General features: G+C 67.6%; 109 protein-coding genes, 3 tRNA genes and 2 pseudogenes (1 of these 114 only partly in view). 63 read left to right on the top strand and 51 right to left on the bottom strand.

All coding sequences use genetic code 11. The features are described from left to right. On the bottom strand, positions 1-542 hold the 5' portion of the coding sequence (locus IU452_RS32025; protein WP_195112954.1) for a TenA family protein. The gene continues 67 nt to the left of window position 1, outside the view; only the first 542 of its 609 coding nucleotides appear in the window; the start codon lies at positions 540-542; its stop codon lies beyond the left edge, outside the window. 95 nt (positions 543-637) lie between these two features. Beyond that, positions 638-1,123 (bottom strand): carboxymuconolactone decarboxylase family protein, encoded by a 486-nt coding sequence (locus IU452_RS32020; RefSeq protein ID WP_195112953.1) that lies wholly within the window; start codon positions 1,121-1,123, stop codon positions 638-640. 198 nt (positions 1,124-1,321) lie between these two features. Between IU452_RS32020 and IU452_RS32015 the strand changes: the two genes are divergently transcribed. Continuing rightward, on the top strand, positions 1,322-2,218 hold the full coding sequence (locus IU452_RS32015) for an RNA polymerase sigma-70 factor (RefSeq protein WP_228819123.1): 897 nt from the start codon (positions 1,322-1,324) through the stop codon (positions 2,216-2,218). A 12-nt stretch (positions 2,219-2,230) separates the two neighbouring features. On the opposite strand, the gene IU452_RS32010 is transcribed toward IU452_RS32015, so the two are convergent. Beyond that, on the bottom strand, positions 2,231-2,875 hold the full coding sequence (locus IU452_RS32010) for a dihydrofolate reductase family protein (RefSeq protein WP_195112951.1): 645 nt from the start codon (positions 2,873-2,875) through the stop codon (positions 2,231-2,233). Between the two features lie 57 nt (positions 2,876-2,932). Between IU452_RS32010 and IU452_RS32005 the strand changes: the two genes are divergently transcribed. The 3 genes from IU452_RS32005 to IU452_RS31995 all read left to right on the top strand — a co-directional run bounded on the left by IU452_RS32005 (position 2,933) and on the right by IU452_RS31995 (position 5,157). Beyond that, positions 2,933-3,472: a helix-turn-helix domain-containing protein gene (locus IU452_RS32005; protein ID WP_324192956.1), complete on the top strand. Its 540-nt coding sequence runs from the start codon at positions 2,933-2,935 to the stop codon at positions 3,470-3,472. A 147-nt stretch (positions 3,473-3,619) separates the two neighbouring features. Then, a complete protein-coding gene (locus IU452_RS32000; RefSeq protein WP_324192955.1) occupies positions 3,620-4,702 on the top strand; it encodes a cupin domain-containing protein in 1,083 nt (360 codons plus the stop codon). After that, complete coding sequence (locus IU452_RS31995) at positions 4,699-5,157, top strand: hypothetical protein (RefSeq protein ID WP_195112949.1); 459 nt, start codon at positions 4,699-4,701, stop codon at positions 5,155-5,157. Before IU452_RS32000 ends, IU452_RS31995 begins: the two co-directional genes overlap by 4 nt. 16 nt (positions 5,158-5,173) lie before the next feature. Here the strand turns inward: IU452_RS31995 and IU452_RS31990 are convergent, their stop codons facing one another. Next, the gene (locus tag IU452_RS31990; RefSeq protein WP_324192954.1) at positions 5,174-5,701 is read right to left on the bottom strand and encodes a CGNR zinc finger domain-containing protein; all 528 of its coding nucleotides are present in this window, start codon (positions 5,699-5,701) and stop codon (positions 5,174-5,176) included. 26 nt (positions 5,702-5,727) lie between these two features. Between IU452_RS31990 and IU452_RS31985 the strand changes: the two genes are divergently transcribed. Together IU452_RS31985 and IU452_RS31980 are read left to right on the top strand one after the other, a co-directional pair. Further along, positions 5,728-6,675, top strand: a complete 948-nt coding sequence (locus IU452_RS31985) for an EamA family transporter (RefSeq protein WP_195112947.1) — start codon at positions 5,728-5,730, stop codon at positions 6,673-6,675. 34 nt (positions 6,676-6,709) lie between these two features. Next, the gene (locus tag IU452_RS31980) at positions 6,710-7,900 is read left to right on the top strand and encodes an aldose epimerase family protein (protein WP_195112946.1); all 1,191 of its coding nucleotides are present in this window, start codon (positions 6,710-6,712) and stop codon (positions 7,898-7,900) included. 9 nt (positions 7,901-7,909) lie between these two features. On the opposite strand, the gene IU452_RS31975 is transcribed toward IU452_RS31980, so the two are convergent. Next, on the bottom strand, positions 7,910-8,116 hold the full coding sequence (locus IU452_RS31975; protein ID WP_195112945.1) for a hypothetical protein: 207 nt from the start codon (positions 8,114-8,116) through the stop codon (positions 7,910-7,912). A gap of 205 nt (positions 8,117-8,321) precedes the next feature. Next, a complete protein-coding gene (locus IU452_RS31970) occupies positions 8,322-9,161 on the bottom strand; it encodes a TIGR03619 family F420-dependent LLM class oxidoreductase (protein WP_195112944.1) in 840 nt (279 codons plus the stop codon). A gap of 110 nt (positions 9,162-9,271) precedes the next feature. Here IU452_RS31970 and IU452_RS31965 point away from each other — a divergent pair, with 110 nt between their 5' ends. From IU452_RS31965 to IU452_RS31940, 6 genes are all read left to right on the top strand, one after another. Continuing rightward, positions 9,272-10,306: a methyltransferase gene (locus IU452_RS31965; RefSeq protein ID WP_324192953.1), complete on the top strand. Its 1,035-nt coding sequence runs from the start codon at positions 9,272-9,274 to the stop codon at positions 10,304-10,306. 316 nt (positions 10,307-10,622) lie between these two features. Continuing rightward, entirely contained in the window at positions 10,623-10,940 is a 318-nt protein-coding gene (locus IU452_RS31960; RefSeq protein ID WP_195112943.1) for a hypothetical protein, read from the top strand. A 97-nt stretch (positions 10,941-11,037) separates the two neighbouring features. Continuing rightward, positions 11,038-11,298 (top strand): hypothetical protein, encoded by a 261-nt coding sequence (locus IU452_RS31955; RefSeq protein ID WP_195112942.1) that lies wholly within the window; start codon positions 11,038-11,040, stop codon positions 11,296-11,298. A 36-nt stretch (positions 11,299-11,334) separates the two neighbouring features. Next, positions 11,335-12,501 (top strand): sensor histidine kinase, encoded by a 1,167-nt coding sequence (locus IU452_RS31950; protein WP_195112941.1) that lies wholly within the window; start codon positions 11,335-11,337, stop codon positions 12,499-12,501. Beyond that, positions 12,498-13,166, top strand: coding sequence for a response regulator (locus IU452_RS31945; RefSeq protein WP_195112940.1), 669 nt, complete (start codon positions 12,498-12,500; stop codon positions 13,164-13,166). Before IU452_RS31950 ends, IU452_RS31945 begins: the two co-directional genes overlap by 4 nt. Positions 13,167-13,238: 72 nt before the next feature. Continuing rightward, the gene (locus IU452_RS31940) at positions 13,239-13,826 is read left to right on the top strand and encodes a TetR/AcrR family transcriptional regulator (RefSeq protein ID WP_195112939.1); all 588 of its coding nucleotides are present in this window, start codon (positions 13,239-13,241) and stop codon (positions 13,824-13,826) included. 12 nt (positions 13,827-13,838) lie between these two features. Here IU452_RS31940 and IU452_RS31935 read toward each other — a convergent pair whose 3' ends face one another. After that, positions 13,839-15,593, bottom strand: a complete 1,755-nt coding sequence (locus IU452_RS31935; protein WP_195112938.1) for an N-acyl-D-amino-acid deacylase family protein — start codon at positions 15,591-15,593, stop codon at positions 13,839-13,841. 182 nt (positions 15,594-15,775) lie between these two features. Between IU452_RS31935 and IU452_RS31930 the strand changes: the two genes are divergently transcribed. The 5 genes from IU452_RS31930 (at position 15,776) to IU452_RS31910 (ending at position 20,041) form a co-directional block, all read left to right on the top strand. Beyond that, positions 15,776-16,708 carry an alpha/beta fold hydrolase gene (locus IU452_RS31930; protein ID WP_195112937.1) on the top strand — a complete coding sequence of 311 codons (933 nt, stop codon included), beginning with the start codon at positions 15,776-15,778 and terminating at the stop codon, positions 16,706-16,708. Then, positions 16,705-17,610, top strand: coding sequence for a metal-dependent hydrolase (locus IU452_RS31925; protein ID WP_195112936.1), 906 nt, complete (start codon positions 16,705-16,707; stop codon positions 17,608-17,610). The genes IU452_RS31930 and IU452_RS31925 overlap by 4 nt, the downstream gene beginning before the upstream one ends. A gap of 1 nt (position 17,611) precedes the next feature. Then, positions 17,612-18,718 (top strand): PDR/VanB family oxidoreductase, encoded by a 1,107-nt coding sequence (locus IU452_RS31920; protein ID WP_324192951.1) that lies wholly within the window; start codon positions 17,612-17,614, stop codon positions 18,716-18,718. Positions 18,719-18,805: 87 nt separating this feature from the next. After that, a complete protein-coding gene (locus IU452_RS31915; protein ID WP_195112935.1) occupies positions 18,806-19,066 on the top strand; it encodes a hypothetical protein in 261 nt (86 codons plus the stop codon). A gap of 60 nt (positions 19,067-19,126) precedes the next feature. Next, a complete protein-coding gene (locus tag IU452_RS31910; RefSeq protein WP_195112934.1) occupies positions 19,127-20,041 on the top strand; it encodes an LGFP repeat-containing protein in 915 nt (304 codons plus the stop codon). A gap of 186 nt (positions 20,042-20,227) precedes the next feature. Here the strand turns inward: IU452_RS31910 and IU452_RS31905 are convergent. Then, a tRNA-Lys gene (locus tag IU452_RS31905) sits at positions 20,228-20,303 on the bottom strand. A gap of 251 nt (positions 20,304-20,554) precedes the next feature. Between IU452_RS31905 and IU452_RS31900 the strand changes: the two genes are divergently transcribed. Beyond that, complete coding sequence (locus IU452_RS31900; protein ID WP_195112933.1) at positions 20,555-21,760, top strand: L,D-transpeptidase; 1,206 nt, start codon at positions 20,555-20,557, stop codon at positions 21,758-21,760. A gap of 9 nt (positions 21,761-21,769) precedes the next feature. Then, complete coding sequence (locus IU452_RS31895; protein WP_195112932.1) at positions 21,770-22,753, top strand: adenosine deaminase; 984 nt, start codon at positions 21,770-21,772, stop codon at positions 22,751-22,753. A gap of 161 nt (positions 22,754-22,914) precedes the next feature. On the opposite strand, the gene IU452_RS31890 is transcribed toward IU452_RS31895, so the two are convergent. Together IU452_RS31890 and orn are read right to left on the bottom strand one after the other, a co-directional pair. Beyond that, positions 22,915-22,987 (bottom strand) — tRNA-His (locus IU452_RS31890). 54 nt (positions 22,988-23,041) lie between these two features. Then, positions 23,042-23,680: an oligoribonuclease gene (gene orn / locus IU452_RS31885; protein ID WP_195112931.1), complete on the bottom strand. Its 639-nt coding sequence runs from the start codon at positions 23,678-23,680 to the stop codon at positions 23,042-23,044. 185 nt (positions 23,681-23,865) lie between these two features. Between orn and IU452_RS31880 the strand changes: the two genes are divergently transcribed. After that, positions 23,866-25,575 (top strand): helicase HerA-like domain-containing protein, encoded by a 1,710-nt coding sequence (locus tag IU452_RS31880; RefSeq protein ID WP_195112930.1) that lies wholly within the window; start codon positions 23,866-23,868, stop codon positions 25,573-25,575. A 116-nt stretch (positions 25,576-25,691) separates the two neighbouring features. On the opposite strand, the gene lysA is transcribed toward IU452_RS31880, so the two are convergent. Together lysA and cmrA are read right to left on the bottom strand one after the other, a co-directional pair. After that, the gene (gene lysA / locus IU452_RS31875) at positions 25,692-27,035 is read right to left on the bottom strand and encodes a diaminopimelate decarboxylase (RefSeq protein WP_195112929.1); all 1,344 of its coding nucleotides are present in this window, start codon (positions 27,033-27,035) and stop codon (positions 25,692-25,694) included. Positions 27,036-27,196: 161 nt separating this feature from the next. Beyond that, positions 27,197-27,991, bottom strand: coding sequence for a mycolate reductase (cmrA, locus tag IU452_RS31870; RefSeq protein ID WP_195112928.1), 795 nt, complete (start codon positions 27,989-27,991; stop codon positions 27,197-27,199). A gap of 174 nt (positions 27,992-28,165) precedes the next feature. On the opposite strand from cmrA, the gene IU452_RS31865 reads away from it, so the two are divergent. Together IU452_RS31865 and IU452_RS31860 are read left to right on the top strand one after the other, a co-directional pair. Continuing rightward, positions 28,166-29,326 carry a serine hydrolase domain-containing protein gene (locus IU452_RS31865; protein WP_228819121.1) on the top strand — a complete coding sequence of 387 codons (1,161 nt, stop codon included), beginning with the start codon at positions 28,166-28,168 and terminating at the stop codon, positions 29,324-29,326. A 4-nt stretch (positions 29,327-29,330) separates the two neighbouring features. Continuing rightward, a complete protein-coding gene (locus IU452_RS31860) occupies positions 29,331-30,827 on the top strand; it encodes an alpha/beta hydrolase (RefSeq protein ID WP_195112927.1) in 1,497 nt (498 codons plus the stop codon). A gap of 161 nt (positions 30,828-30,988) precedes the next feature. Here the strand turns inward: IU452_RS31860 and IU452_RS31855 are convergent, their stop codons facing one another. The 3 genes from IU452_RS31855 to IU452_RS31845 are packed head-to-tail and all read right to left on the bottom strand — an operon-like array spanning position 30,989 to position 34,216. Next, on the bottom strand, positions 30,989-31,573 hold the full coding sequence (locus tag IU452_RS31855) for a VOC family protein (protein ID WP_195112926.1): 585 nt from the start codon (positions 31,571-31,573) through the stop codon (positions 30,989-30,991). Further along, entirely contained in the window at positions 31,573-33,615 is a 2,043-nt protein-coding gene (locus tag IU452_RS31850; RefSeq protein WP_195112925.1) for an NADPH-dependent 2,4-dienoyl-CoA reductase, read from the bottom strand. The genes IU452_RS31855 and IU452_RS31850 overlap by 1 nt, the downstream gene beginning before the upstream one ends. 4 nt (positions 33,616-33,619) lie before the next feature. Beyond that, entirely contained in the window at positions 33,620-34,216 is a 597-nt protein-coding gene (locus IU452_RS31845; RefSeq protein ID WP_195112924.1) for a PadR family transcriptional regulator, read from the bottom strand. Between the two features lie 305 nt (positions 34,217-34,521). Between IU452_RS31845 and IU452_RS31840 the strand changes: the two genes are divergently transcribed. Further along, the gene (locus tag IU452_RS31840; protein WP_195112923.1) at positions 34,522-35,286 is read left to right on the top strand and encodes an SDR family NAD(P)-dependent oxidoreductase; all 765 of its coding nucleotides are present in this window, start codon (positions 34,522-34,524) and stop codon (positions 35,284-35,286) included. A gap of 3 nt (positions 35,287-35,289) precedes the next feature. On the opposite strand, the gene IU452_RS31835 is transcribed toward IU452_RS31840, so the two are convergent. Further along, entirely contained in the window at positions 35,290-35,910 is a 621-nt protein-coding gene (locus IU452_RS31835) for a TetR family transcriptional regulator (protein ID WP_195112922.1), read from the bottom strand. 158 nt (positions 35,911-36,068) lie between these two features. Here IU452_RS31835 and IU452_RS31830 point away from each other — a divergent pair, with 158 nt between their 5' ends. From IU452_RS31830 to IU452_RS31820, 3 genes are read left to right on the top strand one after another with little or no spacing between them, the layout of a single operon-like run. Continuing rightward, entirely contained in the window at positions 36,069-37,175 is a 1,107-nt protein-coding gene (locus tag IU452_RS31830; RefSeq protein ID WP_195112921.1) for a ferredoxin reductase, read from the top strand. Between the two features lie 15 nt (positions 37,176-37,190). Beyond that, positions 37,191-38,339, top strand: coding sequence for a fatty acid desaturase family protein (locus IU452_RS31825; protein WP_195112920.1), 1,149 nt, complete (start codon positions 37,191-37,193; stop codon positions 38,337-38,339). Continuing rightward, positions 38,339-38,659, top strand: coding sequence for a hypothetical protein (locus tag IU452_RS31820; protein ID WP_195112919.1), 321 nt, complete (start codon positions 38,339-38,341; stop codon positions 38,657-38,659). The genes IU452_RS31825 and IU452_RS31820 overlap by 1 nt, the downstream gene beginning before the upstream one ends. Here IU452_RS31820 and IU452_RS31815 read toward each other — a convergent pair. Next, entirely contained in the window at positions 38,656-39,216 is a 561-nt protein-coding gene (locus IU452_RS31815) for a DUF4254 domain-containing protein (protein ID WP_195112918.1), read from the bottom strand. The genes IU452_RS31820 and IU452_RS31815 overlap by 4 nt on opposite strands. Before the next feature lie 409 nt (positions 39,217-39,625). Here IU452_RS31815 and IU452_RS31810 point away from each other — a divergent pair, with 409 nt between their 5' ends. Further along, entirely contained in the window at positions 39,626-39,946 is a 321-nt protein-coding gene (locus IU452_RS31810; RefSeq protein ID WP_195112917.1) for a hypothetical protein, read from the top strand. 340 nt (positions 39,947-40,286) lie between these two features. Here the strand turns inward: IU452_RS31810 and IU452_RS31805 are convergent, their stop codons facing one another. The 7 genes from IU452_RS31805 to IU452_RS31775 form a co-directional block, all read right to left on the bottom strand. Next, the gene (locus IU452_RS31805; protein WP_324192967.1) at positions 40,287-40,901 is read right to left on the bottom strand and encodes a GTP-binding protein; all 615 of its coding nucleotides are present in this window, start codon (positions 40,899-40,901) and stop codon (positions 40,287-40,289) included. Then, complete coding sequence (locus tag IU452_RS31800; protein ID WP_195112915.1) at positions 40,882-41,238, bottom strand: DUF742 domain-containing protein; 357 nt, start codon at positions 41,236-41,238, stop codon at positions 40,882-40,884. The genes IU452_RS31805 and IU452_RS31800 overlap by 20 nt, the downstream gene beginning before the upstream one ends. Further along, positions 41,235-41,663, bottom strand: a complete 429-nt coding sequence (locus IU452_RS31795) for a roadblock/LC7 domain-containing protein (protein WP_195112914.1) — start codon at positions 41,661-41,663, stop codon at positions 41,235-41,237. Before IU452_RS31795 ends, IU452_RS31800 begins: the two co-directional genes overlap by 4 nt. Then, a complete protein-coding gene (locus tag IU452_RS31790; protein ID WP_324192950.1) occupies positions 41,660-44,113 on the bottom strand; it encodes a nitrate- and nitrite sensing domain-containing protein in 2,454 nt (817 codons plus the stop codon). The genes IU452_RS31795 and IU452_RS31790 overlap by 4 nt, the downstream gene beginning before the upstream one ends. Before the next feature lie 138 nt (positions 44,114-44,251). Beyond that, positions 44,252-45,262: an ABC transporter ATP-binding protein gene (locus tag IU452_RS31785; RefSeq protein ID WP_195112913.1), complete on the bottom strand. Its 1,011-nt coding sequence runs from the start codon at positions 45,260-45,262 to the stop codon at positions 44,252-44,254. Then, positions 45,259-46,104 carry an ABC transporter permease gene (locus tag IU452_RS31780; protein ID WP_324192949.1) on the bottom strand — a complete coding sequence of 282 codons (846 nt, stop codon included), beginning with the start codon at positions 46,102-46,104 and terminating at the stop codon, positions 45,259-45,261. The genes IU452_RS31785 and IU452_RS31780 overlap by 4 nt, the downstream gene beginning before the upstream one ends. Continuing rightward, the gene (locus tag IU452_RS31775; RefSeq protein WP_324192948.1) at positions 46,097-46,885 is read right to left on the bottom strand and encodes an ABC transporter permease; all 789 of its coding nucleotides are present in this window, start codon (positions 46,883-46,885) and stop codon (positions 46,097-46,099) included. Before IU452_RS31775 ends, IU452_RS31780 begins: the two co-directional genes overlap by 8 nt. Before the next feature lie 322 nt (positions 46,886-47,207). Here IU452_RS31775 and IU452_RS31770 point away from each other — a divergent pair, with 322 nt between their 5' ends. The 5 genes from IU452_RS31770 (at position 47,208) to IU452_RS31750 (ending at position 52,214) form a co-directional block, all read left to right on the top strand. After that, on the top strand, positions 47,208-48,332 hold the full coding sequence (locus IU452_RS31770) for a sugar ABC transporter substrate-binding protein (protein ID WP_195112912.1): 1,125 nt from the start codon (positions 47,208-47,210) through the stop codon (positions 48,330-48,332). Beyond that, positions 48,329-49,102 carry an ATP-binding cassette domain-containing protein gene (locus IU452_RS31765; protein ID WP_195112911.1) on the top strand — a complete coding sequence of 258 codons (774 nt, stop codon included), beginning with the start codon at positions 48,329-48,331 and terminating at the stop codon, positions 49,100-49,102. The genes IU452_RS31770 and IU452_RS31765 overlap by 4 nt, the downstream gene beginning before the upstream one ends. A gap of 16 nt (positions 49,103-49,118) precedes the next feature. Next, positions 49,119-50,528, top strand: a complete 1,410-nt coding sequence (locus tag IU452_RS31760; RefSeq protein ID WP_195112910.1) for a sugar ABC transporter permease — start codon at positions 49,119-49,121, stop codon at positions 50,526-50,528. Between the two features lie 70 nt (positions 50,529-50,598). Further along, positions 50,599-51,756: an ROK family transcriptional regulator gene (locus IU452_RS31755; protein ID WP_195112909.1), complete on the top strand. Its 1,158-nt coding sequence runs from the start codon at positions 50,599-50,601 to the stop codon at positions 51,754-51,756. A 137-nt stretch (positions 51,757-51,893) separates the two neighbouring features. Continuing rightward, on the top strand, positions 51,894-52,214 hold the full coding sequence (locus IU452_RS31750; RefSeq protein WP_195112908.1) for a hypothetical protein: 321 nt from the start codon (positions 51,894-51,896) through the stop codon (positions 52,212-52,214). Here the strand turns inward: IU452_RS31750 and IU452_RS31745 are convergent. The 8 genes from IU452_RS31745 to IU452_RS31710 form a co-directional block, all read right to left on the bottom strand. Continuing rightward, a complete protein-coding gene (locus IU452_RS31745) occupies positions 52,211-53,752 on the bottom strand; it encodes an FAD-binding oxidoreductase (protein WP_195112907.1) in 1,542 nt (513 codons plus the stop codon). The two genes, IU452_RS31750 and IU452_RS31745, sit on opposite strands and share 4 nt — an antisense overlap. A 147-nt stretch (positions 53,753-53,899) precedes the next feature. Then, positions 53,900-54,286: a gamma-glutamylcyclotransferase gene (locus tag IU452_RS31740; protein ID WP_195112906.1), complete on the bottom strand. Its 387-nt coding sequence runs from the start codon at positions 54,284-54,286 to the stop codon at positions 53,900-53,902. A 19-nt stretch (positions 54,287-54,305) separates the two neighbouring features. After that, complete coding sequence (alc, locus tag IU452_RS31735; protein ID WP_195112905.1) at positions 54,306-55,313, bottom strand: allantoicase; 1,008 nt, start codon at positions 55,311-55,313, stop codon at positions 54,306-54,308. Beyond that, positions 55,314-56,648: an allantoinase AllB gene (allB, locus tag IU452_RS31730; RefSeq protein WP_324192946.1), complete on the bottom strand. Its 1,335-nt coding sequence runs from the start codon at positions 56,646-56,648 to the stop codon at positions 55,314-55,316. Positions 56,649-56,779: 131 nt separating this feature from the next. Then, entirely contained in the window at positions 56,780-57,958 is a 1,179-nt protein-coding gene (locus IU452_RS31725) for a glycerate kinase (RefSeq protein WP_228819119.1), read from the bottom strand. Then, entirely contained in the window at positions 57,955-59,646 is a 1,692-nt protein-coding gene (gcl, locus tag IU452_RS31720; protein WP_195112903.1) for a glyoxylate carboligase, read from the bottom strand. The genes IU452_RS31725 and gcl overlap by 4 nt, the downstream gene beginning before the upstream one ends. A gap of 78 nt (positions 59,647-59,724) precedes the next feature. After that, entirely contained in the window at positions 59,725-60,687 is a 963-nt protein-coding gene (locus tag IU452_RS31715) for a 2-hydroxy-3-oxopropionate reductase (RefSeq protein ID WP_195112902.1), read from the bottom strand. Beyond that, on the bottom strand, positions 60,684-61,508 hold the full coding sequence (locus IU452_RS31710; RefSeq protein ID WP_195112901.1) for a hydroxypyruvate isomerase family protein: 825 nt from the start codon (positions 61,506-61,508) through the stop codon (positions 60,684-60,686). The genes IU452_RS31715 and IU452_RS31710 overlap by 4 nt, the downstream gene beginning before the upstream one ends. Positions 61,509-61,719: 211 nt before the next feature. Between IU452_RS31710 and uraD the strand changes: the two genes are divergently transcribed. The 6 genes from uraD to IU452_RS31680 all read left to right on the top strand — a co-directional run bounded on the left by uraD (position 61,720) and on the right by IU452_RS31680 (position 67,757). Beyond that, positions 61,720-62,217 (top strand): 2-oxo-4-hydroxy-4-carboxy-5-ureidoimidazoline decarboxylase, encoded by a 498-nt coding sequence (uraD, locus tag IU452_RS31705; protein ID WP_324192945.1) that lies wholly within the window; start codon positions 61,720-61,722, stop codon positions 62,215-62,217. After that, positions 62,214-62,549 (top strand): hydroxyisourate hydrolase, encoded by a 336-nt coding sequence (gene uraH / locus IU452_RS31700; protein WP_195112900.1) that lies wholly within the window; start codon positions 62,214-62,216, stop codon positions 62,547-62,549. The genes uraD and uraH overlap by 4 nt, the downstream gene beginning before the upstream one ends. 6 nt (positions 62,550-62,555) lie before the next feature. Next, positions 62,556-63,461: a factor-independent urate hydroxylase gene (pucL, locus tag IU452_RS31695; RefSeq protein WP_195112899.1), complete on the top strand. Its 906-nt coding sequence runs from the start codon at positions 62,556-62,558 to the stop codon at positions 63,459-63,461. Positions 63,462-63,483: 22 nt separating this feature from the next. Beyond that, entirely contained in the window at positions 63,484-64,815 is a 1,332-nt protein-coding gene (locus tag IU452_RS31690; protein ID WP_195112898.1) for a nucleobase:cation symporter-2 family protein, read from the top strand. Between the two features lie 143 nt (positions 64,816-64,958). Then, positions 64,959-65,726 (top strand): IclR family transcriptional regulator, encoded by a 768-nt coding sequence (locus IU452_RS31685; protein ID WP_324192942.1) that lies wholly within the window; start codon positions 64,959-64,961, stop codon positions 65,724-65,726. A 75-nt stretch (positions 65,727-65,801) separates the two neighbouring features. Continuing rightward, a complete protein-coding gene (locus IU452_RS31680; RefSeq protein WP_195112897.1) occupies positions 65,802-67,757 on the top strand; it encodes a glycosyltransferase family 39 protein in 1,956 nt (651 codons plus the stop codon). A 4-nt stretch (positions 67,758-67,761) separates the two neighbouring features. Here the strand turns inward: IU452_RS31680 and IU452_RS31675 are convergent. Continuing rightward, positions 67,762-67,837: transfer RNA gene (locus tag IU452_RS31675), tRNA-Gly, on the bottom strand. Between the two features lie 35 nt (positions 67,838-67,872). Between IU452_RS31675 and IU452_RS31670 the strand changes: the two genes are divergently transcribed. Next, positions 67,873-69,795 carry an ArnT family glycosyltransferase gene (locus IU452_RS31670; RefSeq protein WP_195112896.1) on the top strand — a complete coding sequence of 641 codons (1,923 nt, stop codon included), beginning with the start codon at positions 67,873-67,875 and terminating at the stop codon, positions 69,793-69,795. Here IU452_RS31670 and IU452_RS31665 read toward each other — a convergent pair. Beyond that, entirely contained in the window at positions 69,776-70,783 is a 1,008-nt protein-coding gene (locus tag IU452_RS31665) for an LLM class flavin-dependent oxidoreductase (RefSeq protein WP_195112895.1), read from the bottom strand. The genes IU452_RS31670 and IU452_RS31665 overlap by 20 nt on opposite strands. A 338-nt stretch (positions 70,784-71,121) precedes the next feature. Here IU452_RS31665 and IU452_RS31660 point away from each other — a divergent pair, with 338 nt between their 5' ends. Then, positions 71,122-71,457: a hypothetical protein gene (locus IU452_RS31660; RefSeq protein ID WP_195112894.1), complete on the top strand. Its 336-nt coding sequence runs from the start codon at positions 71,122-71,124 to the stop codon at positions 71,455-71,457. Here the strand turns inward: IU452_RS31660 and IU452_RS31655 are convergent, their stop codons facing one another. Further along, entirely contained in the window at positions 71,458-73,239 is a 1,782-nt protein-coding gene (locus IU452_RS31655) for a thiamine pyrophosphate-requiring protein (protein WP_195112893.1), read from the bottom strand. A gap of 154 nt (positions 73,240-73,393) precedes the next feature. Between IU452_RS31655 and IU452_RS31650 the strand changes: the two genes are divergently transcribed. Further along, positions 73,394-73,975: a TetR/AcrR family transcriptional regulator gene (locus tag IU452_RS31650; protein ID WP_195112892.1), complete on the top strand. Its 582-nt coding sequence runs from the start codon at positions 73,394-73,396 to the stop codon at positions 73,973-73,975. Beyond that, a complete protein-coding gene (locus tag IU452_RS31645; RefSeq protein WP_195112891.1) occupies positions 73,975-74,442 on the top strand; it encodes a nitroreductase family deazaflavin-dependent oxidoreductase in 468 nt (155 codons plus the stop codon). Before IU452_RS31650 ends, IU452_RS31645 begins: the two co-directional genes overlap by 1 nt. 16 nt (positions 74,443-74,458) lie before the next feature. On the opposite strand, the gene IU452_RS31640 is transcribed toward IU452_RS31645, so the two are convergent. Next, positions 74,459-75,217 carry an enoyl-CoA hydratase gene (locus IU452_RS31640; protein WP_195112890.1) on the bottom strand — a complete coding sequence of 253 codons (759 nt, stop codon included), beginning with the start codon at positions 75,215-75,217 and terminating at the stop codon, positions 74,459-74,461. A gap of 29 nt (positions 75,218-75,246) precedes the next feature. Next, on the bottom strand, positions 75,247-76,617 hold the full coding sequence (locus tag IU452_RS31635; protein ID WP_195112889.1) for a dihydrolipoyl dehydrogenase family protein: 1,371 nt from the start codon (positions 76,615-76,617) through the stop codon (positions 75,247-75,249). A 147-nt stretch (positions 76,618-76,764) separates the two neighbouring features. Between IU452_RS31635 and IU452_RS31630 the strand changes: the two genes are divergently transcribed. From IU452_RS31630 to IU452_RS31565, 14 genes are all read left to right on the top strand, one after another. Beyond that, on the top strand, positions 76,765-77,310 hold the full coding sequence (locus IU452_RS31630; RefSeq protein ID WP_195112888.1) for a carboxymuconolactone decarboxylase family protein: 546 nt from the start codon (positions 76,765-76,767) through the stop codon (positions 77,308-77,310). 573 nt (positions 77,311-77,883) lie between these two features. Next, positions 77,884-78,756: a ParB/RepB/Spo0J family partition protein gene (locus IU452_RS31625; protein ID WP_195112887.1), complete on the top strand. Its 873-nt coding sequence runs from the start codon at positions 77,884-77,886 to the stop codon at positions 78,754-78,756. A gap of 106 nt (positions 78,757-78,862) precedes the next feature. Next, positions 78,863-79,183 carry a ferredoxin gene (gene fdxA, locus IU452_RS31620; protein ID WP_195112886.1) on the top strand — a complete coding sequence of 107 codons (321 nt, stop codon included), beginning with the start codon at positions 78,863-78,865 and terminating at the stop codon, positions 79,181-79,183. Between the two features lie 32 nt (positions 79,184-79,215). Further along, positions 79,216-80,256, top strand: coding sequence for a polyprenyl synthetase family protein (locus tag IU452_RS31615; RefSeq protein ID WP_195112885.1), 1,041 nt, complete (start codon positions 79,216-79,218; stop codon positions 80,254-80,256). A gap of 16 nt (positions 80,257-80,272) precedes the next feature. Beyond that, on the top strand, positions 80,273-81,496 hold the full coding sequence (locus IU452_RS31610; protein ID WP_195112884.1) for a geranylgeranyl reductase family protein: 1,224 nt from the start codon (positions 80,273-80,275) through the stop codon (positions 81,494-81,496). Positions 81,497-81,528: 32 nt separating this feature from the next. Beyond that, on the top strand, positions 81,529-81,807 hold the full coding sequence (locus tag IU452_RS31605) for a hypothetical protein (RefSeq protein ID WP_195112883.1): 279 nt from the start codon (positions 81,529-81,531) through the stop codon (positions 81,805-81,807). After that, positions 81,804-82,307, top strand: coding sequence for a hypothetical protein (locus tag IU452_RS31600; RefSeq protein ID WP_195112882.1), 504 nt, complete (start codon positions 81,804-81,806; stop codon positions 82,305-82,307). Before IU452_RS31605 ends, IU452_RS31600 begins: the two co-directional genes overlap by 4 nt. A gap of 43 nt (positions 82,308-82,350) precedes the next feature. After that, complete coding sequence (locus IU452_RS31595) at positions 82,351-83,055, top strand: ABC transporter ATP-binding protein (RefSeq protein WP_195113059.1); 705 nt, start codon at positions 82,351-82,353, stop codon at positions 83,053-83,055. Continuing rightward, complete coding sequence (locus IU452_RS31590) at positions 83,052-85,556, top strand: ABC transporter permease (protein WP_195112881.1); 2,505 nt, start codon at positions 83,052-83,054, stop codon at positions 85,554-85,556. The genes IU452_RS31595 and IU452_RS31590 overlap by 4 nt, the downstream gene beginning before the upstream one ends. Before the next feature lie 15 nt (positions 85,557-85,571). Further along, on the top strand, positions 85,572-86,624 hold the full coding sequence (locus IU452_RS31585; RefSeq protein WP_195112880.1) for an aminotransferase class I/II-fold pyridoxal phosphate-dependent enzyme: 1,053 nt from the start codon (positions 85,572-85,574) through the stop codon (positions 86,622-86,624). Between the two features lie 29 nt (positions 86,625-86,653). Then, complete coding sequence (locus tag IU452_RS31580; RefSeq protein WP_195112879.1) at positions 86,654-87,742, top strand: UbiA family prenyltransferase; 1,089 nt, start codon at positions 86,654-86,656, stop codon at positions 87,740-87,742. Between the two features lie 13 nt (positions 87,743-87,755). Further along, on the top strand, positions 87,756-90,959 hold the full coding sequence (locus tag IU452_RS31575; protein WP_195112878.1) for a thiamine pyrophosphate-binding protein: 3,204 nt from the start codon (positions 87,756-87,758) through the stop codon (positions 90,957-90,959). Beyond that, positions 90,956-92,785 carry an NAD(P)/FAD-dependent oxidoreductase gene (locus tag IU452_RS31570; protein ID WP_195112877.1) on the top strand — a complete coding sequence of 610 codons (1,830 nt, stop codon included), beginning with the start codon at positions 90,956-90,958 and terminating at the stop codon, positions 92,783-92,785. Before IU452_RS31575 ends, IU452_RS31570 begins: the two co-directional genes overlap by 4 nt. Then, the gene (locus IU452_RS31565; RefSeq protein ID WP_195112876.1) at positions 92,782-94,146 is read left to right on the top strand and encodes a cytochrome P450; all 1,365 of its coding nucleotides are present in this window, start codon (positions 92,782-92,784) and stop codon (positions 94,144-94,146) included. The genes IU452_RS31570 and IU452_RS31565 overlap by 4 nt, the downstream gene beginning before the upstream one ends. Here the strand turns inward: IU452_RS31565 and IU452_RS31560 are convergent. From IU452_RS31560 to IU452_RS31545, 4 genes are all read right to left on the bottom strand, one after another. Next, positions 94,133-94,777 (bottom strand): CPBP family intramembrane glutamic endopeptidase, encoded by a 645-nt coding sequence (locus tag IU452_RS31560; RefSeq protein WP_195112875.1) that lies wholly within the window; start codon positions 94,775-94,777, stop codon positions 94,133-94,135. The genes IU452_RS31565 and IU452_RS31560 overlap by 14 nt on opposite strands. Beyond that, positions 94,774-95,670: an NAD(P)H-binding protein gene (locus IU452_RS31555; protein WP_195112874.1), complete on the bottom strand. Its 897-nt coding sequence runs from the start codon at positions 95,668-95,670 to the stop codon at positions 94,774-94,776. Before IU452_RS31555 ends, IU452_RS31560 begins: the two co-directional genes overlap by 4 nt. Before the next feature lie 140 nt (positions 95,671-95,810). After that, entirely contained in the window at positions 95,811-96,350 is a 540-nt protein-coding gene (locus IU452_RS31550; protein ID WP_195112873.1) for a hypothetical protein, read from the bottom strand. Between the two features lie 195 nt (positions 96,351-96,545). Continuing rightward, positions 96,546-96,797, bottom strand: coding sequence for a hypothetical protein (locus tag IU452_RS31545; RefSeq protein ID WP_195112872.1), 252 nt, complete (start codon positions 96,795-96,797; stop codon positions 96,546-96,548). Positions 96,798-97,091: 294 nt separating this feature from the next. Here IU452_RS31545 and IU452_RS31540 point away from each other — a divergent pair, with 294 nt between their 5' ends. Next, positions 97,092-97,799, top strand: coding sequence for a response regulator transcription factor (locus IU452_RS31540; RefSeq protein ID WP_195112871.1), 708 nt, complete (start codon positions 97,092-97,094; stop codon positions 97,797-97,799). A 50-nt stretch (positions 97,800-97,849) separates the two neighbouring features. Here IU452_RS31540 and IU452_RS31535 read toward each other — a convergent pair whose 3' ends face one another. The 6 genes from IU452_RS31535 to IU452_RS31515 all read right to left on the bottom strand — a co-directional run bounded on the left by IU452_RS31535 (position 97,850) and on the right by IU452_RS31515 (position 103,550). Further along, positions 97,850-98,353, bottom strand: a complete 504-nt coding sequence (locus IU452_RS31535; protein ID WP_324192941.1) for a nucleoside deaminase — start codon at positions 98,351-98,353, stop codon at positions 97,850-97,852. 170 nt (positions 98,354-98,523) lie between these two features. Beyond that, positions 98,524-99,165 (bottom strand): histidine phosphatase family protein, encoded by a 642-nt coding sequence (locus IU452_RS38675; RefSeq protein ID WP_228819117.1) that lies wholly within the window; start codon positions 99,163-99,165, stop codon positions 98,524-98,526. After that, positions 99,162-100,961 (bottom strand): carbamoyltransferase, encoded by a 1,800-nt coding sequence (locus tag IU452_RS38670; RefSeq protein ID WP_228819116.1) that lies wholly within the window; start codon positions 100,959-100,961, stop codon positions 99,162-99,164. Before IU452_RS38670 ends, IU452_RS38675 begins: the two co-directional genes overlap by 4 nt. 17 nt (positions 100,962-100,978) lie before the next feature. Beyond that, on the bottom strand, positions 100,979-102,085 hold the full coding sequence (locus IU452_RS31525) for an NAD(P)/FAD-dependent oxidoreductase (RefSeq protein WP_195112870.1): 1,107 nt from the start codon (positions 102,083-102,085) through the stop codon (positions 100,979-100,981). Further along, positions 102,082-103,050, bottom strand: coding sequence for a hypothetical protein (locus tag IU452_RS31520; RefSeq protein ID WP_195112869.1), 969 nt, complete (start codon positions 103,048-103,050; stop codon positions 102,082-102,084). The genes IU452_RS31525 and IU452_RS31520 overlap by 4 nt, the downstream gene beginning before the upstream one ends. A gap of 35 nt (positions 103,051-103,085) precedes the next feature. Next, the gene (locus tag IU452_RS31515; RefSeq protein WP_195112868.1) at positions 103,086-103,550 is read right to left on the bottom strand and encodes an SRPBCC family protein; all 465 of its coding nucleotides are present in this window, start codon (positions 103,548-103,550) and stop codon (positions 103,086-103,088) included. A 234-nt stretch (positions 103,551-103,784) separates the two neighbouring features. Here IU452_RS31515 and IU452_RS31510 point away from each other — a divergent pair, with 234 nt between their 5' ends. The 5 genes from IU452_RS31510 (at position 103,785) to xdhC (ending at position 111,389) form a co-directional block, all read left to right on the top strand. Further along, complete coding sequence (locus tag IU452_RS31510; protein WP_195112867.1) at positions 103,785-104,843, top strand: AMP-binding protein; 1,059 nt, start codon at positions 103,785-103,787, stop codon at positions 104,841-104,843. Then, positions 104,843-106,204: an aldehyde dehydrogenase family protein gene (locus IU452_RS31505; protein WP_195112866.1), complete on the top strand. Its 1,362-nt coding sequence runs from the start codon at positions 104,843-104,845 to the stop codon at positions 106,202-106,204. Before IU452_RS31510 ends, IU452_RS31505 begins: the two co-directional genes overlap by 1 nt. Positions 106,205-106,622: 418 nt before the next feature. After that, on the top strand, positions 106,623-108,098 hold the full coding sequence (locus IU452_RS31500) for a xanthine dehydrogenase small subunit (RefSeq protein WP_195112865.1): 1,476 nt from the start codon (positions 106,623-106,625) through the stop codon (positions 108,096-108,098). After that, positions 108,095-110,578: a xanthine dehydrogenase molybdopterin binding subunit gene (xdhB, locus tag IU452_RS31495; RefSeq protein WP_228819115.1), complete on the top strand. Its 2,484-nt coding sequence runs from the start codon at positions 108,095-108,097 to the stop codon at positions 110,576-110,578. The genes IU452_RS31500 and xdhB overlap by 4 nt, the downstream gene beginning before the upstream one ends. Before the next feature lies 1 nt (position 110,579). Next, positions 110,580-111,389, top strand: a complete 810-nt coding sequence (gene xdhC / locus IU452_RS31490) for a xanthine dehydrogenase accessory protein XdhC (protein WP_195112864.1) — start codon at positions 110,580-110,582, stop codon at positions 111,387-111,389. 15 nt (positions 111,390-111,404) lie between these two features. Here the strand turns inward: xdhC and IU452_RS31485 are convergent, their stop codons facing one another. Continuing rightward, on the bottom strand, positions 111,405-111,641 hold the full coding sequence (locus IU452_RS31485) for a hypothetical protein (protein ID WP_195112863.1): 237 nt from the start codon (positions 111,639-111,641) through the stop codon (positions 111,405-111,407). Positions 111,642-111,964: 323 nt separating this feature from the next. Between IU452_RS31485 and IU452_RS31480 the strand changes: the two genes are divergently transcribed. Further along, the gene (locus IU452_RS31480) at positions 111,965-112,606 is read left to right on the top strand and encodes a hypothetical protein (protein ID WP_195112862.1); all 642 of its coding nucleotides are present in this window, start codon (positions 111,965-111,967) and stop codon (positions 112,604-112,606) included. A 96-nt stretch (positions 112,607-112,702) separates the two neighbouring features. Here the strand turns inward: IU452_RS31480 and IU452_RS38665 are convergent, their stop codons facing one another. The 3 genes and pseudogenes from IU452_RS38665 to IU452_RS31470 form a co-directional block, all read right to left on the bottom strand. Next, positions 112,703-113,128: a nitroreductase family deazaflavin-dependent oxidoreductase gene (locus tag IU452_RS38665; protein WP_324192966.1), complete on the bottom strand. Its 426-nt coding sequence runs from the start codon at positions 113,126-113,128 to the stop codon at positions 112,703-112,705. 105 nt (positions 113,129-113,233) lie between these two features. Further along, positions 113,234-113,845, bottom strand: a pseudogene (locus IU452_RS31475) (HAD family hydrolase); the annotation flags it as partial. 36 nt (positions 113,846-113,881) lie between these two features. Beyond that, positions 113,882-114,171: pseudogene (locus tag IU452_RS31470) on the bottom strand (bifunctional 3,4-dihydroxy-2-butanone-4-phosphate synthase/GTP cyclohydrolase II); the annotation flags it as partial.

Genomic DNA, 114,171 nt, shown 5'->3' with positions numbered 1-114,171 from the left:
GCGGGTTCCGGATCGGCCTCGTCGAGCATGAGGGCGCACCGGCGGGTCAGGGCGGCGAATCCGGGATCGGCGTAGGTGTCGACCCATCGCCGGTAGCGCGGTTCCCGGGGCGGATTCTCGGCCAGAAGCGTGCCCAGCGTGGAGTAACCCCACATGCACGGGTAGAGGGCGGCGAGCCCGTCGGCGTAGGAAGCGGCCGACTCCAGCAGGAATTCCGTATACGCCACGCACGGCCCGCCCTTTTCGGCGCGGTCCAGATCGGCCCCGAATTCCGCGGCCAGCCCGCGATGCAGCGACAACTCGTCGTGGTAGGTGGCATACGCCAGATCGACCAGATCCCCCAGATGCGCCGCCGGCGCCTGCCAGGCGAGCCGCGAGAACACCCGCACATAGTCGAGCAGAAACAGGTAATCCTGCTCCAACCAGGACCGGAACACCGGCTCCAGAAGATTCCCCGTGGCAATGCCGACCACCGTCGGGTGAGCCAGCTGCCGCTCCACCCACGGCCGTCCGATCTGTTCGAGATGCGCCGAAACACTCATCCCTGCAGTCTTCCGCACGCGGGCGATCGTCCGTGCAGAAGAGCGGATGCGGGGGACCCGGCCCGAATGATGTCGGGCCGGGGTTGCCCCGCCGATCAGTTCGTCATAGCGGCGAACATGCCGGGCTCGTAGGAACCCGCTGGGGTTCGCACGATCACGTTGAACCGGTTGGCCGCGTTGATCAGGGCGACCAGGGCGATCAGCGTGGCGATCTGCTCGTCGTCGTAGTGCTTGCGCACCTCGGCCCAGGTCTCGTCGGACACACCGAGGTGGGCGTCGGCGAGCCGGGTGCCCTCCTCGGCGAACGCCAGCGCGGCCCGCTCGGCGTCGGTGAACACGATGGCCTCCCGCCAGGTGGCGACCAGGTTGAGCCGGACCGCGGATTCCCCGGCGGCCGCGGCGTCCTTGGTGTGCATGTCGGTGCAGAAACCGCAGCCGTTGATCTGGCTGGCGCGCAGACTCACCAGTTCCTGCGTGGATTTCGGCAGCGTCGACTGGGTGATCACCGTGCTGATGTTGGCGAACCGCTTGCCGATCTTCGCGCCGGTTTCGGTGGCCATCAGGTCGATACGGGGTTCCATGACTTCGTCCTCACTCGTGACGTTGTGCTACGGCACTGACGAACACGAGATGCCGACGACCCGACATTTGTGACACCTCCGGCGAGGTGACGTGCGCCACAACCGGACGGCACCCGATCGACTAGCGTCTCGATGTCACAAAACGGCAGGCCCCGGTGTCTGGTGGGTGACACAGTCGAGAGTGAACAGGAGCCACCCATGCCCGGCACGGCCCAAAACCCCGACCGCGCTACCGAAGCGTTTGTCGCCCACCGCAACCTGCTGTTCACCGTCGCCTACGAGATGCTCGGCTCGGCCGCCGACGCGGAGGACGTCCTGCAGGAGACCTGGCTGCGGTGGGTGGGCGTCGATCTCGGCACCGTGGAGAACGAGCGCGCCTATCTGGTTCGGATCACCACCCGCCAGGCCCTCGTCCGGCTGCGGACGCTCGGCCGCCGCAAGGAGTCCTATGTCGGCTCCTGGCTGCCCGAGCCGCTGCTCACCTCGCCCGATGTGGCCGAGGATGTCGAACTGGCCGACAGCGTCTCGATGGCGATGCTGCTGGTGCTGGAGACGCTCACGCCGACCGAGCGGGCGGTGTTCGTGCTGCGCGAGGTATTCGATCTGCGGTACGACGAGATCGCCGACGCCGTCGACAAAACTCCGGCCGCGGTCCGCCAGATCGCCCATCGGGCAAGGGAACACGTCGCCGCGCGTCGGCCGCGCGGGGTGGTGTCCCAGGCCCAGACCCGAGGTGCGCTCGAGGCCTTTCAGAGGGCTGTCGAAACCGGCGACGTGCAGGGTCTGCTCGACATTCTCGCGCCGGACGTCGTCTTGATAGGCGATGGTGGCGGAGTCAAACAAGCGGTGCTGCGGCCCGTCTCGGGCGCCGACAGGGTGGCCCGCTTGCTGTCCGCCAGCGGGGCCAGGATCGCCGCCAGGTCGCTGGAGTCGACCCAGGTCAACGGCTACCCGGCGCTGGTGCTCCGGCTCGACGGCGAACTCGACACCGTCGTCGCGGTGCGCATCGACGACGGCCTCATCACCGGGCTCTACGCCGTGCGCAACCCCGAGAAGCTGTCGCATATGCAGCGCGAAACCGCTCTGCGGCGCTGAGTCCGGTGGCGGTCACTTCCGCCAGAAGAAGTGATGCATCACCCCGCTCGGGCTCTCGATCCGCTCCAGATGAAACCGGTCGGCAAGGTCGTCGGGACTGGCCCACAACCTCTCACCGAGGCCGAGTTCGACCGGTGCGACGACGATATGCATCGTGTCGATGAGATCGGCGTCGAGGAATTCCCGGACCGTGGCCACGCCGCCGCCGATGCGCACGTCCTTGCCGTCGGCGGCGGCGAATGCCTGCGCCAGCGCTTCCTTCGGAGATGCATCGAGGAAATGGAATGTGGTGTCGCCCAGCGTGAACGAGGGCCGAACATGGTGGGTCAGGACGAATACCGGTGTGTGGAACGGGGGTTCGTCGCCCCACCATCCCTGCCAGTCGCAGTTCTCCCATGGGCCCCGCTGCGGACCGAATTTGTTGCGCCCCATGATCTCGGCGCCGATGTTGCGGTGCCAGTCGCGAACGAGGTAGTCGTCGAGGCCGTAGGTCCCTCCGGGATCGGTCCGGGTGGGCCAGTGAGCGGTGGCGCCTCCCCAGAAGAACAGCGCACCCGGGTCGGCGTGGCCGAACGGGCGATCGAGGCTTTGTCCCTCCCCCGCACCGTATCCGTCGCTGGACACACTGAAGTTTTGAACGCGGACCAACTGTGTCATCGCAACCCTTTCTGATTGCAATATGCAATCAGTTTGGAATCTACCTAGACTGATCCCGTGGCGCAACCAGTTTTTCGCGACAAGCTCCCGGTGGCACCGGGCAAGTCGGGCTGTCCGATCAATATGACGGTCGAGCTCCTCGGGGACCGGTGGAGCCTGATCGTCCTGCGCGACATCATGTTCGGCGGCAGCACCCACTTTCGGGAACTGCTCGCCGCATCCCTCGAGGGCATCGCGTCGAACATCCTGGCCTCGCGCCTGTCGAAACTCGTCGACGCGGGCCTGCTCACCCGCCACGACGATCCGAGCCACCGTCAGAAGGTCGAATACCGTCTCACCGAGGCGGCGATCCAGCTCGTCCCGGTGATGGCTCAGCTCGGCGCCTGGGGCGCACGCTGGTTGGACACAGAGCCGGAACTGACGGTGCGAGCCGAACTGCTGGCCGTGGGTGGTCCCCCGCTCTGGGAGCGATTCATGGCCGAACTCCGCGCCACCCACCTGTCCGGAGCGCCGACACCCGAAGACGGAGTGCTCGCGGAACTGACGGCCGCCTATCACCAGGCAGTTGCCGAGCGCGAATCGAGGTGCGAGCCTTGAGGAATGCTGGCTGATGGCCGCTCCCGCTTACACTCCCTCAGCCTGGATCGTTTCCTGGATCCCCTGAGATCCGAGGACTTTCTGCAGAGCCACTGGGAAAAACAGCCGGTGTTCGTCCGAAGGGGTGCGCCCGCGTATCTCAGCGGTTTGCCCGATGTCGAGACGATCGATGATCTACTCGCCACGACCATCCGGTCCGAGGACGATGCACGACTCGTTCGGGCCGGTGTCGATCGCACCGTCACGCAGCATCCCGTACCGCTGGACGCTCACGGTCTTCTCGACATCCAAGCCGTCTACCGGTACTACAGCATGGGTTATTCGGTGGTGGTGAATCGGATACATCGAAAATCCTCGCCGGTAGCACAGCTGTGTGGCGCCCTCGAGGCCGCTCTGCATCACCGAGTCGGTGCGAATCTCTATTTCACTCCTCGCGGCAGGCAAGGTTTCCTGCCGCATGTCGACACTCACGATGTCTTCATCCTGCAGCTGACTGGCTCCAAGGATTGGCGCGTCGCGTCTGCCCAGTACGAACTTCCGCTGCCGTCGGACAAGCCCCGTCCACCCGAGAAGCTGTCCGGCTGTCACGAGTACTCGCTGAAACGCGGTGACCTTCTTTATATCCCGCGGGGATTTCCGCACGAAGCGACCACAACGGCCGCGTCGTCGTCGCTGCATCTGACGATAGGCATCCATGTCTTCACGTGGGCGGATTTCCTCGAGGCGGCGATCGGTGTCCTCGCGACCGAACAGGTGGGCCTGCGCAGGGCGCTACCGATCGGTTTCATCGACACATCGTTCGAGCCGGGGATGATCTGCGAGCTGGTGGACGTGCTGGCGTCGGCGCTCACGTCGGGGGTCCTGACCGAGCAAGCCAAACAGCAGCTCGCAAGGCGGCTGATCGCGCGCGCGAAACCTGGGGTGTCTCACCAGTTCTCCAGCATCGATGCGACCGCAGACCTGGACGAGAACTCCATGATATTTCGTGATCCCAGCGCTCTCTGCTTGGTTCGAACGTCGCCCACGGAAGCAGTCATCGAGTTCGCCTCGAACTACGTCTCGGGACCCCTCCGATTGGAGGCGCCACTGATATTCATCGCGGAACACGAGAGATTCTCGGTCGGTGAGCTGCCCGGAGGCTTGTCCGACGCGGAAAAGATCGCCCTGGTAACCCGGCTGGTGAGCGAGGGGCTACTGGGCGTCTCCAACACGGAGGAGGTCGGGTCGTGAGTGACACCGGCGGAACATCATCGGACGCCTACGAGGGACTGAGCGACGACGAGCGGCGGATTCTTCGCCTCTGGCGCGAGAACCTCTTCATTCAGGATGCGAGGTACGAGAGCAAGGTGCTGCTCAAGTTGGCCATGCTGTCCATGGCCGACGAGCGGTTCCGCGCCCGGCTACTCGCCGAACCCGACAGTGTGTTGCGGGAGTTGCCGGCCGACACCGATCTGCCGGAGAACGTGACCATTCGATTTCTGGAGAACACGCCCACCGAGCTGAACGTGGTCCTGCCGCCGCGGGCAGAAGCGTTCCTCGCCCGGTCCGACGCCGCCGTGTTCGCGTTGCGTTCGCGCACCGAGACGTCGTTGTTCCGCGATGATGCCGATGTCGGAGATCCCTTGGGGGACTGGCACGGACATATCGATTTCGGCGACCCGCACATGCGAGACGGGTACAGCTAGACACGACCCTAGCCGGTTACTTGCCTTTTCCGGCCCTTGCGCGGTGGCGGCGCACCGCATCTCGGTTCGCGCATGCTCGGGTGCAGTAGCGTTGTCGCCCTCCTCGAGTCATGTCGACGAAGGCGCGCGCACACTCGGTAAGGGCGCAGCGGCCGAGCCGATGCAGGCCGTACTGCGTCAAATGCTTGGCGGCGGCTACCACCGTCACCGTGCGAAACACGGCCGCCAGGTGCTCGTCGTCGTCTTGGTAGTGCAGGTGCCAGCCGGTGTTGTCATGATCGGTGATTCGCGGATAGGCGGCCGTCTCGGCCAGTAATGCGTTGAGCAGGCGCACGCGGGTTTCCTCGGTGTCCGCGTCGATCACCTCGGCCCATCGAACCAGGAATTCGCGTATCTCGGCCAAGTCTCGGGCGTCGGCCTTCGCTCCGGTGCCGAGACCGGCGCTGTGCCACTGCCTGGTGATCTCGTCGGGATGAGTGGGTGGGTGATTGGTGAGGTTGGTCACGAGATCGAGTGCACCGCCGTAGTAATGGTTCTCATGCACAAGCCCATTACAGCACAGTCTCAGGTATGCCTGACGTTGCTTCCCAGCCGATCGCTGCCACCTCCGCATCGACCGCGTTGGCCCCTGCTATCTGGGGTTCCACCTATCTGGTCACGACCGAGTTCCTGCCGCCCGACCGGCCGCTGCTGGCGGCCACCGTCCGTGCACTGCCCGCGGGGCTCGTGCTGCTGTCGGTCGGCCGCGTCCTGCCCAGGGGGTCGTGGTGGTGGCGCGCCATTGTTCTCGGCGTGCTCAACATCGGCGCGTTCTTCTACCTGTTGTTCGTCGCCGCATACCACCTGCCGGGTGGGATGGCCGCGCTGGTCATGTCCACGCAGCCGATGATCGTTCTTCTGCTCGGTGGTGTATTGCTGAGGGAGAAAATCCGGGCCGTGCATATCGTTTCGTGCGTGCTGGGCATCGTGGGGGTCGCATTCCTCGTGCTCGGGCCGGGCGTGCATCTGGACAGCATCGGCATCCTTGCCGGTGTTCTGGGCGCGCTGAGCATGGCCGTCGGGATCGTGTTGACCAAGCGGTGGGGTCGCCCGTCCGAGGTGACACTGTTGACGTTCACCGGCTGGCAGCTCACCGCCGGTGGCCTTGTGCTGCTGCCGATCACGGTGGTCAGTGAGGCTTTGCCGGACCATCTGACGTGGCGAAATGCCGGTGGTTTCCTCTACTTGAGCGTCATCGGTGCCATGTTCGCCTACGCCCTGTGGTTCCGCGGCATCTCCCGGTTGCCCGCGTTGGCGGTTTCGCTGCTGGCCTTGGCTACACCGCTGTGCGCGACCGTGCTCGGCTACGTGTTCCTGCACCAGTCGCTGGAGCCGCTGCAACTGATCGGAGCGGCGGTGCTGATCGCGGCCGTCGTCCTCGCTCAGTCACGTGCGACCCAACCTGCCCGTACCGGGACCGCGGACGTCGCCGGGGTCGTATCCGGAATTCAACGCGGGAAGGATACGGCGGGCCGATAATGGCATGCCTAGGGCGGATATGTGAGGGGTGGTCATGCGCGGCAACGTTTTTCTCCGGGCGCTGGCACTCGTCGGCGTGGCGGGTGTGGCGGCGTGCGGCGATACGACGACCACTCCGGCGGGCGACACTGCTACCCCCGCGCAGCAGGCGCCGACGATCACCAGTGAGCCATTCGGCCGGGTGAACGACACCCAGGTGAGCCGCTACACGCTGTCCAACGGCCGGGGGATGCGGGTGGGGATTCTCGACTACGGCGGCATCATTCAGTCGCTCGAGGCACCCGATCGGGGCGGTCGCGTCGACAACGTGGTGCTCGGATTTCCGACCCTGGACGGATATCTGGCCAGCAATACCTTCGACAGCAAACCGTATTTCGGCGCCATCGCGGGTCGCTACGCCAACCGCATCGCCAAGGGCACCTTCAGCCTCGACGGCGTCGAGTACCACGTCCCGGTGAACAACAACGGCAACAGCCTGCATGGCGGAACCTCCGGCTTCGATCAGAAGGTGTGGCAGGCGACCCCGCAGAGCGGCGCCGACACGGCCGGGCTGCGGCTGCAATACGTCAGTCCCGCAGGGGAAATGGGCTACCCCGGATCGCTCACCACGACCGTCACCTACACCCTCGACCGCGACAACCGGCTGACGATCGATTACGGTGCCACCACCGACGCACCGACCGTGGTGAATCTGACCAACCACACGTACTGGAACCTCGCGGGGGAGTCGGCGCTCGACATCTACGATCACAAGCTCACCCTGAACGCCGATCGATACACCCCCACCGATCAAACCCAGATCCCCACCGGGCAACTCGCTCCCGTACACGGCACGCCGATGGATTTCACCACCCCGACCGCGATCGGCTCCCGGATCACCGCCGCCGATCCACAGTTGCTGACCGGCCAGGGATACGACCTGAACTGGGTGCTCAACCGCAGCGACGACACCTCGCTGGTGCGGGCGGCCACGGTACAGGACCCGGCGTCCGGCCGCGTCCTGACCGTGCACACGACCGAACCCGGAATCCAGTTCTACTCCGGCAATTTCCTTGCCGGAGCCTTCACCGGAACCAGCGGCCGCGCCTACCGCCAGGGCGCCGGGCTGGCACTGGAAGCCCAGCACTTCCCGGACTCACCCAACCATCCCGACTTCCCCACCACCAGATTGAACCCCGGCCAGACCTACCGTCAGACAACGGTTTTCCAGCTCGGCACCGAATGACCACTGCCGTCACCAGATATCGGTCCAGACCGGCCGCTCCGGAAGATCGAGGGCCACGGACCGCCCGCGCACCAGCATCGGTACCGAGGCGCCTTCCGGAAACCGGGCATGCAGCGCCTGGGCGGTTCTGCCACGAAGCTCCCAGAACAGATATTCCTTCCGGAGCTGATGGTCGACGCCGGTCTCCGGATGCACGAATCCGACCTCGATCCGCACCCGATGCTGATCGAACCCGTTGACCCTCTTCGACCGCCGGTAAGTGCAGCCCCCGCACCGGCGCCGAGCACCCACAAGGCACTCGCGGGACCGACAAGATTACGTCCCTTCCCCCACCCATATCCTCTCTCTGGTCTCCGTCGCCCCCACTACACCACGGTCTCCGCCGAACCGCTCATCACCCCTCGCTGTCGAAGGTTTCGCATCAGCGGCCGGCGCCGTCGCTGTGCAGCTCGGGCAGCCGGGCCGCCAGGGCCCGCATACGTCGTCCGAATCCCTCGACAGGGCCGAAGTGCAGTCCCAGGTCGTCGGGGCCGACCTCGGCCCACTCCCGTATCCGCTCGACCACGTCGTCGATCGATTGTGCGTCGTCGTTCCAGGTGTCGCGGGTTCCCGCCGACACCTTGTCCCCACCCAGTTCCCGCAGTCGGTCTCGGCGTGTGGCGAACTGCGCGGGGGTGAGGCCGACGCCCTGCCACATGTCGCCGACGAGTGCGGCACGGCGCAGTGCGGCATCGGAATTGCCGCCGATCAGCAGCGGTACCGGCGTCGCGGGGACGGGCTGGAAGACCGCGCGTTCGTCGAAGGCATAGTGGTTGTCGGCGTACGGGCCGCCTGCCCCGGTATGCAACCGGCGGATGAGCTGCAGCGCCGCAGTTGTGATGGCCCCACGCTCGGCGAAATCCGCTCCGACGGCCTCGAACTCGTAGGGCTGCCATCCGACGCCGACGCCCAAGACGAACCGGTCGCCGCTCAGATGGGCCAGTGTGGCGGCCTGCTTGGCCAACAGGATGGGTTCGCGCAAGGGCAGGATCAGCACCGACGTGCCGAGGGTGACACGGCTGGTCGCCGCCGCCACATGGGCGAGCGTCATCAGAGGTTCGTAGACGCCGCCGTAAACGGGGCCGTACTCGGCGGGCGGCAGGACGTGATCCGGGAGCCAGACTCCGGCGAAGCCCAGAGCCTCCGCTTCCTGGGCGAGCTCCACAAGCTGGGACACGGGCATTGCGGCCGATTCGTCCGGAAGGACGACGTGCAGACGCATGGGGGCGGCTCCTCTCGATGAACGACGCTTTCTCGGTCAGCGACAACACCGCGCCCTTGCCCGATCATCCAGCCGATTTTCGGTTGACAGGCGGAGCAGAGTGAATCCTTGTGGGACGCAACGACGATACGAATTCGATCCGGCGCATGGCCGGGCTGGCTACCCCCATGGCGCTGCGGGTTGCGGTAACTCTGGGGCTGCCGGATCGGTTTCTCGGCGCTGGCGCGTGCGTCGATGATGTCGCGGCCGAGCTTGCCGTTGCTCCGGTCGCACTCGATCTGTTGCTGGGCCACCTCGCGGCCCTCGGAGTCCTCGAATCGACTCCTACCGGCTACCGGACTACCGAATACGGAGCCAACCTGTGTGCCGCTGCCGACAATGGCCTGACCGATCTTTTGCATCTGGACGCCGCGGGTGGTCGCGCCGAGCTGGCATTCGTCGAACTGGCCCACAGCATCACAACCGGCAAAGCGGCGTACCCGCATCGCTACGGGCGGGACTTCTGGGCCGATCTGGCCGAATTCCCGCACCTGCGTGAGTCGTTCGACCGACAGATGACCCACCGGTTCCGCGACCAGATTCCGCAAATCGTCACCGATTTCGATTGGTCACGGTTTTCCACCATTGTCGATGTGGGTGGTGGCCAGGGCAGCGTGCTCGCCGCGATCCTGGCCGCCCACCCTCGGATGCGCGGCCACCTGGTCGATCTCGAACCCACTGCAGCCCAAGCGCATCGCACCTTCAGCGCTCACGGTCTGGAGGGCCGGACGCAGGTCACGGCGGGCAGCTTCTTCGATCCGCTCCCGGCCGGAGCGGACGCCTATTTGTTGGTCGACATCCTCCACGACTGGGACGACGAACACGCCCACCGCATCCTGACCCGATGCGTCGAGGCTGTTCACCCGGCCGGGCGCGTGCTGGTCGTCGAACCGGTCGGAGACGTACGGGCCACCAGCGAATTCAACCTGGCCATGCTCGTAATGTACGGCGGCCGTGAGCGGCGAATCGACGAATTCCGCGCGCTCGCCGCGACCCACGGCCTGATCCTGAACACGGTGACCGAGCTGACCGATCAACGCTGCCTTCTCGAATTCCACCCGGCCTCGTTCTCCGGCAGCAGGCCCGGGGACCAGCCGTATCGATAGCTGCGCAGCGACTCGAGTGTCCGCTGCGCGGGCGAGGTCGGCGCATTTGCCGGCTGTGCTCCTGCTCCCACAGCTCAATTGCTGTGCATATGCTGACTCGGAGGGGGAAGGCCTGCGATAGGTATGTGCGACGGGTTCGCGAAGGCGTTGAAATGGAGGAGTTGAGATGAAACCAATGCGCAGAGCGTCGACTGTGGCCGTTGGGGCAGCGGCGACTGCTGTTGTGGCGGCAACAGTGTCTCCTTCCGCCCTGGCCGACAGCGGGACCGGCCCCCAGACGACCTACGCCCTGACCCAAGGACCCTGCGTCGGCACCGTGAGCCCCGACGTCCACTGGGAAGGAAACGAGCCGAACATCTATCCCGGCGCAGTCAGATTCGATGTCAAGGGCTTTCTGGTCGGCATGCCCCAGTGCCGCGTCTACATCGGCTTCGACTGGCGCAACCTCGACACGGGCCAGAGCGGGACCGAATTCCGCCACCTGGAAGGTGTGGGTGACGTGGCGGACTCCGCCTACTTCCACCCGGCCTTCATTCCTGGCCCCGGCCGCATCACTGGGACGTTCTCGGTCAACGGAGCCCATGCCCCCGAGTTTGCGCCCGTAGAGTTCGTCATTCCCGACTACCAGCGGTAACCGGCCCAACCCATAGTCTGGGCATTCGGTACCTCCGGCTGGCCGGTCGGTACCTGGGGTGGAGGCGTCTGCATCGGTCCGGGACGGACAGTAGGACATGACCGTTGTCGGAATGTCGAAGGAGAAGACAATTATGTTCCGTGCTGTCTGGGCTGTGAGCGGACTCGCCGTCGCGGTGTCGGTGCTGTTGCTGATCGGGGCCTTCACCGCCGACTCGGCTGCGGGTGAGTCCGGTCAGGTCGCCGGCATGCTGGGGCTGATCGGATTGCTTTTCGGTGGGGCCATCGCGATGGCCGGCGCTCTCGTCCGGTTCGGTGTCACGAAGTCGGCCTCACGAGGCATCGACCACGATCACTGATCTGCCTCCGGACGTCCCGTCCAATCAGGAGGTCAGGTGAGTGCCATCCGGGTCGACCGGCGTCGATGGATCCTCGACGGTGTCGCTGCACTGGTGATGCTGATCGCCGGGACCGTCGAGGCCCTGGTCAGCGTCCACTACAACGTGTTCCCCAACCGGGGCACGCTTGTTCCCGTCGTCGTTGCCACGGCTGTGGCGGTCGGCCTCGCTCGGCGATGGCCGGGCGTGGCCGTGGCCCTGGTCTGGCTGATCTTCGGATTCCAGACCGTGACGGGTGCGCCGACGCTGGTGGTCCAGACGGCATCGGCCGTGGTGGTGTTCGGTACCGCCCGCTGGGGCGGTACCGCGACCATGGTGGCAGGTGCCCTGGCGGTCCCGGTGGCCGGTGTGCTGGCGGGGGTGGGTTCGGGGGCGTACGCCGCGTTCCTCGTGGCCGCTCTCTTCGGTGTCTGCTGGCTGGCGGGGCTGGCGCTGCGGCGCCTCTCCGACCGTGCGGCTCATTCCCTGGCTTCCCAGCGCGCCGCCGAGGAGGACGCCGCGCGGGCGCACCGCGAGAGTGAACAGGCCAAGGAGATCGCGCGGCTGCGCGAGGAGCAGGCACAGCTCGCTCGGGACGTCCACGACGTGGTCGGGCATTCGCTTGCCGTAATCCTTGCGCAGGCCGAGTCCGCCCAGTTCATCGACGACGCGGACAGCGCTGCGGTGCGGCGCTCGATGGCCGATATCGCGAAGTTGGCCCGCGCCTCCCTCCGGGACGTCCGCCAGGTCCTTGCCTCGAGCACGCCGTCCGAGACCGGCCCGGGCGAGCTGCACGACCTGGTCGAAGGGATACGCGCGAGCGGCCACGAGCTCACCTTCCAGGAGATCGGGACCGCCCGGACGCTGGCGCCCGAACTGGCCACGGTCGCCTACCGGGTGCTGCAGGAGATGCTCACCAACGCGATCCGGCACGGGACCAGGACCATCCCGGTCGCTGTCGATCTGCGCTGGGCCGACGAACTGCGGATCGAGACCGCCAACGCCATCGCGCCCGAGAACCCAACGGACAGCGGCCATGACGGTCGCGGACTCGACGGGATGCGGCGGCGGCTGGAGTCGGTCGGCGGTCGACTCGACGTTCAGCGCCGGCATCCCGAGAAGGCCGGGTGCACGGATATCTTCACCGTGACCGCCTGGGTCCCCGTCCGTAGGCTCGCCCCGTGAGCGACGCCGATGATATCCGGGTGCTCCTGGTCGACGACCAGGAGCTGTTCCGTACCGGCGTCACCGTGATCATCGACGCCCAGCAAGGGATGCGAGTCGTCGGGCACGCGTCCGACGGGTTCGAGGCGCTCGACCGCGTCGACGAACTCGAGCCGGACGTCGTGCTGATGGACATCCGGATGCCCGAGATGGACGGTGTCGAGGCGACCCGGCAGCTGTTCTCCCCGGAACGCGCCGCCCGGCGTACCAAGCCGCTGCGAGTACTGGTCCTGACCACCTTCAACCTCGATGACCGAGCCGCGACCGCAATTCGCCACGGCGCCAGCGGGTTCCTGCTCAAGGACACCACACCCGCGATGCTGTGCGACGCCATCCGCACCGTCTGCGCCGGCAATGCCGTCCTCGCGCCACACGACCTCACCACCCTGCTCGACGGCCACTTCCGCTCCCGCGCCCCCGTACCGGCGGCATACGCGAGCCTGACCGACAGGGAAAGGGAGGTATTCACCGCCGTCGCCAAGGGGAACTCCAACCTCGAGATCGCCGAACTCCTCTTCGCCGGTGAGTCCACCGTGAAGACCCACGTCGGCGCGATCCTGCGAAAACTGGGCCTCCGCGACCGAGTACAGATCGTGGTCTTCGCCTACGAGCACGGATTGGTCTGACCGGTCCGGCCACACAGCGGTTTGCGACGATAGGGGAATTGATCACACTCGACCAGAGGATGTCCTGTCGTTATGACGACCGCAGAGCAGTTCCGTGAGCGGATCCTCGACGCGGCCTACGAGTGTTATCTCGAGGCGCCGCTGTCGGAGCGGATGCACACCTTGATTGCCGAGCGGGCCGGGGTGTCCCGACCCACTGTGTACAAGTACGTCGGTGATCAGGAAGAGATTCGGCGCGCCCTGATGCTGCGGGAGGCGATGCGCTATATCGCGGCACTCGAACCGGTCTTCGCGCGGCGGCTACCGCTGCGCGAGCATTTTCGAGAACTGATCGTGTTCACGGTGGTCTACCTACGCGACAATGCCTTGTTCAAGGTGATGCTCGACGCCGCACCCGAGGTGGTCGCGCGGGGTCTGACGGTCGATTTGGCACCGCTTCTGGCTCTGGGCAGTTCGGTGGCGGAACCGATGCTGATGCGGTTGCACCCGGAGATGGGCGAACCGCGGGTGCCGCTGCATATGGTCATCGAGTGGGGCGTTCGGATCAGCCTGTCGCTGCTGACGACACCGAGCCCGTACGCCGAACTGACCCGCCCCGAAGCCATCCGCGCTCACGTCGACGCTCTGTTCGCGATCATCGAGCCGCCGACGGTGGCGTGAACGACAACCGGCTCAGCGAATACCGGCAGGCAGGAAACGCCCCACGCCCCAGTCGGTTCCGAGCCCTCGTGCCAGAGCCCCGTCACGATAGACCACGCGACCCGCAACTATGGTGGCGCTGACGGCCCCGGTGTCACGGTTGACCATGCGGCGCAGGCCACCGTATTCGGGCATCTCCTGCTCGGAGAGTCCGTGCACCTTCCGGTCCAGCCGATCGGGGTCGATGACGGCGATATCAGCACGGTCCCCCACCCGCAGGAATCCCGCATCTATGCCGAACCACTGCGCGAGTTCCCCGGTGAGCCGGTGCACGGCATGCTCGACGGACAGGAACGGCTTGCGCTTGTGCTGGGCGGATTTCACGCGCTCGAGCAGCCGCAAGTGGTAGTTGTAGAACGCCATATTGCGCAGATGCGCACCGGCATCACCGAAACCCATGTGCACATAAGCGTTGGCGGCGAGCTTGTCGAGATACTTCGGCCGGTCGTTGGCGATCGTGGTGCGCCAGCGGATATTTCGGCCGTAATCCACCACCAGGTCCAGAAACGCGTCGACGGGATGGATGCCACGCTCGCGGGCGATCTCTCCGAAGCTCTTGGCGATGAGCGTGTGGTCGGGGCATTCGACCACGACCGCGTCGAACAGGTCGCGATGCCAGATCTTGGGTGAGAGCTTGTTCTCGTAGTCGCGCCGGAACCAGCGCCGATACTCCTCGGACCGGAGCAGTTCATTGCGCTCGAGCTGGTCCTTGATATCCAGAGCCGCCGCACCGGAACCGAATTCCTCGAAGACCACCAGGTCGATACCGTCGGCGTAGACGGTGAACGGCACCGGCAGATGCTGCCAGCGGAACCGCCCCTTCAGCAGCTTGTTGAGAACCGGCGCGCCGTAGAGCATGAAGTAGATCAGTGGCGGATACGCCTTCGAATCGGCCGCCGCCAACAGCGACACCTTGAGCCGTCTGCGCCCGAACCGCCCCGCCGAGGCGAGGAAGAACTGGCCGATATTGACATTGAATCCGATGCGCGGGGTGCTCTGCAGAATGCGATCACGTTCCCGCAGCACGCGGTTGAGGGCGCGAAACTCCTTGCGGCGCACGAAGGTCGACGGCAGAGAGCGGGAGCGGTAGCGGTCACCGTCGAGCTTGTCAATCCAGTTGGTGGTGGACGAGAGCCCGAGAAAGCCCGCGTCCAGCGCCTCCGACAGCAGAGTGCACATGCGGTCGAGCTCGTCCGGCGTGGGACGGACGTGCTCGTCCACCGCACGATTCATACCCATCACGTGCACGCGCATATCCGAAAGTCCGAGAAATGAGGCGATATTCGGGCCGAGCTTCAGTTCGTCGACCGCCTTCACGTACTCGATGGGGTTGGCCCAGGTGCGGAACTCGTCCAGCACCCGGATCACGGCCTCGCGCGGCACGGCCTCCACCCGGCTGAAGATGTCGGCGCATTCGGTATTCGACGCCAGAATCGTTGTGAGCGAACAGTTCCCGATGACCACCGTGGTGACACCGTGCCGGACCGACTCACCGAGGGCGGGTGAGATCAGCATTTCGACGTCGTAGTGGGTGTGGATATCGACGAATCCGGGCATCACCCATTTGCCCGCCGCATCGATCACCTCGTCCGCGTCGGCGGGATCGAGACCGGCCGGGTTGATGTCCACCACCACGCCGTCGCGGACGGCGATATCGCTCACTCGAGGTGCGGCTCCGGACCCGTCGAACCAGATCCCGTCCCGCACGAGCAAGTCATACCGGCCCATCACCGGCCTCCTCTCAGATTCCGCGCGTGCCCCCGCGCGCTGTGGCCTGGCCGGCGGTAGGGATGCCCCCGGCGGAGATTAACGATACCTCCAGTACCATGCATTGACAATTACGACATATTCGTAAACGATACTGTCTGTCCGGCGCGGTGCCGGGTGCTCGACGAAGGGAGCGCGCAGCGGTGAGGCAAACGATCGCGCACTCGCCCAGGGTGGCGCACTTCTCCTTCGACTCGGTCGATGTCACCGCACTGACCTGGGGTGATCCGCGTGATCCCATCCTGATTGCGTTACATGGATTCCCCGACTCGGCCTGGACCTGGGAGGCGTTGGCCCCGGTTCTCGCGGCCGAAGGGCGATTCGTGGTCGCGCCGTTCCTGCGCGGGTACGCCCCGAGCTCCCTGGCTCGCGACGACGACTACTCGTTCGCCTCGCTCGTCGGGGATGTGCTGGACGTTTATCGGGCGGTCGGAGCGGACAACCGCACGGTGCTGGTCGGGCACGACTGGGGTGGGGCGATCGTCAGCGCCACCTCCAGCTGCCACCCCGAATTGTTCGCACGTACCGTGCTGATCGCCATCCCCCCTCTGGCGGCGGTCGTCGGATTGTTCACGCGCCGGGGGCCCCTACGCCCGCGGGTGACCGCACTGGCACGGCAACTACCGCGAAGCTGGTACATGGCTGTCGTCTCGATACCGTGGCTGCCGGAGCGGATCGGTGCCGCGCTGCCGCGGCTGCTGTGGCAGCTGTGGGCGCCGGAAGGCGGAGTCGACGCCTACCGTCGGCGTGGTGTGGCGGCATTGGCGACATGCGACCGCCGACGTGCCGCCTACAGCTACTACCGGGCGGTGTGGAATCCCTGGTACCGCCGCGCGCGCGGCTTTCGGGGACGTCAGCGACTCGCCCTGCGCGCCATGCGGAATCCGACGCTGTATCTGCAGGGGCGCGACGATACCTGCGGGCTCGAACGCACCGGTGCACAGGCCCTCGACTTCCTGCCGCCCGGAAGTGCGCGCATCGTCGTGGAACGGGCGGGCCATTTCGCGCATCTCGACCGGCCCGACGTGATCGCACGCCGCATCCTCGAATTCATCCGCTCAGGGGAGAAAGTATGAAATTGCTTGCCCGCCGACCGAAACCACCTCTGGACAGCGTCGAGGTCGGTCCGCTGCGGTTGAAGGCCCGCGAGGTGTCCTTCGATCTGAGTGAGACTCCGCTGCATTGGATTCCGGGGTATCCGGTCGCCTCCCATACGATCAGCGCTTATCATCTGCTCTTTCCGGAAGTGGAGCGGTTCTTCATCGCGGCCTTCAAGGAGGCGCTGCCCGAGATCCGGGATCGGCGACTGCGCGAGGATGTACTCGGCTTCATCGGCCAGGAAACCGTGCACGCCGATACCCACGATTCCTCGCTCGACGACTTTTTCCTGCGCAACGGGATCGATCCGGAACCGCCGCTGTGCCAGGCCCGATTTCTGCTGGGGCGGCTGCTGGGCCCGCGCGATTTCGGCGATGCCAAACGCAACCGGCAGTACCTGATCACCCGTTTGGCGATCACCGCGGCGCTCGAGAACTTCACCGCATTTCTCGGCCACTTCGTGCTGAATTGTGCATGGGACGAGGCCGGGGCCGATCCCGCCATGACAGCGCTGTTCCGCTGGCACGGCGCGGAGGAGATGGAGCACCGCACCGTTGCCCACGAGGTGGCCGAGTATTTCGATCCGCGCTACTCGCGCCGATTGCGCACGATGGTGGTGGTGCTGCCGTTCACCATCTGGATCTCGTGTCGCTTCATCTGGTATCTGATCAGCAATGATCCGAACCTCGGCTCCTCGCGGCTGCGGGCTTTGTGGCAGGTTGTGCAGGCCGGGCGTCGTGGCGTACTGCCCACGGTCCCGACGGTGCTCGGCTCGGTATTCGACTACCTGCGGCCCGGCTATTCGCCCGAATCCACGGGATCGATGGCTCAAGCATTAGGGCACCTCGCCAAGGTCGAGGCCCGCGGAAAGGCGGCATAGGGTGTCGACCGGCATTACGCGTGGTGAACTACCTCGGCATCTGCGCGGCCGATTCCGCCGCGACCCGCTCATGCGCATGATGAACGCGGGCCTGAACGCCTGGATGTGGGCCGAGAAGTTCACCCAGCTACCCGTACACGACACCAGCGAGCGCGGGGGGTTCTTCGAAGTCGACATCGCCAGGCGCGCCGGTGTTTCCGAGGACCACAGCGTTGTTGCATTGACGCTCGTCGCACCCGACGAACGCCCGCTACCCGAGTGGTTCGCCGGTGCGCATGTCGATGTCCGGCTGCCGTCGGGCGCACTGCGTCAGTACTCCCTGTGCGGCGATCCGCACGACCGATCCCACTACCGCATCGCCGTGCGCCTGATACCCGACGGCCGGGGCGGTTCCGCCGAGGTCCACAACAGTCTGGTGCCCCGGACACGGGTATGGATCGGAGCGCCGCGCAACGCATTTCCGCTCGCGATCGGCGGCTTCAACCAGCGGCTCATTCGCGTTCGCCTGATTGCGGGTGGTATCGGCATCACACCGATCCTGCCGATGATGCGCATGCTCGAGGCCGCCGGGATGCCGTGGTCATTGATCTACTGTGGCCGCACCCGCGAATCCTTGGCTTTCCTCGACGAACTCACGCTCTACGGCGATCGCGTGCAAACCCATATCGACGCCACCGACGGTCCTGCCACACTCGACCAGCTGCTGGGAGATCTTCCCGAGACAAATGCGGCGGTATACGCCTGCGGTCCGGCACCGATGCTCGACGCCGTGCGCCGAGCACTGGCCGAATATCCCGACGTGGAATTCCATGCCGAACGTTTCACGCCCGCGCCGGTGGTGGATGGAACCGAATTCGAACTCCGTTTCGGCACAACGGGTGAGACGGTGACGGTCGCGGCGGACCAGACGGCGCTCGACGCCATCCTCACGGTGCGACCCGACGCCACATTTTCTTGTCGGCAAGGGTTCTGCCGCTCGTGCATGGTGCGGATCCTCGATGGCGAGCCCGATCACCGATCGCCGGCCCTGAGCCCGGAGGAGATCGAGGCCGGGCTCTTTCTGCCGTGCGTGTCGCGAGCACGGGAGAATCTCGTTCTCGACCTCTGAGCGTGCCCGTCGGGTGAGCCCGGTTTAATTGGCAACTCCTCGGCTATCCCCGGCTATGTAATGTCCGTCACGTTAGAGGGAGGCAGCATGGAGTGGCTTTTGGGTCTGCTCGGCGGGCTGGTCGGTGGCGGGGTCGGGGGAGCCAAGAGCCCGATGGGCCCGGCTGTGAGCGGTGCGGCCGGGGCGGTCGGCGGGGGGATCACCGGAGGGATCATCCAAGCCGCCACCAGTAGCGGGCTGGATTTCGGTCAGATCCTCGCCCAGGTTGCCGGTGGCGGCGTGGTCGGCGCCATTGTCGCCGCGATCGTCGGGTTCGCTACGAAGTCGAGAACCAGCGAACTGCACTGATGCGTTTGCCTGCACATGACGGCCGCGTTCGATGTCGGCCCATTCTCGAGGAGGCTTTCGATGGGGCAGTGGAAGAAGACGGTGTCCGCGCTGGCCGGGTTGGGCTGCGCTGCCACGCTGAGCGTGGGAATGTTGCTGGGCCCGCCGGTGTCGGCGCAGCCTGCCGGTGCGGATGCCGCGATCGATGCGCACTACCGGGAGAAAGGCGGCGCGTCGTCGCCGCTGGGTGAGAAGGTCGGCGAACCGTATGCGTTCGGGCCCGGCGGGGCGGCGCAGGATTATCGAGGTGGGAAGATCATCTACTCGCCGGATACGGGCGCGAAGGTGATGTACGGCGCCATCCTCGACAAATATCTGGCGCTGGGCGGCCCCGATGCCGGCCTGGGCTACCCCAAGAACGACGAGTCGGACGCCCCGGTCGCCGGCACGGCTCGCTACAGCGAGTTCTCGGCGGCGGATGGGGCCACGATCCAGTGGAGTCCGCAGAACGGTGCCTGGCTGGTGCGCGGTCCGATGCGAACCGCGTGGTCGCACCTGCACGCGACCGATGGCGTGCTCGGTAGCCCGATGACCGACACCACGGTCGCCGATGGCGTCTACAGCCAGACCTTCAGCGGCCAGAACGGCTCTCCGGTCGAGGTTCGCTGGAGTCAGGCGGACGGCTTCGCCACCGTGCCGCCCGAGATCGCCGGCCAGCTCGCCGGCATCGACGTGTCGACACCCGGCCCCGCCCCTGGCGAGGCTGCCGCTCCGGCGCCTGCCGACGACCAGGCAAACACAGCACCCGCCCACGAGTCGAACGCGAAGTGGTGGGCGCTCCCGATCGGCCTGCTCATCGCCGCCATCGCGGGCGCAATCGCCGCAATGCTCGTGCGGGGATCCAGCGGCGGTCGCGACACCCGAACGACCACCACGACGACCAGCAGTCGCCAATACGGCGGCGGCGCACACCTGTGGCGGCCGTCGCACCGATAACCGCAGCGACATTAAGGGTCACTGCCTGGATGCCTGGTCGGATGAAGCGCCGACCAGGCATCCACATGCCAAACCACCGGCACCAATCTCGCCCGACGCATGAAAACCGTTGGTGGAAGCGAAATCCGAAGCGTGTTCCAACGCACTGGAGCACGGGACCCGAGGATTCGGTGTGTGAGTGGAAAATGGTGCGCCATCAGGGACTCGAACCCCGAACCCGCTGATTAAGAGTCAGCTGCTCTGCCAATTGAGCTAATGGCGCGTGATGCTTGCCGGGCGGGGCGGTGGGCTCCGTTCCGGTGCGGGGAAAACGATAACAGGCCGTGGTGGGGAAAGTGAAATCGCCTGTTCAAGGGGGGTGGGAGGGGGTTGTTAACGGATTGGGGGTGGGGGCGGATGAAGGGGGAAACCGGGGTGTCGTCTCGGCGTCTCGGGTCTTTCTGGCTGGCAGAATGGTTGGAAGGTGTCTCGATCGGCCCGCGGGGTTGCGCGAGACTGGGAACGGGGTTGGACATGAGCATATGGCGGCGTCGGCATCGGTCGAGGGTGCTGGGGTGGCTGGCCGTGGTTTCCGTGCTGGCGTTGGCGGTCACCGGATGCAGTAAGTCGCGGGCGAGTGAGCAGGGGGCAAGTCCGCAGGCCAAACCGATCGCCGAACTTATTCAGCCCCAGCTCGTTTCGCCGATCGCCGACGGCGCGGTCGGTGTCTCGCCCGCGGATCCGCTGCTGCTGCGTGTCGACAACGGCCAGATCACCGGTGTGACCTTGACCAATCCCGAAGGCCGCCCCGTCGCGGGGCAGATCGCGCCGGACGGCCGGTCCTGGCAGTCGACCGAGCAGCTCGGTTTCGGGCGCACCTATCGGTTGCAGGCCGAGGCGATCGGTCTCGGCGGGACAGCCACCACTGTCGTGAGTTTCACCACCTTGGCGCCGCGCAACCGCACCCACCCCTGGTTGCTGCCCGGCGACAACGAGGTGGTGGGCATCGGACAGCCCGTGGCCATCCAGTTCGACGAGAACATCCCGGATCGGCGCGCCGTGCAGGCAGCGATCAAGATCACAACCGTGCCGCCGGTCGAGGGCGCGTTCTACTGGGTGAGCAACCGGGAGGTGCGCTGGCGGCCCGAGCATTTCTGGGCGCCGGGCACCAAGGTCGCGGTCGAGGTGAACGCCTACGGTCGTGATTTCGGCAACGGTCTGGTCGGCGACGCCGACATCCGTGCCGCATTCACCATCGGTGACGCGGTGATCTTCACCGCGGACGACAACACCAAGACGGTGACCGTCGAACGCAACGGTGAGGTCATCCGGACCATGCCGACCTCGATGGGGAAGAATTCCACGCCCACCGACAACGGCATCTACATCATCAGCGATCGCTTCGACCGCATCATCATGGATTCCTCCACCTATGGCGTCTCGGCGACCGGACCGGACGGCTACCGCATCCCGGTGGACTGGGCCACCCGCATGTCCTACAGCGGCATCTTTATGCACTCCGCGCCCTGGTCGGTGGGCCAGCAGGGCTATTCGAACACCAGTCACGGCTGCCTGAACCTGAGCCCGGCCGACGCCAAATGGGTGCACGACAACGCCAAACGCGGCGATATCGCGATCGTGAAGAACACCGTGGGCGGCACCCTGTCGGGCGTGGACGGGCTGGGCGATTGGAACATCCCCTGGGCGGAGTGGAAAGCAGGCAACGCCGAGCAGGGCTAAGATGCCCGGATGCCCGTACCGAAAGCCGAACTGCACCTGCACATCGAAGGAACCCTGGAACCGGAGCTGGCATTCGCGCTGGCCGAGCGCGACGGCACCGAGCTGCCGTTCGCCTCGGTAGAGGAGCTGCGGGCCGCCTACCGGTTCGAGGACCTGCAGTCGTTCCTCGACCTCTACTACCGGCTGACGGACGTGTTGCAGACCGAACAGGACTTCACCGACCTGGCCGAGGCCTATCTGTCCCGGGCGAGCGCGGAGGGTGTCCGCCATGCCGAGATCTTCTTCGACCCGCAGGCGCACACGGCCCGCGGCGTGCCCTTCGCGACCGTGATCGACGGGCTGTGGAAGGCGCTGTACGACAGTGAGCAGCGCTACGGCATCTCGACCGCGCTGATCATGTGCTTCCTGCGGGACCTGTCCGCCGAATCCGCCCTGGAGACCCTGAACGCCGCCGAGCCGTATCTGGATCGGATCGTCGCGGTCGGCCTGGATTCCGCGGAGGTCGGTCACCCGCCCGCCAAATTCGCCGCGGTCTACCGGCGCGCCCGCGAGCTGGGGCTGCGCGCCGTCGCGCATGCCGGTGAGGAGGGACCGGCGGCGTATGTGGCCGAGGCGCTGGATGTGCTGGGTGTCGAGCGGATCGACCACGGCATCCGGGTCCTGGAGGATCCGATGCTGGTCGAGCGGCTGGTGCGGGAGCGAATCCCGCTGACGGTGTGCCCGTTCTCCAATGTGCGGCTGCGCGTGGTGGACCGGCTGGCCGATCACCCGCTGCGCCGGATGCTCGACCTCGGCTTGGTCGCCACGGTCAATTCCGACGACCCGGCCTATTTCGGCGGCTACGTCCACGAGAATTTCGACGGCATCCAGGCCGCCCTGGACCTGACCGTCGATCACCTGCGCACCCTGGCCCGCAATTCCTTCGAGGCCTCTTTCATCGACGAGCCCACCCGCGCCCGCTACCTGGCCGAACTCGACGCCTACACGTTCTGAGCGACCGGTCGCACAGCCACCGTCTGCGGCCGATAATCGCTGCGCCTGTTCGTGTCTGGAGAATGCGCGCTGACAATCGATGGCTGCCGACGGGAGGGCGACAGCGGCAGCGAGTAGCAAGAGGGCCAGGTCGGAAGTTGATCTCCGACCTGGCCCTTTCGGGTGACCGACGGGACTCGAACCCGCGACAGCCAGGATCACAACCTGGTGCTCTACCAACTGAACTACGGTCACCATTGCCGGTTGTTTCCGGCGCGCTAGATCGTAACGCGAATCCCTGGGCGACACCTAATCGGTGTGGTCAGGGGTGGTTTCCTGGGTGGTGGGGGCGGCGCCGAGCTGGGCGGCGACGGCCGCGATCTCGGTGGTCGACGGGCCCGGCGCGGGGACGAAGGCGGTGCGGCGGTAGTACTCGAGTTCGCGGATGGACTCCTTGATATCGGCCAGGGCGCGGTGGGTGAGGCCCTTCTCCGGCTGGCCGAAGTAGATGCGCGGATACCAGCGCCGGCATAGTTCTTTGATCGAGCTCACATCGATCATGCGGTAATGCAGGTGCGAATCGAGGGCGGGCATATCCCGGGCGAGGAAACCGCGGTCGGTGGCGATGGAGTTGCCGGCCAGCGGGACGGTTCCCGGCGTGGGGACCCATTCCTTGACGTAATCCAGGATCTGCTGCTCGGCTTCTTCCAGGGTGACGGTGGATCGGCGCACCTCGTCGGTCAGGCCGGAGCGGGCATGCATCTCCTGGACGACGGGCGGCATCGCGGCGAGCGCCGCATCGTCGGCGTGGATGACGATGTCCACACCCTCACCGAGAATGTTCAGGTCGCTGTCGGTCACGAGCGCGGCCACCTCGATCAGCTTGTCGCTGTCCAGGCGCAGGCCGGTCATCTCGCAATCGATCCACACCATGAGTTTGTCGGACACCCGCGCCACATTACTGGGTGCGCGGTGGTGGCCCGGGCGGTCCGTGGCGTTGCGACGCGATTGCCGTCAGGCCGGTTGCCGCCCATCGGCGGTGCCTCGGAGTTATGGTTTGCGCAGCATCCGTGCTTGGTTCAGGCGGTCGGCAATGTTGGCGGATAGTTGGCAGGGCGGACGGAGGATCGGCGATGACAAGCCCTCAGAAGAAGGCGGCGGCGGCCCGGAAGGCAGCCGAGGAACAGGCGGCGGACGCGGCAGAGCGCGAATCCGCCGAGGATCGGACGAAATCCGGGTCGGCCGCGAAATCGAAGAAGAACGCCGATTCGGTTGGAGGCCAGGGTAATTCGAAGAAGGACTCGGAAAAGGGTTCCAGTAGTGCGGATTCCGGCGTAGCGCAGGAGATCGCGGCCGGGTACGCGTTCGACGGCGCGGCATTGGACCTGGGTACCGTGGTGGTCGACGACGAGGTCGATTCCAGTGCGCGCGTGCGGATTCCGCTGCGCACCATCAACCGGCACGGCCTGGTCGCGGGCGCCACGGGCACCGGTAAGACGAAGACGCTGCAGGGGATCGCCGAACAGTTGTCGGCCGCGGGTGTTCCGGTGGTCCTTGCCGACGTGAAGGGCGACCTCTCCGGTTTGGCGCAGCCGGGCCAAGCCAACGACAAGATCACGGCGCGCGCCGCGGAAACCGGCGATACCGAGTGGGCGCCCGCGAGTTTCCCCACCGAGTTCGTCTCCCTGGGCACCGGCGGGATCGGAGTGCCCATCCGCGCCACCATCACCTCGTTCGGTCCCGTGCTGCTCAGTAAGGTGCTGGGGCTCAACGAGACGCAGGAGTCCACCCTCGGGCTGATCTTCCACTGGGCCGACAAACAGGGCCTGGCGCTGCTGGATCTGAAGGATCTGCGCGCGGTCATCCAGCATCTGACCAGTCCCGAGGGTAAGGATGATCTCAAGGGGATCGGCGGTGTGTCCGCGGCCACCGCCGGGGTGATCCTGCGGGCCCTGGTCAATTTGGAGGGCGAGGGCGGTGACACGTTCTTCGGTGAGCCCGAACTGGATCCGGCCGATCTGCTGCGCACGGAGGGCGGGCAGGGCGTCATCACGCTGTTCGAATTGGGTGCGCAGGCCTCGCGGCCGGTGTTGTTCTCGACCTTCCTGATGTGGGTGCTGGCCGATCTGTTCCAGACTCTGCCGGAGGTCGGCGATGTGGACAAACCCAAGCTGGTGTTCATCTTCGACGAGGCGCATCTGCTGTTCAACGACGCCTCCAAGGCCTTCCTCGAGCAGGTGGAGCAGACGGTGAAGCTGATCCGCTCCAAGGGTGTCGGCGTGTTCTTCTGCACGCAGTTGCCCACCGACGTCCCGAATTCGGTTCTGTCCCAACTGGGTGCGCGCATCCAGCACGCGCTGCGCGCCTTCACCCCGGAGGATCAGAAGGCGTTGTCGAAGACGGTGCGCACCTATCCCAAGACGGCCGCCTACGACCTCGAAAAGGCGCTCACCTCACTGGGAATCGGCGAGGCGGTGGTGACGGTGCTGTCGGAGAAGGGCGCGCCCACCCCGGTCGCATGGACCCGGTTGCGCCCGCCGCGTTCGCTGATGGACACCATCGGCGACGACGGTATCCGCTCCCGCGCCAAGTCCAGCTCGCTGGCGGCCAAGTACGGCGAAACCGTCGACCGCGAATCGGCCTACGAAATGCTCGCCGCGAAAGTCGCTGCGGCCGAACCGGAATCGGCGCCCGCACCGCGCTCGTCCCGCTCGGCCCCGGCCGAGGAGTCGGCGGCCGACCGCATCATGAAGAACCCGGCGGTGAAGAGCTTCCTCCGCTCGGCCGCCACCGCCGCGGGCCGCGAAATCAGCCGCAGCATCTTCGGCACCCGCAAGCGGTGACAGGGCTGACCGGCGGCCCGGCCGCCGCCCGGTAGGTCGGCCGCACCGGAGGGATCCCCCGGGATGGGGGCGGGGCGGTCGATCTGCCGTAGTCGGCCGGGTCGCCGGTGTCCGGCTCAGCCGAGGTCGCGGCTGAGCAGGTCGGCGGGGGTTTCGCGACGGATCAGCTGCTGGCAGCGGCCGGCCTGGACCGAGACGATCGGGGGACGGCCCACGCCGTTGTAGGAGGAGGCGAGGCTGTGGTGATAGGCGCCCGTGCAGGGCATCGCCAGCACCTCGCCGGGGCGCAGGTCGGCGGGCAGCGAGACGTCGGCGGCGAGGATATCGCCCGCCTCGCAGTAGCGCCCGGCCACCGTCGCGGCCATATGCGGGCCGGTGGGGTGACGGTTGGCGACGACGGCGTCGTAGCGGGCGCCGTAGAGCGCCACGCGCGGGTTGTCGTTCATGCCGCCGTCGACGATCACCCAGGTGCGCCCGCCCTCGATGTGCTTGACGGCCATCACGCGGTACAGGGTCACCCCGGCGCGGGCGACGATGGCCCGGCCCGGCTCCAGCGCGATGTGCGGGCGCGGGAAGCGGTTGAGCGAGCAGGCGGCGTCGAGGGCGTCGTCGATGATGTCGGCCAGTTCGATCAGGTTCATCTCGGCGTCACCGCACCGGTAGGCGACGGCGTGGCCGCCGCCGAGGTCCAGCTCGGTGAGCGTCACGTCGTAGTCGCGGCGGACCCGGGCCATCTCGGCGACCATGCGGCGCACCGCCTCGCCGTAGAAATCGGGGTCGTGGATCTGGGAGCCGAGGTGGCAGTGGAAGCCGACCAGCTCGAGGTTGGGCTGGCGCAGAATCCGCTCGATGGCCTCGGTGGCCTGGGCGCTGCCCAGCGGCAGGCCGAACTTCTGATCCGTCACGCCGGTCCGCACGGCCGGATGGCCGTGCACGTCGATATCGGGGGACAGGCGCAGCAGGACCTGCTGCGGCCGATTGGCCAGTGCCGCCAGCAGCGTCACCTCGGTGAGCGAGTCGACGACGATACGGCCGACACCCGCGGCCACCGCCGTCTCCAGCTCACAGAACGGCTTACCGCTGCCGTGCAGCACGATGCGCTGCGGGTCGACGTCGGCGGCCAGCGCGATGGACAGCTCGCCGGCCGAACACACGTCCACCGACAGCCCCTCCTCGGTGATCCACTTGGCCACCGACTTGGTCAGCAGGGCCTTGGCCGCATAGATGATCTCGGCGTCGGGGAAGTACTTCCGGTAGGCCTGGCAGCGCCGGCGTACCTCGGTCTCGTCCAGGACGTAGGTGGGGGTGCCGTACTGGTCGGCGATATCGGCGAGGGCAACGCCGCCGACGGTGATGCGGCCGAGGTCGTCGTAGTGGGTTTCGCACGGCCAGATCATGGTGTCGAGTCGCGGGGAAGGCATTCCCGACCGCAATGACGGGAAGATCTCCAGCAGCGTCACGGCTTCTCCTGTGAGTTCCCCGCTTTCTCCTTACTGCGGGGCCACCGACAGGACTACGCCGATTCCGGTACCGCGAACCCGCTGGATACGCGCCCTTGACACCCGGCCGCCCTATTTTGATGCGGCACTGACATCGATGTGACCGGGCCGACGCCCGGCCCTCAGCCGCCCAGCTTCTTGTAGAACGAGCCGACGATCGGGGCGGTCACCGCCCGGGGCGCGTACTGCCCGGCCACGCTCATACCCTTGCTGATCAGGCCCGGGACCACGCGCATCTTGTTGCGGGCGAGGGCGTCGATGGACATCTTGGCGGTGGAGGCGGCCGAGACCCAGATGAAGTCCGGGATCTTGGTGCTCACCTCCTCCTGGTCCGGGTTGTCGGTGCGGACCGGGCCGGGGGCCAGCAGGGTGACGTGCACGCCGGTGCCGGTCAGCTCGCCGCGCAGCGATTCGGAGAAGCTGTTGGTGAACGCCTTGCTGGCCGCGTAGGTGGCGTTGTTCGGGATGGGCATGTTCCCGGCCGCGGAACCGGTGATGAGGATGCCGCCGCCCTTGCGGGCGAGCATGCCGGGCAGCACGGCCAGGGTGAGGTCGTGCACGGCGACCGCATTGAGTTCCATCACCGCACGCTCGAAGTCGAGGTCGAGGTCGGCGACCGGGCCGAAGGTGGCGACACCGGCGTTGTTGCACAGGATCGCGATCTCGCGGGAGGCGAGCTCGTTTGCCAGGGGGGCACGCTGCTCGCGATCGGACAGATCGACCGCCCGCACCTCGGCGGTGATCCCGTACCGCTCGGTCAGCCGCTGTGCCAGTTCGGCCAGCAACTCGCCCCGGCGAGCCACCAGGATCAGCGAATACCCGCGGCTCGCCAACTCCTCGGCGAGCGCGGTTCCGATACCGGAGGAAGCCCCGGTGACGACGGCACGGTTCTCGGCGGTGGGTGCAGGAAGACTCACGCGGGGGAGCCTACCGGGCGGCGGGTGGGGTGGGGCTGGCACCACCGAGGTGCGGGTGGGTACTGCACCGGGAAGACGGGTGGTCGCAGGATGGGGGATGGGGGTGGAACTTTCTAGCGTGGGTGGCGGGCCGTTACCGCTCGGGGTGCGGCGTTGTCCGAGGAGGGAAACGCGTTGGGTTCCAAGGGGTTCAAGCGGATGGCATGGGTCGCCGCGGCGGCGGTGCTGGTGGGCGCGGCCGCGGGGTGCGATTCCGGGCGGGCCGCGGCGCCGCGGCAGGACGAGGTCGTGCGCGCGCTGGATGCGGTGGTGCAGCGCGGGCTGCCGGGGGTGCAGTTGGTGGTGACCGAGCAGGGGCGGGATCGGACGGTTTCGGCGGGAGTGGGTGATGTCGCCACCGGCGAACGATTTCGCGACGGCGACCACGTCCGGATCGGCAGCAACACCAAAACATTCGTCGCGACGGTGCTCGGTCAGCTTGTTTCCGAAGGGAAGGTGGAGCTGGATGCGCCGGTGGAAAGGTATCTGCCTGGTGTGGTCCACGGACACGGCAACGACGGCACGACGGTGACTGTCCGAAATCTGTTGCAGCACACCAGCGGGCTACCGGACTACCTGGCCTCGGGCAATCCGGCCGAGCGCGATCGCGTGAATCCGGCGCAGCTGAGGGCCGACACCGAGCAGGTGCGGTGGCAGCATTACGAGCCCGCCGATCTGGTCGCGCGAGCGATGAGTATGCCCCCGCAGTTCGAGCCCGGTGCGAAGTCGGTGTACACCAACACCAACTACATTCTGCTGGGCATGCTGATCGAGCGGGTCACCGGAGCGCCGCTGGCCACGGAGATCGAGCAGCGCATCATCACCCCACTCGGGTTGCGCGACACCTACTTTCCACGCACCGGTGACACCGGATTGCGCGATCCGCACCCGGTGGGTTACCACGAGCGGGACGGCAAACGCATCGACTTCACCGATTTCGACACCTCCTGGGCGTGGGCGGCCGGTGCGATGGTGTCCACCGGCGCCGACCTGAATCGGTTCTTCACCGCACTGCTGGATGGAAAGCTGCTCCCCGCAGCGCAATTGGGCGAGATGAAGCGCACCGTGCCGTTCGACCGCGATGCCGGTGGCTACGGGCTCGGACTGATCGACATCCCGGTGTCGTGCGGCAAGAAGGTGTGGGGCCACGGCGGCAGCATTCCCGGCTTCGAGACCCACACCGGTGTCACCGACACCGGCCGTGCGGTCACCGTCACGGTCAACGAATTGCCGCGCGACCAAGCGGATATGGACACCATCGACAAGGCCTTCGACACCGCGATCTGTGCGGGGTGAACCGATGAGACACAAGCAGGCGGTGGTCACCCTCGCCGCGGTGGCGAGCGTCCTGGCCGCGGCATGCGCCGCGCCCGACCGGCCCGGCGACGCTACCACCGACCTGACCCGCTTCTACACTCAGCGGCCGCAGTGGACCGCGTGTGCGAACGATCGACTCGACCGCGCGGGAGCGCAGTGCGCGCAGATTACCGTTCCCTTGAATTACCAGCAGCCGCAGGGGGAAACGATCGCCGTCACGATCTCCCGCCTGGCCGCGGATCCGGCGCGGAGACACGGGGTCATGCTCTCCAATCCGGGCGGCCCCGGCGACCCCGGACTGGAATTCACTCTCGATATCGCCCCGGCCCTGCCGGAGGATGTGCGCAGCCGGTACGACCTGATCGGCATGGATCCCCGCGGTGTCGGGCGGTCGGCCCCGGTGAGCTGTGGCGGGCCGACCGGGTTCCCCTTGCGGTCGGCCGGTGTGGATCCGGCCGGATTCGACGAAAGTGCGGCGGCGCAACGCGATCTGGCGCAGCGTTGCCTGACGGCCGGGGGCGAGCGGCTGCCGTATCTGAACACCCGCAACACGGCCCGGGATATGGACGTGATCCGCGCCGTGCTCGGTGTGGACCGCATCAGCTATTTCGGCACGTCCTACGGCACCTACCTGGGCGCGGTCTACACACAGATGTTTGCGGACCACAGCGATCGTATCGTCCTGGACAGCGTGCTCGGCCCGGCCCGCTACGGCATGGGCATGGTGCAGGATATGGGTGCTCCCAACGAGGCCGCATTGGACGCCTGGGCCGAATGGACCGCAGCCCGCAACGACGAGTATCGGCTGGGGGCAACAGGCTCCGAGGTGCGGGCGGCGGTGACCGAGCTGATTCAGCGGGCGGCACACACGCCGATCCGCATCGGCGCCCATGTGATCGACGACCACTGGCTACCCGTGCTGCTGTGGGTACGTCTCGCCGATCCGGCCCGGTACCAGATGCTGGCCGAAGAGATCCGGCAGTTGACCGACGCCGCGGCAGGTGCACAGAGACAACCCGACGACGAGCTGGATTCCGCTCTCTCGACCATGCTGACCGGGCGGCCGCACGACGCCTCCGCGGTGGCCGCGCTCATGTGCGCCGACGTGCCCTTCCCCCGTGACATCGAGTGGTACCGGCGTGCCGTCGAAGCGAGCCGGGCCACTCAACCCGTCTTCGGCCCGCTGGTCAACAACATGCCCGGCTGCGCCTTCTGGCCGGATCCTGTCGAACCACCGACCGCCGTGCACAATGCGACACCCGCGCTGATGGTGCAAGCTACCGGCGATACCCGCGCCGCGTACGCGGGAGCGGGGGCACTGCATCGGGAGATGACCGCGTCGCGGCTCGTCACCCTGAAAGACGTTGCAGTACACGGAATTTTCGGCACCTACCGAAACCGATGCGTGGAGACGGCGATCGGCTCCTACTTCCGGGACGGCACCTTGCCGTCCGCCGACATCACCTGCGTCGCCGACTGATTGGAGGTGTCGTGCCCACGGCTCTCGAGCGGTTCCTAGCCGGTCCCGACCCTGCCCCGGTCGGTATCGACGGTGCGCTGCTGCGGGCCGCGGTGCGGATCCTGGTGCTGACGGCGCGCCTGGTCGCACTGCTGATCCGCGTGGCCGCGGCCGTGCTCCGATCAGTGCTTCGGTTCCAGGAAGGCGATGCCCCAGCCGACGTGGCCGGTCCACACGCTGGCTATGCGCCCACCCTGTACGGCGGGCTTGGGATCGCTGATCGGCCCGCCCGCCTCTCGCACGGCGGCGACGGTGGCATCGAGATCCGGTGTGCCGAACGCGATTCCGGCCAGGACGGTGGCGGGCTGGCCCCAGGCCACCACCTCGATGAACGCCTCGCCGACCCGGTAGAACGCCATCTCCGGGCCGGACGGGCCGCGCGGATGGAAGCGGCGGCGTGGCTCGGTGCCGAGTACCCCGCCCAGCGCGGCGACGGCCTCGTCGAGGTCGGGCACCCAGTAGACGATGTGGTCGACGAAGCTCACCCCGTTGGGATGGGCAGCGGGACTGTCCGTCTCGGCGTCCACGACCTCGGGTATTCCGAGGGTCGCGGGATCGGCGTGCACCTCGTCGAAACCCCAACTCGGTTGCACACCGACCACGCAGGACACGCTGCCTACTCGCATCCGTCCGTCGACGACATCGAACCCCAATGCTCCCCAGGACTTCTCGTCCCCGGGCAGCCCGACCCGGTTCAGCGTGACCATTACAGTGCCGCGGCCAGCCGGGTGCCCTGATCGATGGCGCGCTTGGCGTCGAGTTCGGCGGCCAGGTCGGCGCCGCCGATCAGGTGGATCTGCACGCCCGCGGCCTTCAGCGGCTCCTCCAGCTCGCGCACCGATTCCTGCCCGGCGCAGACGATCACGTTGTCGCATTCGATGACGGTGGGCCGCTGCCGCTTCTCGCCGAAGCTGATGTGCAGGCCGCGGTCGTCGATGCGCTCGTAGTTGACCCCGCCGATCTGCTCGACCCCCTTGGCCTTGATCGCCGCCCGGTGCACCCAGCCGGTCGTCTTGCCCAGGCTCTTACCGAATGCTCCCGACTTGCGTTGCAGCAGAACGACTTCGCGTGCGGCAGGGGATGGCTTCGGGGCGGTCAGCTGACCGGGCGCGTTCGGGTCGTCACTGGTGACGCCCCATTCCTGTTTCCACTCGTCCAGCTTGAGCGAGGGGTGCCCGTCGACGGTGAGGAATTCGCTGACGTCGTAGCCGATTCCGCCCGCACCGATGACCGCGACCTTCTTGCCCACCGGCTTCCCGTCGCGGACCAACTCGGCGTAGGTGAGAACCTTCGGATGATCGATGCCCGGGATGCTCGGGATGCGCGGGCGCACACCGGTGGCCAGCACCACGTGGTCGTAGCGCCCCTCGACCAGTTCCTCCGCCGTCACCCGCCGGTTCAGGAACACCCGTACCCCGCTCAGTTCCAGCTTGCGGGTGAAGTAGCGGATGGTCTCGTTGAACTCCTCCTTGCCGGGGATGCGCCGGGCGATGTCGAACTGCCCGCCGATCTTGTCGTCGGCCTCGAACAGGTCCACCTTGTGGCCGCGTTCGGCGAGGTTGACCGCGGCAGACAGTCCGGCCGGACCCGCACCCACCACGGCGATGCGCTTCATCCGCCGGGTGGGCAGCAGCTGCAGCTCGGTCTCGTGTCCGGCCCGCGGATTGAGCAGGCACGAAACGGTCTTGTGCACGAAGGCGTGATCCAGGCAGGCCTGGTTGCAGGCGATGCAGGTGTTGATTTCGTCGTCGCGGGTCTGTTCGGCCTTGCGCACCCAGTCCGGATCCGCCAGCAGCGGCCGGGCCAGCGAGACCAGATCGGCGTCACCGCGGGTGAGGATCTCCTCGGCGGTCTCGGGCATATTGATCCGGTTCGATGCGCACACCGGAATGCCCACGGCCGCCTTGATCTTCGCGGTGAACTCCACGAACGCCGCGCGCGGAACCGAGGTCACGATGGTCGGCACCCGCGCCTCGTGCCAGCCGATGTCGGTGTTGATGATGCTGGCCCCGGCCGCTTCCATTTCCGTTGCCAGGGCCAGAATCTCCGGTTCGGTCTGGCCGTGCTCGACGAATTCGGCCATGGACAGCCGGAATACGATGATGAAATCCTCGCCGACGGCCGCGCGTATGCGGCGCACGATCTCGAGCGGGAAGCGCCGCCGGTTCTCCGGCGAGCCGCCCCAGCGGTCGGTCCGCTTGTTGGTGCGCGGGGCCAGGAACTGGTTGATCAGATAACCTTCGCCGCCCATCACCTCGACACCGTCGTACCCGGCGAATTTCGCCAGCTTCGCGCAGCGCACGTAGTCGTCGATGGTGCGCTCGATGCCCTTATCGGACAGTTTGCGCGGCCGGAACGGGTTGATGGGCGCCTTGATCGAGGAGGCCGACACGCTGAACGGCACATAGGCGTAGCGCCCGGCGTGCAGGATCTGCAGCGCGATCTTGCCGCCCTCGGCATGGACCGCCTTGGTGATGGCGCGATGGCGATACGCCTCGGTCTTGTTGGTGAGTTTGGCGCCGAGCGGGAGCAGCCAGCCCTCGCGATTGGGCGCGTAGCCGCCGGTGATGATCAGCGCGACGCCGCCGCGGGCACGTTCGGCGAAGTACGCGGCCAGCCGGTTGGTGTCCCACGCTCGGTCCTCGAGACCGGTGTGCATGGACCCCATCACCACGCGATTGCGCAGCGTGGTGTGGCCGAGTGGCAGCGGCTCGAACAGGTGCGGGTACGGGTTGGCCCTTGCGGTCATCGGGTCACCTTTCGGTCGCGGGATCCGAATGCGGGGCTGGCGCATCCGGGGACAGTGACGGCGCGTCCCGGCGCAGGCCGTCGAGGACCTCGTCACACCATTCGACGAGGCCGGCCTCGACCCGGATGCCGCCGCGCAGCACCAGGTACTGATGCAGGGCGGGACCGGTGAGACGCTGCGGATCGGGGAAGTCCTTCTTCTCGATCAGCCGATACACCTCCAGGCGCTGGGCATGCTGATCGCGGTGGCGGGCCACCTCGGCGCACAGCGCCGGCACCTCGCCGTGGGAGGCGGCGCGGATCTTCACGCCCAGTTCGCTGCGCATCGGCCCGAAGTCCTCGCTGGGTTCGGCGATCCAGCGGGCCAGTTCGGCGCGGCCGGCCGCGCTGACGGTGTAGACCTTCTTGTCCGGACGCCCCTCCTGCGCCACGGCCTCACCGCTGATCCAGCCCTGCTCCTCCATGCGCTTGAGGACGCGGTAGATCTGCTGGTGGGTGGCGTTCCAGAAGAAGCCGATGGACTTGTCGAAGCGCTGCGCCAGCTCATAGCCCGAGCCGGTGCGCTCGGTCAGCGATACCAGCAGCGCATGCTCGAGTGCCATGCCGCGAGATTAACTGATACCGGCTGTCCTATGCAACTGAGTGCATAGAGTAACTATTTGAGACTTTATGTATCATCAAACCGGGTGCTCTGCACCATCTTGGATACGGGAAGGGCATCTCGCGAATCCGGGAGGTTCGCGGGATGCCCTTCTGTCCGCCCGGATCGGCGACCGGCGCGGGCCGCGAGCGTCCGAGTGCGGTTGCTGAATAGTAGACCGACGGGTCGGAAGATTAGCTCGCAGGTCGGCAGGGGATCTGCGCGAATTCGCGGCTACGCCCGAAAACCCTTGGCTACCATGGATTGATGGCGCAATCCTACGTCGTCACCGGAGGCGCTCGGGGGATCGGGCGGGCCATAGTGGCGCGTTTGCTGAAACGTGGGCATGTGGTCGTCGTCGAGCAGGAGGTCGCGGGGGCGACCGGAATGCCTTGGGCCGGTGAGGGGGTCGCCGTGGTCGAAGGGGATGCCGGGTCGGAGGAGGTGGTCGAGCACGCCGCCGAACTCGCGCAGCACTCGGGCACCCTCGTCGGATGGGTCAACAATGCGGCCGTATTCCGCGATGCCTCGGTCGATTCGGTGCCGGTGGCGCACATCCTCGCGCTGATCGAGGCGAATCTGCGCCCGGCGCTGGCCGGATCCGCCGTCGCCGTGCGGTGTTTCCTGGCCGCGGGCAGTGGTGGGTCCATCGTCAACATCAGCTCGCATCAGGCCCGCCGGGCGGTGCCGGGCGCGTTGCCCTACAGCACGGCCAAGGCCGCGATCGAGGGGCTGACGCGCGCCCTGGCCGTCGAATACGGCAGTCACGGCATTCGGGTGAACGCGATCGCCCCGGGCTCGGTTGCCACCGAACGCTATTCGGACTACCTGGCCGGATTGGCGCCCGCGGCCGCGGCCTCGGTGGAGCGGGACATGGCGGCACTGCATCCGCTGGGCCGCGTCGCCACCAGCGACGAAATCGCCGCCGCGGTGGCTTTTCTGCTGTCGGAGGAGGCCAGTTTCGTCAACGGCGCCAGTCTGCCGGTCGACGGTGGGCGTTCGGTCCTGGCGCTGGATCCCGAGGCGCGGTAGCGGTCACCGACTCCGCGTGGACCGCCACGCTCCCATGCCCAGGGCAATGAGGCGGACCTGACGCACGGTGCGCTCGATCAGCTCCGGTCGCTCGCGCGGCACCGCGGCGACATAGTCGGCGATGTGGTTGGCCACCGTGGACACGATCAGGTCCGCGGCCAGCTCCAGATCCTCCGGAGACCAGGTGTCCAGGGCCCGCACCCGCGACAGATCGACCACCAATTCCCTGGTGATGAGCTGCATTTCGACGGCGATGGCGCCGCGCAGCGTGGCCGAGCCGCCGTGTCGCTCCCGGATGAGGAAACCGTACAGGTCCTCTCGGCCCGTGACCTGCGCGAAGACGAAGCGCACGGTCTCGGCCAGCCGGGCGTCGGGGGTGCGGCGCAATTCCCGCAGCGCCAAGCGCAATTGGCGCACACCCTCGTCCACCAGGGTGGTGCCCAGCTCGTCCAGCGAGGAGAAGTGGCGGTAGAACGCCGTCGGCACGATCCCGGCCGAGCGGGCGATCTCGCGCAGGCTCAGGGCGGCGAAGCCCCGGTCGGCGGCCAGGGCGAGGGTGCCGTCCAGCAGCGCCTGCCGGGTGCGCTCCTTGCGCTCGATTCGGGTCTGGGCCTGCTCACTCATTGCGCTGAGCATACATCCGTTCACGATAGGGCCATCCATTCAGGTGTTGTGCCGGTCACATCTCCTGCAGGTTGAATAACTGCGGTACCTGGGGGCACACTAAATCAGTGTACAGCTGTGCACCGAAAAGCATGCCGGGAATATAGAGGTGGAGGCTCATGGGACTCATCGACCTGGTGCAGACGTTGACCACGCCGCACCCGCTCGATCGCTATCTGGAGCTGGTGCGGCCCACGCTCACCGTGCGCGATATGCGCGCCGAGATCACGCATGTGCGCCGCACGACGCCCGGCTCGGTGACCCTGACCCTGCGGCCGACTCGGCAGTGGACCGGTCACCGCGCCGGTCAGTTCGTCCAGATCGGCGTGCTGATCAACGGTGTCAAACACACCCGCTGCTATTCGCCGGTGAACGCCCAGTCCCGGCGCGATCGGCACCTGCAGCTCACGGTCAAGGCACATCCGGACGGCCTGGTGTCGCAATACCTCTACCGCAACGCCCACCCCGGCATGGTGGTGGATCTGGCCCCGGCGTCGGGCGCCTTCGCCCTGCCCGACCCGCGCCCGGACAAGATCGTGCTGATCAGCGGGGGCAGCGGCATCACCCCGGTATTGTCGATGCTGCGCACCCTCGCCGAGGAGGACTATCCGGGCAAGGTGGTCTTCCTGCACTACGCCAAGTCCCCGGAGGTGGTGCCGCATCGTGCCGAACTCGATGCGATTGCCCAGCGGCACACCAACTTCCGCATCGCGCTGTGCTACCCGTCGCTGGATCTGGCCGAGCAACTCGACGGTGCGCCGTGGAGCTGTGCGGCACCGCAGGTCGGCGGGTACTTCGACTATGACCAGTTGGAGCGGATCGCACCGTGGTTCGCCGACGCGCAGACCTTCGTGTGCGGGCCGCCGGCGCTGATGGCCGCGGTGCGCACGGTCTTCGAGGCCGAACAGCTCGAAAGCCGGTTGCACACCGAAGAATTCACCATTGCGTCGACCCCGCTGGAAGTCGCCGACGCCGAGGGGGCAACCACCTTCTCCGCCAGCGGCGTGCGGGCGGACAACACCGGAACCAGCCTGCTCGAACAGGCCGAATCCGTCGGCCTCACGCCGGAGTACGGCTGCCGGATGGGAATCTGCTTCACCTGCACCTCGATCAAGCGCTCCGGCTGCACCCGCAATCTGCGCACCGGGGAACTCGACAGCGACCCCGACCAGCCGATCCAGCTGTGCATCAACGCCGCGGTCGGCGACGTCGACATCGAAATCTGAAAGGGGAGAACCGATATGGCCATACTCACCGAAACCAAGGACGGCCCGCTGGTGCTGAGCCCGCAGGAGGTCGAGGAGATCGGCCGCCGGCTCGACGATCTGCGGGAGCGCCTCACCGCCGATCTGGGCGAGCGGGACCGCGAATACATCTACTCGATCATCAAGGCGCAGCGGGGTTTCGAGATCGCCGGGCGTGGCCTGCTGTACCTGGGCTTCCTGCCGCCGTTCTGGCTGGCCGGGGTGGCCGCGCTGAGCCTGTCCAAGATCCTGGACAATATGGAGATCGGCCACAACGTCATGCACGGCCAGTGGGACTGGATGCGCGAGCCGAGCCTGAATTCGCGGGTGTTCGAATGGGATACGGTCTGCCCGGCCGATCAGTGGAAGCACTCGCACAACTACATGCACCACACCTACACCAACATCCACGGCCGTGACCGCGACATCGGCTACGGCATCCTGCGCATCGACGAGGGTCAGAAGTGGAACCCCTACTACCTGGGTAACCCGGTGTACGCCTTTGCGCTGATGATGCTGTTCGAATGGGGTGTGATGCTGCACGACCTGGAGGTGGAGAACATCGTCCAGGGCAAGCGCAAGTGGTCGGACATCAAGCGGCTGGTCAAGGGACAATGGCGCAAGGCCGGGCGGCAGGTGCTCAAGGACTACGTCGTCTTCCCGCTGCTGAGCGGGCCGCTGTTCCTGTCCACGCTGGCCGGCAATGTCACCGCCAACCTGGTCCGCAACGTCTGGGCCTACTCGATCATCTTCTGCGGTCACTTCCCGTCCGGCGTACAGACGTTCACCGAGGAGGAGACCGCCGACGAGACCCGCGGGGAATGGTATGTCCGGCAGATGCTCGGGTCGTCCAATATCACCGGCAGCAAACTGTTCCACATCCTTTCCGGCAATCTGTCGCATCAGATCGAGCACCATCTTTTCCCCGACCTACCGGCCAACCGGTATCCGGAGATCGCGCCCGAGGTGCGCGCGCTGTGCGAGGAATTCGGCCTGCCCTACAACACCGGGCCGCTGAGCAAACAGATCGGCGAGGTCTGGGCGAAGATCTTCCGGCTCGCGCTGCCGCCCGCGCTCGCCGGGAAATCCCCGCAACCTGGTGTTATCGTGATGCGAGAGCGACAGCCGAGCGGAGCGGGCGTTTGATGGTCGGGAAATTCGAAAGCAACAAGGATCTGATCCAGGAACTGACGTCGTCGGGAGCGCGACACGTCGGCAATATTGCCTCGATCATCACCAATACGGTGTCGGAGGTGACCCGCGAGATCGGGGATTGGGTCACCGACGCGATCGAGATGCGCGAGGCCGCCGCGGCGGCCCGGCGTGATCAAGAGGCCGCCGAGCGGGTCGAGGCCGGGCGCGGCGAACCCGATGTGCTCGTCGACGAGCCGGAGCCGAGGGCGAATGTCAACGCCGAGCAGCCGGTCATCGATGCCGACATCGAAATCACCGACGAGCGGCGTTAGAAAACCGGCAACCGGCGGCGGTGCTCGATGACGTCGGTGATCAGGTCCTTGTAGCCGTCGGCCAATTCGGCGAGGCGCACCCAGTGCAGGTGTGCCTCGCTGTCTACGCCGCGGTGGGCGAGGACGGTGGCGCGGGCGCGGGCATCGACCTTGCCGTTCGGCGCCGGCAGGCCCAGCGCATACTGTGCGGCCACCCATTTCGCCGCCATGCGATCGATCACCGCACCCAGGGTCTCGGTGTGCAGCGACGCGCCGGAGCGATGCGGAACGTGCTCGGCCACCCAGTTGTCGATGCGGGCGATCAGTTTCGCACGATCAATATCGATATCGTCGACCAGCTGACTGCAGGCGGCCACGTGAGAACTGGACGCGTCCGGATCGTGGGCGGCCTGGTGGGCGGTCCGCCGCCGCTCGTGGCACTGCGCCAGCTGGTGGGCCGCGTCGAGCACACAGTGATCCGCTCTGGCGGGATCGGTCGGCTGGCGGAACGCGCGCAATACCGCTGCCACCGACGGCAGCTCCCGCGATCCGATCGGGTCGGCGTATTCGGTCGCCATCGTCTCCCCACCCTCGGCTAGGCATGTCGACTGGATACGCCAGGGCCGAGGGGGTTTCGGGGAGGGGCTCCCCTCGGCTCCGGCGCAGTCCCGCTGCCCCGGGCATGGACAGTCACCACAAGCGCTCACGGCACAGAAGAAACCGGGAAATCCGCGACGATGCAGAGAAGCTGTCCGAGGTAAGCAGGACATATTCAGGAAAGCGCGTCCATCCGACCCACGCAACCGGCTGACGCCGAAACACCGAAGCTGCCGGGTAATCGTTATACACCATTACAACCGGGTTACACGACCGCGTAGATCGGTGATCGATGGGACAGGTAGAGCACAGATACCCCTTCGTTGCGGCATCGAAACACCTCGGTCTCCGGCGACGGTTCGGCAACCCGATCCGATAGCCTGATTGCTCGTGGCCGCCTACGTGTCCTCGCCGGAGCTGACCTTCGGCTTCCTGTTCGCCCTGGAAGACCCGGAGCGAATCGCCGAGGTGGTGCGCGATCTGATGGAGCGCCGCGCCGTCTCGGTCTTCCGGCTGGCGCATATGTCGGGCACCGACGGCCCGCCGGAACGCTACGTCGTCAACTGGGCCGCCATCCCGCAGATCTCGATCACCACCGCGGCACCCGATGTGGACCAGCTGCGCGCCAACCGCACCATGCTGGTCAATGCCTTTCTCGACGAGGAGGGTGCGGTGAGCCTGTATTCGGCCCAGGGTGCCGTGCCGGAATAGCCCGGCATCGCCCTTCTGTCCGGTTTCGTTAGCATGGCGTTTCACACAGCCCCTCTCAGGGCCCTCTCAGCCACCGGCCAGTGAATATTAAGTCGACCTCGGAATCGTGGGTGCCGGTCGGCGATCCACCAGACCGCCGGCAAGCAATACCCCTACAGAGAGGTTGATTTCATGATCCCCGTCATCATCGACACCGGTAGCGCCGCCCTCAACGGCCTGTTCAACACCGGCAGCGCCGCCCTGTCGGGCGTCCTGAACACCCTGTGGACGGGCTCCTTCGGCGGCTGACACCCCCGGCCTCTCCTCGACTCCGCCCCGGCGCCGACGCGCCGGGGCGGAGTCAGCTGGCGACCAGGTGTGGTGGACCCGAAAGGCGGTGCAGGAGCACCTGTTCCAGCAGGGCCACCAGGACCTGCTTCACCGACTCGCGGTCGCGGGCGTCGCATTCGAGGAGATGGATGGATTCGTCGAGGTCGAGGGCCTCGCGGACTTCGGTGAGGGCGAAGCGGGGCTCGTCGGCGAAGCGGTTGACCACGGCGACGAACGGGGTGTTGCGCTGTTCGAAGAAGTCCAGGACCGGGTAGCAGTCCTCGATGCGGCCGGTGTCGACGATGATCACGCCGCCCAGGGCGCCGTCGAGCAGGTCGTCCCACAGGAATTCGAATCGCTCCTGGCCGGGCGTGCCGAACAGGTACAGCACCAGGGCGCGGTCGAGGGTGATGCGGCCGAAGTCCAGGGCCACGGTGGTGGTGGTCTTGTCCGAGCGCAGCCCCGGATCGTCGACACCCACCGACACCTCGGTCATGGCGGCCTCGGTGGCCAGCGGCTCGATTTCGGAGATGGCGCCGATGAAGGTGGTCTTGCCGACGCCGAAGCCGCCGCTGATCACGATCTTGACCGAGGACGCCGACGGGTCCGGCTCGGTGCTGCGAAACTCAGAGTGCCCGTACAAGATCCCTGATCCTCTCGATGGCGGCGGTGGACGGTTCTTCGGCCGCGCGGACCGTCGCGTGCCCGGCGGTCACCAGGTCGCCGACCACGACTCGCGCGACTCCGATCGGAACCCGCAGTGCCGCAGCGATTTCGGCGATGGAATGCGGCTGCTGGCACAGTCTTACCACGGTCTGCTGTTCGAAGCGCAACGGCGCCGACAGTGCGGCGGGCGCGGCATGCACCAGGGTCTCCACCCGCAATCCGTCGACCAGCGGAGTGGTGCGGCCACCGGTCATCAGAAACGGCCGCACGACCGGTTCGGTGTGCAACTGCGACGGTTCCGGCGCTTGCTCGGTCATCTCCGCAGCGACTCTCGCAGCTCGGAGATGAGGGCCGGGGTGAGCAGGGCACCGGCGCGGTCGGCGAGCACCGCCATGTGGTAGCCCACCAGGCCGATGTCGGCGTCGCTGCCGGCGATCACGCCGATGCAGCTGCCGTCCGCGATCGCCGAGACCAGCAGGAAGCCGCGGCGCATTTCGATCATGATCAACTTCAGTCCGTCGAAATCGTAACTGCGCGAGGCGCTTCGGGCCAGGCTCACCAGCCCGGACACCATCGCCGCCAGCCGGTCGGCACCGGCGCGGTCCAGCCCGTCCGACATCGCCATCAGCAGGCCGTCCGACGACACCGCCACCGCGTCGCGGACGCCGTCGGTGGTGCGCACGAAGTCGGCCAGCAGCCAGTTGAAGGTGTGCGGTCCCGTGTCCGGCAAATGTGTGGTCACCTGATTTCCTCCTGTGTGGGCGACGCCGGAACCCGGTGCCGCTCGGCCTGTTCACCGCGCGAATGCCCGGCTCGGAAGTTGGCGAGCATGCCACGGACCTCCTCGGGTGAACGTTCGGCAACGGGCGGCACCGGCTGCGTGGACACCGTCGTCGGTCGGGCGGCGGCGGTATTCGCCTTGCCAGTCTTCCTGGTGCGTTTGACCAGACCGTTTCGGGTGCGTTGAACCTCGGTCACGGGTGCCGGATCAGTGTAGTGAGATCCTCGGCCCGAATCCTCACGTCCGGGAATATTATTCGAATCAGATTCGGTATCGGGCGTCTCGGCGTCGGCGGGGAACGTACCCGTGTCGGAGGTACTGAGCCGCTGTGCCGCACTCGCTTTCAGCGAATCCTTCATCGGCCCCGGAGGGAGGGTGGGGAACGGATCGGGGGGTGCGGCGGACGGTTCGACCGGTCGCAGCAGCGCCGTCGTCTCGGCGGGTGGGGCGGCAAGGGCCGCGGGGGGCGTCCAGAGCTGCTGGGGCGGTTGCTTTTTCCAGTCCGACCGCAGCTCGCTGAGATCGGCCATCAGCTCGGGCGGCAGCAGCATGCGCGCGACCACGCCGCTGACCGGCGACACCGTGAGTTCGACCTCGATGCCCAGCCGCTCGGCCAGCCGCCCGACCACGTAGTGGCCGAGGAATCGGGTCGGCGCCACCAGGAAATCGGCCTCGCCCCGCAGCCGCGCATTGGCGGCCGCCAGCTGGTCGGGCGGCATGCCCACGCCGTGGTCGACCACCGCGAGCATGTAGGGCTGCCCGATCCGGCGGCCGTAGATCTCCACCTCCAGATCCGGTGGGGAGTAGGCCAATCCGTTCTCGATGAGTTCGGCCAGCATATGCGCCAGCTCGCTGACCACGCCCCCGGCGATCGGCACATCGTCCACCCGGCGCAGCACCACCCGCCGGTAGTCGTCGACCTCCGACAGCGCAGCGCGGATGACATCGGTCAGCGGGATCGGCTCCGACCAGCGCCGCGGGCTGGCCTCGCCGACCAGAACCAGCAGGCTTTCGGCATTGCGGCGCATGCGGGTGGCCAGATGGTCGAGCTCGAACATATTGCCCAGCGCCTTGGGATCCAGCTCCTCGCGCTCGAACTCGCTGATCAACGCCAGCTGTCGGCGCACCAGATTCTGGTTGCGCCGGCCCAGGTTCGCCAGCGACTCGGTGGTGTTGCGCCGCAACAGCGCCTGTTCGGTGGCCAATTCATAGGCGGTGCGCTGGACACGGTCGAAAGCCTGTGCCACCGAGACGATTTCGTCGCTGGCCCCGTCCGGTGTCCGGAACGGTTCCGGTGGCCCGGGCTCGGTGTCGGCGGCCTCGTGCCACGCCGTGACCAGCTGCGGCAGCCGGTGCGTCGCCACCTCGTCGGCCTCGGTCGCCAGCGCCGCCAGCGGCCGCACGATCGCCCGCACGCTGGTCACCATCAGCGCCACGAGCACCAGCACCGCCAGCACCGCGACGGCGAGGTAGGCGCCGAGAGTCGTGGCGGCGCCGTCGCGGAGCTCGTCGGCGCGGGACCGGATATCGGCGGCGACGGCGCGCTGCACGTCGCGCTGGGCGTCGATCACCGTCGTCATCTGAGTCCACCAGTCCCCCACGGGCACCGGCCGGGTGAGCGCTCCGCGCTCGGAGTCGATCGCCACCGCCTCCGCATCCGCGGCCCGGGTGGCGTCCTCGGAACGCAGGGCGGCGTCGAGCAATCCGCGCTGGTGGGCGGTGGCGTCGCGCTGAAATGCCGACACCGCGGCCTGCTTCGCCGCCCGGATGGTGAGGAACTGGGCATATTCGCCCGGTCCGAATCCCGCGGCGGCGAAGACACCGCTCAGGAACCCGCGCTCCTGGGCGGTGAATTCTTTGGCGTCACCGAGCGCGTAGAGCGCCTGCAGGCCCCGCCATACCTCGTCGTCCTGGGCGTGATCCAGACCCGGGCGGGTCTGATTCAGGGCACCGACGGCATTGCTGTAGAACTGGAACACCGCGGCGCGGTCGATATGGCGGGCGTCGACATCGGCGCGGATGCGGCTCAGCGAGGCCAGCTGAGTCAGTGCCGTGCGCACGGGCCCGGCCCCGGAACCGTTGTCGGACAGGGCGTTCTGCACCGCGAGCAGGACCAGATCTGTGGCGGCGCGCTGCTTGCCGACCGCCTGCCGCAACCCCGTGTCGCCGCCGAGCAGGCCGTTGGTGAGGCCGCGTTCGCGTTGCAGATCGTGCACCAGATCCTGCACCGACAGCGCCAGCGAGACGGCGCCCGCGGTATCACCGGTATGGCGATAGGCGTTCGCCTCGTCGGCGATGACGACGCCGAGCAGTGCCAGCACCATGACGATCGCCACCACCATGATCCGGGTCAGCCGACCGCGAATCGTGGTGGGGCGGAACGATGGAGGTCGCGCACCCCGCAATTGCACCTGTTCTCCCTCTTCTCGATCTCCGGCAGGCCACCCGAACCACCGCGCCCGGGAGAATCAGAAGCAACGTGGCACACCGCCGTCCGGTTCGCAACACGAGGGCGCCGCAAGGCATCGGCGAGTGCGTCAGCAGTTCACTCAGGTCCGGCCGCGGGCGTGCGGCACGCGGCGCAGGGAGGGCACGGAACGGGATTCGTAGATGCTGCGCACCACGTCCTCGATATCGGGTTCCTCGATGGACAGATCCCGGACCTCGGCGCGCGCGGACACCGCGGTGAGAAGCTGCGCGGCGGTGGTGGTGTCGGGGTCGAACGCCAGCCGCTGGCGAATCCCGCCGCCCTCGCTGGACACCAGTTCGGCCCCCGGCAATTCGACCAGATCCGGAGCGGGCACGGCCAGATCGACCACCAGCACCCGGCGCACCCGGACGGTGGCCGCCAAGCCGGTGAGCGAGCCGTCGTAGGCGAGCCGGCCGTGGTCGACGACCAGCACCCGCTCGCACAGCCTCTCGATATCGCCCACGTCGTGGGTGGTCAGCAGCAGTGTAGTGCCGCGCCGGATCCGCTCGTAGCTGAGGAATTCGCGCAATCGCTGCTTGGACAGCACGTCCAGTCCGATGGTCGGCTCGTCGAGGATCAGCAGCTCCGGCGAGTGCAGCAGGGCGGCCGCGATCTCCGCGCGCATGCGCTGGCCGAGCGACAGCTGGCGTACCGGGGTGTCGAGGGTGTCGGCCATCTCCAGTTGTTCCACCAGTTCGTGGGTGCGCTTGCGCGCCAGGTCCGGATCCAGGCGGTGGATGGCCGCGAGGATGGTGAACGATTCCCGCAGCGGCAGATCCCACCACAGCTGGGAGCGCTGGCCGAACACCACCCCGATGCGCCCCGCCAGTTCCCGGCGCTGGCGCACCGGTTCCAGCCCACAGGTGCGGACGGTGCCGGCGGTCGGCACCAGAATGCCGGTGAGCATCTTGATGGTGGTGGATTTGCCCGCACCGTTCGCTCCGATATAGCCGACGGCGGAGCCGGACTCGATGCTGAAACTCATGCGGTCGACGGCGGTCAGTACCTCCCGGCGGCGTCTGAAGCGCCGGTCGTCCTTGCGTCGCAGTACGAACTGCCGGGTCACATCCCTGATCTCGATAGCGTTCATCCACCGCCTCCCTGGTAGTGCCGGACGCCCAGACGCCAGCACGTCAGTGCAAGAACCCAAATCCACAGTGCGGCGGCCGGAGTCCACCACGCCAGCCAGGCCGGCAGCCACTCGGGACCGGGCAGCCCCAGCAGCGCGATGGTGGGCAGGTAGGCCACGAAGGCGACCGGAACGGCGAATCCGAACACCAGTTTCATCGGATGGCCGAACACCGAGGTGGGCTGCTGAGCGGCGAACGAGCCGCCGTAGGTGAAGCTGTTGGTGAGTTCGGCGCCGTCGATGAGGAAGAACTGCAATCCGGCCGCGCAGACGAACAGTCCGGCGAAGATCGCGATCCCCGTCGCCAGGGAGACCACGAGCAGGGCGAAGTGCGATGCGGTCCAGGCGATGTCGTTGGTCAGCAGCCCGGCACCCAGGACGGCGGCCGCGACCCCGGCGCGGGCCAGGCGGCGCAGCGAGATATCGCTGGTGATCAGCTGCATCAGCAGCGGCTGGGGGCGCAGATGGAAGGCGTCGAGGGTGCCCAGGCGAATATAGGTGGGCAGGGTGTCGGTGTGGCCCACCGCGATCTGGGCGATGGCGAAGGCCAGATTCGACAGCCCGAACAGCAGCAGCATCGCATCCATGTCGAGCCCGCCGAGCACCCGCACGTTGTGGTAGATCACCCAGACCTCGGCGAATTCCACCACACCGACCAGTAGGGAAGACAGCATATCGGCGGCAAAGGACAGCGGATAGGCCTGCTGTGAGCGCATCCGCGAGCCCAGCACCGCCGCGTACGGGGTGAACCAGTTTCCGTGCATCCCAGAGGATTCGATTGCCTCGTCGATCGCTTCAGCCACCCTGCACCTCCAGTTTGCGCCGACCTGCCCGTAGCAGCAAGCGGCCGAGGAGCATTGCCACGGCAACCCAGCCCAGCTGGACGCCGATGATCTGGACGGCCGCGAGGCCGGTGGCCCGTCCCGACAGCACGTCGATCGGCCCCTGCAGCAGTGAGGGGAACGGGGTCAGCATCGCCGCGGTGTACAGCCAGCCGGGAAACAGGTGGACCGGGACGAACAGTCCGGCCAGGAAGGTGGCCACGATCTGGTAGAGCAGTCGCACCCCACGGGTTTCCACCAGCCAGAAACCGATCAGGCCGACCGAGAGCAGCAGCAGTGCGGAGATCGTCATCGCCAGTACGACACTGATCGCGCCCAATACATAGGGAGCGGTGCCGTGCGGCAGGCCGAGCTGCAGTGTCAGCATCCCGGCTGCGACGCTCGGCACCCCGCGGAGCAGTAGGGTGCAGCCGGCGCGCCCGAGATCGCTTGCCAGATAGGAGAATTGGATGTCGAGCGGGCGCAGGAAGTCGATCGCCACGTCACCGGTGCGGATGCGGTCGACGATCTCGGGCGGCGGGCCCATCAGTGCCAGGGCGCCCAGCAGACCCTGCGAGAGCCAGACGTAGGCGCCGATCGAATCGACGCTGTAGCCACCGAATCCGGCGCCGGTGCGCACGGCGGCCAGCATGACCGAGGCGCGCACCAGCCCGAACACCACGTTGGTGACCATCCCGGCGAACATCGCCGCGCGGTAGTGCCACTGCCTGCGGAACCCTGCTGCAGCCAGTCTGAAATACACCCCCGGGTCCGCGCGCACAGTCAACTCACGTTACGGCGCTCGGGTTGCGTTCACAACAGGATTTGACACTCGCGGGTGTTCCGAATATGACACGTCCAGCTACGGCCGAATGGGTTCGGCGGCGGCTCGTTTCGTGCCAGGATGCCAATAAGTGAGCTGGGCCACATACCGTTGTGCAATTGTGACCTCCGCTGTGACGTGCGTCGCATATGTTGTTGCCTACAACATATGGGCCGCGCCGTCCGGCCCGAGATCCCGGCTGGGAGCCTGCCGGGACAGTGGGCTGGAGCGGGCGCGGCCGACAGCTCGAAAGGTTCACCTGATGAGGACGAAAATGCTTGGGGCCGTTGCTGTTGCGCTCGCCGGCCTGCTGACCCTCACCGCCTGCGGTTCCAACACCACGCGTAGCGACACCACCACCGGTCCGGGCGCGGGTGGCGGCAGCGCGAACGGGACGGTCGGGGTGATCCTGCCGGAGACAGCGACCTCGGCCCGCTGGGAAGGCTTCGATCGGCCGATGCTGCAGCAGGCGTTGAGTGCACAGGGATTCGACGCCGATATCGAAAACGCCCAGGGTGACGTCCAGAAGTTCACTTCGCTTGCCGACGGCATGATCGCCCAGGGGGTGAAAGTGCTGGTCATCGCCGCCATCAACAGCGAGGTCGGCACCGCGGTGGCCAACAAGGCCAAGAGGGCGGGCATTCCGACCATCGACTACGACCGGCTCAACCTCGGCGGCGCCTCCGACTACTACGTGTCCTTCGACAATGTGCGCGTCGGCCAGTTGCAGGGCCAGGCCCTGGCCGATGCGCTGAAGGACAAGCCGGGCGCGCAGGTGATCGAGATCCAGGGCGCGCCCACCGACAACAACGCCACCCTGTTCGCCGAGGGCCAGCACAAGGTGCTGCAGCCGCTCTACAACTCGGGTGCGCTGAAGCTGGTGCACAGCCAGCCCATCGACGGCTGGGACAACCAGAAGGGCGGGCAGGTCTTCGAGCAGCTGCTCACCGGCAACGGCGGCACGATCGACGGCGTGGTGGCCGCCAACGACGGCCTGGCCGGGGCGATCATCACGGTGCTGAAGAAGAACGGGCTCAACGGCAAGGTGCCGGTCACCGGGCAGGACGCGACCGTCGAGGGCCTCAAGGCGGTGCTGCGCGGCGATCAGTACATGACGGTGTTCAAGCCGATCAAGGACGAGGCCGAGGCCGCCGCCCGGCTGGCCGCGGCGCTGGCCAAGGGCGACAAGGCGACCGCGGACGGGCTGGCCACCGCCTCGAGCCAGGATCCCAAGGGCAACCGCACGGTGAAATCGGTCCTGCTGGACCCGCATTCGATCACCCGCACCGAGGTGAAGCAGGTCGTCGATCAGGGCTATGTGAAGGCCGGTGAACTGTGCACCGGCGACGTGGCACAGATCTGCATGCAACTCGGGATCGCCCGATGAGTGAGCCGTTGCTCCAGATCACCGGGCTCAACAAGAGTTTCGGCGCCGTGCACGTGCTGCACGACGTCGAATTCACCGCTCCGGCAGGAGAAGTCACCGCCTTGGTGGGTGACAACGGCGCGGGTAAGTCGACGCTGGTGAAATGCATCGCCGGGATTCATCCCGCCGACACCGGCACGGTTCGCTTCCGCGGCGAGCAGGTCCAGCTGCGCGGGCCGAAAGACGCTGCGGCACTGGGGATCGAGGTCGTGTATCAGGACCTCGCGCTGGCCGACAACCTCGACATCGTGCAGAACATGTTCCTCGGCCGCGAGCGCGGCAAGCCGTGGTTCATGGACGAGGCGAGCATGGAGGAGGCCGCGCGGCGCACGCTGGCGTCGCTGTCGGTGCGCACCGTCAAATCGGTGCGCACGCCGGTGTCGTCGCTGTCGGGTGGACAGCGCCAGACGGTGGCCATCGCGAAAGCCGTGCTGTGGAACAGCAATCTGGTGCTGCTCGACGAGCCGACCGCCGCGCTCGGGGTGGCGCAGACCCGGCAGGTGCTCGATCTGGTGCGCCGCCTCGCCGAGCAGGGGATCGGGGTGGTGCTGATCAGCCACAACCTCGCCGATGTCTTCGAGGTGGCCGACCGGATCGCGGTGCTGTACCTGGGCCGGATGGCCGCGCAGGTGCGCACGGTCGAGGTCACCCAGAACCAGGTCGTGGAATTGATCACCGCGGGCCGTTCCGGCGAATTGGGTTTGGCCCGGCCGGAAGCCGCGGTGCTGTAGCAGGAAAGACGATGTGATGACGCAAGTTTCGTCCGACGCGGCGGTCGCCGATTTCGGCATCGACACCACCACCGTGTCCACAGCGGAGGCCGTGCGCGCCTATCTGGCCCGCGTGCGGGGCGGCGAGATCGGTTCGCTGCCTGCGCTGTTGGGGCTGGTGGTGCTGATCGTGCTGTTCACGACGCTGTCGGAGGTGTTCCTCTCGCTCAACAACATCGCGAATCTGCTCGCGCAGGGGGCGGGCCAGACCATTATTGCGATGGGCATCGTCTACGTGCTGCTGCTGGGCGAGATCGACCTCGCCGCGGGCACCGCATCCGGGGTGGCGGGTGCGGTGCTGGCGATGCACTACGTCGACAACGGAAATCTGTTGTCCGGCATGGGCAGTACGGTCTACATCGTCTTCTGTGCGCTGCTGGTGCTCGCCGCGGTGCTGGCCGGATTGCTGCGGATCTGGCCGGGCGTGGCGATGTCGCTGCTGGGCCTGGTGATCACGCTGGTCGGCTTCCGGGCCGATCCGTGGATCGAGATGCTGCTGGCGGTCTGTGTGGGCACCGCCATCGGCTGCATCACCGGCTATCTCATCGCCCGGATCGGCATGCCGTCGTTCGTGGTGACGTTGGCGCTGTTCCTGGCCTGGCAGGGGGCGATCCTGCAAGTGATCGGCGAGGGCGGGGTGCTGGGCATCAGCTCCTCACCGGTGCTCAACGAGGTCGCCAACGGGAATCTGTCGGTGCTGTGGAGCTGGGTGCTGTTCGTGGTGGCCGCCGGTGGCTACGGCGCGGTGACCCTCGTCGGCCACTTCCGCAGGCGGGCAAAGGGCTTGGTCACCCCGCCGACGCCGCTGGTGATCGGCAAGGTGGCCGCGGTGACGATGCTGGGCGCGGTGGCGACCGCGTTCCTGTCGGTGAACCGGTCGCCGAGTCCGCTGATCGAGATCTCCGGGGTGCCCTATGTGGTGCCGATCGTGTTGGCGCTCCTGGTGGTCGGCACATATGTGCTCAACCGCACCACCTACGGCCGGCACCTCTACGCGATCGGCGGCAACAGCGAGGCCGCCCGGCGCGCCGGTATCAACGTGACCCAGCTGCGGGCCAGCGTGTTCGTCATCTCGTCGGGTTGTGCGGCGGTCGGCGCCATCGTCTACTCCTCCAAGGTGGGTTCGGTGGATCCGCAGGCGGGCGGCCTGAACACCCTGCTGTTCGCCGTCGGTGCGGCGGTCATCGGCGGCACCTCGCTGTTCGGCGGCAAGGGCCGGGTGGCCGATGCCGTGATCGGCGGTGCGGTGCTGGCGGTGGTGTCCAACGGGCTGGGGTTGCTGAGACAGCCCGCCGCGGTCGTGTCGATCGTCACCGGTTTGGTGTTGCTGCTGGCCGCGACCGTGGACGCGCTGTCGCGTCGGCGCGCCCAGGCGACGGGACGCTGACGATGCGCACCGGGCGGCAAACATTGGGCTCACAACCGAGCGGAGGGACGACGATGCTATTGCTGAGCGCATGACTGTCGCCCGCCCGGACGAGGTGCGCCGATTCAACCGTGCCTCGCTGCTGCGCCTGCTGCACGTGGGTGGCCCGGCCACCCGTGCGGCGCTGGCGACCGAACTCGGCCTGAACCGCTCGACGATCAAGATGCTGGTGGACGGCCTGGCCGGTGACGGTGTCGTCGAGGAACGGGTGCCCCGGCTGGCCCAGGGCGCCGGGCGCCCGTCGCTGCTGGTGCTGCCGCAGCCGCAGGCCGTGGTGGTGCTGGCCGTCGACGTCACCGTCGAACACGCGGGGATCGCGCTGGTCGGGCTGGGCGGGCAGATCCTCGGCCGCAACAGCTGGAATCTGCGCGGACGGCAACGCGATCCGGACGAGGTGGCCTGCCACGTCGCCGAATCCGCGGCGCTGCTGGCGCAGGATCTGGGGCTGCGGCCGGTGGCGGCCGGGGTGTCGGTGCCCGGCGTGGTGCGCCGCGCCGACGGGCTGGTGCATGCCGCGGCCAATCTCGGCTGGATGCAGGTGCCGTTCGGGGCACGGATGGGTACCGTGCTCGGCCTGCCCGTGGTCGTCGGCAACGACGCCGAACTGGGCGCGCTGGCCGAATTCATGCGCGGGGTCGGGCGCGGCGCCTCGGATGCGGTCTTCGTGTCCGCCGATGTCGGGGTCGGCGGTGGCATCATCGCGCAGGGGGCGCTGATGCGCGGCTCGGCCGGCTATCTCGGCGAAATCGGCCATATGACGGTGCATCCGGGCGGTCGCCGCTGCCACTGCGGCAACGAGGGTTGCTGGGAAACCGAGGTCGGCGAGGCCGCCCTGCGTCGCGCACTCGGGCTGCCCGAGGGTAGTCCGCGCGGCGCGATCGTGGCGGAACTGCGTGAGCTGCAACGGGATTCGGATCCGGTGGCGCGGCTCGGGGACTATGTCGACTGGCTGATCCTCGGGCTGGTCAACGTGGCGAACATCCTCGGTCCGGAGCTGGTCGTGCTCGGCGACCTGTTCACGACCCTGCCCGATGCCGTGGTGAGCCACGTCCGGCGGGAGGTGGTGCGCCGCAGCATGGTCGGTCGGGCCCTCGGCGGTATCCGCATCGAAAAGTCCTCGCTGGGCGCGGATTTGAAACTTCTCGGGGCCGCGGAAGCCGCCTTCGAAGACGTCCTCGTCAGTCTGTGAGGAGGGGCTTGCATGGCACCTGAATCGGACCGTGTGGTTTGTTTCGCTCCCGACGTGATCGGCTCGCCGAATCGGGCGACGCTTCACACCGGAAGCTCTACCCTGAGAGGCACACTCTTGGTCGGGATCGGGGAACTATGACCATCATGCGCGGGGTCTGCGAGCACACGGAGGGCAAGTCCCTCACGGTGAACGCGATCGACCCGGCCGCGGGACAGCAGCGCGCCTTCGACGGCAAATTCGTCGAGGACGTGCCGCCGTTCACCGTGCTGGGTGCGCGGATCGAGGCGCCCGACCTGGAGGCACTGCACGGTACGCGCAGGTTCAGCGGCACGATCGGGCCGGTGAAGCTGGCCCTCACCTTCGACAGCGAGGCCACGGTCATCGGGACCATCGTCCCGGCGTTCGACCGGCAGTGGCAGGTCAAAGGCGAAGGCTACTGGCGGGCGGTGTTCTAGCCGGGGTTGCTGCCCGCCGAGTCCTCGGTCAGGACGGTGTGGATGCGGCGATCCGGATCGACGACGCGGCGAATGGCGGCGAGCGCCGGGGAGTTACCGGCGTAGTAGCGGGTGAAGGGGGCCCCGGGCTCGAGATAGTTGACGTAGCCGCCCGCCGAATACGCCGCGACGCGCTGATGGGCCGCGGTGATCCAGGCCGCGGCCTGCTCGTGCGGGATCGGCTCGTAGGCACCCCATTCGACGAGGGCGGTATGCGCGCGCCAGGGGAAGGCGGTGGCGGTGGGCGCGGTGTCGCGCACGGCACCGTCGAGCGGATTGACCTGCACCCATCCGGTTCCGCCCGCGCGCGAATGCTCGGTGAGTGCCTCGACGATCGCGGCGGCGGCCTCGTCGGACAGTTCGGTGACGACGTCGGAGCCGTTGGTGAATCCCGCCCGCTGCTGTTTGTCGCCGCCGCCGGCGAGGAAGGTGACGGTGCCCATATGCGTCAGGGGGCGCGGCAGAATCTCGAGCGGGGTGGTGGCGGTGGCTCGGGCCAGCGTCACCGCGGCCCGCAGACCCTTTCCGGCCGGGCAGACCAGTTGCATCCAGCAGCGCACGCCGCCGTGGCCGTCGGCGTCGAGGCTGACATCGGCCCATTCGCCGTGCTCGGTGGTGCGCAGCCAGGCCGCCCATCCGGCCAGGCAGCGCGCGGCCTGCTCACCCGGAAAGACCAGGCGCACAAGGTCTTTCCGGCTGGTCGGGACCGTGCGGTAGGTCAGGGAGGTGACCACGCCGAGATGGACGCCGCCCCCGCGCAGCGCCCAGAACAGGTCGGGGCGGACGGTGTCGGAGACCTCGGTCGTCGATCCGTCCGGCAGCACCAGCGCCGCGGAGACGAGATGGTCGCAGGTCAATCCGTGGCGGCGCGATTCGAAGCCGAGGCCGCCGCCGAGGGTGAGTCCGGCCATGCCGACCGTCGGGCACATGCCGGTGGGCAGGGTCTGCCCGAACCTGTCGAGTTCGCGGTAGGCCGTGTAGAGCGTGGTGGCCGGGGCGACGACCGCCTCGCCGTCGCGGTAGGTCACGCCGGTGAGTTTGCGCAGGTCGATGACCAGAACGTCGTTCCCGGCCGAGACGCCGGCGTAGGAATGGCCGCCGCTGCGGGCCGCCAGCGGCAGATTGTTCTCGGCGGCGAAGCTCACCGCGGCGGCGACGTCCTCGGCCGTGGCGACCTCGACGACGGCCGCCGGTCGCTGGGCGTCGAAGCGCGTGTTGAAGGTTTGCTTGGCCGCCTGATAGTCCGGGTCCTCGGGACGATGGACCCGGCCGCGCAGTCGGCGGCGCAGCTTGTGCCAGTCGATATCGAGGGCGGGCCGACCGGTCGACTGCGCGGGGTCGGCGTGGGCGGGAGCGGGCGCGAAAGGGCCGAACCGGCCGGTGAGGGCCCACCCGGCCGTACCGATTCCGAGCGCGCCTCGCAGACACCTCCGGCGCGAGAAGTGTGTGTCGATGGCGTGGAAGCCTAGCGCACCCGGGGCTATTCGCCCGGGCGACACGACGGCTGCTTGTTTTGCCGGCTGACCTGGAAGAACCGCCCGCCGCACCCGGATCGCAGGTGCGGCGGGCGACGTTGCCGTGGTTGTCCTGACGGGCCACAGCAAACCGTCGGTTGGTGTGAGCGTGACCTCCGACGGCGGTCTGCGTCAGCCCGCTGTCGCGGTGCTGCGGTAGGCGCGCCAGTCGCCGATGTCGGAGATGTCGATCAGGTCGGGGGAGCCGAGCAGATTCTTGCGCAGCACCGTGGCCAGGCAGGCGGTGCCGTCGTCGAGTTCGATCAGGTCCAGTTCGAGTTCTTCCGGTTCGGCCGGAACCAGGTTGTCGCGCAGGACTTCCATCGGCACGTCGTAGACCTCGCCGGTGACCGAGCGGCCGTCGGTGTCGGTGGCGATCATGGCCGGGAAGCGGTCGGCGACGGAGTAGTAGCGGTATTTGGGCGCGCTGCGGGCGGTGCGCAGCAGGGGAGCGCCGCTGAGCTGGTGGTGCAGCCGGCCGCCGCGCATACCTTCGCCGTTGAGGAACATCAGCACCATATCGGGTTCTCCGTTCTGGTCAGTTGCCGGAGGTGGTGGCGGTGAAGCGGGCGCGCAGGTGCTGTCGGCCCGCATTGGTGAGCGAGCCGTACAGCCGCAGGCGCGCGATGCCGCCGTCGGGAAAGACGTTGAGCCGCACCTGTTCCACGGGTTGGTCTCCCGACAGGCGGAAGCGGTGCGGCGCGTCCGGCTGCACGGCGGTGGGGGTGAGCAGCGGGACCAGTTCGCCCGCGGCGGTGTAGCCGTCCAGCGAGATTCGGGCGGGCGCATTGCCTTTGTAGTGGGTGGTGTCGAGCTCGAGCACCGACGGCACGGCCTCGGCCGCCAAAGCAATGGTGGCCCAGTCGTTTCCGTCGTCACGGCGGCGGCGGGATTCCCAGCCGTCGGCCATGAAGCGGGAGATGCCCGGCTGCAGCATATTGTTCGGCGGCGAGAAGAAGCCGTCGCTGCATGCGACCGCGCGTCCGCCGTTGTGCAGCGCCACCAGATCGAACGGGATGTCGTCGAGCCATTGCGGGTCCGGGACGGCGATACCGTGCACGCGCAGCCGCGCAATCCCGCCGTCGGGGAACATGTTCAGGCGCACGTGGGTGAGGCGGCGGTCGCCGGACACCTCGAAGACGGTGCGGGTGTCGCCCGCGACCGGTGAGCGTGGGACCACGGCGTGCCAGTCGGCGGCCAGCAACTCCTCCTCCGACGGCTGGCCCGGCAGACAGGTGCCCTCGACCGAGACTTCGGGGGGATAGTTGCCGACGAAATACGCGGTGTCCACGACAATCGCGGCGGGGACACCGGCGATGCCGAGCCGGATCAGCGCCCAGTCGGGTCCGGCGCTGCCGTCGCGGCGTCGGCGGGTTTCCCAGCCGTCGTATTCCTGTCCCTTGTTGGTGAAGGTGTGCGGGCGGTACACCGGCGCCTCGTCCTTGACGAGATTCTCGCGTTCGGCGAAGAATTCGTCGTTCGCGGCGAGCACGCTGCCGCCGACCTGCCGGGCGGCCAGGTCCGGTAGCAGAGACCAGTCGCTCATCTAAACCCCTTTCTGCAGCAGGCGGCCACGGGGGTGGTCGCCGGTGATCTGTTCGCCGCGCAGCCAGGTGGATCGCACCACGCCGCGCAGCCTGCGGCCGTCGTAGGCGGAGATCGGGTTGCGGTGATGCAGCGTGGCCGCGTCGACGACGAACTCCTCGTGCGGGGTGAAGACGCAGAAGTCGGCGTCCGCGCCGATGGCTATGCGGCCCTTGTGTTTCAGGCCGGTCAGGTCGGCGGGACGGGTGGCCATCCAGCGCGCGAGATCGGTGACGGTGACCCAGTCGGGGGAGGCGGTCCATACCGCCGACAGCCCGACCTGCAAGCCCGCGATACCACCCCACGCCTTGCCGAAGTCGCCGCCTCCGGCCCGTTTGAGCGCCACCGTGCTCGGCGAGTGGTCGCTGACGATGCAGTCGATGACGTTGTCGCGCAAGCCCCGCCACAGTCCGTTCTGATTCGTTCGGCCGCGGATCGGCGGACAGCATTTGAATTCCGTTGCGCCGTCCGGAATCTCCTCGGCGCACAGCGTCAGGTAGTGCGGGCAGGTTTCGGCGGTGATGCGGACCCCGCGGGCGCGGGCGGCGGTGAGCATGGCCAGTGCACCGGCGGAGGCCAGGTGCAGCACGTGGACCCGGGCATCGTAGCGTTCGGCCAGGTCGATGAGGGTGAGGATGGCGCTGTGCTCGGCCTCGGCGGGACGGGAGGCCACAAAGTCCGCGTAGACCGGACCGTGCGGGGCCGGAGCGGCATCGATGACGGCGGGATCTTCGGCGTGCACGATCAACAGTGCGCCGAGTTCGGCCACCGCCCGCACGGCCGCCTCCAGCTGAGCGCGGTCCAGATGGCAGAACTCGTCGACACCGGAGGGCAGCAGGAACGCCTTGAACCCGAAGACCCCCGCCTGTGCGAGGAGCGGGAGGTCGGCCAGATTGTCGCCGACCGCGCCGCCCCAGAACCCCACATCGATATGACATCTGCCCGCCGCGGCGGCCTTCTTCTCGTACAGCGCAGCGAGATTCACGGTAGCCGGAATACTGTTGAGCGGCATATCGATCAGCGTCGTGATCCCACCGGCGGCCGCCGCCCGCGTGGCCGTGGCGAAGCCCTCCCATTCGGTCCGCCCCGGCTCGTTGACGTGCACGTGGCTATCCACCAGTCCGGGTAGCAGCACCGCATCATCGGCGACCCGCACGACCTCGCCCGCATCGATCTCCGCCTCGAACGGCGCGATCTCGACGATCCGGCCGCCCCGAACAACGACCGAAGCGGCCACCTCCCCTCCGGGCGTGATCACCCGCCGTGCGCGAAACACTGTGTGCGCATTGGTCTTCACGAAATCTCCTGTACTGCTGAGGAACGGGCCCCGACGGACCCCGGCAACCACGTGGCCTACCCGCCGCGCGGGCGGAAGCCGAAACCTTTGACGGCGGCAGATTCCGGCTTCCACCCGCCCGGCGGGTGTGGTCATGCGGTGACCGGGCGGTGGTTGGTCGTGTGGGGGTTGGGGAGGTGGGTGTGGGCTATTCGTTCGCCGAGGCGTCGGAGGAGGGGGATGGCGTCGGTCAGGCAGCGGGTGAGGTCTGGTTCGAGGTCGTTGAGGGCGTAGGCGGACTCGATCCCGGCGGACCGGAGTTGTTTGTCGGACAGTAGGCAGCGGCCCGCGACGGCGATGGTCGAAACGCCCGACCCGGCGGCGCGGGCGGCGACGCCGACGGGGGCCTTGCCGTGCAGGGTTTGGGCGTCGAGAGAGCCCTCGCCGGTGACGACCAGGCTCGCTCCCGACAGCGCGCGATCGAAGCCGACCAGGTCGAGCATGACGTCGATGCCGACGGAGCGGCGGGCGCCGAGGACGGCGAGGGCGGCGAAGCCGATGCCGCCGGCGGCCCCGGCACCGGGCCGGTCGGCGGCATCGAATCCGGTGCGCTGGGCGACCAGCCGCGCCCAATGCGCAAGACCCGCCTCGAGCGCGGCCACCTCGCCCGCGCCCGCACCCTTCTGCGGGCCGAAAACGGCTGCCGCGCCGTGGGTTCCGAGCAGCGGGTTGTCGACATCGCTGGCCAGGATCAGCTCCACCTCGCGAATGCGCGGGTCGAGCCGATGCAGGTCCAGGTAGGCGATGTCGGTGAGCCCGCCGCCGCCCGGCCCTACCGGTCGGCCCTGCGCGTCGAGCAGTATCGCACCGAGTCCGGCCAGCAGCCCGGCGCCGCCGTCGGTGCAGGCGCTGCCGCCCACGCCGAGAACCAGTGTCCGGCAGCCGCTGTCGAGGGCCGCCCGCACCAGTTCGCCGACGCCCAGGCTGGTCGCCGTCAACGGTGCGAATCGCCCGCCGGGCAGTCGCGACAATCCGCAGGCCGCGGCGGCCTCCACCACCGCGACCTTCCCGTCGTGGGCGAACGACGCCCCGACCGGATCGCCGACCGGCCCGCTGACCTCGACCGGCACCCGATCGAATCCGGCCGAGACGGCCGCATCGACCGTCCCGTCCCCGCCGTCGGCCACCGGAACCCAGCGGATATCGACCTCGGGCCGTACCCGTCGGATTCCGGCGGCCACCGCATCGGCGACCTCCCGGGCCGTCAGCGACCCCTTGAACTTGTCCGGGGCCAAGACGATTCGCGGAGTTTTCATGCGGCGTTCGGTCATGCCGGTTCGAACTCCCGCACCGCGTCGATGGCGGGGCCGTGGGCGGTATTGGCCTCGCGTTCGACCATGATCTCCACCAGCACCGGGCGGGAGGTGGCCTCGGCCTGTTTGCGGGCCCAGGCCAGGGCGTCGGCAATGTCGCCGGGCTCGTAGACGCGGCGGCCGGAGCAGCCGTAGGCCTCCATGATCTTGACGTTGTCGGTGCCGAATTCGTCGTAGTGGATATCGACCTGGTAGTTCATCTCGTACGGCAGCGACGCCTGGCGAATCAGGCCCAGATACTCGTTGTTGATCATGATGATCACGAACGGCACGTCGTACTGGGCGGCCACCGCCAGCTCCTCCACCAGGAACTGGAAACCGTAATCGCCAACCACCGCAACGACTTCCGCGTCGGGCTGGGCAGCCTTCACCCCGATCGCCGCCGGAATCTCCCAGCCCAGGGGACCGGCCTGCCCGCACACCTGGTAGTGCCGCGGCAGATACGCCCGCTGGAACTGTCCCGACCAGATCTGATAGAGACCGATGGCGGTGACGAAATAGGTGTCCTCGCCGAAGGTCTCGTTGATCTCCTTGAACACCCGCGGCGGCTTGATGGGTGTGACGTCGAAATCGTCACGGCGCGTGAGGGTCTGGCGCAGCTCCGCCAGTCGCGACACCCACGCCGAGTAGTCGCGCAGCTGCTTGCGGTTGCGTGCCTCGGCCAGCAGGGCCGTCAGGAACGGCCGAACATCCGACACCACACCGAGATCCGGCCCGAACACCTTGCCCAGCTGGGTGGGCTCGATATCGACGTGGATGAACTTGCGATCGCCGCGGTACACATCGAGTTTTCCGGTGTGCCGGTCGCCGAAGCGGGCACCCAGCGCCAGCACCAGATCCGACTCCAGGAAGGCGGCATTGGCCCAGCGCTGGCTGGTCTGCACGCCGGTGATCCCGGCGAACAGCTCGTGATCCTCGTGGAAGCAACCCTTACCCATCAGCGTCACCTGCACCGGAACACCCAGCAGCTGCGCCAGTTCCTTCAGTTCCTCGTGCGCCTCACCGATCACCACGCCGCCACCGGCCAGGATCAGCGGCCGCTCGGCCGCGAGCAGCATGTCCAGCGCGCGGCGCACCCGCGGCGGATGCGGCAGCACCCGCGGCACCGGCAGCGGCGCATCGATGCTCGGATCCCACTCGATCTCCTGCTTCTGCACATCGAGCGGCAGATCGATCAGCACCGGGCCCGGCCGCCCCGAGCGCGCGATCCGGAACGCCTCGCGGAAGATCCACGGCGCCTGGGCCGCCTCCTTCACCTGCACCGCCCACTTGGTGACCGGTTCGGCGATGGCGACGATATCGACCGCCTGGAACGCCTCCTGATGCAGTTTGGCCGACTCGGCCTGGCCCGTGATGCACAGGATCGGAATGGAATCCGCGTGCGCGGTGTAGAGGCCGGTGATCATATTGGTGCCCGCGGGACCGGAGGTGCCGATGGCGACGCCGACATTGCCGGTGGTGCGGGCCCACCCGTCGGCCATATGGGTGGCGCCCTCCTCGTGGCGCACGATCAGATGCCGCATCTCGGTGTTGCGCATCGCATCGTAGAGCGGCAGGATGGCCGCGCCCGGGCAGCCGAAGGTGACGTCCACCCCTTCGGACAGCAGCACATCCATCACGGCCTGCATGACCGGGACTCTTGCCATGGTATGAATTCCCTTCTGGTACAACGTCTACGGCGCGCTCACCACCCGGCCGCCTCGGGTGCGACGCGCCCGCGCGGACTACTTCTCGCCGCGCCCGTTGAGGTTCTCGATCACCTTCAGCAGCGCCGAGTGATCCAGCGATCCGAGGCCCTGCGCGCGTCCGGCCGCGATGAGCGAGGAGACCAGCGCAGAGGTCGGCAGTGCGATATCGGCCTGGCGGGCCGCGTCGGCGACGATGCCCATATCCTTGTGGTGCAAGTCGATTCGGAAGCCCGGCGCGAACTCCCGCGCCACCATCGACTTGCGCTTGAGCTCGAGGATCCGACTACCGGCCAGACCCCCGGCCAGCACGTCGAGGCCCTTCCCGGCGTCCACGCCCAGCGACTCCATCAGCACGATCGCCTCCGCGACCAGGGCGTAGGTGCCGCCGACCACGAGCTGATTGGCCGCCTTGACGATCTGCCCGGCGCCGTGCCCGCCCACGTGAATGTACGTCTTGCCGACGGCCTCGAAAATTGGTGTGGCAGCGGCGAAGTCGAACTCGGTGCCGCCGACCATGATGGACAGCACACCCTGCTCGGCCCCGGCCTGACCGCCCGACACCGGCGCGTCCAGCACCCGGAAGCCCGCCTCGGCGCCCGCCTCGGCGATGGCGATCGAACTCTCGGGGCGAATCGTCGAAAAGTCGATCAGCAGAGCGCCTTCGGCCGCGTGGGCGAATACGCCGTCCTCGCCCAGCACCACCTCTTCGACCTGAGGATGGTTGGGCAGCATGGTGATCACGACCTCGGCACCCGCCACCGCCTCGGCGATACTTCCGGCCGCCTTGCCGCCGTCGGCCTCGAGCCGCTGGTACGCCTCGGTGTTGAGGGTGTAGCCGACCACCTCGTGCCCGGCCTTCACCAGATGGCTCGCCATCGGCGAACCCATGATGCCCAGTCCGATGAATCCAATCTTGCTCCCGGCATCACCTCGCTGGCGCTCGGTGCCGCCGGGCGCAAGGGCGCGCTGTGTTGATGATTCGCTCGCAAGCTCGCTCATTTACTGACTCCTTGTCGCGTGGGCAGCCAGGCGAAGCTGTCGGCGCTGGCGCCCGTGGGGACGTATTCGGCGGCGACGTAGCCGCGGTATCCGGCCGCGCCGATCTTGTCGATGTAGCCGAAGAGGTCGAGTTCGCCCGTGCCGGGCTCGTGGCGGCCGGGGGCGTCGGCGATCTGGACGTGGGCGATGCGGTCGCTGTACTGCGCGATCACCTTGTCCAGGTCGTCGCCGTTGACGGTGAGGTGGTAGAGGTCGGCGAGCAGACCCAGATTCGCCGCCCCCTGCGCGGCGCGTACCCGGTCCAGCACGCCGACCACGTCCTCGGCGGTCTTCAGCGGGTAAGCGGGCATGCCGCTGACCGGTTCCAGCAGCACCGTGCCGTCGATCTCGGCGATGCTGCGCGCGGCCAGGGCGAGATTGCGCAGCGCCACCTCGTCCTGTTCACCCGGATCCACACCGTCGATTCGATTGCCGTACAGGGCATTGAAGGCACGGCAGCCGAGGCGGCGGCCGATCCGCACGGCCAGGCCGACGCTGTCGGCGAACTCCTGCTCGCGCCCGGGCCACGAGACCAGGCCGCGATCACCGCCGGGCATGTCACCGGCGAACAGGTTCAGCCCGATCAGCCGCACATCGGCCTGCTCGACGGCCCGGACGAACGCATCCACCTCGGCGGCGGCCGGGGTGGCCGTGGCGAACGGCCACCAGAACTCCACCGCGTCGAAGCCCGCCTTGCGGGCCGCGGCGGGGCGCTCCAGCAGGGGGAGCTCGGTGAACAGGATGGACAGATTCACCGCGTAGGGGAGGGGTGCACGTGTCATGCGGTCTCTTCTCTCGATCCCGGCAAGATTCCGTATTATGGAATCTTTCTTCCGTTATTCGACGGTAGCGGCATCGAGGTGTGGCGGTCAACACTTTTCGTGAATCTCGGCGAACCTTCGCGAATCCGTTGACAGCGCGTCGCCACCGCTCCTACATTCGATCGAGCGGAATAAAAGTTCCGCATCGTAGAAGTATGCGGAGGTGCAGTCGGTGACGGAACCGCTCGCGATCGCCCGGATCAATCAGCTGCCCGCCCAGGTCTGGCAGGCCACGCTGAAAGAGGTCGTGGGCGTGGCGGAATGGGTCGACAAGGTGAGTGCGGTGCGCCCGTACGCCGGCCGCGCGGCCCTGCTGGAGCTGGCCGAACGCGAGGTGCTGGCCCTGCCCGAGGACCGGATCCGGGCCGCGCTCGCCGATCATCCACGCATCGGCGCGGCCACCGCGCCCGGCTCCCGAGCCGCCCGTGAACAGTCCGGTGTCGACGCCTCGGATGCGGACCTGGCCGAGCGACTGCGCGCGGGCAACCTCGCCTACGAGGCCAAGTTCGGCCATATCTACCTGGTCTGCGCCGCCGGGCGCAGCGGCCGGGAGATGCTCGCCGATCTGACGGCCCGGCTGGACAACGATCCGGACACCGAAATCCTGGTCACCCGAAGAGAACTCGCCGCGATCGCTCGAAAGCGGCTGGAACGGATGGTTATTCAATGACGCGTAGCGCCATCACCACCCATGTGCTCGACACCGCCGGCGGTCATCCGGCCCGCGGCGTCGCGGTACGGCTCGAGGCCCGCGACGGACACGGCTGGCGCGCACTGGCCTCCGGCCACACCGATGACGACGGCCGCATCGGCTCCCTCGGCCCCGATCGGGTGGCGGCCGGTGACTATCGCCTGATCTTCGACGCCGCAGGCTATTTCGGCGATCGTGACCGCTTCTTCCCCGAGGTGACCGTGACCTTCACCGTCACCGATCCGCAGCAGCACCACCATGTGCCGCTGCTGCTGTCCCCGTTCGCCATTTCCACCTATCGAGGGAGCTGAACTTCCATGGCCATCCAGCTCGGGCCGAACCAGTACGGCAAGGCCGAAAACCGTCTCGTGCGGGTCGTGCGCGACTCCGCGCGCCATCAGATCCGCGATCTCAACGTCTCCACCTCGCTGCGCGGCCGGTTCGCCGACGCGCACATCACCGGAGATCAGCGCGACATCCTGCCCACCGACACCCAGAAGAACACCGTGTTCGCCTTCGCCAAGGAGAAGGGTGTGGAGGCGATCGAGGACTTCGGCCTCACCCTCGCCGACCATTTCATCGCCCGCTGCCCGGGCGCGGACGGGGCGCGCATCGAGATCGACGAATACGCCTGGGACCGCATCCCGGTGGACGGTATCGGCCACGACCACTCCTTCGTGCAGAGCGGCGGCGGGGTGCGCACCACAGTGATCAATGTCGATGGTGTGGGCCCGGATCGGCGTGCGCACGTGGTCTCGGGGATCAAGGATCTGGTGGTGCTCAAGTCCACCGGATCGGAATTCCACGGCTTCTTCAAGGACAAATACACGACCCTGGAGGAGACCAAGGATCGAATCATGGCCACCTCGCTGGTGGCCCGGTGGCGCTACAACCACACGGACGTGAACTGGGACAAGTCCTACGACTCGATTCGCTCGATCCTGTTGCGGCAGTTCGCCGCCGTGCATTCCTATGCGCTGCAGCAAACCCTTTACAGCATGGGTCGCGCGGTGCTCGAACAGCACATCGAGGTCGCCGAGATCCGGTTCTCGGCGCCGAACAAGCATCACTTCCTCTACGACACGTCGCGCTTCGGCGTCGACAACCCCGGCGAGGTGTTCATCGCCGCGGATCGCCCGTACGGGCTGATCGAGGCCACCGTCGAGCGCGACGACGCCTCCGATCCGGGTGCCGCCTGGCACGGCATCCCGGCCTTTTGTTGACCGACAGCGAGGAGGCGCGGCGATGGGCCTACGCCGCAGGACAAGGAAGTCCACCCATCCCGTCGATGCCGTGCCGCCGCCGTGGCAGCTGCTGGCCGGTGGGTTGCAGCACATCGCCGCGATGGTGGCGGGAGTCGTTGCGCCGCCGCTGATCATCGGCGCGGCGGTGGGGCTCGGTGGGGCCGATCAGGCGCTGCTCATCACCGCGAGCCTGTTCAGCGCCGGGCTCGCGACGTTGTTGCAGTCGCTGGGCTGGTGGCGATTCGGCGCCCGGCTGCCGCTGATCAACGGGGCCTCCTTCGCCGCGGTCGCCCCGGTGCTGGCCATCGCCAAATCGTCGGCGCCGGGCGATGCGCTGCCCACCGTCTACGGTGCGGCTCTGGTGGCCGGGGTGCTGGGAACGTTTGCGGCGCCCTATTTTTCGCGACTGCGGCGGTTCTTTCCACCGGTGGTGGGCGGCACCGTGATCACGCTGATCGGGCTGTCGCTGTTGCCGGTCACCCTGAACTGGGTGCGCGGAGGTGACGGATCCACGCAGGTGCCGATGCGGAATCTGCTCGTCGCCGGTGTGACGCTGGCGGTCGTGCTGGGCTGCCATCGGTTCCTGCGCGGATTCGGGCGGCAGCTGGCGCTGCTGATCGGACTGGTGGCCGGATCGCTGGCGGCCTGGCCGCTCGGGTTGCTGGACACCTCGCCGCTCCGGGGTGCCGCAATCGCCGGATTCGTGCCTCCGCTGCATTTCGGTGCACCGCAGTTCCACCTCGGTGCGATCGTGTCGCTGTGCATCGTGATGCTGGTGGTGATGACCGAGAGCACCGCCACCATGATGGCGCTCGGGGAGATCGTCGACCGGCCCGCCTCCGAACGGTCGATCGCCGACGGTCTGCGTGCGGCCGGGGCGGGGACCGCGATCGGTGCGGTGCTGGGCGGGTTCCCGTGCGGTGCGTTCGCGCAGAACGTCGGGCTCGTGGCGTTGACCCGCATCTACAGCCGCTATGTGGTGGCGGCCAGCGGGGTCCTACTGGTGCTGCTGGGCTTGTTTCCGGTGGCGAGCGCGGTGATCGACCTGGTGCCCGAACCCGCACTGGGCGGGGCGGGGCTGGTGTTGTTCGGGACGGTGGCCGCCAGCGGTATCCGCACGCTGGGCAGGGCCGACCTGACCGACCCGGTCAACACCGTCATCGTGGGTGTCTCGCTGTTCATCGGCATGACGCCGACGGTCGCCCCGTCGTTCTACGAGGGCATGCCGCACCTGGTGGGCACCATCATGGGGTCGGGCATCAGCGCGGGCTGCGTGACCGCCATCGTCCTGCACCAGGCCTTTCGCCTCCGCGCCAGACGAGCGGTGGCATGACACGCTCCTCCGTCGCGGGGTCCGGCGGCTTTCGGCCGGAGCCTTCCGTATCATCGAAGCAAACTTCCACGATACGAACTTCCGTAGAGCGGAATGAGGCTGCGATGATGGTGGGCACATCGACCCACGAAGGAAGGATCGCCGTGACCGAATCGCGTTCGCGGGCAGGCGGTGGGGTGCAGTCCGTCGATCGCGCCTTCGAATTGCTGGAACTCGTCGCGGACGCCGGGGGAGAGGCGACGCTGTCCCAGCTCGCGGAGGCGTCCGGGCTGCCGCAGCCCACCATTCACCGGCTCCTGCGCACCCTCATCTCCGGCGGCTATATCCGCCAGCAGCCGTCTCGGCGATATGCTTTGGGCCCCAGGCTGATTCGGCTCGGTGAGACCGCCAGCCGGGTGCTGGGCGCCTCGGCCCGCCCGCATCTGACCCGGCTGCGCGATCTCACCGGGGAGACCTCCAATATGGCGGTGCTCGACGGCGATCAGGTGGTGTATGTCGCCCAGGTGCCCTCCCCACACGCCATGCGCATGTTCACCGAGGTCGGTCAGCGAGTGGATCTGCACTGCACCGCCGTCGGCAAGGCGGTCCTGGCGACCCTGCCGCCCGAGGAGACCGACCGCATTCTCGCGCGGATCTCGATGAGCCCGCGCACCACCCACACCATCACCGACCCGGCCGTCATGCGCACCGAGATCGACCGCATCCGCATCCAGGGCTACGCCCTCGACGACGGCGAACAGGAACTCGGCGTCCGCTGTTTCGCTGTGGCCATTCCGAACGCCCCCACCCGCGCCGCCATCTCGATCAGCGGCCCGCAGACCCGCGTCTCCGGCCTGGACATGGACAAGGTCATCCCGCTCCTGCAGGAAACGGCCGCCAACGTCGGACGCGATCTGGTGGCAGCGGGCTGACTCGAGCAGCCCGAGTCGCGGCCAGTGAGCGGCGGACCGGCGCCGCTCCCAGGAGACGCACAGCCTGGGCACAGGATGAACCCACGTATCGGCTCCACCATCGGTGAGGTGACTTCGACCCTGCTGGAACCTGCTGTCGCATCCGCCGCACCTGCCGGAGGTCGGGATCGCCGGAGGTGGCGCGCGCTGTCGCTGGTGGCGCTGCTGGTGGGGACCGCGGTGATGTATCTGTGGGGGCTGGGGTCCGGTGGGTGGGCCAATCAGTTCTATGCGGCGGCGGTGCAGGCGGGGGCCACGAGTTGGAAGGCGATGCTGTTCGGCTCCAGCGATGCGGCGAATGCGATCACCGTGGACAAGACCCCCGGTGCGCTGTGGGTGATGGACGTCTCCGCGCGGCTGTTCGGATTCAACGCCTGGAGCCTGCTGGTGCCGCAAGCGCTGGAAGGTGTTGCGGCGGTTGCGGTGTTGTACGCGTCGGTGCGGCGGGTCGCCGGGCACGGGGCGGGACTGCTCGCCGGGGCGGTGCTGGCAGTGACCCCGGTGGCCGCGTTGATGTTTCGCTACGACAATCCGGATGCGCTGCTGGTGCTGCTGCTGACCGTGGCGGCCTACTGCGTGCTGCGGGCGATCGAGAAAGACGCCGCCGCATGGTGGTTACCGCTGGCCGGGGTGGCGATCGGATTCGGATTCCTGGCGAAGATGATGCAGGCGTTTCTGGTGCTGCCCGCCGTCGCGGTGGTGTATCTGATTGCGGCACAGGCATCCTGGCGTACCCGGCTGCTCCGGTCGGTTTCCGCCGTCTTCGCCGTGGTGGTGTCGGCGGGCTGGTATCCGGTGCTGGTCGCGCTGTGGCCCGCCGATTCCCGGCCTTACATCGGTGGTTCGCAGCACAACAGCGTGCTCGAACTGATGTTGGGCTACAACGGATTCGGGCGGCTCACCGGCAAGGAGACGGGCGGGCTGGGCAATACGAATTTCGATGCCGGGTGGGGCCGATTGTTCGGCGACCAGATGGGCGGCCAGATCGCCTGGCTCCTTCCCGCGGCGGTGGTCCTGGGGATCGCCGGGCTGTGGGTGGTGCGCCGCGCGCGGCGGACCGATGCGACACGGGCCGCGTTGGTGCTGTGGCTGGGGTGGCTGGGGGTCACCGGCGCTGTGTTCAGCTTTGCCAACGGGATTCTGCACCCCTATTACACGGTGGCCTTGGCGCCCGCGGTCGGTGGACTCGTGGGCATCGGGGCGGCCCTGATGTGGCAGCGGCGCCGCGATATTCGGGCCGCCGGTGTGCTGGCGAGTGTGACCGTGCTGACGGTGGTGACGGCTTGCGTGCTGCTGCGGCGCACACCCGACTGGATGCCGTGGCTGGCGCCGGTGATCGCCGTCGCCGGGGCGATCACGGCGGTGCTGATGCTGGGGATCGGGCGGCTGCCCAGGGCGCTGGCCCTCGGTGCCGCGGCGGCCGCGGTAGTCACCGGGCTGGCGGCCCCGACCGCCTATTCGCTTGCGACGGTGACCGGTTCGCACGGCGGTGCCATTCCCACCGCCGGTCCGCCCGGAGCCGGATGGCCCCGGCACATGCATCCGGGCAAAGGCGGAACCGGCGCCAATCCGCCCGGCGGTGTCCTCATGGGTGGCGGTGCTCCGATGGGCCTCATACTGGGTGCCGCGGAGCCGGGCCCGAATATCGTTGCAGCGCTGGAGGAGAACGCGTCGGACTACACCTGGGTCGCGGCCACCGTCGGTTCCAATAACGCCGCCACCTACCAGTTGGCCACCAGCGACCCGGTCATGGCGATCGGCGGCTACAACGGCACCGACCCGGCTCCCACGCTGGAACAGTTCCGAGCCTTCGTCGCGCAGCACAAGGTCCACTACTTCATCGACGCTCGGATGAGGATGTTGGGCGGTCTGCGCGGCACCGCCTCCGGCGGCAGCGACCAGGCGGAAAAGATCGCGGCCTGGGTCCGCGCCACATTCCCAGCCCGGACCATCGACGGCGTCACGCTCTACGAGCTGAGCTCACCCCAATGATGTATGGAGCGGATGACGGGATTCGAACCCGCGACCCTCACCTTGGCAAGGTGATGCGCTACCAACTGCGCTACATCCGCATCCGCCACGCGGCGGCGAAAGAAAACAATAGCCGATGAGCGCCGGAAATCGCGAATCGCCTGGAAAACCGCGGTTCCTGGAGCGAAAGGCCCGGACAACCGCGCTGTGGACACTGCTGCCGGCGACGGCCGTCGTCTACCTGTGGGGATTGAGCCGAAACGGGTGGGCCAACGAGTATTACGCGGCCGCGGTGCAGGCCGGGACGCAGAGCTGGAAGGCGCTGCTGTTCGGATCCCTGGACGCCGGAAACGCCATCACCGTCGACAAGCCCCCCGCCGCCCTGTGGGTGATGGCGCTGTCGGGGCGGTTGTTCGGTTTCGGTTCCTGGTCGATGCTGCTGCCGGAAGCGCTCATGGGAGTGGCGTCGGTCGGGCTGGTGTACGCGGCCGTGCGACGCTGGAGCGGACCGGCCGCCGGATTCCTGGCCGGTGGTGTGCTGGCGCTCACACCCGTGGCGGCCTTGATGTTCCGGTTCAACAATCCGGACGCGCTGCTGGTGCTGCTGCTGGTCGTGGCCGCGTACTGCACGGTGCGGGCGACGGAGAACGGCAGTGGCCGGTGGCTGGCACTGGCAGGGGTCGCCGTCGGGTTCGGATTCCTCACCAAGATGATGCAGGCGCTTCTGGTACTGCCCGCATTCGGTCTGGTGTTCCTGATCGCGGCGCCGATCGGCTGGCGGCAGCGGATCGGGAAGCTGATCGGCGCCGGTGCCGCGCTGATCGTCTCCGCCGGGTGGTATGTCGCTCTGATTGCATTGTGGCCCAGCACGTCTCGTCCCTATATCGGCGGATCCACCGATAACAGCCTGCTGCAGTTGGCGTTGGGCTACAACGGACTCAATCGGGTGCTCGGCGGTTCCGGAAAACGCAGCGGCGGTGCCGCTTTCGGCGGGGCCAGCGGGCCTACCCGGCTATTCGGCGATTCGATGGGTACCGAGATCTCGTGGCTGCTCCCGGCGGCGCTGATCGGGCTGGCCGCGGGCCTGTGGATCGCCCGGCGGACCCCGAGAACCGGACGCACCCGTGCCGCCCTGATCCTGTGGGGTGGGTGGCTGGTGGTGACAGGGCTGGTGTTCAGCTACATGCAGGGCATCATGCACCCGTACTACACGGTCGCCCTCGCACCCGCGATCGCCGCCCTGATCGGCATCTCGGCCGTCGAACTGTGGCGCGGCCGTGCCCATTTCGCGGCACGGGGCGTACTCGGTGCGATGGTGGCAACGACCGGTGTCTGGAACTTCGTACTGTTGCAGCGAACTCCCGACTGGTACCCGGCGCTGCGATGGGTCGTGCTCGCCGGTTCGATCATGGTGGCGGTGATCCTGCTCCTCGGCGCACATCGGCTGCGGCGCTCGGCCTTCGCCGTCACCGCGGCCGCTTTGCTGGTCGGCCTGGCCGGTACCACCGCCTACACCCTCGAAACCGTGGCCACCTCGCACGACGGTACCCTCCCGATCTCCGGCCCCCGGACCGGCCGGGACATGGGCGGCCCCGGCATAGTCGTACACCCGGACGGCGCTCCCGGCGCGAGTGCACCGGGCGACGGATCACCCACGGCGCCGGAGGGTTACGCTCCCCCTCCCGGGCACGGTGGCTTCGATGGGCCGAGCGTCGGCACCAACACCGAACTCCAGAATCTGCTGAAGAACGCCGGAAATCGTTGGGCGGCAGCCACAGTGGGCGCGCACTCCGCGGCGAGCCTCGAATTGTCCACCGGCACCTCGATCATGGCGATCGGCGGCTTCAGCGGCAGAGACGATTTCCCGACCCTGACCCAGTTCCAGCAATATGTCGCCGCGGGCGAGATCCACTACTTCCTCCCCGGTGACGGCCCCCACCGCGGCTCCGGGCCCGGGACGGAGATCACCGCCTGGGTCCGATCCCACTTCCGCTCCCACACCGTCGGCGGCACCACCGTCTACGACCTCACCGAACCGCTCACACAGGGACAGGGGTGAGCGCGGCCAGGCGGGCGAGGCGGCGGTGGGATTCGAGGCGGGCGCCGCGATCGTAAGTGCTGGTGTGGACGAGGATTTCGTCCGCGCCGGTGCGGGTGACAAGGTGGTCGAGGGCCTCGGCGACCGTGGCTTCGGAGCCGTGGATATGGCCGCGCATGGCTTCGTCGAAGATGCGGCGTTCGCGGTCGGACATGGTCTCGGGGTGGATCGCGTCGGGCGGCACCAGCGCGGGGAATTCGCCGCGGGTGCGGGAGTAGGCGGCCGACCACGCCTCGGGCATCAGCAGCCGGCGCGCCTGCTCGGTCGTATCGGCGATCACGATGCTGCCCGAGACCATCACGTAGGGTTCGGTGCCCCACACCGTGGGACGAAACTGCGCGCGGTACTGCTCGATCGCCGTCACCATCGCCTCCTCGCCGTGTGTGGCCGCGATCACCAGTGGCAGCCCGAACCGGGCCGCCCGCTCGGCGCCCGACCCGATCGCCAGCAGAAAGGCCGGAACCCGCAGCCCCTCGGCGGGCCAGGCATGCACACCGTCGCGACCGCGGGTGAAGTAGTCGAGCAGTTCCGCGAGCTGGGCATCGAAATCGTCCGCATCGCCCTTGTCGTGCCCGAGGGCGCGCCGGACCCCGCCGGTGAACCCCACCGACCGGCCCAGACCCATATCGATCCGCCCGGGAAACAGCGACTCCAGCACGCCGAACTGCTCGGCCACCACCAGCGGCTGATGATTGGGCAGCATCACCCCGCCGGTGCCGACCCGGATCCGGTCGGTCGCCGCGGCCACGGCGGCGGCCAGCACGGTCGGCGCCGATCCGGCCACGCCCGGCACGCTGTGGTGCTCGGAGACCCAGAATCGGTGAAATCCCCATTGCTCGGCCAGCCGCGCGAACTCGACGGTTTCGGCCAATGCCGCCGGATGGCTCTGCCCTTGCCGGACCCTGGACCGGTCCAGGATCGAGAACCGGACCGAGCGAAATGAACTCATATCCAGGTCAACGCACGGCGCTCCGGCAGATTCCGGTGGCGCCGCTGACCAGTACGAACACTGTTGTTCGCCAATCCTGCAAACGCTCAGCGACGTGTCATAGGTTGACATAAACTAACGAATTCGGCGACCTCAGGCCCCTTCCGCGCACACATCATTGAGTTTCACTAAACGCTGATCGCCCGACTGGCACTTGTTCCGACCTGCTCCGAAGAGGGACGATGCAGGTGGATGAGTGTGCGGCGGGGAGGGGAGGTTCCGCCGCTACCAACCTGAGAAGAAGTTTCATACGACGCGGTATCTGCGCCCGGGGATGCGCAACGGCAACGGGAGGGCCAATGGTCGTGCTGTCCGCCGTGATCTCGGTGCTGCTCATCGCAGCGGTGGTTGCGGCGTGCTGGTGGCTGGCACACAACGTGGATTACGCCGATGATGTCGACCTGCCGTATCGGGTCTGCGGCAGGTGTCTGCTCGACGGGATCGAGTACCCGACGATCGGTGATCAAGCAACGCGCGCGCCCCGATGCGGCAGACGGATCTGCTCCCCCGAGGATCGGGTGATCGAGAACCGGCCGTCGCGGCGCATCGAGTCGGGGCGTCCACCGTTCACGGAGTGGACGCCGAGCTCGGTCGCCGATGTGAGTGCCGATGTGGAGGTCGTCAGTCCCGAGTGATCAGGGCCGGAACTCCTGAGCCTTGGTCTTGGCGCCCTGCAGCATCAGATGCCAGGCGTCGGGATCGCCGTGCAGGATCGCCTTGCCCATCTCCTTGATCTGCTCGTAGGTGGCGTGCGGCGGGATCGGCGGGACCTCCGGATCGGTGCGCACATCCAGCACCGTCGGCCGATCCGCCGACAGCGCCAGCCGCCAGGCGTCGGCCAGTTCGTTCGGGTCCTCCACCGACACCGCGTTCAATCCGAAGCAGCGTGCCAGGTCGGCGTAGGACACGTCCGGAAGGGTCTGGGACTCTTCGAATTTCGGCGCCCCGCCCATCGCGCGCAGCTCCCAGGTGACCTGGTTGAGGTCGTTGTTGTGCAGCACGCACACGATCAGCCGCGGGTCGGACCACAGGTGGCGGTAGCGGGCGATGGTCATCAGCTCGGCCAGGCCGTTCATCTGCATCGCACCGTCGCCGACCAGGGCGATGGCCGGGCGGTCGGGCCGGGCGAATTTCGCACCGATCGCATACGGGACACCGGGGCCCATGGTGGCCAAGGTGCCCGACAGCGAGCCGCGCATCTGTCCACGGAACCGCAGACAACGCGCATACCAGTTGGCTGCGGAGCCGGAATCCGCTGTGACGATGGTGTTTTCGGGGATCTGCTGGGACAGCTCCCACACCACCCGCATCGGATTCACCGGCTTGGCCTCGAGCATCGACTGATGCTCGATGGTCTGCCACCAGTGCTCGATATTCGTCTCCACCTGCTGCCGCCAGGACCTGTCGTCCTTGCGCTGCAACAGCGGAATGAGTTGCTCCAGTGTGGCTTTCGAGTTTCCGACCAGATTCACCTCGGTCGGGTAGCGCATGCCGATCATGGTGCCGTCCAGGTCGATCTGCACGGCGCGCGCCTGGCCGAACTCCGGAAGGAATTGAGCATAGGGAAAATTCGAGCCGACGATGAGCAAAGTGTCGCAGTCGCGCATCATTTCGTAGCTGGGCCGGCTGCCGAGCAGTCCGATCGGCCCGGTGACGAACGGCAGGTCGTCGGGTAGCACATCCTTGCCCAGCAGTGCCTTCGCGACGCCGGCACCGGTCAGCTCGGCCACCTGCACCACCTGCTCGGCCGCCTCGCGGGCGCCCTGTCCGACCAGGATCGCGACCTTGCTACCGGCGTTGATCACTTCGGCCGCCCGCTGGATCTCCGACTGTGGCGGGACGGTGGTCGAGGCCAGGGCGCCGGGCGGGCTGGACGGCACCTGCTTGAATTCGTGCTGCGGGGGCTGATACTCCTCCTCCTGCAGATCGGAGGGGATGATCAACGCGGTCGGCGAGTGCCGGGTCATAGCCGTCCGAAAGGCGCGGTCCAGCGCATTGGGCAGCTGACTGGAGACGTTCACCTCCACCAGATAGTCCGAGGCCACGTCCTTGAACAGCGACTGCAGGTCGACCTCCTGCTGATAGCTGCCACCCATCGCGCTGCGGGCGGTCTGGCCCACGATCGCCACCACCGGGACGTGGTCGAGTTTGGCGTCATAGAGACCGTTGAGCAGGTGGATCGCGCCCGGACCCGAGGTCGCGGTGCACACGCCCACCTTGCCGCTGAACTTGGCATAGCCGGTCGCCTCGAAGGCCGCCATCTCCTCGTGACGGGCCTGGACGAAGCGCGGCTGGTTGTCGGCCCGCCCGAACGCGGCGACCAGCCCGTTGATCCCGTCGCCCGGATAGCCGAAGACCTGCTCCACACCCCACTCTCGTAGCCGCTGCACCACATGATCGGCCACTTGCATCGCCATCGACTCCTCCTCACCGCAACCGGGAAATGCGCCGTCGTCGGCGTGCTACCCGGTGGGCGGGCGCTCAATCATTCCCACGGCACTGGCGATGGCTCGCGGGGCGAGGTAGGTTTGGGCAAACGACCAAGGCGGTCGCCCAAGGAGGAGGGGAGCCGTGGTTACCTCCGTCGAGCAGGGGCGCGAGACGCGGGAGCGGTTGATGGAGGCCGCGCTCGAGCTGATCGCCGAGCGGGGGTGGGGCGCGGTGACGACGCGGATGGTGGCCGAGCGTGCCGGGCTGCGGCCCGGGTTGGTGCACTACCACTTCACCTCCGTCAACGACCTGCTGATCGATGCCTCGCTGTGGATGGTTCGCGGGTTGGGGGAGAGCGCGGCCACCGGTCCGCTGGCGCGCTCGGGCGGTGCGGGCATCACGGAGGTGCTGCAGATGACCGCGGCCTTAACCGACACCGATCGGGATACTCGGGTGTTCACCGAAATGCTGTTGGCGGCAACGCGTTACGAACGCCTGCGCATCGGCTTGGGCGAGGTGCTGCGGGAATTCCGCGCGGCCGTCGCGGCCTGGCTGCGCGCCGAGGCGGCGGTTCCCGATGCGGAGGCGACCGCCGCGGTGCTGGTGGCCGCGTTCGAAGGGATGATCCTGCATCGGCTGATCGATCCGGATCTGCGTGAACTCCGTATCGACGGACCGCTGCGCCGGTTGGCCGGACTGTCCGGCGAGAAGGGAGAGAATTGATGTCCACGACGAACGCGACGGTATCGCTGGCGGCCCGTGCGCTGCGGACGCGGTGGGTGGTTCGCGCGCCGATCCGGTTGTACCGCTGGGGATTCGGATTTCTGTTCGGCAACCGCATGCTCATGCTCGAACACCGTGGCCGCCGCAGCGGACTGCCGCGCTACGTGGTGCTCGAGGTCGTCGACCGTCCCGCGCCCGACGAGTACATCATCGTGTCCGGGTTCGGGCCGCGATCCCAGTGGTACCGCAACGTCCGGGCCGATCCGCGCGTGCGGGTGTGGACCGGCCTGCGGCGCGGTGTCCGCGCGAGCGCGACGCTCCTGTCGGAGGCGGAGTCCGCGGCGGCGCTGGACCATTACGCGCAGCACCACCCGCGGCTGTGGAAGCGGTTGCGCGCCACCGTCGAACAGGCCACCGGCGCACCGGTCGGCACGCTGCCGATGGTTCGCCTGCGGCTCGACGCCTGAGTGCCGCAACGAATTCTCAGTCGGTGCCGATTCGGGCTCGCATGGCGGCGAGGCGGGCGGCGAATTCCTCCGAATCCAGCGAAGCCAGTTGCGGCGGCAATTCGGTGTCGACGGCGTCGGTGTGGGAGACCTGGGCGGCGGTGCGGCGCATGGTGCGTTTGGTGGTGATCAGGAGGTCGCGGGGCGCGGAGGCGGCACCCTGGGCGAGGGCGACCGCCTCGGCCAGCAGGGTGTCGTGGTCGCCGAGGACGACCCGGTGGACCAGGCCGGCGGTGTGGGCGGTGTCGGCATCGAGGATCTCACCGAACAGCGTCATCGCGGCGGCCTGCTGCGGGCCGACGGCGCGCTGCAGCATCCAGGTCATCCCGCCGCCCGGGTGAATGCCCAAGTGCAGGAAACGGGTCTCGAATCGGGCCTGCGGACCGGCGATGCGCAGGTCGGCCGCCAGCGCGAGATTGAGCCCGGCACCGACCGCGGCACCGCCGACGGCGGCGACGGTCGGCAGCGCACAGCGCGCCACCGCGAGGAATCCGGCATAGATTGCCCGCAGACCGTCCTCGCGGGCCGCCCCCAGCGCGCTCAGGTCCGCACCGGCGCAGAACCCGGGTGGCTCCCCGGTGATCACCAGCGCATGAACCGCCGAATCCCGCTCGACCGCGGCGACCGCCTCGGCCAATTCCGCCGACAGCCGCGCGCTGAGCGCGTTGCGCCGCTTGGGATCCGACACCGTCACGACCGCGACCGCCTCCCGGCGCTCCACCTTGATCTCCGCCATGGTCGGATCGTAGGCGCTCGCGCCGCTCGTCAGGACAGATCGTTCAGGGCGGACTCGATGGCGCGGTGGAAGGTGGGATAGGCATAGATCATGTCGCGCAGCGTGGCGGTGGGCACCCCGGCGTGCACGGCGACGGCCAGCGCGCTGAGCACCTCGCCGCCGGCCGGACCCACCGACGTCGCGCCGACCAGCACGCCACGGTCGGCGTCCTCGACCAGCTTGATCAACCCGGCGTTACCGGCCTTGTGGATCCAGCCGCGGGCCGAGGCCGTGAGATCGGTGACGGCCGTGCGCACGGTCAGTCCCGCCTCGCGGGCCTGGGCCTCGGTCATGCCGACCGCGCCGACCTCCGGATCGGTGAAGGTGACCCGCGGGACCGCGTGGTAGCGGGCGGATTCGGTTGCGGTGCCGAGGATGTCGGTGGCGGCAATGCGGGCCTGATACATCGACACGTGCGTGAACGCGCCCTTCCCGGTCACATCGCCGAGCGCCCACACCCCGTCGGCGGCGCGCAGACGATCGTCGACCTCGATGCCGTGCGCCTGGTCGTCCAGGCCGACCGCGCCGATTCCCAACGCCGCCAAGTCGGTTCGCCGACCGGCCGCCACGAGCAGCCGGTGGGCGTGCAGCGGCTCGCCCTCGGTCAGGTGCACGGTGAACTGCTCGCCGTCGTGCTCCACCCGGGTCGCCTCGACCCCGGCGCGGATCGAAATCCCCTGTCTGTCGAAGACATCCGAGACCAGCTCGGCCGCCTCCGGTTCCTCCTTGGGCAGGATGCGGCTGCGCACGACCATGGTGACGGTGCTGCCGAAGCGGGAGAACACCTGCGCGAACTCCATTCCCACGGGTCCACCGCCCAGCACGATCAGCGATTCCGGGACCGCGGTGGCGGTCACCGCGTCGCGGTTCGTCCAGTACGGCGTGTCCGACAGGCCGTCGATCGGGGGGATCGCCGGAGCCGTACCGGGATTCAGCACGATCGCGCGCGTGGCCCGGAAGACCCGCGACCCGTCGGTGGTCGAGACCGTCACCTCCCCAGGCGCCGAGATCCGGCCCCAGCCGCGCACGAATCGCCCGCCGGCCTTCTCGAATCGTTCGACCGCGACGGTGTCGTCCCAGTTGTCGGTGGCCTCGTCACGAATCCGGTCGGCGACGGGCCGCCAATCCGATTCGACCCGTGCCGATCCCGCCAGCTCGCCGACCCGGCGCCCCTCGGCGAGCGCCTCGGCCGCGCGGACCATCATCTTGGTCGGCACACAGGCGTAGTACGGACACTCCCCGCCGACCAGCCGTCCCTCGACCCCGACCACAGCCAGTCCGGCCTTGGCCAGGCGGGTGGCGACAGCCTCACCCCCGGGCCCCATTCCGATCACCACGGCATCCACGGTTTCGCTGGGCATACGCTCCTCCTTCGGATCGGTCGGCCCCTTGTCATCGTGTCATGCGGGATATGGACGCGGTCGATCGCGCTTTCTACTACGGTGTGTCGTCTCTCGCCCTAGGATTGGGGCCGAACGAGTTCACGAGACCACCGGGGAGTGTGGCATATGCGGGCTGCCAAGAGGATCGGGCAGTACATTCGGGCCTTCGCGAGTATGCGGCGCAATCGCGCGGATCTGGTCGGTTGGCTGATCCGCCGACCGCTGCTGCTGATCAGCACGCTGGTCTACGAGACGATGCTGTTGTTCTCCAACCGATTGGATCCCAAACTCAAGGAGCTGGCCGAGCTGAAGACCGCCGGACTGGTGAACTGCGAGTACTGCCTCGACATCGGTTCGGCGCTGGCGCATTCGGGTGGGCTCACCGAGCGCCAGATCACCGAATTGCCGCGCTACCGCACCAGCGACGCCTACTCCGAGCTGGAGAAGTTGGTGCTCGCCTATGCCGAGGCCATGACGGCCACCCCGGCCGTGGGCGTCGCGGAGTTGCGCGGGCAGCTCCTGGCCCATCTGACGAAGGGACAGCTGGCCGAGCTGGCGGCGGCCGTCGCCTGGGAGAATCAGCGGGCTCGCATCAATACCGCCCTGGGTGTCCGCCCGACCGGCATGGCCGAGGGGATGGTCTGTGCGCTGCCGGAAAGGCCGACTCCCTAGCGTCGCAACGAGACCGGGGAAACGCTCCGCAAACGATGGGCGGCCGGATCGGCCGATGGATCGGTCCGAAAATGTTTCTCGCCGGTGGGGCGCCTACTACACTCACCTTCCGTACCCCGGTACGACAGGACTGCCCGCACCCAACGCAGTTTGCCGGTTCCGCGTGCCCGAATCACGGCGGCCGATCCGCGGACAGCAAATTCTCGGTGTATCAACGATCGGTGGATTGCATTCGAATTCGGACACGCTCGCCGAGCTTTTCGCAGTGGCGCTCCCAATCGGTCGCGTTTCGTCTGCTCGTCGTGGGTATTACGGTGAGGGGGCCATGTGGTCGGGTTCTGCCTACCCTCTCTCCGGTGTAATATTCACGATGCGATCGATGATCAGATTCCCGGTGATCCGATCGCATCATTGTTCCGCCGGATGAAACTCGGCTCCGGTGGTTGATACTCGGCGGACGCGGCACATTGCCGCGTATGGAGGTGCCTCCCCATGTCTGACGGAGTTGTAGGGCAGTCTCGTCCGGAAGAATCGGCAGCGAACGACAACAGAATATCCGAGCAGATTCATCAGGTGCCGATAGAAATGATCCGCGGCGCCGAGGATCTGCGGGTCAAGGGCGAGGATTCCGAGCACGCGAAGGTGTTGGCGGAAATCGAAGACGAGCTTCCGCCTATTCTGGTGCATCGGCAGACCATGCGAATCATCGACGGCCGGCACCGGTTGAAGGCGGCCGAGTTCAAGGGCGCCACGTGTATTGCCGTGAAATTTTTCGACGGCCCGGCGAGCGAGGCCTTCGTCCTCGCGGTGGAGTTGAACATTTCGCACGGCCTGCCGCTGTCGCTGGCCGATCGCAAGGCGGCGGCCTATCGCATCGCGCGCATGTACCCGGAGTGGTCGGATCGGCGCATCGCCGCGGTGGCCGGGCTGTCCCACAAGACGGTGGGTGCGATGCGGCATCGATCGTGTGGGGAAATTCCCCAGTTGACCAAGCGGCTGGGCCGTGATGGTCGAATGCGGATGTTGCGCAATCGGACTCGTCGCGACGATCCCGGCGATCCGGCCTCGGGGAACGCGCCTGCCGGCGCCGTCGAGGCCGTGCCCGATGCCCGGAGCCTGCCCGCCGTGGCCCGCCTGGCCGGGCTTCGCGCCCGTCGTCGCGGTGCGGGCGCCGCTCGCCGTGCGGATGTGGACATGGCACTGGTCGTCCGCAATCTGCGGGCCGATCCGTCGCTGCGCTTCACCGATGTCGGACGCACCCTGCTGCGTTGGCTGGACGGCTGCCCGCAGACGCCGGAGGAAATCGGGCAGCTGGCCGAGAAGGTCCCCGAGCACTGGCTGGAATTGATCACCCAACTCGCCAGCAGAAATGCAGACAATTGGCAGGATTTTGCCGCGGTATTGGATCGGCGGAAGCATACGCGACCGGCCGCCGAATCCGGCTGACGGCTATTGAAGCCGGTTGAATGGGCGCGTAACGTAGTTCGTATCGAATTTCGAAAACAAATATTATTCCATCCGGCGCTCGCGCACTATTCCGAAGGAAACAACTATGTCGTACATAGTGGCCGAACCCTGCGTCGATGTCCTGGATCGGGCATGTATCGAAGAATGTCCTGTCGATTGCATGTACGAGGGAAACAGGATGGTGTACGTCCACCCGGACGAATGCGTGGACTGCGGTGCCTGCGTGCCCGTCTGCCCGGTCGACGCGGTATTTCACGAGGATGACGTGCCCGAGCAATGGAAGATCTTCATCGATGTCAATCGCCTGTTCTTCGCCGATCTGGGCGAGCCCGGCGGCGCCCGCGGCAGAAGATTGAGCCACGACGCGGACCACGTGTCCGCGCTGCCGCCACGGGCGCACGCGTAATTCATCGGCAGAAATTCACGGAGGATACAGCGATGAGCGTACCGACAGCGGCGAATATCGGTTCGGCAATGGTCGCGGGGATCGATCTGGGCGACGAGATGCTGGCGACGGCGGTCCGGGACGCCCTGGGCGATGTGGAGAGATCGCTGCGGCGAGCGGTGTCGACCTCCGACGAATTCACCTCCGCGGTGACCCTGCACCTCATCGAGGCCGGCGGCAAACGTTTCCGCCCGATTATCGCGCTGCTGGCCGCCCAGTACGGCCGCAAACCCACCTGTCCGGCCGTGATCGACGCCGCCGCCAGCGTGGAGTTGGTGCACGTCGCCAGCCTCTACCACGACGACGTGATGGACGAGGCCGCCATTCGCCGCGGCGTCGACAGTGCCAATGCGCGATGGAGCAACAGCGCCGCGATATTGGCGGGCGACTACATTTTCGGCTGCGCTTCGCGATTGATCGCCGCGAGCGATGCCGAATCACACACGATAGTCGAGGCCGCGAGATACATGTCCGACACGATGCTGCGGCTGGCCGTCGGCCAATTGCGGGATTCGCTCGGCGTCGGGGCCGACGACCGAGTGAGCGCGTATCTGGAGACGATCCGGGCGAAGACGGCCTCGCTGATGTCGGTGGCCGCCTGGGCCGGAGCGCGATTCGCCGACGCCGACACCACGACGGCCGACCGGTTGGAGAAATTGGGCGAAGCCATCGGCATGGTCTTCCAAATCTCCGACGACATCATCGATATCACCAGCCCGTCGGAGATCCTCGGCAAGGCGGCGGGCACCGATCTGCGCGAAGGCGTGCTGACCCTCCCGATCATCTACGCCCTGCGGGAGCGCACACCCGAGGCAGCGCGTTTGCGGGCATTGCTCGCCGAACCGGTGACCGAGGACGTGGTCCTGGCCGAGGTGCTGGAGCTGGTCCGTTCCTCGGGCGGGGTCGATCGCGCCATGACGACGCTGCGGGAAAAGGTCGACTACGCCAAATCCCTGCTGCGCGAACTGCCGCACGAAACCGCGACTCGGGCGTTCACGAACATCATCGAATTCACGGCGTCTCGCACGTGTTGACCGGAGGAAGCGATTCATGAGCAAGCAATACGATCTCATCGTCGTCGGGGGCGGCCCGGCGGGATCCTCGGCGGCCTGGCGCGCGGCGTCCGGCGGGGCCCGCGTGCTGTGCGTGGACAAGGCGGAGTTCCCACGCGAAAAGGCCTGCGGCGACGGACTGACACCGCGAGCGGTCGCCCATATCGCGAATATGGGCCTGCAGTCCGAGCTGGCCGGTTTCTACAAGATCGACTCGGTCAAATTCTTCGGCAACAGCACCTGGCAGATGCGCTGCCCGCGCCGCCCCGGCCTGCCCGACTACGCCCGCGTCGCCTCCCGGCTCGAATTGGACGAAATGCTGCTCAACCATGCGGCCAAACGCGGAGCCGAGGTGTGGCAGTCGGCCGAGGTGGTCCGGCCGGTCATGGACGACGGCCGGGTCACCGGCGTCGACGTCAGGCGCGCGAACAACCGGGAAGAGCGGGTCGGCGCCGATATCGTCATCGCCGCCGATGGTGCGCATTCGCCGATGAAGAAGGCAATGGCGCTGAAGAGCCGTGTCGCCGGAACCATCGCGATCGCGGCGCGTGCAGAGATGGACTGCGACCGCCCGGAGGATCCGTCGTTCGAGATCCACATGCCGCTGTCGTTCCGCAGTCACCGCATTCCGGGCTACGGCTGGGTCTTCCCCATGGGCGGGCGCCGCGTGAATATCGGCGTCGGCTATACCACCGCCTACCGGCGATGGAAAGACATCAATATCGTCGGGCTGCTCGAGGACTTCATGCGGGAGCTGCCGGCGGAATGGAAGCTGCCCCAGGCCGCACAGCTGCGCAAGGCCCGGGCCATCCAGGCCTGGCGGCTTCCGATGGGATTCAATTCCTGGCCGCCGTCGCGTCCGGGCCTGCTGCTGGCCGGTGACGCGCTGGGCGCCGCGAAACCGTTTACCGGAGCGGGCATTTCGAAGGCGCTGGAATCCGGCATCCTGGCCGCGGAAACGGCGGTGCACGCCCTGGGGTCGGCGAATCCGGCGGATCTGTCCCGCTACGACAAACAGCTGCGCAGCAGATGGGCTTTCCAATATCGGATGGCGCGGATCGGCCACAGCATCGGCGGCTACCCGTACATGGTGGGAACGGCCTTCGCGCTGTTCGACCATCACCCGTTCCGGTGGGCGCTGGTCCGCGCCCTCTACGGCCGCGAGGGCGGCCGCTGCTATACGAACGAATTCTCCGATGCGCGGCTCGACTCGTACGTCTGAGGGGCCGGTCGACCACGAGAGGTGAGATGACCATGGGACTGCTACCGAAGGGACCGCTCGACGTGCTGAGCCGGGCCGAGCAGGCGATAGACAACGCCGAATCCGCGGTTGGCCGTGCCGAATCCACGATGACCGAGGTCGATCGGAAACTGGCGGAGGTCGGCACCATGATGAGCGATGCGGTCGCGTTGATGAGGCAGACCGACGCCACCGTCGACGAATTGAAACAGGCCGTGCTCGCGGTCGTCACCCAGCTGCAGAACCTGGTGACGACCCTGGACCGGCGCCGGACCGACGGGGTCGCGATATGACCGGCGGCACACGCGTTCTGGCGCCCGTCGTGCTGGCGGCCTGCGTGGCATTCGCCGGGGCCTGCTCGGACGGTTCCGGCGGCGGGCACACCACGCACTCGTCGTCGCCGACGGTGGCGACCGCGACCGCGGACACGCCGCCGATACCGGTCCCGTCCGCGGGCGATCTGAACGCCGCGATCAAACTCGGCCTCGATCCGACGGTGCCCCTCGACCGGAAGTCGGGATGGATTCAAGGCATCGACGTCGATCCCGAACTGGCCGACCGCGTCGCGAATGCGGTGGCGCAGAACCACATTCAGATGACCGTCGCGCGGGTGGACTATCGGGGCGACGGTCAGGCTGTGGCCTATGCCGACCTGACCGTGAACGGCGAACCGGTGCAAGGGCAATCGGAAATTCCGTTCGTCGTCGACGGCAACCGCTGGAAGGTCAAGAAGGAATGGGCCTGCTACATGCTGTCCAGTGCCCAGGTGCAATCGCCGGCGTGCGCGAGCTGAACGGACCGATCGAATGCTCGACACCGTGGTCACCGGAACCGGAATCCGCCTCGAACTCGACAATGTGGTGCGCGAATACCGCCTGGGCCGCGAATGTGTGCGCGCCCTGGACGGGGTGAGCCTCGTGCTGCGCGGCGGCGCCATGGTCTCGGTGATGGGCCCGTCCGGCGCGGGAAAGAGCACCCTGCTGCACATTCTCGGCGCCCTGGATCGGCCTACCTCCGGCACCGTCCGGTTCGACGGCGTGGAGACCGCGAAACTCGACGACCGGGGCCAGTCCGATTTCCGTTTGCGCAAGGTCGGATTCGTCTTCCAGTCCTTCAATCTGATGCCGACCCTGGCCGCGTGGGAGAACGTCGCGCTGCCGAAGATGTTGAACGGCAGCTACAAACGACAGACCAAGGCCGAGGCGGTCCGGCTGCTGCGGCTGGTCGGGCTCGGTGACCGCGCCGATCATCGTCCGGCGGAACTGTCCGGCGGCCAGATGCAGCGGGTGGCCGTCGCCCGCGCGCTGATGATGGACCCGCCGCTGCTGCTGGCCGACGAGCCGACCGGGAATCTGGACACGAAAACCGGTGCGGCCCTGCTGGATTTGCTGCAGCAGCTCGCACACGCAGAGGATGCGCGACGGCTGGTGGTGCTGGTCACCCACGACCGGCGGGCCGCCGAATGTGCCGACCGGGTCGTCGAATTGGTGGACGGCCGGGTGGTCCGCGACTGGGACCGAGAGGCGGGTGCGGCACCGTGATCGGCGCGAATCTCACCCGCTTCCGGGTGCTCAACCTGCGCGAGCTGTTCGGCCACGCGGTCCGCACCGCGACCCTGATCACGGTCGTCGCGGTCGCGGCGGCGCTGCTGGTGGCGGTGATGGCCACCTACAGCTCGCTCACCGGATCGGTGAAACAACTGACCCGCAGCATCGCGGGCGACGCGGACCTGTTGATCACCGGATACTCCGACAGCGGCTTCGACCGGTCATTGACTGCTGCGGTCGCCGCCACCCCGGGCGTCCGCGCGGCGGTGCCCATCGTGCAGACCTCGATGACCGTGGCGCAGCCGCACCGGGTTTCGGCGACGGTGGTCGGGGTCGACCTCTCGATACTGGCGCTGAACTCGTCGCTGCGGACCACGCTCGAGCCGGTGCTGCAGCTGCCGAAACTGCAGCGCAGCACCAACGGGGTGATCGTGGGCGAACAGCTCGGTGTGCCCGAGGGCGCCACCTTCTCGGTCGGCGGCCGGGACGTGACCGCCGCAGTTGTGGTGCCAGCCGAGCTGGCCACCCAGGTCAACGACGGCCGATTCATCGCCGCCCCAATGGGATTGGCGCAAAGCCTCACCGGACATCGCGACAAGGTCGACGACATCATCGTCGTCGCGCAGCCGGGTACCGACGTGGGGGCGCTGCGGGAGCGGCTGTCCGAGGTGGTCGGCAAGAAGGCACTGGTGTCGGGGACCGGACTGCGGGCCGTGCAGGTCGACAATGCGCTGATCCTGACCAGGAGCCTGACCCTGCTGGTCGCGGCGGTCTCCCTCGTGGTGGCCGCATTCCTGATGTTCAACGTGATGACCATGGCGGTGGCGCAACGGCGTCCGCAACTGGCGGTGCTGCGGGCGGTCGGCGGCAGACGGACGGTGGTCGCGGCGGATCTGCTGGTGGAGGCGGCGCTCATCGGCCTGGTGGCCGCGCTGGCCGGGATACCGCTCGGGCTCGGGCTCGGCCGGTGGGCGCTGGAACGCACGCCACCGTTCCTGCTGCAGATGGTGTCGGCGGAACTGAGCTTCCACGTTCCCGCCTACGTCTACCCGGCCACCATTGCCGGCTGCGTCCTCGCCACCGTCGCCGCCTCGCTCGCGGCCGCATACCAGGCGTATCGGGTCGATCCGATGGAGGCATTGCGGTCGGCGGTGCTGGCCGCGGCGCAACCGTTCGGCCGCCGGATCGTCGTGGGTGCCGGTGTGGCCGGTGCCGGCCTGGTGGCGGTCGCGGCCGTGATCGGGTACGCGGCCCACGGCCTGGCCGTCGTCTCGGCGGCCGCAGTGGTCATGCTCGGTCTGCTGCTGCTCGGCCTCGCGGCCGCCGGTGCCGTCCGCTGGGGTGCGGCCTGGTTGTGCGAGAGGTCCGGAGCGTCGGGGCGGCTGGCGGCGGCGTCGGTGGAACGCACACCGCGGCGGACCTGGGCGACGTCGATGACCGTGGGCATCGCGGTCGCCGCGGGTGTCGCGGTCTACGGCGCGCTCAACGATCTGGTCGATTCCGCCTCCGACGTCTTCGCCTCGTTACGGGCCACCGACATCTTCGTCTCGACCAGTGGTCCGAACTTGTTGCCCACCAAGGCGATTCCCGACCACTGGTCCGATCGTGCCCAGATCACGCCCGGCGTGCGCCAGGTCGTCGAGGGCCAGTGGGCCTATGTCTCGGTGGGGGATCTGCGGGTGCAGGTGAGCGGACTGGTGCCCGGCAACGACGCCAACGTGGGACCGCTGCTCGATCCCGCCGTCAAGGACAAGGTGCTGAACGGGCAGGGTGTGGCGGTATCGCGGCTGCTGGCCGAGCGGATGGGGTACCGCATCGGCGACTGGATCGAGGTCGGCACGCCGACGGGTCTGCAGCGTGCCCCGATAGTCGGCGAATTCGGATTCCTGACCGCCGACGCCGGTGTGGTGGTGATGGATCTGCCGCAGATGCAGCGGTGGTTCGATCGCCCCGGCGCGACCTATCTGGTGGTGACGGCCGACCACGGCGTCGATATCGGTGAGCTGACCACCCGCCTGCGCGACGTGCTGGGCCCGGATGCCCAGGTCTATTCGGGCGAACGAGCGTTCAAGGGCGTGGTTTTCAACATCACGCAGGCCGGAGTGCTGGCGGTCGGATTGCAATGGATCATCGCCGCGATCGCGGCGGTGGCGCTGCTGAACACCCTCACGCTGTCCGTGCTGCAGCGCCGCCGGGAGTTCGGCATGCTGCGCTCGATCGGCGCCGCACGACAACTCATCGGACGGCTCGTGGTCGCCGAGGCCATCGCCATCGGTGCGGTCGGCGCGGTCATGGGGATCGTCGGCGGGGAGGGCGTGCATTTCGTCGCCGATCTCGTGCTGTCCGGCATGACCGCCATCGATATCCATTACCGTCTCGATCCCCTCGTGCTGCTGTCGGGCTCCATCGCCTTGTGCCTGTGCCTGGCCGGCTCGGTGCCGCCCGCCTATCAGGCGAGCCGGGTTCGGATCGTGGAAGCCATGGCCGACGACTGACGATGCGGGGTGCTCATGAGAATTGCCGAGGGACTGACCGACCTGGCCGAATACCGGCAGGACGGCGAGCGGGCCGACCAGGTCGTGCGATACGACCTGTCCAACAACGATATGCCGTTCTGTCCGCTGCCCGGCGTCCGGTGCGCGATCGAGGAGCAGATCGCCGGGGTGTTCCGATATCCGGATCCGGGGTATCGGGCGCTGCGTTCGGCGCTGTCGCGGCATTGCCGGGTGCCGGTCGACGGTATCGCGGTCGGCAACGGGAGCGTCGAGGTGTTGCGGACCATCATCCGCTGCGTCTCCAATCAGGGCGATCGGGTCGTCTTCGCGGCGCCGGGATTCGACGCCTATGCGCGAATAGTGCTGGCGTCCGGCGCGATTCCCCGCATGGTCGCCGGTGGCCCGGGCTGTTGGCAGCCGCTGGAGGCACTGCTGGCAGCCGTTGACGACGACACGTCGGCGATCCTGGTGTCCTTGCCGCACAACCCGAGCGGTGAAACCGTCGCGGCCGACGAGTTCGTCGAGTTCCTGCGCGCAGTGCCGGACGAGGTCGTGGTGATCGTCGATCAGGCCTATACCGAATTCTCCAATGCCGCAGGCCAATTCGCGGTGGACGAGCTGATCGCGCAGTTCCCCGACCTGGTGGTCACCCGGACCTTCTCCAAGGTGTACGGGCTGGCGGCCCTGCGGGTCGGTTATGCGGTGGGTACCGCCGCGTTCATGTCGCGGGTGCGTGCGTGCGCGCTTCCGTTCGCGGTGAACTCCCTGGCCGCCTCCGCGGCCGTGGAATCACTGTGCCACCCGGCCGAACTGGCCGATCGAGTGCGCACGGTCCGCACCGTTCGCGGGCGCCTGCGGCGGGTGCTGGGAGAAGCCGGATACGACGGTCCCCCCTCGCAGGGGAATTTCGTCTGGGTTCCGACGCGCGAGACCGAGAAGGTGGTGCGGATGTTCCGGGCGGGCGGCATCGCCGTCCGGGACTATCCCGGCGTCGGTGTCCGAGTCACCGCTACCACCGAGGAGGCGCTCGCGGCGGTGTCGCATGCGCTGTATCTGCCTGCCCCGTAACGTTTTCCGCATCGATCAGGAGAGGGCCCGTGGAAGGCACGAGTTCGAATATCGACAGGTCCGGGGGACCGGGGTTCCTCACCGCCGACCGATTCCTGCAGTTGCCCGCCGCGCAGCGATCGGCGTGGGCCCGGGACTCCCGCGGTGACCGGCTGAAATGGTGGACGCGGCTGCGGATGTTCATCGCGTTCTCGCGGCCGCGCACCTGCGTTCCCGGCATGCTGGCCTTCCAGTTGGGGTTGCAGCTGCTCGACATTCCGCAGTCGTGGCGGGCGCTGGTGGGTCTGGCGGTCACCTTCGCCATCAGCGCTATCGCCAACCTGTTCAACACCTATACCGATGTCGACGAGGATAGTGAGAACGTCCCGAACCGGGTGTTTCTCATGGCCGTCTACGGGCGAGCGCGACTGCTGTGGCACACCTGGGCCCTGTGCGTGGTCACGCTGGCGGCCTCCGCCGCGGTCGGACCGCTCTACTTCGCCGTCGTGCTGCTCGCGCTGGCGGGCGCGCACCAGTATTCGTTCCGGCCGCTGCGCATGAAATGCCGTCCGCTGCTGGGGATCGCGCTGTTCGCGACGGTGGTCGCCTATCCGTTCGCCACCATTGTCGCCATTGCGCCGCAGCATGTTTCGCGGATCTTCGACTTCTCGTTCCTGGTCGCGGCGGGGTATCTGTTCGTCTGGTTCTGCGCGAAGGGACTGGTCAAGAACGTGCCCGACTACTTCGGGGACGCCCGGGCCCGGGTGCTCACCTCGGCCACCGTGTTCGGATCGCGCGAGGTGGCCGCGGCCGTCGCGGCATCGGCCACCGTCGCGGTCTACGTGGGCGTCTTCGTGCCGGTGGCCGTCGGCGCCATGCCGGTCGCGGCTTTGCTCGCGTGGCTGTGGATGCCGGTGGTGCTCTGGCAGGGCCGCCGCCTGCTGGCCGCCGACACCGTGCGGGCCGGAAACGATGTGCTGCGCACCGACATGATCGTGTCCTGCGGGTTCCTCGCCACACTCATCCTGGCGAGCCGACCGACGCCGGCCAACGCGGGCGTCGTGGCGGTGGGTGCGCTGGTCATCCTCGTCTCCGATGCCTTCCAGCTGGATACCCGCAGGAAACAGGATTCGCACTGAGGCGAGGTCAGCCATGCAGAACAAGAACTTGATCGCGGACCTGGTGGGCCGCAACCGTTTCGCCGATGTCATCATCGATCATCTGGTGCGCCAGGGCGTCACCCATATCTTCGGTATGCCCGCGGAATCCGTGAACTGCCTGGTCGACGCCATGAGCCGACGGCCCGATATCCGGTTCGTCTCCACCCGGCACGAAACCGCCGCCTCCTTCATGGCCGCCGGATACGCCAGGGCCACAGGGAAATTGGGAGTGTGCTTCGGTACCGCGGGACCCGGCGCCACCCATCTGCTGCCCGGGGTGTACGACGCTCACGCCGACCGGCACCCCGTCCTCGCGATCTCCGGCCAGGTTCCGGTGGCCGCCCTCGGCACCGGATCGTTCCAGGAGATCGACTCCGCACGCCTGTTCCGCGACGGCTGTGCGCGCTCGGTGGAAATCCTGTCGACCGACCACGTCGGGGTGTTCGATCAGCTCTGCTGGAGCGCGCTGCACGAACGCACGTCGGTGCACGTCGCCATTCCCGGCGATGTGCTGAGCGCCCCGGTGCCCGATCGGGTGAGTGCCCCGCGGCTGCTGGATGTGGGCGCATCGGTCTCCCCGGACAAGGACACCATCGCCGCTCTCGCGGAATCGCTGCACGACCGTCCCGTGGCGGTGGTTCTCGGTGCCCATGCGGGCGGATACGACATGCGGGCCCGCGCGCTGGCGCACCTGCTCGGTGTGCCGCTGCACGTGCTGCCCGAGGCGTGCGCGGCCCCGCTCACCGGACCGCCGACCGCGGATTCGGCCGATCTGCCCGATGCGGCGGCACTGCTGGTGGGTCTCGCCACGCCGGGCCTGTTCCGGGCCTTTCCGCGGCTGGCCGGTCTGGTCCAGATCGCCGATATCGAGGAGACGCGGCAGTGGGGCGTACCGCCCACCCGGATCGTCGGCGATATCGAGACCACCCTCGACAACCTGATCGCCGAACTGACCCGATTGCGCGATACCGCAACGGCTTACGAACAGATCGAGGCATCCGAACCTGCCGTCGGCTGGATTCGGGTGCTGCGGAGCCGACTCGATGACGGGCAGGTCGTGGTGGACGGCGCCCGCTGGCAGTCCCTCGCCGCCGGGCAGTTGTCGCACTGCGCGGCGGTGCACAGTTCCTGGAATCTGCGATTTCCGGGCGCGGCCGTGCCCACGGCCATCGGCATGGCACTGGCCACCGGCCGCCGGATCCATGTTCTCACCGAAAAATCCCATGTGGATCAATATGTTTCGGAGCTGTCGACCGCCGTCAGGTACGAGGTGCCGATCACCGTCGTCTGCGTGAGCGACGACCTGCGCCGCGACCGGACCTTGTTCGCCCGCGCCTTCGGAGTCGACACACGAAGCGCCGCGACCGAAGACGAGCTGGACGAGGCGCTCGCGGTGTCCGGCGGTGGCCCGCGCATCGTGCTGATGGCCTCCATGCTGATAGGCGAGCCTGCCGGACCCGTCGGCGGCTCGGATCTGCCGAGACTGGTTGAAGGCTTGGGGCGCTTCGGATTCCAGCGCATCCATATGACCGGCTTCTGCGCGGCCGAGGCCCCCGGACTCGATGTCGGTGTCGCGGTCGACGGTCAGGCCGCGGCGTTGCGCGCCTCGGTCGACGACAAGGCGTTCGGAACCCGCGCCGCGGTGGTCGTGACCTCACCGGCCGCACTGCTCATGCAGATGAACGGGCTCTACGACGCCGCCTACGATCACGCCGCGCTGCTCGTGGTGACGGTCGAGGACGGGCGCTGGCTGGTGGATTCGACCCACCTGCTGGCCGAGGTCTCGCGGTGGTCGTGCTCGATCGAGGATCCGGCGCGGGACGGCCCCCGGCTGCAACAGGCGCTGGCCGCGGCCCGGCACACCCGCGGTGTGGTGCATGTGCGCATCCTGCGCGATGCGCTGCCCGAACTTCCCCTGACCGTTCCGCCCGGGCTCACCCGCGCCCACCTGGAGCGCCGTCCCTCGGCCCACAGCGTCGCGCGGGCGGTCGACCTGCTCCGTCACGCCGACCGGCCGACGATCATCGCCGGGCGGGGTGCCGCGGGCACCGCGAGCGAACTGCGCGAGCTCGCGCGGCTGGTGAACGCCCCGGTCTTCACCACCATGGGCGGCTCATCGGTGCGCGCCGGAATACACGGCGCGCGAACGGGTCTGGTCGGCAGCTCGGGACATCACCGCACCGTCCGCGAGATCCAGCGCTCCGATGTGGTCGTGCTCGTCGGCGTCTCGTCGCGGGGAGCGGCATTCGATCTGGTGAGTCGCGCGTCGGTGGTGTCGATCAATACCGACCCGATGTGCCTGATCGGGCTGCCGGAAGGGGCGGCCGGGTTACTCGGTGACGCCCGCACCGCCCTGCAGGCCATGATCGGCGGACTGCGCGCGGTGGGCACACCGAAAGCGTTGGCCGACAATGCCTCTCGTCCGTTCACCGAGCCGATCCGGCATGCTCCGGCGCTGCGGTGGCGCCGGTGGGGGCCGCTGCGGCCGTCGTATCTGGCTCGCATCATGAACGATGAGATCGGCGCGGTACCCGACCGGATCACCGTGAGCGTCGACGTGGGCCTGAATACCTTGTGGGCCTTCCGATATCTGCGCACCGCGGACCGATACCTCTGGACCTCGTCGTTCGCCACCATGGGATTCGCCATCCCGGCCGCGCTGGAGGTAGCCGCCGCGGGTGAGGCCGCGGTGGCGGTCGTCGGCGACGGGGGCGCGGCGATCACGTTGGCCGAGTTGGCGAGCGGCGCCGCGATCGAGACGCCGGTGGTCGTGGTGGTCTTCGACAACGGCGCCCTCGGCGCCATCCGCTACGAAAGCTATGTCATGGGTTGGCCGGATTCCGGCTCCACGCTGTCGGCCTGTGATTTCGCCGCGTACGCGCGCGGCTGCGGCCTGGCCGGGCGCACCGTCACCACCCACGCCGAATTCCGCCGCGAATTCAGTGCCGCCCTGCGCCGTGCGGGAGTGACGGTCATCGACGCCAAATGCACGCTGGCCGACGCGCCGGTGCTGGCCGGTTGGCCACCGGCCGGTCAATTGGTGGGTCTGGCGGCGGCCTGGGTGCGGGGCGGGAAATCGGATGTGCGGGATGCGCCCGCGGTGATCCGCAGCGGTGTGCAAGACCGGGTCGGCGGCCTGCTGCACGGTCTCGCCGCCGAATTCCGGGAACGGTCCACGGGAGATGAACGATCATGACTCACTCGGATGATTCGCATGCCGCCGACGTCTGCGTCATCGGCGCCGGAATCGTCGGCATGATGAATGCGCTGCAACTGGCCAAGCGGGGCCTGAACGTCACCGTCATCGATCCGTCCGACCCCATGGATCGAGACGACTACAAGGTGGGGGAATCCCTGCTGATGTACACGACGCCGTTTCTGCGCACGGTCGGCGAGCTCGATTCCGCGTGTACCGATTCCCGCCACAAGAGCGGATTCTGGATGGTGTACGACATGGCGGGCCGCGAGCGGTTCGACGACACCGTCCACGAATGGGGATTCAAGGCGGATCTGCCGCCGAAGTGGGCGCGGGCCATCAAGAATCCGCTGCTGCACCGGGCCCTGTTCGCCGACGCCCAGATCGCCCGCCCCGATATCGAGCGGCAGCTGCGCAAGACGCTGATCAACACCGCGGGCATCGAATTCCTGCCGGGGCGGGTCCGCGACGTGGCCTCCGATCCGGACGGGCACACGGTGGTGTGGGCCCCGTCGGCGCGCAAGGTCGAGCGCCTGCGGGCTCGGTGGCTGGTGGACTGTTCCGGGCGCGCCCGATTCCTGGTGAAACGCTTCGGCCACGATGTGGACCTGGACGACGGCTTCGCCACCTCGGCGGTGTGGGGGCAGTTCCGCGACTGCGGCGACGAGGTATTCGGCGAGATCTGGGACTACGAGTATCCCGACGGGGAGACATTGCGCCGCTCCGACGGAACGGTCCACCTCTGGGGCCCCGGCTACTGGATCTGGGTCATCCGGCTGACCGACGACCGTCTGAGCGTGGGGATCTGCGTCGACCAGCGGCAGTTGCACGGACAATCGTTGAAAACCTTCTTCTGGCAGACGATTCGCCGCTATCCGGTGCTGTCGTTCCTCGACGAATCCGCGCTGCTGCAGTTCCGCTCCTACCGCACCGCGCAGCACATGACCGACACCTATGTGTCACCGCGGCGGTATGCGATCTGTGGTGATGCGGCCTCCATCATCGACGCCTTCTACAGCCAGGGCATCTCCCTGTCGATGTCGTCGTCGTGGCATATCGCCAATATCATCGAGGCCGACGTCCTCGAATCCCGGCCCCGCCGAAGATATATCGACACGGTGAACGAATGCGCCGACGCGGACTGGCGGATCATGCGCAGCATGGTGCGGTACAAATACCGCCCCGCCATCGCGGACGGCCGCTTCTTCGTCCTGGATCATCTGCTCGATCACGTCGTGTTCACCTCCGGATTCCTGGCCCGCTATCAGGTCGGCCGCTGGCTGGTGGCGACCGGCGGATTCACCGCGCGGGAGGATGCGCGGTTGCGCCGGCTGCGCCGCGACCTCGAGGACGGCCTGTTCCTGTCCGGATCGCGGCCGTGGCGGGCGCTGGGGCCGCAGCGTTATGCGCGCTGGATCGATCGGGCACACGCGAAGCTGGCCGAACGCGCCGAATGGCGGTTGGCGCACGGCGTCGGCCACGGGGTCGTGAAGTCGGCCATTCGACCCGAATCGGAATTCCCGGGTATTTGGCGCCTGCCGCTGCGATCGGGTGCCGAATCGGGGGTGCGGTCGTTGGCCACCAACGGTTTTCCGCTGCCACGGCCGCTCATCGTGACCGGCGAGGAGTACGCCCCGCTGGCGCTGCGCGGCATCGGCATCGTGATGGCCGCGGAATTCCTGTACGGCTACCTCCTGGACGCCGCCGACACCGCCGTGCAGCGGGCACGGATACGTTTCGGCCGCGGCGCCGACACCTCCAACGGGTTGCACGGAAACATCTACACGAGGCCGACCGGGGTCGGCTCGGGACGGGATCGGTCATGAATTCCGGCATCGATTACGAACATTCGGTGAGCAGCGCCATTCCGGGACCACCCGGCGTGCCGGTGCTGGGGTCGATAGGCCCGTATGCGCGCGATCGCGTGCAGTTCATCGAGGAGGTGATGCGCACCTACGGCGATGTCTGCCGGGTGCGGTTCCCGTTGCGGGATACCGTGCTGCTCGGTCATCCGGACTACGCCGCCCAGGTGCTCAACGACAGGTCCGGCAACTTCAGCAAATTCGGCGCCTACGGCACGAGGGTGCAGAACATCGTGGGCGGCCTGCCCTTCATCGAGGGCGTCCGATTCACCGAGCGGCGGCGGGCGATCGTTCCGATGTTCGCCAAACAGGAACTCGAGGTCGTCTTCCGGAAGAATGTGCGCTCCTACACCGCGAGCCTGCCGCGCGCGCTGAGCTGGGCCACCGACGAGGACGGCGTGACCGATCTGCAGGACGCGTTCCGGTGGTTGATCATCGGGGCGATTCTGAACGAGATCTTCTCCGATGAGGTCACCGAACGCGAACTGCGCGCTACGCGCGACGGCCTGATCGCGATGGGCCGGATATTCGGGGTCGTGCTGAAGATGTGCGCGCCGCCGAATCCGCTCTGGGGAGCGGATCGAATCCGCTCCACCTCGGTGCCGCGCCTGTTTCTGATGCTGCAGCGCAAGGTCGCCCGGCGCCGCCGCGATCCGGGTGATCGCGACGATGTGCTGGCCCGGATGCTGGCGGTGCGACTGCCCTCGGGAGCGGGAATGAGTGACTGGGATATCGCGACTCAGGTGCTGACCGTCATGGAGGGCTCGTTCGAACCCGTCTCGGCGGCACTGACCCAGACCGTCGCCCGGGTGCTGGCGAATCCTGTTGTGGCCGAACGGCTGACGGACGAGGCCGCACAGCAGGCGACCGATGATCCGCCGACCGCCGAGGTGCGTTCGGCGCGTTGGGCCAAGGCGTGCTTCGAGGAGGCGATGCGCCTGCAGAGCACGCCCATACTGCAGAGATTCGCCAGGTCCGGTTTCGTGGTCGGCGGCTACGAGATTCCCGACCGCACCCTGCTCGGGATCCCCATGTCCTACATCCACCGCGATCCCCGGTGGTGGCACGACCCCGACACCTACGACCCGGCACGCTTCTACGACGGCCTGCCCCGCGATGTGCCGCGCCTGATCTACCTGCCCTTCGGCTCCGGACCGCACCGCTGCCTGGGAGCCCAGCTGGGGTACCTGCAAGCGCAGTTCCTGCTGAGTCTGCTGTTTCAGCGCTACCACATGGTCCTGCCACCCGGCTGGGTCTTCAGGGAGCGCACCTCCATCGCCCCGTACCTGCGCGGCGGCCTGCCGGTGCGCCTCACACCGCGGTGATCCGGCCTCGGCGCGGCCGCTCGGCGGCGGGGAAAAGGGCGGGGAGATAACGGATCATCAGGGTGGACCAGGTGAGGTGGGTGAGCACGGGTGCGGCGACCCCGCCACTGGCCCGGCGCTGCAGTCCGAACAGCGTGCCCATCACCGCCGAGGCGAGGGTGAGGGCGGGGTTGCGGGTCGCGGTGGTGGTCAGGCAGTACACGCCGGTGGATACGGCCACGGGGTGGTCTCCGGCCACGTCGTAGACCGGCCCGCGGAAGAACAGCTCCTCACCCGCCCCGCTGACCAGCGCGATGAGCAGCGCCCGGGTGGTCGGAGCCTGACCGGCGTAGCGCAGCACGTCGGAGATCGCCCGGTTCAGGAGCGGAATGCGGCGGGCCACCAGCGCGCAGCCGTAGAACACGCCGAACGCCCCGGCGCCGATCGGCGGCGCGAGCAGCGCGGCCGAGCGGCTGCCGAGCCGCGGGGGAGCGAGGACGATGCCGCCCGCGGTCCAGGTGGCGGCGGTGGCCAGGCTCAGGCCGTAGAACGCCCGCGAGTCCGGCCGCGCCGACAGCGATTTGTGCAGCAGCCCGGCCCCGACCGCGGTGATTCCGGCGACGGCGGCGCGCCGCCACGGTGCCACCGTCATGCGGCCCGCCGGGCCTTGGCGCGCTGGCCGAGCGCACGCAGGATCGCCTCGTCGTAATCCATCGGCTCGAAGGGCACCACGTCGCGAATGCTGTTGTCGCGCACCACCGTTTCGTTGGCCATGGATTCGACCAGCGAACGGCTGGTGCGGGAGTCGACATCGGTCACCAACGACAGCCACAGCGCGGACATGCGTGGCGATAGTAGTGGGATCGGCACCACCAGCAGGGGCCGCCCCTCGATGGCCGCCAGGCGATGGAGCATGGCCCCGTAGGACAGGACCTCCGGACCGCCGATATCGAAGGTGCGCCCGGCGGCTCGCGGCTCGTCCAGCACCCCGACGAGATAGCGGACGACATCATCCAGGGCGATGGGTTGGGTCCTGGTCCGCACCCATTTCGGCGTGACCATCGCGGGCAGGTGTTCCACCAGCTGGCGGGTCATCTCCCAGGAGATGCCGCCGTGGCCGATGATCACTCCCGCCCGCAGCGTCGTGACCGGCACGCCCGCCGCGCCCAGCAGCCTCTCCACCTCCCGGCGGCTGCGCAGGTGCGGGGACAGGTCGTCGCGGTCGTCACCCAATCCGCCCAGATAGACGATTCGCCGCAGCCCCGCGTCCGCGGCGGCCTGCCCGAAGTGCCGCGCGGCCTCGGCGTCGCGCTGCTCGAACCTCGGGTCGTCGAGCGAGTGCACGAGGTAGTAGGCACTGTCGCACCCGTCCATCGCCTGCCGTAGCGAGGCCGGGTCGCGGACGTCCCCGCGAACGGCAGTCCCCACCCCCGAATACGACCGCGGTCGGCGCGTCATGGCCCGCACCGCATACCCTGCCTTCTCCAGTTCCGGGCACAACTGTTTGCCGACGAATCCCGACGCGCCTGCCACGAGCACTGTCATGCCGGATCCCTCTCCGTGAGCCGTCCGAGCGGAACCGAAGCGTGATATTGCTCGAAGATAGCTGATCGGGGGCGAGATGTGTCGGGCGAGCTCGCCCACCCGCGGAGACGGCCGCCCGGGCGGGCGTGCGGCTACCGGCGTCAGAGCTCTCTCAAGATCGGGTCGCGGCGTGGCCCGACGGTCCGGGCGCGGAAGCCGATCAGCGTCGCCAACAGCTCGGCCTCGTACTCCTCCCTGGAGGCGTAGCTGGACAGCCCGCGGGCGGCACGCACGGTGGAGAGGTCGATCTCGTGGTCCACCCCTCCGCTGCGCAGCGTGCTCCAGTCCACCGTGGAGATCGACGTGTCCTGCCCGTGGTCGAGCAGCATATGGCTGACCTCGTGCAGAGCCACATGGAGTTCCACGGCGGGATCGGAGGACTGCCGAAGAAAGATCGCTTCGTAGTCCTTGCATTCCAGCCAGAGCCCGCACAGGCCTACCGGAGCGGTGGGCGGCAGCAGCAGTCGGACGATCCGGCGGCCGCGCATGCGCTCGACCGACGCGATGAACTCCTCGATCGTCCAGTCCGCAGGCAGTTCGAGACGATCGACAAGAGTGTGTAAACGGGCGCGCGTGGAAACCTTGCCGCGGAGGAGTTTCCACGTCAGTGCGGAGACAGTGGGCCGGTCCGGTTTCAACATGCCACGTGGCTCCCTCGTCAGAGTGCGGCGTCGATGCCTGCGACGTCCGGCTCGTCGGTGCATGGCTGGTTTCAGCTGCTGCGTCGAGGCCGGTATTCGATCTTCTGAACCCCCCTAGGGCAGAGTAGACGAACCTGCGGTCGGCTGCCAGGTGGAGAACGATGTCAACCGTTGTCCGCCAGTTGATTTGCGGGGTTATGCCGTCGGGGGTTCGGTCCGGCCGGATCCGTCTGCGGCATCCGTGGATTCGGCGACATTCTGCAGTGCTTGCAGCAGCCGATCGATCGCCGCCTTGGGAAAGACCAGCTGGTAACCCTCTGTGTGGCTGTGCGCCTGTGTCAACTCGATGCCGAGCCGGTCGAGCTCGGACACGAGATCCACGACCGAACGGTGGTTGCGAGCCAGGTCCTGTAAAGCGGTCTCGTCGGCGCCCCACTTGTCCACCATGGCAAGCACCGTATCACTCGGCTGCGCAGAGATGCCCACGATGCACGTTCATTGCTCCGCACGACCGATGGTGATGGGCATCTCTGCCCGCACTTCGTGCACATCTATGCACACGAATGGGTTGACATGCATAAACCTGCTCGTTAGGGTCGGTCCGTGGGTCCCGGTTCGACACCGCGCTGGAAGCCCTTTCGACGGATGCGGAATATCGCCGCGCCGCGATATTTCCTACAGGGGCGGAACACCGTGGCGCGGCATTGGAGGAGCCACCAGATGAACGATGACGACACGTAGATGGCCGTTCGTACAGCTTTGCGCACCACGGCACTGCACAATCGGCATCGCCATGCCGAGATGCGCAAGCCCGAGGTGGTTCGACCGCGGACACTGATGGTTGTCTCCGATTCACCGTTCGCCCGAATGGATTTCGGCAATGCGGTGGCGGCGCACGACGGATTTGCCCTGGCGGGCACCTGCGCCTGGTCCGAGGCCGTGGACAGGTCCGCGCGCTGGCGTCCCGAGGTGATCGTGCTGGATGCCTCGGTGCGGCGGCTGGCCGACCTGGCCTCGACGGTGGCCCGGCTGCGGGAGCTGGAGCATTCGCCGATGATCACGCTGCTGGTGGAACATGGTGCCACCAAGGCGGATATCGGCCAGGTCGACGCGGCGGTGATCAAGGACTGCGGTGTCCTCGCCGTGCTGGAGGTGCTGAATGTGCTGATATCGGGAGCGGTGCTGGCGGTCGCACCGCAGCGGGATCGTGTCCACACCGATGCGATGAATTATCAAGTGCGGCAGCGTCTTGCCATGTTGACCAAGCGGGAGCGGGAGATTCTGCGGCTGATCGTGGAGGGCCTGTCCAATCGGGAGATCGGTGCCCGATTGTTCCTCAGCCAGGAAACGGTGAAGGAATACGTCAGCCGGGTGCTGTCGAAACTCGGGGTGAGCAGCCGCATCGAGGCCGCAGTGGCCGCTGTCCGCGCGGGATTCGACGACCGCTGAGGGCGACGGATGATCCGGTCGTCATTCCGGCGCCCGGCACGCGGGGCGATTCAGTAGTCGATGCGGTCGGACTTGGCCAGCCATGCGTCGAACGGCGCCGTACGGTTGGGCAGGTCCAGTTGCTCGACCCGCATCGGCCACATCGACTGGGGCTTCTTTTCGAGCAGGTCGTAGAACTTGCGATCGTCGAAACCGGCCACCGCGGCATCGTGCCGATCGGCGGAGTAGACGATCCGGTCGACACGCGCCCACAGCGCAGAGGACAGGCACATCGGGCACGGCTCGCACGAGGTGATCAGGACGCAGCCCTCGAGCGAGAAGGTGTTCAGCTGCCTGCAGGCGGCACGCATCGCGCTCACCTCGGCGTGTGCCATCGGGTCCAAGGTCGCGGTGACCTGGTTGTTCCCGACCGCGACAACCTCGCCGTCCTTGGCGACCAGTGCGCCGAACGGGCCGCCGCCGTTCGCGACGCTGGTGGTGGCCAGCTTGATCGCCTCGTCCATCCAGGCGCGCTCCAGCTCCTGGATGCTTATTTCTCGGGTGTGCGCGGTCACGGTCACTCCTTTTGTCGCAACTTGTGTGAGGAGTACACAGCCAATCGAGGGGGGCCGGATAGGGGTGGAAGACATGAAGACGTCCGCAGGCTGAGACCGGCTTTTCGTAGACTTTGACAAGAGCCGGTCCGCGTCGACCATTATGCGAACTTCTTCCATTTTTCCGGAGCTCACCGCAGGTGCGACGTGTCGTTCAGAAATTGCACCGACGCATTCCCCTCGCCGTAATAGGCCACCGCCGACACCGAAGCCGCCGCCAGTTCCATCCGGAACAGCGACTCGGGCGGCGCGCCCAGCGCCAGCCGGACCAGCGTCCGCAGCGGCACGATATGCGAGACGACCAGCACTGTCCGTCCCGCATACCGCGCCAGCAGTTTGTCCCGGGACAGCACGACGCGGCGCGTGACCGCCTCGAACGACTCGCCCGTGCCACCCGGCACCGCCGTCGGCGACTCCCGCCACGCCGCCAGCTCGTCCGGGTAACGCTCGCGCACCTCGGCGAACGTAAGCCCTTCCCAGACACCGAAATCCGCCTCGCGCAGCCCGTCGTCGACCCGGACCTCCAGCCCCAGCCGTCGCGCCGCCGCGGCGGCCGTCTCCCGGCAGCGCCGCAGGGGTGAGGACACCACCGCCTGCACCGTCCCGCGTGCCGCGAGCATCTCCGCGGCGGCATCGGCCTGCCGCCGCCCGGTATCCGACAAGGCCGGGTCGGAGCCGCCGCTGCCCGACAATCGCTTCTCCGGCGTCAGCGCCGTCTCGCCGTGCCGCAGCAGTAGCAGCGTTGTGGGCGCCCCGAAGTCGGCGATCGTCATGCGGGTCTGTCGGCCTTCGTGACGAGGTAGTTGCCCAGCACGAGGTAATCGATCTCCGTGCCGAGGAAACAGGTCAGCGCATCGGCCGGGGTGCACACGATCGGTTCGCCCGCCACGTTGAACGAGGTATTGATCAGACAGGGAATGTCGGTCAGCGCGGTGAACTCGCGCAACAGCGCTGCCAGCCGCGGGGTGTCCTCGTCGGTGATCGTCTGCACCCTGGAGGTGCCGTCCACATGGGTCGCGCCCGGGATCACGTCGTGAAATTCCGGCCGCACCGGGAAGACGAACGTCATGTACGGCGAACGGGTCTTGCGGCCCATGTCGAAGATCTTCGGCGCGTCCGACTCGAGCACGATCGGTGCGAACGGGCGGAACGGCTCGCGGTGTTTGACCCGGGTATTGATGACGTCCTTGATGTCCGGGAAGTGCGGGTTCGCAAGGATACTGCGGTGGCCCAGGGCCCGAGGGCCGTGCTCGAGCCGGCCCTCGTACCAGCCGATGACGACCTTCTCGGTGAGCAGTTTCGCCACCTGATCGACGACCTCGTCGTCGCTGTGCCTGCTCCATTCCACTCGATTGCCGAACTCCCGCAGGGCCTGTTCGATCGTCGAGTCGTCGTATTCCGGCCCGAGATACGGAGTGACCCGCGGCACGGCCTTCTTCTTGTCGGCGTTGTCCGGGTGAGTGATCCACGCGTAGACCGCGGCACCGATGACGATGCCCGTATCGCTGGCGCCGAAACTCACGTCCATATCGTCGAACCGCGAACCCTCGAACAAGGGAGTGTTGTTGAGGCAGTTCAGCGCCACACCACCCTCGAACAGCAGGTGGTTCAGATCCGTCTTGGCCGCCAATGCACGCAGCTGGTGGCCCGTGACGACGTTCAGCATCTCCTGTGCGGCGGCGGCCACGCGAGCCTTGTATTCGAGGGTCTCCCGGGCGGGACCGAAGTACTGCTCGAACAGGGGGTCGAGGCCACGAGGGTTGTCCGTCTCCAGGGGCCTGGAGAAGGTGTACCGACCGTCGGAGTGCAGTTGGACGAAATCCTCGACGAACGGGTTCGGCACCGGGGGCCGGGCGTATCCGGACAGGCCCATCACCTTGTATTCGTCGTTGTTGGGCACGAAGCCCAGGAAACGCGTGATCGCGCTGAACAGGATGCCGATCGAGTATTCCGCACCGATTGCCGTCTCGTCGAAGACGCGGATGCGGCCGTCGCGGATTTCGCCCGTCAGCGCCGAAAACCGTTCCGCGCGACCATCGCTGACGAGGAATGCGCTGTCCTTCATACCGGCCATGTAGTAGCCGGTCATCGCGTGGGCGAGGTGGTGCGGCATGAACACCACCTTGTTCGGATCGGGGGTGAACCCGGTGCGTGCGGCGAAGTCGGCCAGGATTGCCTCCGGGCCGACGACTTCGGCGGCCAGCTTGCCGATGCTGCTCAGCAAGTACTGCTTCGCCGTCGGTTCCATCGGCGCGGACGAGATGTCGGACAGCACCTGGCCCACGACCTCGGCGGACCAATTCCAGGGAATGGCAATGAGATCGATGTCGGAGAACTGCAACCCCGCGTACTCGAGACACCAGTGCACCGAGTTGATCGGGAAGTCGGTGGTCTTCTTTTCCCGGTTGAGCCGCTCTTCCTCCACGGCGGCGACCAGCTCGCCGTCCACCAGCAGCGCTGCACCCGCATCGTGGCCGAGCAGGTAATGCTTATCGGTGCCGACCGCGCCGAAGTTCTCGGCAAAGAACTCCGAGACGCGGGTGAAACCGTTGCACCCCAAGACAATCATGACAATTTCCTTCGTTGCTACACGGCCGCGGCCGAGCCGCCGAGGCAGCGGGCGGTGCTGAGACCGGCCGTGTCGATCCAGGGTTGCTTGCCGAGCACGAGGTCGCGGACGATCTCTCCGGCGGCGGGGGCTTGGCATATCCCCTGGCCGGAGAATCCTGCCGCGTAGAGGAAGGGGCGGGAGGGATCGCGGCCGATGAAGGCCATCCCGTCCGGGCTGACGTCGAGATCTCCGCCCCACCCGCGCTCTAGGCGGTTCCCGGCGAGGGCCGGGAAGGTGGTGCCGAGTTGGTGTGACACCCGGTGTAGCCAGGCCTCCCGGGATTCGTCCGGGCCGGGGCGGCCCATCCCGACGAGGATGCGTTCTCCCCAGCTTCGTATCCGCAGGCCGGACGGGTGCAGGGTCATCGGCAGGGTGGGGGCACCCGCGGGCGCGTCGGTGAGGAGCATGTCGACGGGGTATGTGGTCACCGGGAGGCGCACGCCGGCCATGGCGGCGACCGTTCCCGCCCAGGGCCCGGCCGCGCAGACGATGATGTCCGCGCGGATGCTGCCCGCCGACGTGTGGACCCGTCCGTCGGGCTCGATGCCCGTGACGGATGTTTCCGTGCGCAGGACGGCGCCCGCCTGCCGGGCGGCCGTGGCGTAGCCGCGCACGATGGTCGCGGGGTCGCAGGCGTAGGCCTCGGGTGCCCAGGCCGCGGCCAGGATGGTGCGCTCGTCGACCAGCGGGTTGCGTTGCGCTGCTTCGGCAGCGGTCACGAGCTCGACGTCCACTCCTGCGGCCCGCTGGTCGGCTCGGGTGCGTCGAAAGTCCTCCACCTGGTGTTCCTCGGTGAACAACACCAGGAAGCCGATTCGGTTCAGGCCGAGGTCGGTTCCGGTCCGCTCGGCGAAGGCGTGGTAGGCCGCCATGCTGCGGACGGCAAGGCTGCTGATGAGGGCATTGCCGGGAAAATAGGTCCGGACGACGCCCGCGGTGGTCCCGGACGATCCCGATCCGAGCGCGCCACGGTCGAGCAGGACCGTGCCGACGCCCGCCTCGGCGAGCCGGCAGGCGATCGAGGTGCCGATGACCCCGCCGCCGACGACGAGGGCGTCGGTACGTTCGGGCAACCCGCTCACGCCGGCCGACCCACTTCGGCCGGGCGTAGTTGGCGCAGGTGGTCGCCGGTGCCCCACGGGTACAGCTGCAGGTTCCAGCCGCCCAGGCAGTTGACGTAGAGGGCCATCTGGCTCACCACGGCGAGGAAGTCGTCGCGGTCGAGGTGGTCGAGGCAGGCGAGGAAGCGCTGGGTGAAGGCCCACAGCTTCTCCAGACCGCAGTAGCCCAGGAATTCGGCCGGAATGCCGACCAGCAGGCGTGCCATGTGGCGCAGCGAATCCATCGGCATGTCCTGGACCGCGGCCCGGACCAGGCCGCCGTAGGTGGCATACCCCAGCGGCCGCGTCTCACCGTTGACGAACAACAAGGTGGGCAGCACCGTCTCGAAGCTCCCGGCCCCGGACGGGATCGACCCCCGGTGCAGATCGGCCAGCTCGGGTGGCTCGGACAGCCAGATCCGCTCGGTCTCGGCGTGCACGTCGTGGATCAGGCGGTTCGCGTCCGGATCGGCGGCCGTCAGATGGGGGATGCGGTGACCGCCTGCCATGCCGGCCTTTCGGACCTCCACGAGGACCGGCTCGGTGTTCGAATAGACCGAATCCCACACCGCCTGTCCGGCGGTCAGCAGAGCCGGGATGTCTTCCGGCCGGATCCGGCCCACCGGCGAGGCCGGCATCGGTTCGGTCAACGTGCCGTACTTGATGCCCAAATGCTGGAGCGCGGAACAGAATACGGTCCCGTCGGGCGCCTCGCGCCGATCCGCGATCCGAGTGGACGCGGGCAGATGCAGCAGCGAGGGGATCGGTGCGACGTGATACAGATGCTGTCCCGCGACCAGCGCGTGCCCCTGCAGACTTCGGTAGGGCAGGGCCTCCCACAGCGCATCGGCCAGTTCGGCGTTGCGACCGTCGAGTTCCGCGGTCACGGTGATACCCAGATCGGGCCAGGCGATTTCGAGCTTCCGACCGGACAACGTCTCAGTCAAGGCTTTCTCCTTCGTGCGGTGAGATGTCGTCGCGGCTATTTCTGTGCGAAGTGGTCCCGAATGGAGTCGGTCTGCTTCGCCATCATGGCGATGATCGTCTCGACGACGTCGGTGTCGGCGTCGTCGGCGATCGTCAGCTCGCGTGTCCAATCGAAGAAGCAGCGGTTCGGATCGTTGGTGATCGGCCGGACGCGAATAGTGGCGAGATAGGCGTCCACGCCCATCGTCGGCTCGATGGATCGGTAGGTTTGCGACCGCTCAACCTCGTTGCGCCCGGCGACCTCCTGCTGGACGAGGCCGCCGCTGAACGCCAGCGTGAAGTTGTACAGCGACGGAACTCGTTCGGGCGCACCGCCGTCGACCCAATGCACATCCGTCGCCGCAGGTCCGGACACGATCGATACCACCTTCAAGGCATCGCGGACGACGGCCCAGACGGTGTCCGGATCGGCGTCGACGATGGTCGAGTGGTACATCGTGTGCTTCCGCTGGATCGCCACGAGAACTCCTTGTCCGGCAAGGGAATTCCCTTGCTTTCCTCATAACCTGTGGAGGGAGTACACAGCCGACCGAGCGGAATGTGATAGGGATGGAAGGCATGAAAACGGGTGTAGGCCGATGCTGACATTTCGTAGACTTCTACAGGGGTCGGCGCCGCCCTTTTTCTAGTAGCATTATTGTATTTCTTTGTGTCGCAATCATTTCCGCTCGCGGATTTTTCGAGAGGGTAGTCCATGGCAGAGCAAGATGGCGGAGAATTCGTTCGGGAGATGATGCGGTGGCACTTCAGCCCGGAGACCGGGTCACCGTTCTGGCTCAAGCGGGCCGAGACACTGGGCTTCGATCCGCTGACCGATGTCCGGGATTTCGACGATCTCGGCATGTTTCCCAATGTGGTGGACGAGCTGCGCGATGTCGGCGTCCGCGAGCTGATTCCCCGCGGCTTCGGTGACGAGCACCGGGCCAGCGTCTATGAAAGCGGCGGCACCACAGGGCAACCCAAACGAGTGATGTTCACCGCGGAGTGGCAGCGTCGCAACGTCGAATGGTTCAGCGAGCGACTGGATGAGCACGGGGTACCCCGAAATGTGGACTGGCTCAGCGCGGTTCCCAGCGGGCCGCACAATGTCGGAGCAATGGCCGTCGACACCGCGGCGCTGCGCGGCGGGCTGAATTTCGGCATCGATCTGGACCCACGGTGGGTGAAGAAGCTGATCGCGCACGGCCGGATGGATATGGCCGCCGCCTACACCGATCATCTCATCGAGCAGATCGGCTACATTCTGTCCAGCCAACACGTGGGCGTGCTCTTCGCCACCCCGCCGATGCTGGAACGCCTCGCAGAGCACGACGACCTGGTCGAGCTGGTGAACCGGAAGATCCGCGCGATTATCTGGGGCGGTACACATCTGGATGCCGACACCCGAGATCTGCTGCGCGACGAGGTGTTTCCGAACGCCACGCTGGTCGGAGGCTACGGCAGCACCATGATGCTGGGGACCTCGGTGGAGCGGCCCGGCCTCGGTGACGACGAGCCGTGCGTATTCGACTCCTTCACTCCGTACACCACGTTCCAGGTGGTCGACCCCGACACCGGCCGGGTCGTTCCGTACGGCGAGCGCGGGCAGATCGTGGTGCACCATATGAGCCGAACGGCGCTGCTGGTCAACAATATCGAGCGGGACTACGCCACTCGGGTCGAGCCGTTGACGGGCGGTTTCGGCGATTCGGTCGCCGACGTGGCTCCCGTGGCGTCCTTCAGCGGTGCGACGGTGATCGAGGGCGTGTACTGATGGTGCCCCTCGAGGTGCTCGGACCCGGCGGCTCCTACCGCTCCCGCCGACTGGAGACCATCCGCGACGTCACCGGAAATCCGGTCGCGACATTGAGTCTCGCACCCTCGCTGTACGTCACCCGTGCGATGAAGGCGCTGCGCCGGGCACCGGTGCTGCCCCTCGACGCACGGATCGCGGCGCTCGCCCAGGCGGGCCGGGCGTTCGCCACGCAGGCGATCGCGGGACTGACGGCGGAGGAATATCAGCACACCGTCAGCGCCGCCACCGGGATACCGATCGCGGTGGTGCGCAACGCCACCGGTGATATCGCACAGGCCGCCGAGCGGATCCATCACAGCGTCGAGAAGGCGCGGCCCGCCGGGGCGGTCGGCTCGTGGCGCGATCCACTGACCTGGGGCGGCGGGGCGGTCTGGACCCGCCGCGGTGACGTGTTCGCCGTTCATGCGGCGGGCAACCACCCCGGAGTACACCAGGGGTGGCTGGATGCCGTGGCGCTGGGCTATCGGGTCGCCGTGCGTCCCTCCCGCCGTGAGCCGTTCACACCGCACCGGCTGGTCGCCGCCCTCCGCGAGGCCGGGTTCGGCGACGACCGCATCGTGTTGCTGCCCACCGATCACACCGCGGCCGACGACATCCTCCGGCACGCCGACCTCGCCGTGGTGTACGGCGGTGACGATGTCGTGCGCAAATATGCGGGCGATCCGCGCGTCCTGCCACAGGGCCCCGGGCGCTCCAAGGTCCTCATCACCGCCGAAACCCCGTGGGAGCCGATCATCGACACCGTCGTGGAGTCGATCAGCAGCGGCGGGGGAGTCGGTTGCGTCAACGCCACCGGCGTACTCGTCGAAGGCGACCCCACCCCCGTGGCGGCAGCGCTCGCCGATCGCCTCGCCGCGCTGCCCAGCCTGCCCGCGACGGACGAACGCGCGGTCCTGCCCGTAGCGCCGCTCGGCCTCGCCCGCCGGTGGGACGAGCATCTTCGGCAGCGGGCCGCGGGGACCAAGGCGTGGCTCGGCGGCGACGGTATCGTCGACGACCTCGGCGACGGCAGTGCCGTGCTGCGCCCGGCCGTGCATCAGCTCGACAGCCCCTTCGCCGAACAGCTCGGTGTGGAGTTGGGCTTCCCCTGCGCGTGGATCGCACCGTGGGACCGCGATGCCGGGGTCCGGCCCCTGCGCAACACCCTCGTCCTCACCGCCGCCACCACCGATGCCGACCTGATCGACGAGCTGGTGGCCGAGCCGACCATCGGCAACGTCCACCTCGGTGACCATCCGACGCCGTGGATGGCGCCCGGACTCCCGCACGACGGCTATCTCGCCGAATTCCTCATGCGAACCAAGACTATTCTGCGTTAACCGGTGGAAACATTGCCGTCATATTCATTTGGACGATGAACCGACGTATATGGCGGCCCGTGACCGGTTCATCAGAGATTCCTACAAATGGCCGCTGATCGATATACGTAGGCTTGACCGATGGGCCCACAGGGACGTAGTTTCGTCACACCGACCCGTGAGCTGCTGGAAGGAGGCGAAGTCGGATGTCGACCATCTCCGACCTGCGTCGCCTCGCTCACCGCACCGCGTGGGTTCCGGGTCGCGTAGCGCACGGCTCCTGAGCAGCCCGGCATTCCGATCTCTGTCACCGCCTGCGGCACGTCGCCCCGCGTGCCGATTTGCGCTCCGGTTCTCGGGCCGCGCCACCGAAATAGAAAGCTCGTAAAATGGCGACTAGGATAATTAGATCGACCGCGCACCGAAATGAGGATGTGCCATGGTAGCGGCGCGGATCACGGTCAACGGGAAGGTCACTCCGATTTCCCCGGCCGCACCCCACACCACGGTCCTGGATTTCCTGCGTGAGCGTGGCCTCACCGGGAGCAAGGAAGGCTGCGCCGAGGGTGAATGCGGCGCGTGTTCGGTCCTGGTGGCCCGTCCGGGCGTGCACCGGCCCACCGACTGGGTCGCGATCAACGCCTGCCTGGTCCCGGCCGCCGCCCTCGACGGCCAGGAGATCGTCACCGCCGAAGGACTCGTCACCGCCGGCGCGCCGGGCGGACCCGCCGCCCTGCATCCGGTGCAGCAGGAGATGGCGGTGCGCGGTGGCTCGCAATGTGGTTACTGCACACCCGGATTCATCTGCAGTATGGCCGCCGAGTACTACCGTCCCGACCGCTGCGCTCCTGCGGATTCGGCTGCCACGGAGGCGGATACGCACTCCTGCGAACACGGTCCCAATGGCTTCGACCTGCATGCGCTGAGCGGAAACCTGTGCCGCTGCACGGGATACCGCCCGATCCGCGATGCGGCGTACGCCGTCGGAACGCCGAGCGCCGACGATCCTCTCGCACAACGGCGTGAGCAGTCCCCGCCCGAACCGGCCGCCACCGAATTCACCGGCGACGGCCGCACGTTCCGGCGGCCGGAGACCCTGGCCGAAGCACTGCGGCTGTTGCGTGAACGGCCCGACGCGGTGGTCGTCGCCGGCTGCACCGACTGGGGCGTGGAGGTGAACATCCGTGCGCGGCGGGCGGATTACGTGATCGCGATCGATCGCCTTCCCGAATTACGGGAGCTGCGTGTGGAATCGGATCACATCGAGATCGGGGCCGCCCTGTCCCTCACCGAGATCGAACGGCGCCTCGACGGCAGCGTGCCTCTGCTCGCGGAGTTGTTCCCCCAGTTCGCATCCCGCCTCATCCGCAACGGAGCGACCCTGGGCGGCAACCTGGGCACCGGTTCGCCCATCGGTGACAGCCCGCCCGTGTTGCTCGCGCTCGGGGCGTCGGTGGTGCTCGCCGACTCCGACGGTGAGCGGGAGGTCGACCTGGCCGACTACTTCACCGGCTACCGGCGCAGCGTGCGGCGGCCGGACGAGCTGATTCGTGCCGTGCGCATTCCGCTGCCGCTGGCACCGGTGGTGGCATTCCACAAGATCGCCAAGCGCCGCTTCGACGACATCTCCAGCGTGGCAGTCGCTTTCGCGGTGGACATCGAGGACGGGAAGGTGCGCACCGCGCGGATCGGCCTGGGTGGCGTGGCCGCCACCCCGATCCGCGCCCGCGACACCGAGGCGGAACTGGAAGGAAAGCCCTGGTCGGCGGAGACCGTCGAGGCCGCCGCGCGGGTATTGCAATCCGAGGGCACGCCGATGAGCGACCATCGCGCCAGCGCCGAGTACCGCTCCGCCATGCTCGGCCAGAGCCTGCTGAAGCTGTACGCGCAAACCACCGAGGCGGTGTTGTCATGAGTAGCCTGTCCGAGCGTCCGGAGAACGCCATTGTCGGCGTCGCGATGCCGCATGAGAGCGCCACCCTGCACGTCACCGGTACCGCGCTCTACACCGACGACCTGGTGTATCGCACCAAGGACGTGCTGCACGCCTACCCGGTCCAGGTCATGAAGGCGCACGGCCGGATCACGGCACTGCGCACCGAACCCGCGCTCGCCGTGCCCGGTGTGGTGCGCGTGCTGACCGGCGCCGATGTGCCGGGTGTCAACGATGCCGGGATGAAGCACGACGAGCCGCTGTTCCCCGACGAGGTCATGTTCCACGGCCACGCCGTCGCCTGGGTGCTCGGCGAGACCCTGGAGGCGGCCCGCCTCGGCGCCGCGGCCGTCGAGGTGGACCTCGACGAACAGCCCGCGCTCATCACGTTGCAGGATGCGATGGCGGCCGACAGCTATCACGGCGCTCGGCCCGTGATGGTGACCGGCGACGTGGAGTCGGGCTTCGCCGACTCGGCACACGTCTTCACCGGCGAGTTCCAGTTCTCCGGTCAGGAGCACTTCTACCTCGAGACGCACGCGTCGCTGGCCCAGATCGACGAGGCCGGGCAGGTGTTCGTGCAGAGCAGCACCCAGCATCCCTCGGAGACACAGGAAATCGTCGCGCACGTGCTGGGCGTCGCCAGCCACGAGGTCACGGTGCAGTGTCTGCGGATGGGTGGCGGCTTCGGCGGCAAGGAAATGCAGCCGCACGGATTCGCGGCCGTCGCCGCACTCGGCGCCAAGCTGACCGGCCGCCCGGTTCGGGTGCGGCTCAACCGGACTCAGGACCTCACCATGTCCGGTAAGCGGCACGGCTTCCATGCCTCATGGAAGATCGGTTTCGACGCCGACGGCCGCATCCGGGCCCTGGACGCGACCCTGACCGCGGACGGCGGCTGGAGCCTGGACCTTTCCGAGCCGGTGCTGGCTCGGGCGATGTGCCACATCGACAACATCTACTGGATTCCCAACGCCCGCGTCGCCGGTCGCATCGCCAAGACCAACACCGTGTCCAACACCGCCTTCCGCGGCTTCGGCGGACCGCAGGGCATGCTGGTCATGGAGGACATCCTGGGCCGGTGCGCGCCGCTGCTGGGCCGGGACCCGATGGAGTTGCGGGAGCGCAACTTCTACCGGCCCGGGCAGGGTCAGTGCACGCCGTACGGGCAGCCGGTCGGCCACCCCGAACGGATTTCCGTCACCTGGGACCAGGTTCGCAGCAACGGCAGCATTGCCGAGCGCAAGCGCGAGATCGCTGCCTTCAACGCCGCCCACCCGAATACCAAACGGGCGGTGGCGATCACGGGCGTCAAATTCGGAATCTCGTTCAACCTCACCGCCTTCAACCAGGGCGGCTCGCTGGTGCTGATCTACAAGGACGGCTCGGTCCTGATCAACCACGGCGGCACCGAGATGGGGCAGGGCCTGCACACCAAGATGTTGCAGGTGGCCGCGACCACCCTGGGTATTCCGCTGCACAAGGTGCGGCTGGCTCCGACGCGCACCGACAAGGTGCCCAACACCTCTGCCACCGCCGCCAGCTCCGGCGCGGATCTCAACGGTGCGGCGGTGAAGAACGCCTGTGAGCAGTTGCGTGCGCGGCTGTTGCAGGTGGCCGCGTCTCAACTGGGTGTGAACGCCTCGGATGTGCGCATCGTGGACGGTGTCGCGCGCGCTCTGGGCAGCGACCGGGAACTGGCCTGGGACGACCTCGTACGTACCGCCTACTTCCAGCGAGTGCAGTTGTCGGCGGCCGGTTTCTACCGCACCGAGGGGCTGCACTGGGATGCCAAGACGTTCCGGGGGTCGCCGTTCAAGTACTTCGCCTACGGTGCGGCCGCGACCGAGGTGGAGGTGGACGGCTTCACCGGCGCCTACCGCATCCGGCGGGTGGATATCGTGCACGATGTCGGCGACAGCCTCTCGCCGCTGATCGACCTCGGTCAGGTCGAGGGCGGTTTCGTGCAGGGCGCGGGCTGGCTGACGCTGGAGGATCTGCGCTGGGACACCGGCGACGGCCCCGGCCGCGGCCGGCTGCTCACCCAGGCCGCGAGTACCTATAAGCTGCCGAGCTTTTCGGAGATGCCCGAGGAGTTCCACGTCACGCTGCTCGAGAACGCCACCGAGGAGGGCGCGGTCTACGGATCCAAGGCGGTCGGTGAACCACCGTTGATGCTGGCGTTCTCGGTGCGAGAAGCGTTGCGGCAGGCCGTCGCCGCGTTCGGTCCGCAGGGTGTCAGCGTCGAGTTGGCCTCGCCCGCAACTCCGGAGGCGGTGTATTGGGCGATCCGAGCCGCTCGCCGGGGCGATACTTCGCGCAACGGTCACGACCGCGACGGTCGTGCCACCAACGGGCACGCCACCGCCGAACATGTCGCCGATGGCAAGGGCGGCAACGGCAATGGCCGGGTCGGCAACGGCAAGGCCCCCACCGATGCAGGCGCATTGAGCAGTGCCTGACATGACATGGGTGGCCGCGGTCGCGCGGTTGCGAGCCCGCCGGGAACCCGGCGTGCTGGTGACCGTCGCGACCGTGCGCGGCCACGCGCCCCGCCGGGCCGGGGCGAAACTCGTTGTGGGACACAGCGAGACCTGGGGATCGGTCGGCGGCGGCAATATCGAGGCCGTCGCGATCGATCGGGCCCGCGAGCTGATCGGCACGCCCGAAGCGGAGCCGGAGCTGATGGAATTCGCCCTCAACGACAAGGTCACCAACCAACACGGCGTGCAATGTTGTGGGGGAGTCGTCACCGTCCTCCTCGAACCGTTGCCGGTGGTCCCCGCGGTGGCGATCTTCGGCGTCGGGCACGTGGGGCTGGAGCTGGCCCGCATCCTGGCCCGCCACAACCTCGATCTGCACCTGATCGATACCCGTCCCGATCAGCTCACCGAGGAACGGCTCGGTGTGCTCGCGGATGCGGTGGCGCAGGTCCACGTGCACCACACACCGCTGCTGCCGGAGGAGGTGCTCGCGGAGCTGCCCCCCGGCACCCACATCCTGATCATGACCCACGATCACGCCGAGGACGCCGCCCTGTGCGACGCCGCCTTGCGCACAACGGATGTGGGCTCGATCGGACTGATCGGCTCGGCCGCCAAATGGGCGCGGTTCCGGAAACGCCTGGCCACCGAGGGCGGCCACGACGACGCCACCATCGACCGGATCAAGACCCCGATCGGACTGGCCGAGATCACCGGCAAGGAGCCCGCCACGATCGCGGTGAGCGTCGCGGCAGACCTGCTCCAGACCTTCGAACGGACCCGCTACTGACCGGAGGAACCAGGGTCAGCAGATGATGAAGTATTTCTGCAGGCGCTGGCTGTCGCCGGGCACATCCCAGGCGATCACCGCCCACCGGCCGTCGCACTCGCTCACCGTGGTGCCCGCACTGCCGAGTTCGCCGAGGTCGTCGAGTTCGTGCACGATCATCTGAACCGCGCACGGCGGGGGCAGTCCGGGTTCCTCGAAGCGCATCTCCCCGGTCACCGTCTGGCCCGCGCGGACCAGGAACAGGCTGTGCATTCCCTCTCGAACGAGCGATCAGATACTCGACTTATCCCGACCGATCAGACCCCCGTTACCACCGAACCCAACAGTGAGCCTTATCCGGGCAGGTCGGTCGGTGGCTGCGGTTGCACACTCGACTACCCGGTACAGGACACGCGGGTGGGTCGGTGTATGCGTGCTGTCGGCTCGGTGCGGTCTAGCGTCGTGACCGAATAGCGTCCGACCCGTGGCGGGGGTGGCATCGAATATGTCGTTGGTTAGGTGATGTGGTGCTGGTGCGTCCGGCCCGGTTTGTTCGGTCTATGTCCTGCGTTTTCTTCGCCGTCACGGAGGTTGCTGTGAAAATCAATCCGCCCGCAGTGGGGTCGTTGCTGGCTGTCGTCATCGCGTGTGCCGGGGCCGGGGCCACCGCACACGCCCAGGAGTATCCGGATCCGCCGTGGAGCGGGCACTGCGCCGGTGAAAATGTCGAGGTAGCGGCGGAAAAGCCCTTCGTGATCCAAGCGTGCCAACGCGCCTACAGCGCCGCCGCCCGCGCCGCCGTCGCCGCCGACTTCGCCGCCACCACCACCAGCGCCAAGACCGCCGCCCGCTTCGCCGCCATCGCCGCCACCGCCGCCCGCAACGCCGACGACGCCCGCGGCGGCGCCGCCGACGGCAGCGACGCCGACGGCGCTGCCGCCCGCTTCGCCGCCACCGCGGCCCGCCGCGCCGCCGACGTCGCCTTGTTCATCCGCATCGAGGCCGATGCCGCGGTCGACGATGGCGCCGACCCCGACGTCGCCGCCGTCGCCGCTGATTTCGCCGCCGCCGCCAGCGCCGCCGCCTCCGCCGCGAGGACGGCGGAGGACAGTCCTAAGGATGCGGCGCTTGCAAACAAGGCGGCCGAAGCGGAAGAAGCGGCGGTCGACAAGTCTAGGAAGGCGTACGGGGAGCCGGAGTCGGTGAAGATTCCGCGGATCACCGAGAAGACCGGATAGAAGACGGGTGAGGATTCGGCTGCCAGGCCCGTTCCAGCGGCTGGGGGCTCGTCGTGCCGGGATCTGCCGGGTCACCGGCCGAGTAACGGCCCACAGTTATGTTCGGATGCGGGTGAGTTCGAAGAGCGGAAAGACACGATCGGTCTGGGCCTGGAGATCCGCGAGTATGGGGTATCCCTCGGTGATCCGCTCGAAGAGCTTGTCGCGCTCGTCGCGCGGTAGCTCATGCGCAACCACCTCATAGATATCGGTACCGACCTCGATGCGGGCCTGCGGGTTGGCACGGAGGTTGTGCACCCATGCCGGAGCCTTGGGCGCGCCGCTGTACGAGCCGACGATCAGTATGCGCCCGTCGATCTCGTGGTAGGCGAGCGGCAGCAGTCGGGGCTTGCCGGATCTGGCGCCCGTCGTATGGAGTAGCAGCAGCGTGCCGCCCGGTGGCCTGTCGACGTGGCCGCCGTTGGCGCGGAACTCCTCGACGATGCAGCGGTCGAAGTCGTTGAGCGCGTCGATATCCGAGATATGCCGGGGCTCGGGTGTATTCGCCCGGAGCGATCGGTCGGCGGCAACGGTCGCGGTAACCAGGTGCAGTCGCCTGTGCTGGGGATCGGTGAGTGTGGGGACGAGCAGCGTCGGCATTCCGAGGTCGACGGCCGCGCCGTCGCGCGAGGGCCGGTCGCCGACCATGAGAGTTCGCGCGGCGGGCGTACCGAGCTGATTGAGGGCCAGTCGGAAGATTGCGGGGTCGGGCTTCTGGACGCCGTGCTCGTAGGACAGAACGAACGAGTCGATCAGGCCGAGTAGGCCCGCGTCGGCGAATGCGGGACGGATATCGAAGTGGATGTCGCTGAGAATGCCGATTTTGCAGTCGTTTTCGGCGAGGGCGTGGAAGGTGGTGGCGACGTCGTCGGCGAAAGGGTTATAGGTGGTGTCGGACTCGACGGCATAGAGGGCGTCGGCCAACTCCTCGTCGATGCCTGCGTCGGCGAACACATCGAAGTAGGTGTCTTTGTGTAGCGCGGCGCTGGTGTCGACCCCAGGGCCATCGAGTCGGTTCGGTTGCCCCGCTGCCTTTTTCACGGCGTCCAACAGGGCCTTCGTGGCGTCGTCGTCAGCTGTGCGGCCGGTGCGCCGTAGCGCCTCACGCGCCCAACCGTGCAGGGAGGGAACGGATACCACTGTTCCGCGCCAGTCGAAGATCACGGCTCGAATGAAGCCGGAGTTCGTCGGTGTAGGCATACTGGTTCAACTTCTCCTTGTCGATCGCGGCCCTCGTCACCGTGCGGTTTTGCCCAAGTCCAGGTCGTCCAGGCCGACCAGGGTGTGGCCCATCCGGTCGCGTTTGGTGCGTAGGTAGTGCAGGTTCTCGGCGTTGGCGCGCACCGGCGTCGGCACCCGTTCGGTGATGGACAGCCCGTAGCCATTCAGGCCGACGAGTTTGGCCGGGTTGTTGGTCAGCAGCCGCATCGACGTGATGCCCAGATCGACCAGGATCTGCGCGCCGGTGCCGTAGTCGCGGGCATCGGCGGGCAGGCCCAGCTCGATATTGGCATCGACGGTGTCGT

Origin of the sequence: Nocardia transvalensis, assembly GCF_015477765.1 — a bacterium.
Taxonomy (GTDB): Bacteria; Actinomycetota; Actinomycetes; order Mycobacteriales; family Mycobacteriaceae; genus Nocardia; species Nocardia transvalensis_A.
This window is presented reverse-complemented; position numbering and strand designations above follow the sequence as displayed.

Bases quoted from the DNA above. Each gene is read 5' to 3' on its own strand.
- IU452_RS32015 (WP_228819123.1), top strand. From the start codon at position 1,322: ATGCCCGGCACGGCCCAAAACCCCGACCGCGCTACCGAAGCGTTTGTC.
- IU452_RS31760 (WP_195112910.1), top strand. From the start codon at position 49,119: ATGACGCAAGTTTCGTCCGACGCGGCGGTCGCCGATTTCGGCATCGAC.
- IU452_RS31800 (WP_195112915.1), bottom strand. From the start codon at position 41,238: ATGACCGAGCAAGCGCCGGAACCGTCGCAGTTGCACACCGAACCGGTC.
- IU452_RS31935 (WP_195112938.1), bottom strand. From the start codon at position 15,593: ATGGGCCGGTATGACTTGCTCGTGCGGGACGGGATCTGGTTCGACGGG.
- IU452_RS31545 (WP_195112872.1), bottom strand. From the start codon at position 96,797: ATGGTGGACAAGTGGGGCGCCGACGAGACCGCTTTACAGGACCTGGCT.
- IU452_RS31575 (WP_195112878.1), top strand. From the start codon at position 87,756: ATGCAGAACAAGAACTTGATCGCGGACCTGGTGGGCCGCAACCGTTTC.
- IU452_RS31985 (WP_195112947.1), top strand. From the start codon at position 5,728: ATGCCTGACGTTGCTTCCCAGCCGATCGCTGCCACCTCCGCATCGACC.
- IU452_RS31610 (WP_195112884.1), top strand. From the start codon at position 80,273: ATGAGCAAGCAATACGATCTCATCGTCGTCGGGGGCGGCCCGGCGGGA.
- IU452_RS31765 (WP_195112911.1), top strand. From the start codon at position 48,329: ATGAGTGAGCCGTTGCTCCAGATCACCGGGCTCAACAAGAGTTTCGGC.
- IU452_RS31505 (WP_195112866.1), top strand. From the start codon at position 104,843: ATGGTGCCCCTCGAGGTGCTCGGACCCGGCGGCTCCTACCGCTCCCGC.
- IU452_RS31655 (WP_195112893.1), bottom strand. From the start codon at position 73,239: ATGGCGATGCAAGTGGCCGATCATGTGGTGCAGCGGCTACGAGAGTGG.
- IU452_RS31880 (WP_195112930.1), top strand. From the start codon at position 23,866: ATGACAAGCCCTCAGAAGAAGGCGGCGGCGGCCCGGAAGGCAGCCGAG.
- IU452_RS31645 (WP_195112891.1), top strand. From the start codon at position 73,975: ATGTCCACGACGAACGCGACGGTATCGCTGGCGGCCCGTGCGCTGCGG.
- xdhC (WP_195112864.1), top strand. From the start codon at position 110,580: ATGACATGGGTGGCCGCGGTCGCGCGGTTGCGAGCCCGCCGGGAACCC.
- IU452_RS31820 (WP_195112919.1), top strand. From the start codon at position 38,339: ATGGTCGGGAAATTCGAAAGCAACAAGGATCTGATCCAGGAACTGACG.
- IU452_RS31710 (WP_195112901.1), bottom strand. From the start codon at position 61,508: ATGACACGTGCACCCCTCCCCTACGCGGTGAATCTGTCCATCCTGTTC.
- IU452_RS31565 (WP_195112876.1), top strand. From the start codon at position 92,782: ATGAATTCCGGCATCGATTACGAACATTCGGTGAGCAGCGCCATTCCG.
- IU452_RS31510 (WP_195112867.1), top strand. From the start codon at position 103,785: ATGGCAGAGCAAGATGGCGGAGAATTCGTTCGGGAGATGATGCGGTGG.
- IU452_RS31750 (WP_195112908.1), top strand. From the start codon at position 51,894: ATGACCATCATGCGCGGGGTCTGCGAGCACACGGAGGGCAAGTCCCTC.
- IU452_RS31665 (WP_195112895.1), bottom strand. From the start codon at position 70,783: ATGAGTTCATTTCGCTCGGTCCGGTTCTCGATCCTGGACCGGTCCAGG.
- IU452_RS31850 (WP_195112925.1), bottom strand. From the start codon at position 33,615: ATGACCGCAAGGGCCAACCCGTACCCGCACCTGTTCGAGCCGCTGCCA.
- IU452_RS31740 (WP_195112906.1), bottom strand. From the start codon at position 54,286: ATGGTGCTGATGTTCCTCAACGGCGAAGGTATGCGCGGCGGCCGGCTG.
- IU452_RS31755 (WP_195112909.1), top strand. From the start codon at position 50,599: ATGACTGTCGCCCGCCCGGACGAGGTGCGCCGATTCAACCGTGCCTCG.
- IU452_RS31825 (WP_195112920.1), top strand. From the start codon at position 37,191: ATGGCCATACTCACCGAAACCAAGGACGGCCCGCTGGTGCTGAGCCCG.
- IU452_RS31585 (WP_195112880.1), top strand. From the start codon at position 85,572: ATGAGAATTGCCGAGGGACTGACCGACCTGGCCGAATACCGGCAGGAC.
- IU452_RS31895 (WP_195112932.1), top strand. From the start codon at position 21,770: ATGCCCGTACCGAAAGCCGAACTGCACCTGCACATCGAAGGAACCCTG.
- uraH (WP_195112900.1), top strand. From the start codon at position 62,214: ATGACGCGTAGCGCCATCACCACCCATGTGCTCGACACCGCCGGCGGT.
- IU452_RS31485 (WP_195112863.1), bottom strand. From the start codon at position 111,641: ATGCACAGCCTGTTCCTGGTCCGCGCGGGCCAGACGGTGACCGGGGAG.
- IU452_RS31690 (WP_195112898.1), top strand. From the start codon at position 63,484: ATGGGCCTACGCCGCAGGACAAGGAAGTCCACCCATCCCGTCGATGCC.
- IU452_RS31910 (WP_195112934.1), top strand. From the start codon at position 19,127: ATGGGGCAGTGGAAGAAGACGGTGTCCGCGCTGGCCGGGTTGGGCTGC.
- IU452_RS31815 (WP_195112918.1), bottom strand. From the start codon at position 39,216: ATGGCGACCGAATACGCCGACCCGATCGGATCGCGGGAGCTGCCGTCG.
- IU452_RS31785 (WP_195112913.1), bottom strand. From the start codon at position 45,262: ATGAACGCTATCGAGATCAGGGATGTGACCCGGCAGTTCGTACTGCGA.
- IU452_RS31925 (WP_195112936.1), top strand. From the start codon at position 16,705: ATGAAATTGCTTGCCCGCCGACCGAAACCACCTCTGGACAGCGTCGAG.
- fdxA (WP_195112886.1), top strand. From the start codon at position 78,863: ATGTCGTACATAGTGGCCGAACCCTGCGTCGATGTCCTGGATCGGGCA.
- IU452_RS31900 (WP_195112933.1), top strand. From the start codon at position 20,555: ATGAGCATATGGCGGCGTCGGCATCGGTCGAGGGTGCTGGGGTGGCTG.
- IU452_RS31680 (WP_195112897.1), top strand. From the start codon at position 65,802: ATGAACCCACGTATCGGCTCCACCATCGGTGAGGTGACTTCGACCCTG.
- IU452_RS31670 (WP_195112896.1), top strand. From the start codon at position 67,873: ATGAGCGCCGGAAATCGCGAATCGCCTGGAAAACCGCGGTTCCTGGAG.
- IU452_RS31600 (WP_195112882.1), top strand. From the start codon at position 81,804: ATGACCGGCGGCACACGCGTTCTGGCGCCCGTCGTGCTGGCGGCCTGC.
- IU452_RS32010 (WP_195112951.1), bottom strand. From the start codon at position 2,875: ATGACACAGTTGGTCCGCGTTCAAAACTTCAGTGTGTCCAGCGACGGA.
- IU452_RS31555 (WP_195112874.1), bottom strand. From the start codon at position 95,670: ATGACAGTGCTCGTGGCAGGCGCGTCGGGATTCGTCGGCAAACAGTTG.
- IU452_RS31970 (WP_195112944.1), bottom strand. From the start codon at position 9,161: ATGCGTCTGCACGTCGTCCTTCCGGACGAATCGGCCGCAATGCCCGTG.
- IU452_RS31605 (WP_195112883.1), top strand. From the start codon at position 81,529: ATGGGACTGCTACCGAAGGGACCGCTCGACGTGCTGAGCCGGGCCGAG.
- IU452_RS31860 (WP_195112927.1), top strand. From the start codon at position 29,331: ATGAGACACAAGCAGGCGGTGGTCACCCTCGCCGCGGTGGCGAGCGTC.
- alc (WP_195112905.1), bottom strand. From the start codon at position 55,313: ATGAGCGACTGGTCTCTGCTACCGGACCTGGCCGCCCGGCAGGTCGGC.
- IU452_RS31835 (WP_195112922.1), bottom strand. From the start codon at position 35,910: ATGAGTGAGCAGGCCCAGACCCGAATCGAGCGCAAGGAGCGCACCCGG.
- IU452_RS31770 (WP_195112912.1), top strand. From the start codon at position 47,208: ATGAGGACGAAAATGCTTGGGGCCGTTGCTGTTGCGCTCGCCGGCCTG.
- IU452_RS31635 (WP_195112889.1), bottom strand. From the start codon at position 76,617: ATGCCCAGCGAAACCGTGGATGCCGTGGTGATCGGAATGGGGCCCGGG.
- IU452_RS31845 (WP_195112924.1), bottom strand. From the start codon at position 34,216: ATGGCACTCGAGCATGCGCTGCTGGTATCGCTGACCGAGCGCACCGGC.
- IU452_RS31640 (WP_195112890.1), bottom strand. From the start codon at position 75,217: ATGGCGGAGATCAAGGTGGAGCGCCGGGAGGCGGTCGCGGTCGTGACG.
- IU452_RS31615 (WP_195112885.1), top strand. From the start codon at position 79,216: ATGAGCGTACCGACAGCGGCGAATATCGGTTCGGCAATGGTCGCGGGG.
- IU452_RS31940 (WP_195112939.1), top strand. From the start codon at position 13,239: ATGACGACCGCAGAGCAGTTCCGTGAGCGGATCCTCGACGCGGCCTAC.
- pucL (WP_195112899.1), top strand. From the start codon at position 62,556: ATGGCCATCCAGCTCGGGCCGAACCAGTACGGCAAGGCCGAAAACCGT.
- IU452_RS31715 (WP_195112902.1), bottom strand. From the start codon at position 60,687: ATGAGCGAGCTTGCGAGCGAATCATCAACACAGCGCGCCCTTGCGCCC.
- IU452_RS31915 (WP_195112935.1), top strand. From the start codon at position 18,806: ATGGAGTGGCTTTTGGGTCTGCTCGGCGGGCTGGTCGGTGGCGGGGTC.
- IU452_RS38670 (WP_228819116.1), bottom strand. From the start codon at position 100,961: ATGATTGTCTTGGGGTGCAACGGTTTCACCCGCGTCTCGGAGTTCTTT.
- gcl (WP_195112903.1), bottom strand. From the start codon at position 59,646: ATGGCAAGAGTCCCGGTCATGCAGGCCGTGATGGATGTGCTGCTGTCC.
- IU452_RS31560 (WP_195112875.1), bottom strand. From the start codon at position 94,777: ATGACGGTGGCACCGTGGCGGCGCGCCGCCGTCGCCGGAATCACCGCG.
- IU452_RS31550 (WP_195112873.1), bottom strand. From the start codon at position 96,350: ATGTTGAAACCGGACCGGCCCACTGTCTCCGCACTGACGTGGAAACTC.
- IU452_RS31725 (WP_228819119.1), bottom strand. From the start codon at position 57,958: ATGACCGAACGCCGCATGAAAACTCCGCGAATCGTCTTGGCCCCGGAC.
- IU452_RS31540 (WP_195112871.1), top strand. From the start codon at position 97,092: ATGGCCGTTCGTACAGCTTTGCGCACCACGGCACTGCACAATCGGCAT.
- IU452_RS31630 (WP_195112888.1), top strand. From the start codon at position 76,765: ATGCGGGCTGCCAAGAGGATCGGGCAGTACATTCGGGCCTTCGCGAGT.
- IU452_RS32020 (WP_195112953.1), bottom strand. From the start codon at position 1,123: ATGGAACCCCGTATCGACCTGATGGCCACCGAAACCGGCGCGAAGATC.
- IU452_RS31955 (WP_195112942.1), top strand. From the start codon at position 11,038: ATGACCGTTGTCGGAATGTCGAAGGAGAAGACAATTATGTTCCGTGCT.
- xdhB (WP_228819115.1), top strand. From the start codon at position 108,095: ATGAGTAGCCTGTCCGAGCGTCCGGAGAACGCCATTGTCGGCGTCGCG.
- IU452_RS38675 (WP_228819117.1), bottom strand. From the start codon at position 99,165: ATGACGATCGCCGACTTCGGGGCGCCCACAACGCTGCTACTGCTGCGG.
- IU452_RS31980 (WP_195112946.1), top strand. From the start codon at position 6,710: ATGCGCGGCAACGTTTTTCTCCGGGCGCTGGCACTCGTCGGCGTGGCG.
- IU452_RS31500 (WP_195112865.1), top strand. From the start codon at position 106,623: ATGGTAGCGGCGCGGATCACGGTCAACGGGAAGGTCACTCCGATTTCC.
- IU452_RS31570 (WP_195112877.1), top strand. From the start codon at position 90,956: ATGACTCACTCGGATGATTCGCATGCCGCCGACGTCTGCGTCATCGGC.
- IU452_RS31840 (WP_195112923.1), top strand. From the start codon at position 34,522: ATGGCGCAATCCTACGTCGTCACCGGAGGCGCTCGGGGGATCGGGCGG.
- IU452_RS31855 (WP_195112926.1), bottom strand. From the start codon at position 31,573: ATGGTCACGCTGAACCGGGTCGGGCTGCCCGGGGACGAGAAGTCCTGG.
- IU452_RS31830 (WP_195112921.1), top strand. From the start codon at position 36,069: ATGGGACTCATCGACCTGGTGCAGACGTTGACCACGCCGCACCCGCTC.
- IU452_RS31660 (WP_195112894.1), top strand. From the start codon at position 71,122: ATGGTCGTGCTGTCCGCCGTGATCTCGGTGCTGCTCATCGCAGCGGTG.